Here is a 112,111-nt window from a genome sequence, read left to right as displayed (position 1 = left end):
CTATATCGGCGGCAACAAGGTGAGCGAGATGTCGCTAACGGTCTATGGGGACACCATTGGCGATGGCCAGCACATTTCGCTGGAAGCCTTGGGAGCAGTCGATTTCATCCGCTTCGATATTCAGCCCGATGTAGAGCCGACGGGCTTTCCGCAGCTCGCATTTGACAACTTCACCGTCCTGGTCTGACGACGGCAGAGAGAAGCGGCTGTCGAAGCCGCTTCTCTGCAGAACAAGTTGACGCTGCGGTCAAAGCTGCTAAAAAGCCGGCCTGTGAGTGAATGGGCAGCAAATCGGCAGAAACCACCGATGCACCAGAAATCCAGCAACGGAATTTCTTTGGGCTTCTCAATTACTTGGAAGAGTGTCCGAGTGGTTTAAGGAACCGGTCTTGAAAACCGGCGTGCGGGAAACCGTACCGTGGGTTCGAATCCCACCTCTTCCGCCAGTTTCCATTTTCATGTGCCAGCGTTCTGCCGCCCGAATAAGCGGTCTTTGGGGCGTGCCGTTAAGAGATCGAGTGCAGGCGGCGAGAGAAAACGGCGGCTCCGCCGTTTTCTGCAGCGATAATCCTCATGTCGAAAAGAAAGCCGCCGGACTTGCCGCAGCCTAGTCGCTTACGGCCGTTATTCCAGAACGACGACGGCTTCGACCTCGAAGAGCATCGGGTCTATTGCAAGTTTGGGAACCGGGACAAGGGTCTGCGCCGGCAGCGCCGCGCCGAAGGTTTCTTTGACGTTTCTGGTCAGTACTTCGAGCTTGGACATGTCGTGATCGACCACGAAAACAGTAAGCTTGGCGACCTGATCCGGCCTTGCGCCGAGCCCATCGAGAGCGGCGCGCAGATTTGCGTAGGCCTGCTTAACCTGGGCGGCGAAGTCCGGCGACAAGGCGCCGCTGCTGTCCTGGCCACCCTGTCCTGAAATAAAGGCCAACCTGGCGCCGCGCGGTGCGATCACCGCCATGCTGTAGCCGTTCGGCGTCGGGTCGTAGAGGTTTTTCGGATTGACGATGGTTGGCTTGAGGTCGCCTGCATTCGCCGTCGTCGCAGTGGAAATTCCCGTGGTCATGATGATCAGCCCTCCGATAAGCAGATTGATGGTGTGTGACATGATTTCTCTGGCCGTGCGGACTGCGAGCAACGTCGCCCGCGGTCTCCGGTTGAATTTTCGTTCGATCGTCGCATAGTTGACTCGTACAACGTACGATCAAATCGCATCGTACGTTGTACGAGTCAATCGGGCGGAGTCGACATTCGTAGCTTTGTCGGCTTAAAACGACCTTCAGATCATTTAGGAAGGACGCATGGCAGCCAAAGGCGGCGGCGCTCAGGGTAAACGGCCTCAACGGCAAGCTGGGTCGGTCCCGTCCATGCAGCAGGCGGGCAGTGAACCGGCGCTATCGATCGAACGGATCGTGGCGACCGCGGTCGAATTGCTGGATGCCGAAGGTGTCGACGGATTGAAGATGCGCCGCCTGGCCGATCGCCTCGGCGCGGGCGCGATGAGCCTCTACTGGCACGTCGACAACAAAGAGGAAGTCTTTGATCTGGCGCTCGACTCGGTGCTCGAATATCGCGGGCCGCCGCAAGGGATCGAGGCTGCCGACTGGCGTGGTGCAATCTTTCACATGCTGGAGGACTGGCGCGCCAGCATGCTCCGCTATCCCTGGTCGGCATCGCTGCTGCCGCGCCGGGCACTCGGCCCGAACATCCTCAATCGTCTGGAACTGCTGGGCAGGATTCTATCCGGAGCCGGCGTCGCAGAGGCAGATTTGAACGGCGCGATATGGTCGCTCTGGAACTATGTGATCGGCGCGACCATCACCCGGGCGAATTTCGACCTTTCCGACGACGACATGGCCGCCGCGCAGCAGCGCCTTGCTCATCTCAGCGAAAAATATCCGACGATCGAGCGTGCTCGTCTGCTGCTGGATAATGATTGGGACGGCGCTTTCAGGAAAGGTCTGGATTTCCTGCTTGACGGGCTCGTGCCAAGACAATGAACCGGGCTCGGCCTTCCAGTTGATCAGCACTCTTGGTCCGAAGCTTTGACCATGATCCAGGTTTGATTGAGATTGCCCAGGACCGGCGCCGGCCATGACTTCGCTTCGCCCGACTGCCCGATGAAATGATCGAGGACTGAAGGTGTGAGGAGCCCTCACGATAACAGCGAGTAGACCCAGACGCCGATAGAACCCCAGAAGATCACCGGCGTCAGTATCATTCCTACAACGATAAATTTCGTCACGGCTATAAAACTCCGCAATTCCGCCCCGCCGCGAGAACCTATTGCAGCAACCAAGCGTTTGGTATCGGCACGAAGTCCGGGTCTGATCGGACCTTGGTCTCAGTTTTGCAGAGGCGCCAATTAAGGCCGGCCAGAAGCGTGCATGGCCGACTCCTGGGCTTATGACGGCATCAGAGCTGCGAACGAAACGTTCAGCCGTGCGATAAGGCGCTCTTTTCGGGCGTGGAATTCGAGGATCGAATGCAGCCGGCGGGTGAAATCGGCGGTATGGCCGTTTTCGTCAGCGATCGTTTTCAGGTCGATGGGAAGGCTGGTTGCTTTGTCGTAGCCGGAAGCGTTGCGGCGTTCGATCTCGACCTCGACCTCGCGCCAGACATAATCGCCCCGCTCTATGATGGCGTTCAGCCGGGCGGATGTCGTCGGCTGCAGCCGCTTTTTCCCTTGGCGATACCCTGATCCACTGTTTCTTGCGGCGCCGTATCTTCGGCCTATATTCGTTGAGTATATCGGTTGTGTTTCGTGAATCCGGCGGGATAGAATAGCAAACCACGAGAGGTGAGCAGTGCGATGAAACTGGGCTGGCAGCCACGAAAATGGCTCGAGAAAAAGACCAAGCGAGGTGTCCGCAGCTATCCCATCGGTACGATCGCTTACTATGGTCCCGACAATCGCCGAGCCACGAAGGCGGCCGTCAGCATCATCCTGGCGCCGCATGCGGAGCCGGCCGACCTACGCCGATGGTTTGCTGAAACCGGTGATCTCAGGACGGACGAAACCATTGTCGCTGAGATCGTGGCATTCCTGCGCGAGAATGACGTGAAATCAGTGGCGGCGATGGATGGAATCATCGGCTGCCCTCACGAAGAGGGAATCGACTATCCGCTTGGTGAGGACTGCCCGGCTTGCTCATATTGGAAGGGGCGAAACCGCTGGAGCGGCAAGCTTGAAGCGAGTTGAGTTCCCGACGGCTTGTGCTAGCAAAATCCGTTCAGAGCACTGCAGGCTGCCGTGATCTGCCGCCCCTCGCAGCGGTTGACTATCCCCCGTCGCCATGATTTTGCGTCTCGCACTATCAAGCGAGGACATCATGGCCGACGACATCATCGTAAAGGACAGCAACGGAAGCCAGCTTCACGACGGCGATTCGGTGACGCTGATCAAAGACCTCAAGGTCAAGGGCACCTCGGAGACGCTGAAGCGTGGAACCCTGGTCAAGGGCATTCGCCTGACCGACAATCCCGGCGAGATCGAGTGCAACACCAAGCAGGTAAAAGGGCTCGTGCTCAGAACGGAATTTCTGAAGAAGGCATAGATTGCTCACCCCGGCGATCCCTGAGCATCCTTTACGGTACTTCCTCGGTAATCACCTCGAAGCGGGAAAGTGTGGCCGGGCCGAATGCCGTCGACATGGCGACGTCGGTCGCGTCGCGGCCGGTCGCCATCAATATTCTGCCGATGCGCGGGGTGTTGTGGCGGGGATCGACCGTATGCCAGTGGCCGCCGAGAAAGACCTCGAACCAGGCGCTGAAATCCATGGGATTGGGATCGGCTGGAACGCCGATATCGCCGAGATAACCCGTGCAATATCTGGCAGGAATATTCATGCATCGGCAAAGCGCCATGGCGAGATGCGCAAAGTCGCGGCAGACGCCGCTCTTGTCGGTGAAGCCGCCATGCGCGGTTCTGAGAACGTCGGCCTTCTGATAATCGAAGGTGATGTGATTGTGGACGAAATCGCTGATTGCCTGCACGCGCGCCCAGCCGAGCGGTGTCGACGAGAAGGTTTCCCAGGCGAAATCCGAAAGCCTGTCGATGTCGCAGTAACGGCTGCCGAGCAGGAAGACGAGTACCTCGTCCGGCAGGTCCTTGATCGCGTGCTGTACGGCCTCGGTCGGCACGGTATCGGGTTGCCCTGTATCGTAGATCTCGAACTCGGTCGAAATCGTCGTCAGCCCCGGCGGAGCGACGATCCGGCTGCAGGCGTTGCCGAAACTGTCGGTATATTCCCAGGCGTCGATCGGCCGATCGAATGTCAGGACCTGCTCGCTCAGAAGATCGGCGCGACGCGAGGGGTGAATGTTGAGGACCAGCAGCATCGGAGTCGGCTGGATGCATTCATAGCCCAGATCAAACCCGGCGCGTATCTTCATTGCGGTTTCCTCGTCCTCCCCCTGCATGGGTGGAGGTGAGTATGGAACGCCGATCGCGCTGCCCGGTTCCGCCGACCGCGGCTATCGTTCGGCGCCGATCCAGCATCGCCGGCTGGCAATCGACCGCTACCCCTCATTGATCCATGGCTGCTGCGTGGTCACGTTGACCTGCACCGTCATGCTGTCGAAATCCGACCCGTTTCCGTCATAGCTGCCGCTCAAAGGAACTGCCTGGCGCGGATCACGGGCAACGGCCACGCGAATGAGATCGCGGTTGCCGACGATGCCGTTGGTCGGATCGAATTCCGCCCAACCGGCCCCGGGAAGATAGACCTGGCACCAGGCATGCGTGGCGCCGCCGCCGAGCACCGTGGAGCCGTCCCGATCGGGAACGTAAACATAGCCGCTGACGAAACGCGCTGCCAGGCCGAGCGTGCGGGCAGCCTCCATCATCAGAAGCGCGAAATCCCGGCACGTGCCGGAGCGAAGATGCAAGGTCTCAAGCGGTGCCTGCGTCCCGTGTTCGTGGCGCCGCGCATAAACGAAGCTTTCCCGAATGGCATAACAGAGCGTCATCAGCAGGTGCCCGGTCTCGGTCGGGTGCCCCAGGCGCACAAACCGGCGCGCCCAGCGGCCGATCTCATCGCCCGGATCGGGATAATGGCGCTGCATCGCCGGCGCGAGATCGGCGATTTCGTCCTTGTCGTAGGAGAAGGGATAGGTGAGCGCCGCCTCGTCGATTCGAATATCCGGGGCGAGCTGGGGTGTGTGGTCGAGCGTGATCCAGGTTTCGAAGCGAAGCTCGGCCGACGGCCGCGAAAAATCGACGAGCGCCACGCAATTGCCGAAAACATCATGGATCCAGCGCACATGACTTTGCTCCGGGTAGGTCGTCAGCGACGCCTCGATCAGCCGCTGGTCGAAACTGTCGCGCGGCCGGAACATCAGGCGATGCTCGCCGAAATCGACCTCCCTGCGGTATCGATAGGCCGTGATATGGCGGACCGTAAAAATCGTCATGGCCCGCCACCGGGTGATCTATTCACCTTACTGCTCCCAAGATGGCGACTCCGTCTTCTCATGAAGCGCCCTTCCCGCTTCCCCGCATATCCCGATTTCTTGTCATATAAGCAGGTTTGAAAGATTGCTATTGTACTTTGACCGATCGACGGCAGAGCCGTCCAACCTAAGAGGATACCATGCATATCATCTGGGACGTTCTGACGCTTCTGCTGACCATCGGTTCGCTCTATGGCGGTCGCGAATATCGGATTATTCGCGCCCGCGCTCGCGCTCAGAATTGGGGCAACTTTTGAACCCCATCCTGGCGGTCGCGGCCGGAATCTGTCGGTCGCGGCTACGTCGAATGACGCAAGGCCATACGCTTAAGGAAATGCTGTATTAGTCGGGGCGGTTTCCATCCGTCCATTCTCTCTGTTATGCCAAGCCCGCCTCACCCCAGGCGGGCTTTTTTCATGCAAGCTTGGCCGCTCGGTGACGGCGCGCATTTCGCTGCTGCCCTTACTTCTTGGCACCGGCCGAAAGCACCCGATGCGTCGCGTTGTCCATTGCGTGGCTGGCCTCCTGTCCATCCTTCTTCAATCCGTACGCGGTATTGCCGCAGGCGGAAAGCGTGAGCAGGCAGAGGCAGGCAAAGGCGACAGCAGCTTTTGACATCGAGTTTTTCCTTGATAGAGGCGAACTCCCGGAAAAATGATGCAGTCGGCGCCAAAATCAATCCGCCGCATCAGGACATGAAAGCGGGCTCTAGCCGAAGAGTTTAAGCACCCGCGCCAAATCGGGGTACATTCTGGCGCCCATTCCACAATGGTCCAGCTTATGCCAGGTAAAAACTCCACGAAATGACGCATTGTTTGACATTGGCGAGAGCACCACCAGTAAGCGGTGTATATTACTTCGAATCATAATACATCTGTGGCATTTATAATTTTACTTAAATATCGCACTTAACTACTTATTAAAAATAATCTTGCGTCGACCGCACTTAGGCTTATTCTTTACTCAATAGGGGAGAGGAAAGAATGTTTAGCAATAGCCTGATCATGCCTTTCGGCTTCGCAATGCTTGCTGTAGCCGGCCTGCTGTTCCAGCTGATGGCCTACCTGCTGGAGACGCCGGTTACCCTGCTGCAGCCATAATCGACTAAGTTCCTCCAGGAGTGGAACTTTCTGCGGTTTCGTGCTTACTTGCGAGTCGGTTTACCAGGAGGGATTACCATGGAAGGCGTGGGTTGGATTGCAGCCATCATCATCGGCGGCATCGCCGGCTGGCTGGCGGAAAAAGTCATGAGCAGCAGCATGGGCGTGCTCATGAACATATTGCTTGGCATCGTCGGCGCGATCGTCGCCAACTGGATCCTCGGTCTTTTGCACATTCAACCGCTGGCCGGCTGGCTGGGTTACCTGATCACCGGCTTCGTCGGTGCCTGCCTTCTGATTTTCATCGGCCGCGCCATCCGCCGCTGACGGCCCGGATATAACTATTTAGACACGACTGGCCGGGCGCGCCTTGCGTCCGGCTTTTTCTGTTCCGAATTCCGTGTCAGCGGCGGCTCAGCAGGCCGAAAACATAGGCGATGCCCGCCGTCACCGCGAGCGCCATGATCGGTTCTTCGCGAACCTTGTCGCGCAGCCGTTCCGTCATCAGCGAAGCTTCGTCCGTAACCACCGACTTCGCGCCCTGTCCCAGCGACCGCACACTGTCCGTCAGTCTGGACAGATCTTCACGGAGTGCCGTGACCTGGGCCGACAGATCGTCTGCTGCGATATCCGCCTTGACGCGCGCAGCGGTGGATTCGGCGGAAGCGGTTTTCAAATCTGCCATGGTCTGCTCCTGTTTCATGGGATGCCGCTTCAACGAAATGGCGGCCCGAAAGGTTCCGCCGAAGCCGATCTTTTGTTTGCCGTCAACGCCTTGCGCCGCCACCGCCGCTCTGCGCAGCTTTTCGCGTGACAACCCTTCATTTCCTGTCGGGTTTGTTCTAAGGAACGTCGAATGTCTGCCCGCGCGCGGGTCAATGAATACTGCGAGGTTTGCGTTTCCATGTTCCATTTTCTGAGAAGAGCCGCTCAGACCTGGGTTGCCAAGCTGCTCCTGCTTCTCTTGGTCGCCTCCTTCGGCGTCTGGGGCGTATCGCGCGAGCTGATATCTGGCGGCAACAGCACCACGGTCGTGACCGTCGGCGATCAGCGTGTTGATGTGAACGAATTCCACCTCGCCTATCAGCGTCAGGTGGCAAGCCTCGGCCAGCAATTCGGCATGCGCCTCACGCCGGAACAGGCCCGCGCCTTCGGCGTCGAACAGCAGGTCCTCTCTCAGCTCATCGCGGGCGCTTCGCTCGACCAGCTCGCCGCAGACATGAATCTCGGCCTGTCCGAGGATCGCCTCGCCCAGTTGATCGGCGATGATCCGGCGTTCAAGGCCGTTAACGGCCAGTTCGACCGCGACCTGTTCGTCTCGCGCCTGCGCAATGCCAACATCCGCCAGGACGATTACATCCAGGAGCGCAGCAAGGTCGCCGTCCGCAGCCAGATCGTTGATGCGGTTTCCAACGGCTTCACCGCGCCGAAGACGCTGGTCGACGCCATGAAGCTTTATGGCGATGAAAGCCGCAGTGTCGATTACCTCTTGCTGACCAACGCCAATATCGAGCCGATCAAGGCGCCGACCGACGACGTCCTGGCCTCCTGGTTCGACGGGGTCAAGCAGCGTTACCGCGCGCCGGAATATCGCAAGATCGCCTATCTCAAGTTGCAGCCGGCCGATATTGCCGATGCCGCGACCGTCACCGACGACCAGGTCCGTGAGGCTTTTGATAAGGGCAAGGATAGCTACCGTACGCCCGAAAGCCGCACCATCGAGCAGCTGACCTTCACCAGCAAGGATCTTGCCGCCGCCGCCGAAACCGCGCTGAAGAGCGGCACCAGCTTCGATCAGCTGGTCTCCGACCAGGGCAAGACGGCAAGCGACGTGCTGCTCGGCGAATTCACCAAGGACAAGGTTCCCGATCAGGCCGTCGCCGATGCCGCCTTTGCGGTTGCCAAGGATGGTGGCACGACCCCGGTTGTCGACGGTTCCTTTGGTCCCGTCATCCTGCGCATCACCAACATCAAGGCGGAAACGGTGAAGAATTTCGACGAGGTGAAGGAGGATATCCGCAAGCAGCTGGCGCTTTCCAATGCCTCTCAGGAAGTGATCAACGTTCACGACCAGATCGAGGATCTGCGCGCCGGCGGCGCCACGCTTGAAGATATCGCCGGCCAGCTGAAGCTCAACGCCGTCACCATCGACGCCGTCGACGCGACCGGTGCCGACAAGGACGGCAAGGAGGTCAAGGATATCCCCGTCAAGCAGCAGCTGCTCGGCGAAGCGTTCAAGACCGAGGTCGGCGTCGATGCGCCGCCGCTTCCGATCGGCAATGACGGCTATGTCTGGTTCAATGTCCGCGAAATCACGCCGGACCGTGACCGCCCGATCGCCGAAGTGCGCGAGAAAGCCGTCGAGGACTGGACGGCGGAGCAGCAGAAGGCCGAACTCGCCAAAAAGGCCGACGAATTGAAGGCCCAGGCGCAAAAGGGCACCGCCCTTGCCGACATTGCGACGCCACTCGGCATCGCCGTCGAAAGCAAGAGCGGCATCACCCGCTCCACCGACGATCCGGTTCTGGGCCGCGCCGGCGTCAAGGCCGCCTTCTCCGGCCCTCTCGACACGGTGGCGAGCGCTGTCGGCGCCGATCCCTCGACCCAGATCCTGATGAAGGTCACCGAGGTCAACAGCCAGCCGACCGGCGACGTGCTGAACAACCGCGATGCCCAGCTCACCGCCCTGGCCAACGCCGCCGGCGATGATATCCTCGATCAGATGGTCAACCTGCTGCAGACGCAGTACGGCGCTGAGGTCAACCAGACGCTCGCCGAACAGACGGCGGCCCGCTAGAACAGGATGATTTTAGGCCGGGTCGGCTTAAAATCTGAATCCCGTTCCGAATTCAACAGTTAGAGCATGATGTCCGCCGAAGGTCGCTCACAGTTTTCGGCGTCATGCTCTGGGAGGTTTTATGTCCGATCTGAAACCGTTCCTGGCCAAGGCCGCAAGCCGCGAGCCGCTGACGCGTGACGAGGCGCGCGCCGCCTTCGACATCCTGATGTCGGGCCAAGCCACACCTTCGCAGATCGGCGGCTTCCTGATGGCGCTGCGCGTGCGCGGCGAAAGCGTCGACGAGATCGTCGGCGCCGTCACCACCATGCGGTCGAAAATGCTGACCGTCGAGGCGCCGGCCGATGCCATCGACATCGTCGGCACCGGCGGCGACGCCAGCGGCACCTACAATATTTCGACGCTGGCGGCGCTGATCGTTGCCGGCGCCGGTGTGCCGGTGGCAAAGCACGGCAACCGGGCGCTGAGTTCGAAATCCGGTGCGGCGGATAATCTGTCGGCCCTTGGCGTCAATATCGATGTCGGTCCCGAGATCATTTCCCGCTGCATTGCGGAGGCCAGTGTCGGCTTCATGTTCGCGCAGCTTCATCATGCCGCTATGCGCCATGTCGGCCCGTCCCGCGTCGAACTCGGCACCCGCACGATCTTCAACCTTCTGGGGCCGCTCTCCAATCCGGCCGGTGTGCGCCGCCAGCTGCTTGGTGTCTTTTCGCCGCAGTGGCTGGTGCCGCTGGCCGAAGTCATGCGCGACCTCGGATCCGAATGCGTCTGGGTGGTCCATGGCGACGGTCTCGACGAGATCACCACAACCGGCATCACCAAGGTTGCAGCCCTCGAAGACGGCAAGATCCGCACCTTCGAGCTGTCGCCGGCCGACTTCGGCGTCAGCCCCTGCGTGCTCGCCGATATCAAGGGCGGCGATGGTATCGCCAATGCTGCAGCACTTCGCGAGGTTCTTAGCGGCGCGAAAAATGCCTACCGCGATGTCTCGTTGGCCAATGCCGCCGCCTCGCTCGTCATCGCGGGCAAGGTCGAAACGATCCGCGACGGCATGATCCTTGCCGCGCATTCGCTCGATAGCGGCGCCACGGCGCTCGCTCTCGACAAACTCATCGCCGTTTCCAACGATATCGATTAGGATTGCCGGATGAGCGATATCCTGAAGAAGATCGAACTCTACAAGCGCGAGGAAATCGCTGCCGCCAAGGCGACGGTGTCGCTGGCTGACCTGAAGGCGATGCAGGCCGGGCAGTCGGCGCCGCGCGGTTTTTACCAGGCGCTTACGGCCAAGCGTGAGGCTGGCCATTTCGGCCTGATCGCCGAGATCAAGAAGGCAAGCCCGTCCAAGGGCCTCATCCGTCCGGATTTCGATCCGCCGGCGCTGGCAAAGGCCTACGAAGCCGGCGGCGCAGCCTGCCTTTCCGTGCTCACCGATACGCCGAGCTTTCAGGGTGCGCCGGAATTCCTGACGGCGGCACGGGCCGCCTGCGCCCTGCCCGCTTTGCGCAAGGACTTCATGTTCGAGACCTATCAGGTCCATGAGGCCCGCGCCTGGGGCGCCGATTGCATTCTGCTGATCATGGCGTCGCTGACCGATGACGAGGCGGAGCGTCTGCAGGACGAAGCTTTTTCGCTCGGGATGGATGTGCTGGTCGAGGTTCACGACGCGCCGGAAATGGAACGCGCACTGAAGCTCTCCTCGCCGCTTATCGGCATCAACAACCGCAACCTCAGGACTTTCGAAGTCAGCCTGACCGTCAGCGAGACGCTGGCCTCGATGGTTCCTGATGACCGGCTCCTCGTCGGCGAAAGCGGCATCTTCACCCACGCCGATTGCAAGCGCCTTCAGGCCGCGGGCATCAATACCTTCCTGGTCGGTGAAAGCCTGATGCGCAAGGACGACGTGACGGCCGCCACCCGCGCGTTGCTCGTCGGCGAAGCGGCAATCGCGGCCGAATGAGATGAGTGGCGGTAAGCCCGGCCTCACCCATATCGACGCGTCAGGTGAGGCGCATATGGTCGATGTTTCCGACAAGGCCGAGACGGCGCGCGTCGCCACCGCCGAAGGCCATGTGAAAATGGCGCCGGAAACGCTCGCGCTCATTCGCCAGGGCAATGCCAAGAAGGGCGATGTGATCGGCACGGCCCGGCTTGCCGGCATCATGGCCGCCAAACAGACCGCCAATCTGATCCCGCTCTGCCATCCTCTGATGCTGACGAAGGTCACCGTCGAGATCGCGGAAGATGCGGCCCTGCCCGGCCTCCGCGTCACGGCAACCGTCAAGCTGACCGGCAAGACCGGCGTTGAGATGGAGGCGCTGACCGCCGTCTCCGTCGCGTGTCTGACGATCTACGATATGGCTAAGGCCGCCGACAAGGCAATGGAGATCGGCGGCATTAGGCTGCTCGAAAAATCCGGCGGAAAATCCGGCGATTTCCGTCATCCGGAGGCGAGATGAACCTTCTCCCCGTCACCGAGGCGCAAAACCGCCTGCTCTATCGGGCAAAGCCGGTCGCAAAATCCGAAACGCTGCCGCTCGCCGAAGCAGAGGGCCGTGTCCTGGCCGTCGATCTGACGGCGGGCCTGACGCAGCCACCGTTCAATGCGTCGGCGATGGACGGCTATGCGCTGCGCCGTGACGACGCGCCGGAGCCGGGTGCTGTGCTGAAGGTCATCGGCACCTCGGCCGCCGGCCACGCCTTCGAGGGAACCGTCGGCCACGGCGAAGCCGTCCGCATCTTCACCGGCGCGCCGGTTCCGCAAGGCGCCGACAGCGTCCTGCTGCAGGAGGATGCGGAGAAGATCGAAGGCGGCATCCGAACCAATTTTCCCGTGCGGCAGGGACAGCATATCCGTCCCCGTGGCCAGGATTTTGTCGAAGGCGAAGCCGTGCTTTCTGCCGGAACGGTGATCGATTTCTCGCGGCTGACCGTCGCAGCCGGCATGAACCGGCCCGATGTCGAGGTGTTCCGGCGCCCGCTGATCGCCATCCTGGCGACCGGCGACGAATTGCTGCCGCCGGGAAGCACACCCGGCCCTTCGCAGATCATCGCGTCCAACACCTTCGGTATCGCAGCCCTTGCCCGCAAAGCCGGCGCCGATGTGCTCGACCTCGGCATCATCCCGGATGACAAGGCCAGGATCACCACTGCGATCGATATGGCGCGGGGAGCCAAGGTCGATGTCATCGTCACGCTCGGCGGCGCCTCGGTCGGCGATCACGATCTGGTGCAGCCGACGCTGATCGAGGCCGGCATGCAGCTGGATTTCTGGCGCATCGCCATGCGTCCCGGCAAGCCGCTGATGGTCGGCAGCTTCGGTGAGACGCATGTGCTCGGCCTGCCCGGCAATCCAGTCTCGAGCCTCGTCTGTTCGCTGCTCTTCCTGGAACCGCTGATCCGCAAGCTCGCCTCCCTGCCGCCGGCACGGCGCGAGGCGACGATGGATGCGGCCGTCCCGCTGCGCGCCAATGACCATCGGCAAGACTATATCAGGGCAAAACTGTCGAAGTCTGCCGCCGGCACTTGGCTCGCCGAACCCTTCGACAAGCAGGACTCGTCGATGATGAAAACCTTCGCTCGTTCGGACTGCCTTATCATCCGCCCACCGCATGCACCGGAATTGCCCGCCGGAGCACCCTGCCCGGTCATGCTGTTGCGGCCGGACCTTCTGGTATAGTTCAGACTTTCAGGTGTTTCAGGAAAGGGAAAAAACTCCAGCTTGCACCGCCCCGTCGCTGGATCCAGCCCCGAAATCCGAAACCGCATGCGTCGCGATTCGCTGAAGTACGCTCTGCGGCAGGTAGGCGCGATGGGGATCGCCGATCAAAACCTCGATGCCGGCGGCCCGGCAGCGCCGCAGGAAAGCCATCACTCGCACTGCAAGTGCGGGATCGTAGAACAGGTCGCCGACTAGGAGGAGATCAGTCTCCTCCGGCGGCGGTGCCTCTATGATATCGGTGGCGACGGCAACGATGTTCACGCTGTTGAGTGCAGCGTTAAGGCCGATTGCGGGAATGGCATTGGCATCGACATCGACCGCCGTCACGGCGGCAGCGCCGGCCTTCGCCGCCGCGATGGCGACGAGCCCGGAGCCGGCGCCGAGATCGAGCACGCGGCGGCCGATAACCTTTTCCGGCCGATCGAGCAGGTGGCGGGCAAGCACGGCGCCGCCAGCCCAGGGATAGGCCCAGTAAGGCGGCGGATCGGCTTCTCCACGGCCGGCAAGCCGCCAGAGCCCGCTTGCGGGTCCCGCCGTATGCAGCAGAATCTCGGGAATGGCCGGAACGGGTGAGATCGACAGATTGGCCTGGATGAAGGCGGCCGGATCGGGATGCGGCATGCCGGAGCTTTTCATCGTCATCCTCCCGATCCCATTTAGACACAAGCAGTAGAAAATTGTCGCCCTAGGAGATCGCCGCCTGCCCCTCATCCGGCTGCCGCCACCTTCTCCCCGCGAGCGGGGCGAAGGGACATGCCGCACCGGCTTTCCGTACCCTCGACGTTGCGTTTGGCACGTCCCCTCTCCCCGTTTTTACGGGGAGAGGGTTAGGGTGAGGGGCAGCTTCGCCACCCGGACAGCAGTCCTGCCCCATCATGAAATCCGATGTTTCAATAGACCTCATGCGGATGCGGCATGCCACCAAAGCCCGCGCCTGAACCGGCGAATGGCTTCCGGCGAAATCAGCCGGGCTTCTTCTTCGAAAACTTGCTCTTCGCCCCGGCGCCGCCCTTGCCCTCGTATTTCGGGCGTTCAGATTTGGCGCCTTCGAATTTCGGCTTGTCATATCTCGGCTTATCGCCTTTGGGGCCATCGAAGCCGGGCTTGCCTGGTTTCTTGCTCCAGGGCTTACTGTCCCGCTTCTCCCCGCCGGCATTCTCAGCCGCGGCATATCCGCCGCCCGGACCTTTGCCGAACTTATTCTTCGGCCGCTCGTCGCGGAAGCCCTCGCCCGGCCGTTCGTCACGCGACTTGCCGGCATAGGGCTTCGGTGCCGCCGCGCGGCTGAAATCCGGCGTGCCGGAAAGTCGGGTGACGCGGATGCCGCGTTCCAGGGTCTTGTTCGGCCCGAGCGCTTCCTGGAAACCGTCGGCGCTTGCCGTGGCAATCTCGACATAGGTTTCCTCGGGCTGCATCTTGATCGCGCCGATCTCGCGCTTCGTCACGTTGCCGTTGCGGCAGAGCATCGGGATCAGCCAGCGCGGCTCGGCATTCTGCTTGCGCCCGACCGAGACGGAGAACCACACGCTGGGACCGAAATCCTCGCGGGGTCCCTTCTGTGCCGGCGCGTATGGCTCGGCATTGTCGCGGCGCTTGCGGCTGCGCTCATCCTGCACGGTGACCTCGATCAGGTCCTCCGGCGCCGAATGATTGGTGCGGTAGAGACGCAGGAAGGCGGCGGCGAGCTTCTCGGCGCCGTGGCTGGAAAGCAGCTGCTGCACCAGCCCCTGTTCTTCCTCCTGCGGCGCTTCGTTGAAGATCGGATCGGCGAGCAGCCGTTCGTCGTCGCGCTCACTCACCTCTTCGGCCGACGGCGGCCGCGCCCAGGCGGCCGAAATGCCGGCATTCTCCAGCAGGCGCTCGGCTTTGCGCCTTGCATTCAGCGGCACGATCATGGCGCTGATGCCTTTGCGCCCGGCCCGGCCGGTGCGGCCGCTGCGGTGCAGCAGCGTTTCCGGATTGGTCGGCAGGTCGGCGTGGATAACCAGATCGAGGCCCGGCAGATCGATGCCGCGGGCGGCGACGTCGGTCGCGATGCAGACGCGGGCGCGGCCGTCGCGCATCGCCTGCAGCGCATGGCTGCGTTCGTTCTGCGTCAGCTCGCCGGAGAGTGCCACCACGGCGAAATTGCGGTTGTTGAAACGCGCTGTCAGATGGTTGACGGCAGCGCGCGTCGAACAGAAGACGATGGCATTCGTCGCCTCGTAATAACGCAGCACGTTGATGATCGCGTTCTCGCGGTCGCTCGGGGCCACCATCAGTGCCCGATATTCGATATCGACATGCTGCTTTTCCTCGGCCGCGGTGCTGATGCGCACAGCGTCGCGCTGGTAGCTCTTGGCAAGCTTGGCGATCGCCGCCGGCACGGTTGCCGAAAACATCAGCGTCCGGCGGTCGTCCGGCGCCGAGTCGAGAATGAATTCCAGATCTTCGCGGAAGCCGAGATCGAGCATCTCGTCGGCCTCGTCGAGCACGGCGGCCTTCAGCTCCGACATGTCGAGCGCATTGCGGCGGATATGATCGCAGAGCCGGCCCGGCGTGCCAACGACGATATGGGCGCCGCGTTCGAGCGCCCGGCGCTCGCTGCGGATGTCCATGCCGCCGACGCAGCTGGCGATCACCGCGCCGGTCATCTCATAGAGCCATTCGAGCTCGCGTTTCACCTGCAGGGCAAGTTCACGCGTCGGCGCGATGACGAGGGCGAGCGGCGCGCCGGCATTGCCGAAGCGTTCCCTGCCCTCGAGCAGCGTCGGCGCCAGCGCCAGCCCGAAGGCGACGGTCTTGCCGGAACCGGTCTGGGCGGAAACCAGAGCGTCGGATGCGGCAAGATCAGGATCGAGCATCAACTTCTGCACCGGGGTGAGTTCGGCGTAACCGCGCTTCTGCAACGCCTTGGCGATCGCCGGAACGACGCCGTTGAATTCTGTCATGAGTTCGATCTTTCGGAGCTGTCAGGCGCGAAATGCGCCATGGCCGGAGCCAGCCGGCGGGATATTTGCGCCGTTCCTAGCCGCTCCCGCAGCGATTGTCAAAGCGTGCGGCTGCGCCACAGCCAGGCGTCGATATGGCTTGCCCGGCCGCGCAGCTCCGTTTCCAGCGGACCATCCATCCGCCCGGCCCGCAGCAGCACGCTGTCGGGGCCTGCGGCACGGACGATTTCGGCGCTCAGCGCCAGCTCGACGCCGTTGCGGGCGGCGACCTCCATCAGCCGGGCGCCGACATTCACCGTGTCGCCCGCCGCCGTGATCTGCTGCCGGTCGCCGGTGCCTAGCCGCGAGGCGACGATCGGGCCGCAATGGGCGCCGACCTTGAAGCCGATCTTCTTCTCGGCAAAGCCCGCATGCGCGCCAAGCCAGGTCCGCGTACGCTCGCAGAGGCTGACCGCGCAGGCGACGGCGCGGGCGGCATCGTCATCGGCCGGCTCCGGCAGGCCGAACAGGATCATTGCCCCGTCGCCCATGAAGCTGGTGATGGCGCCGCCGTGAGAGCGGGCCTCCTCGTCGATGATTTCGAAGAAACCGCTGAGCACTTCGCTGACCTGGACCGGCCCGAGCGTTTCGCTGAGGCCCGTGAAGCCTGAGAGATCGATGAAGATGACGGCAGCGTTCTGACGCACCGGCGTGGCAAGGAAATTCGGATGGCGCGCCAGCCATTCGCCAAGGCCGGGAGCCTCGATACGCTGCAGCAGCGCGCTCTGCTCGGCGAAATGGCGGGCGCGGCCGCGGTCGAGCCAGAGTTCGGCCGCACCGAGCATCAACGCCGGCGGAAGCGCCGCGGCGATCGGCAGCGCCGCACTCAGCCAATAGCCATGGGCAAAGGCCGACAGATTGAGCATGGCCCAGACCACCAGCACCAGCACCATGATGAGATACCCCGCAGCACTCCGCCGCCAAGCCACCAGCGAAACGAGCAGGAGCGTCAGGCCGATGGCCATGCCGGCATCGATCAGCCTCATCCTGTGGTCGCGCACCATGCCGTCGCCGGTGACGAGATGGGTGATTGCCGTCGACATCACCTCGACGCCGGGCATGACGGGATCGAACGGCGTCGGGAAGACGTCGCCGCCGCCGGTGACCGTCGAACCGATGACGACAATACGGCCTGCCACCGTCGCCGCCGGCAGCTTGCCGTCAAGCGCATCGGCGGCGCTGAACGTGGCGATGCTGCCGCGTCCGCCATAGAAGGTCACCGGCAGGCGTTGACCGATATCCGTGGGAATACGCAGCGCTCCGAGCATGACGGCACCGCGCTCGATACTGGGATCGGCGCCCAGCGCGACGGAGGCGGCACGCAGCGGAAAAGCCGGATCCAGCCGGTCGGCGCTGCGCGAAATCAGCGGAATGAAACGCGGCGTGCCGGTCCGATCGGTTGCGACATTGACGATGCCGACGGCGGAGGCCTCGGCAAAGCGCGGGAGCGGCAGCAGAAGCTGGTTTGCCTCGGGTATGGCGGCCAACGGATCCTCGGGGGCATCGGTGACCCGCTGCCTGCTTTGCGCAAAGGTGGCCGCCCCCGCGATGACGGTTGGCCCCTGGCGCAAGGCGGCGGTCAGCGCCGCATCACCCTCCTCCGCCCCGGGATCGACCAGCAGAATGTCGAGCGCCAGGGCTTTCGGCTTACCCGCATTGATCGCGCCGACAAGACGGGCAAGCGTGGCCCGGTCGAGCGGATAGCCGTGGGCGGCGGCGGTGCGGTCATCGATCGCGACGATCGAGACGACGGGCGGCGGCTCTCTTGCCCCAACGACGAGGCTGCGGATATCAGCAAGCGTCGCCTCCATCCGGTCGAGAAGGCCGACCTCGCCGTTGAGATTGAGATAACCGAGCGCCGCGCCCCAGAGACCGGCGAACAGCAGCGCGATCACGGTCAGCAGACGATGGCTCATGATATTTACTGGCCGAGGCGGGCAAGAAGGGCAGCGACGCGTGCCGCAGGCCAGCGGCGCACGACAAGAGGTTCGGTTGAGCTGGACACATCGACGCCCTCGCCTGGCGACAGCACCACCGGCTCGCCGGCCGGCCGACGGACGGCAACGCTGCCGCTGACCACCAGCACCGAGGTCTTGCCGCCTGCGACGTCGACAGCCCACTGCGTGCCACGGACGGCAGCAATCGCCTGCGGCGTTACCACCTGGAAGCCACCTGTGTGCTGACTGCTGTCGACATCGACGAGAATGGCCTTGCGCCGTAGCGACGCCGAATCGGGACTGCCGTCACGGTTGCGGTCGGTGAGGCGGAAAGACGCCCCGGCTTCTGCCGTCACCTTGACGCCGCCGGGGCAGCTCAGCACCTGACGGGCGCCGGCGTCACGCGATATCGCGCAGCCCACAGACTGCGCTAAGGCCGCCTCATACGGAATGAGGCCGGCAGCCAGCGCGGCGACAAACAGGTTGCGAAGCGTCGTATGCATGGAAAGCCCCCGTGACCGGGCGGAGCAGCTTTTGCGAAAGCGCCCGCCAACCGTCTTCTTCCATATCGGGCATGATAGCCGAATTCCGATATTTCCCTAGGCGAAAAGTACACCGCTGAGACCGCCGGCGAATTCTCAGACACCGCTTCTCATCTGCGGCGCCGGCCCGGCATAACGCGCGCGCGGGCGGATCAACTCTCCGCTCTCGATCTGCTCCATCGCATGAGCGAGCCAGCCGGTGGAACGGGCAAGCGAAAAAATGATGATCGGCGCCTCTCGAGGCAGATCGAACGCGGCCGCCATGGCGGCAAGCGCGAAATCGACATTGACCTTCTCGCCGACCATCTCCTCGCCCCTTTCCCGAAGCTCGGTAAATTGCGGCGGCAGGGAAAAATGCGAAAGCAGCGCCAAAGCCCTGATATCGCCATCGGGATAGAGCGGATGGCCGAAGGCAGAAAGGTGATTGCCCTGGACAAGCGAGCGGCGGATCGCCTGCTCCGCGCCAAGCGCCGAAGATGACTGGATCAAGGCGTCGACGCCTTGCCAGGCAGCGCCGTGCAGCGGCCCCGTCAGTGTCGCCAGACCGGAGAGCACCGCAGCCGACAGTGCGGCACCCGCCGAGGCGGTGACCCGCGCCGCAAATGCCGACGCGTTGAGTTCGTGATCGGCAAGCAATACCAGGGCGCGGCGCAGGCAATCGGCGGCATCCGGCCGCTTCCAGCTCGCCGCCAGCCGCAGATGCAGCGGCTGGTCTGAGGGCCCCGGCGCCACCGCATCGGCGATGGTCGAGAGAACGCCGTGCGCCTCGCGCCGCAGGGCGGCTTGCGAACGGCCGAGCGATGGCAGATCCGCCATCACCCGCCCGGCCAGCGCCAGGAACGCAGCCTGAAGCGACGGCGGGCCATTTCCGGCTACCGTGCCCGAGAACAGCGTTTCCGTGCCGTTCCAGAGCAGTGCCGCCGTCTGCTCCAGCGTCGCTGCCTCGGCGAAATCGGCGGCATCCCGTCCGCGATAGAACAGCCGTCCTGGGATGATGGTGGAGATCGCCGAGGAGAGAACCGGGTCGCCCCAGCGGATCGTCTCGGCAGCAACCGTTTCGGCCTTGCGGCGGCCGGCATGGCGTTCGGCCAGTCGCTGCACGTCGGCAGCCTGGTAGAGGCTGCGGCGCGGGTCGGCGGGATCGGGCTTGGCGCGGATGCGCCCGCGGCTGACATTGGCGTAAAGCGTCTGCGGCTTGGTCTTCAGCGCCTGCAGCGCCTCCTCGGCGGTCAGCCACGGCATCGGAGCCTCATATTGATCAATTGCATCAAGATTGACGTCAATGAGACTAGGTCGGATCATCCTTATCGTAAAGGAGAAACAACATGAAAAATGGCTTGGAAGACGTCATTGCCGCCGAAACGCAGCTCTCGGATGTCGATGGCGAAGCGGGGCGGCTGATCATTCGCGGCGTTTCGCTGGATCATCTCGTCGCGGAGGGGACCTATGAGGGCGTTGCCGCCCTGTTGCTTGATGGCCTGATGGAGCGGAGCGTCGATGAAGTGGAATTGCGCAGCTGGCTGGCGAAAGCGCGAACGAAGACCTTCGTCCATGTCCAGGCCGCCGACGCTGCCCTGCTGGCACTGCCGCCGGTCGATGCGATGCGGGCACTGATCGCACGGCTGCCGGACGGAGAGGATTTCGACACCGCGCTCGGCCTTCTGGCAGCGCCTGCAGTCTTCCTGCCTGCATTGCTGCGGCTGCAGCGCGGCCAAAAGCCGATCGCGCCCGACGCCGCGCTGTCGCAGGCGGCCGATATCCTGCGCATGCTGACCGGAAAAATGCCGAGCAAGGAGCAGGTGGCGGCGCTCGATACATATCTCGTGACGATCTCAGACCACGGCCTCAACGCCTCGACCTTCGCATCGCGGGTCATCGCCTCGACCCAGGCCGGCCTCACCTCTTCGGTGCTGGCGGCGCTGAGCGCGCTGAAGGGGCCGCTGCATGGCGGCGCGCCCGGGCCTGTCCTCGACATGCTGGATGCAGTGAGAACGGCGGAGAATGCCTGCCGTTGGCTGGCCGAAGCGCTCGATCGCGGCGAAAGGCTGATGGGCTTCGGCCACCGCATCTACCGCGTGCGCGATCCACGCGCCGATGCGCTGAAAGGCGCGCTGAAGCCGCTGATCACGTCAGGACAGGTGGACAGCGCCCGCGGCGCGCTCGCCGAAGCCGTCGAGGCCGCCGCGTTGGCGATCTTGAAGGCGCGCAAGCCGGACCGGCCGCTCGACGTCAATGTCGAATTCTACACCGCCTTGCTGCTCGAAGCCCTCGGCTTCCCGCGGGAAGCCTTTACCGGCGTCTTTGCGATCGGTCGAACGGTTGGATGGCTGGCGCATGCCCGTGAACAGGCGCTCGACGGCCGGCTGATCCGCCCCCGTTCGGTCTATGTCGGACCGCTTCCGGCCGCAGCCTGACGCTTGGATTCGGCGGCGGGGCATGTCCTGGATCGGCCGCCGATCTCAACCACCGACGAAAGTGGCAAGTTTGCCGAGCGTCAAGCGGCAACCTTCTTCATTGTCTTCAAGCCGAATGCCGGCTGGAATGTTCTCGCAGACGATCGTCACGTCGGTGCCGCCGTCAGCAGGCGACAAGATCGTGCTGACGGTCATCTCGCCTGAAAATCCCTCGTCCTCGGAATCGAATACGGTCGCCCAGACGATCCGTTCGTCAGGCACAAGTCTGGCAAAACGGCCCTCGAATCTGTCGGTCTTGTCAGAGGTTTTTCCCGGCTGTGAGGCCTCGTCGTCGGGGTAGACGAGCGACATGCTGAAGGCACCGCCTTCCCGGCCTTCGAAGGCGTGGACAATGCCTATCATCGAACCGGGGGGAAGCCATGTAGCGACGGCTTCCGCATCGAGAAAGGCACTGTAGATGCGCTCGCGCGGCGCGGCGATGAAGCGTGAGACGGTCGTGCTGCGGGCTGCCATGCCGCCAACATAGCGCAAACATGGCCATTATCCAGATCGCGCGACGGCGGCGCGATCTGGTATGCGCATTCGTCAGACGAGGCGGCTCTGTTCCGTTGCCGCTTCGATGAAGCTGGCAAACAGCGGATGCGGGTCAAGCGGGCGGCTCTTCAGTTCTGGATGATACTGCACGCCGATGAACCAGGGGTGATCGGGATATTCGATCGTCTCCGGCAGAACGCCGTCCGGCGACATGCCGGAGAAGACGAGGCCGCAGCTCTCGAGCCGGTCCTTGTAGTCGACATTGACCTCATAGCGGTGGCGATGACGCTCGGAAATATCGGTCGAACCGTAGATTTCCGAGATTTTCGTGCCCTTCTTCAGCGCCGCCTTGTAGGCGCCGAGGCGCATCGTGCCGCCGAGATCGCCGGCCGCGGTGCGCTTCTGCAGTTCGTTGCCCTTGACCCATTCGGTCATCAGGCCGACCACCGGTTCCTTCGTCGGGCCGAATTCGGTCGACGAAGCGGCCTGTACGTCGGCGAGATTGCGCGCCGCCTCGATGACGGCCATCTGCATGCCGAAGCAGATGCCGAAATACGGCACCTTGCGCTCACGGGCAAAGCGGGCCGCATGGATCTTGCCTTCCGAACCACGTTCGCCGAAGCCGCCGGGCACCAGGATGCCATGCACCTTTTCCAGATAGGGTGCGGGATCTTCCTTCTCGAAGACCTCGGACTCGATCCATTCGAGCTTGACCTTGACGCGATTGGCGATGCCACCGTGGTGCAGCGCTTCGATCAGCGATTTATAGGCATCCTTGAGGCCGGTATATTTGCCGACGATTGCGATCGTCACTTCGCCTTCCGGCGTCCGGATGCGATTGCAGACCTCTTCCCACTGGTCAAGGCGCGGCTTCGGCGCCGGCTCGATGCCGAAGGCGGCAAGCACTTCGTCGTCGAGGCCTTCCTTGTGGTAGGCCATCGGCACGTCGTAGATATTGGCGACATCGAGCGCCTGGATGACGGCGGACGGGCGCACATTGCAGAACAGCGACAGCTTGCGGCGTTCGGCTTCCGGGATTTCGCGATCGGCGCGCACCAGCAGGATATCGGGATGAATACCGAGCGCCTGCAGTTCCTTCACCGAGTGCTGGGTCGGCTTGGTCTTCAGTTCGCCGGCCGCCGGAATATAGGGCATCAGCGTCAGATGGACGTAGACGGCGGTGCCGCGCGGCAGGTCGTTGCCGAGCTGGCGGATCGCCTCCATGAAGGGCATCGCCTCGATGTCGCCGACCGTGCCGCCGATCTCGCAGATGACGAAGTCGTAGTCCTTATTGCCCTCGGTGACGAAATCTTTGATCTCGTTGGTGACATGCGGGATGACCTGCACCGTCGCGCCGAGATAGTCGCCTCGCCGTTCCTTGTCGATGATGTTCTTGTAGATGCGGCCGGTGGTGATGTTGTCGGTCTTGGTTGCCGAACGCCCTGTGAAGCGCTCGTAGTGGCCGAGATCGAGATCGGTTTCCGCGCCGTCGTCGGTGACGAAGACCTCGCCGTGCTGGGTCGGGCTCATCGTGCCCGGATCCACGTTCAGATAGGGGTCGAGCTTGCGAAGCCGGACTCGATAACCACGAGCCTGCAGCAAGGCTCCGAGAGCCGCGGCCGCGATTCCTTTTCCGAGGGAGGAAACCACGCCGCCAGTGATGAATACGTATCGCGCCATGGGATTCACCGGATACCTTTTCAAAAACGATTCCACCAGCCCAAAAATTCTTTTCCAGAACTTTCGAAGCCTGACGCGGAATCTGAACAAAAGAAAACCGGCAGACCCGAGGGCCTGCCGGCGGTTTATGTCGAAAACCGGTTTACTGTCCCGTCGGGACGCCGGAGGGCTGAGCCGGCGCCGGCGCGGCCGGAGCTGCCGGCGTTGCCGGGGCAGTCGTTGCCGGAGCGGTTGCTGCCGGCGCATCCGTTGAAGGCGCGCTGGCCGCCGGGGCCTGGGCTGCCGGAGCCTGCGGAGCGGGTGCGGCGGCGCCGCTGCTCGGAACGCCGTTGCCGGCCGGCTGGTTGGCCGGCGCCTGTGCGCCGCCGAGCGAATCGAGAATGCCGTTGCCCTGGCCGCTCGTGGCCGGAATGCGGTCGAGAATATCGCCCGGACGGCCCTCGTAACGCGTCAGTATGCCGAGACCGAGCGACGTCAGGAAGAACAGCGTGGCAAGGATCGCGGTCGTGCGCGTCAGCGCATTGGCCGTGCCGCGGGCCGACATGAAGCCCGAACCGCCGCCGATGCCGAGGCCGCCGCCTTCCGAGCGCTGGATGAGCACGACGCCGACGAGGGCGAGCACGATCATGAGATGGATGACAATCAATACTGTCTGCATGGGTCCAGTCCTGCCCGCCGGAAGACGGACATAATTAGAAATTCTGGCGGCTCTTTACATGAGGCGTTCGTCTATTCCAAGCCCTTCGGCCGAGAATACGCCCCGGATTGAACGAATTAGCCCGGGAACAAACAACGCCTCAGGCGAGCAGCGCCTCGTAGGCCCGGTAGATGGCGAGGAAGTCGGCGGCTTTCAAGCTCGCCCCGCCGATCAGTGCGCCGTCGACATTGGCAATGCCCATCAGTTCGCCGGCATTGGCCGGCTTGACCGAGCCGCCATAGAGAAGGCGCATCTTGCGGCCCTGATCGCCGAAGCGAGCCGCCATTTCGGCGCGCATGAAGGCATGCGCCTTTTCCACGTCGCCCGATGTCGGCGTCACACCGGTACCGATCGCCCAGATCGGCTCATAGGCGATCACCGTATTTTCGGCGGTTGCGCCATCGGGAACGGAGGCCGAAAGCTGGCGCTTGATGATGTCGAGCGCCTGCCCGGCGCGGCGTTCGTCCGCCGTCTCGCCGATGCAGATGATCGCCGTCAGCCCTGCGGCGAAGGCGGCCTCCGCCTTGGCGCGCACCAGATGGTCCGTTTCAGCGTGGTCGGTACGGCGTTCGGAATGGCCGACGATCACATAGGTGCCGAAACTGTCGGCGATCATTTCTGCCGAGATGTCGCCGGTGTGCGCCCCGGACGCCTTCTGATGGCAGTCCTGCGCGCCGATCGAAAGCGGGCTGTCGGTGCAAAGCGCGGTCGCCACATAGAGCAGCGTCGCCGGCGGGCAGATCAGCGCCTCGACCTTATCGGCGAGCGGCGGGCGAACACCCTCGGCGATCGCCTTGATCTGATCCAGAGAGGCACGCGTGCCGTTCATTTTCCAATTTCCCGCCACGAGCGGGCGCACGTCAGGTGTCATGCCGGCCTTCCCTAAATCTGCTTATGCCTGCGGCCATATCAAAAGCTTGCGGCAAAGAAAAGCATCATGCCCTTGACGTAAGGGAAATCTCGGCGATCCCGGGCAAATTTTTGCCTAAAATCCTCCGCTACGCCGCAAGAATCCAGTTCAACACCCTCCGCCAATCGATCATCCGGATCGGCGTTCCGTGATTGCCCGTTTGAAACAGCGTGAAGCGCGCCGGATATTTTGCCTTGCGCAGTCTTTCGAACAACGCCTGCTGGTCGCTGGCGGCATAGACCGGATCGCGGCTGCCATGCGCGAACCAGAGCGGCAGTTTCGCCCGGTAGAAGGCGCTTCTGGTGAAATCGGGATCGGTAACCCCGCTCATCACAAGCATGCCCTTCAGCCGCTTGACGCTGCCCTCGTCGCGGGCGATCCCCCAGCAGACCTGGCTGCCCATCGAGGCGCAGGACAGGATGACCGGCCGGCCGGGCGATTGGGTGCTGGCATAGCGGATGAGGCCGGCGATGGCGGCAACGCCGTTGCTGTCGAAGCTCTTGACCGTCGGCGAATAGTAGACGCCGCCATTGCCGGCGGCGAGGTTCTTCAGCCGGTTGAAATTGCCGCCGAAGCTGTAGTCGTTGGCCCCGAGCCGGCGGTCGCCGTCGCGGCCGTGAATGAAGATCACCGTGAATGCGGCATTTTGCGCCGGTCCCACCCTGGTGACATCGAGCTTGATGCCGTCGAGCGAGAGCGTTTCGTCCGCTTGGGCCTTGCGGATGCCGAGCGCCACATATTTCTGCTGCACCCGCTTTTGCGGGATCTGGTCGCGGCCGTTGATATCGCGCATTTCGTCGTAGTCGATGACCTCGAAAGCACCGTCGTCGCCGGTCTGCAGGATGGTCTGCTTCGAGAACAGTTCGTCCTTGAAGGGCGCCAGCGCGCCGGCCGCTTGCGCCGGCCCGCCTGATGACAGCATGGCCGCAGACAGGAAAAAGGCCGCAATTACCGATATAACAGTGCAATCACTTGTGGACATTCGCATGCGGATGGTTTCCTGAAGCCTGCCGCCGCTTGCCATTCCGCGCCCGGCAACGCAAATCATGTGTCAACTCCGCCAAAATTGGCGGTGTCGCGTATAGAGGTGCTTTCTGGCAGAATCTGCCTGATTCGCAAACGTGACATGAAATGCGGTGATTTTGGGTCGGCGGCGGATGCAAGCCCAAGACAGGATGAAGATCTGAACGGCTCCATGGACGACAGCAACGACCTTTTTTCCGGACTGCCCCTTTCTGAAAAACGCGAGGAGGCACAGAAGCCCGTAGCGCCGGCCGAGCGGCCGGCAGCCGCAGCGCCCGTCGCCGCGACGCCGCCCGCCGCCTCCGCGCGCCCGGCGCCCGCCGGATCGAACTCGGACGAATACGGCGCCTCGTCGATCCGCGTCCTCGAAGGGCTCGAGCCGGTGCGTATGCGCCCGGGCATGTATATCGGCGGCACCGACGAAAAGGCGCTGCATCACCTCTTTGCCGAAGTCATCGACAATGCGATGGACGAGGCGGTCGCCGGACACGCCAATTTCATCGAAGTGCATCTCGATCTGCAGGGTTACCTCACCGTCACCGACAACGGCCGCGGCATCCCGGTCGAGAACCATCCGCAGGTTCCCGGCAAATCGACGCTCGAAGTCATCATGACCAAGCTGCATGCCGGCGGCAAATTCGACGGCAAGGCCTACGAGACATCGGGCGGTCTGCACGGCGTCGGCGTCTCGGTCGTCAACGCCCTGTCCGACTTCCTCGAGGTCGAGGTGGCGCGCAACCGCAAGCTCTACCGTCAGCGCTTCTCCCGCGGCCTGCCGCAGGGCGGGCTCGAGGAATTGGGCGACGTCCATAATCGCCGCGGCACCCGCGTGCGCTTCCATCCCGACGCCCAGATATTCGGCGATCATATGAAGTTCGACGCCGCCCGCGTCTTTCGCATGGCGCGCTCCAAGGCTTACCTCTTCGGTGGCGTCGAGATCCGCTGGAGCTGCGAGCCCGGCGTTCTGCCGGAAGGATCCGAGGTGCCTGATAAGGCCACCTTTCATTTCCCCGGCGGCCTCAAGGATTATCTCCAGGCGACGATGGGCAAGGAGTTCACCGTTACCCGCGAGATCTTCGCCGGCAAGACGGAGAAGGCCAGCGGCCACGGCTCGATGGAATGGGCGATCACTTGGTATGGTGGCGATCCGCAGGTGCATTCCTATTGCAACACCATCCCGACACCCGAGGGCGGCACGCACGAGGCGGGCCTGCGCATCGCGCTGACCAAGGGCCTGAAGGCCTATGCCGAGCTGACGCAGAACAAGCGGGCCGCACAGATCACCACCGACGACGTGATGATCTCGGCCGTCGGCATGCTGTCGGTCTTCATCCGCGAGCCGGAATTCGTCGGCCAGACCAAGGACAAGCTGGCGACCGTCGAGGCCCAGCGCATCGTCGAGAACGCGCTGCGCGACCCGTTCGATCACTATCTCGCCGACAATCCGAACGAGGCGGCCAAGCTGCTCGACTGGGTGATCGAGCGCGCCGAGGAGCGCCTACGCCGCCGCAAGGAAAAGGAAGTCAACCGCAAGACGGCGGTGCGTAAGCTGCGCCTGCCCGGCAAGCTCGCCGACTGCTCGCAGAATACCGCCGAGGGCGCCGAATTGTTCATCGTCGAGGGTGACTCGGCAGGCGGCTCGGCCAAGCAGGCGCGCAACCGCGCCAACCAGGCCATCCTGCCGCTGCGCGGCAAGATCCTCAACGTCGCCAGCGCCGGCCGCGAAAAACTCGGCGCAAACCAGCAGCTCGCCGATCTCATCCAGGCGCTCGGCTGCGGCACGCGTTCGAAGTATCGCCAGGAAGACCTGCGCTACGAGCGCATCATCGTCATGACCGATGCCGACGTCGATGGCGCCCACATCGCCTCGCTGCTCATCACCTTCTTCTATCAGGAGATGCCGGAGCTGGTGCGTGGCGGTCACCTCTTCCTTGCCGTGCCGCCGCTCTACAAGATCACGCAAGGGGCGAAATCCGCCTATGCCCGCGACGACAATCACCGCGCCGAGCTGATGCAGACGGAGTTCAAGGGCAAGGCCAAGGTCGAGATCAGCCGCTTCAAGGGTCTCGGCGAAATGATGCCTGCCCAGCTCAAGGAAACCACGATGGATCCGTCCAAGCGCACCCTGCTGAAGGTGCTGATCGACGAGGTGGATTTTGAGGGTACCCGCAGCGCCGTCGACGATCTCATGGGCACCAAGCCGGAAGCCCGCTTCCGTTTCATCCAGGAGCGTGCGGCCTTCGCCGAAAACCTCGACATTTGAGCAGGCCTGAGGCGCGCCGAACCTGCGACAAATACTCTCGGCGTGCCCTTATTTTAGCATTCGCGATTTCACGGAACTGACGAAGAACCGTAACAACTCCGTCAAACAACCGGCGCATGAAGCGGTCGTCGCGCCCTCCCCGGGGAGGAACGCCTGCCTCCGTTCGAAACTTTTCAACCCTTGCCGGATATTTTTCATGACCAAGCGTTTTCTCGCGACTGCCGCTTTCGTTCTCCTGTCCAGCACCGTGACTGTCCGCGCCACCGATATCGGCGCTACCTTCGAGACCGCCTGCCCGTTCGGCGATTGCGCCGCCGGCATCGCGCTCTCCTATCTCGGTGAATTCGTCATCCCGACCGGGCAGATGGAAAACGGCGTCGAATTCGGCGGCATTTCCGGCCTCGATTTTGATGCCGCCACCGGCCACTATATCGCCATCAGCGACGATCGCTCGGACAAGGCCCCGGCCCGCTTCTATGAACTCGACGTCGATGTCGACGCATCCGGCCTCAAGGGTGTTTCCGTCGTCAAGCACGTGACCCTGAAGGACAAGAACGGCGAGCCTTTCGCGGCAAAAACCGTCGATCCGGAATCGATCCGCCTCGGCAAGGACGGCATCTATTGGGGCAGCGAAGGCGACGCCAAGGTGCTGTTGCCGCCCTTCATCCGCGTCGCTGCGCCGGACGGTTCTTTCCTGCGCGAATTCAAGCTGCCGGAAGGCTTTGCACCGACCATCGACAGGTCGACCGGCATCCGCGACAATCTCGCCTTCGAGGATCTCGCCGTCGCACCCTCGGGCGACGTTTTCGTCGGCCTCGAAGCCGCCCTCTACCAGGACGGTCCGAAGCCGTCGCTGACGACGGGCAGCCTGTCGCGCATCATCCGTTACGACGGCGCATCCGGCGAGCCGAAGGCGCAATATGTCTACCCGGTATCGCCTATACCGCAGGCCGCCGCCAAGGCCGACGGCGGCAATGACAACGGCATGTCGGAAATGCTCGCGCTCGACGATCACCGCCTGCTCGCCGTCGAGCGAAGCTATGCCGAAGGGGTCGGCAACAACATCAAGATCATGATGATGGATCTCGCCGACGCGACCGACATATCGGCCATCTCCTCGCTCGCCAAGAACGACCAGCGCGTCGTCCCGGTTCGCAAGAGCCAGATCCTTGATCTCAGAGCAATCGGCCTTGTCCCCGACAATATCGAGGCGATGTCGTTCGGCAAGGCCAAGGATGGAAGCGACGTCCTCATTCTCGGCTCGGACAATAATTTCTCGGCCGCGCAGAAGACGCAGTTCTACGCCTTCAAGATTTTGCGTCGTCCGCAACAGTAAGACATCGGCTCTGATGGCTGAATAGCGACGCCTTGTATACGCTTTCACGGCGCGGACCTTGAAACCGCCGGGTTCATAGCCCATAACCAGAAGACAAGAACAAGAAGAGGCGCGCGTGGGTGTGTTTGACCGTCAGAGAAGCAATCATGAACCGCGATGGCTGGGCTCGTCGGCGCCGACACGCACGCCGCTGATACCCTCCATCTCAGCGGCGCGCTGGCTGCTGGTGCTGATCGTCGCCGCCGGCGTCTATTTCTTCTACGGCTTCCTTGTGCCGGTGCTGGCCGCCCTCGTCATCGGCTTCGCCAGCTGGCCGCTCTACCGCAAGCTTCTCGCCCGTGTCGGCGGCAATACGACGATCGCCGCGACCATCGCCATCATCATGATCGTCACCTTCCTGGTCATCCCGATCGGATTTGCGGTCACCTATACGACGGGCGAAGTGCGCACCTGGCTTGCCTGGGCAATCGACGCCAACCGGTCAGGGGCCGCGACCCCTGGCTGGATCGTCGCCTTGCCGTTTGCCGGCCCCTATCTCGACGACCTTTGGACAAAATACATCGGCAGCCCGGGCGCGCTCGGCGAGCTCATCCAGGCGGTCAGTGGCGCCCATATCGGCAATATCTACCGTGCCGTTCTTGCGGCCGGCGGTGGCGCCTTCCATCTTCTGCTGACGCTGCTCTTCATGCTGATCGCGCTGTTCTTCGTCTATCGCGACGGCGTCTCATTTTCCAAGCAGATCGACATGCTGGGCGAGCGCATCCTGCCGAACCGCTGGGAACGCATTTCCCGCGTCGTTCCGGCGACAATCAGTTCCACCGTCATGGGCATGACGCTGATTGCGATCGGCGAAGGCATCGTGCTCGGCCTTGCCTATTGGGTCGCCGGCGTGCCGTCGCCGGTGACGCTCGGCGTGCTGACGGGCGTGATGGCACTGATACCGGGCGGTGCGCCCCTCTCCTTCACGCTGGTCTCCATCTATCTCCTGGCGAGCGGCTCGCATGTCGCCGGCGTCGGTCTCTTCGTCTGGGGCACGGTCGAGCTCTTCATCGTCGACAAGACATTGCGGCCGAAGCTCGTCGGTGGTCCGATAAAGCTGCCCTTCCTGCCGACCTTCTTCGGCCTTGTCGGCGGCGTCAAGACGATGGGTTTCCTCGGCCTCTTCATCGGCCCGGTGCTGATGGCGCTCATCGTCGCCATCTGGCGCGAATGGATCCACGAGGCCCGCAACGCCGATACTAGCGAGAGCGGGCCGCAGTTCGTCATCGACGAACAGGCCCCGCCGTCCAAGCCGGTTCCCCGCGTCGCAGAAGGCTGAACCAGGCCTTTTGGCCCTATCCCAGCCGCTTTTCCATGAACAGGCTGAGCGGGTCCGGCAGATAGGCGCCGAAAGCCTCGATCTCCCTATATCCGTATTTGCGATAAAGAGCGATCGCCTCGGGCTGATAGATGCCGGTTTCGAGCCGGACCGCCATCAGCCGCTTTTCCCTTGCGACCGCCTCCAGCGCGTTCATCAGGCCGCTGGCGATCCTCAGTCCCCTCGCCTGCGGGTCGACGAACATGCGCTTGATCTCCGCCGTACCGTCGCCGGCCTCCACCAATGCGCAGCATCCGACGATTGCGCCATGGTTGCGCGCGACGAAGAAACTCACGGAAGGCTTTTCCAGGAGAGAAAGGTCCACCAGATGATTGCTCTCGGCCGGATAAAGCGACTGCGCATAGGCATCGGAAAGATCGAGAAGGCGGATGACGCCCTCCTGCCGCGGTGGCTCCTGGGCAATGGTGACGGACATGCTGGCTCCCGATGCGTGCGAGGCGCAATTTTTCGCGGAGATGACGAAGAGTTAATCCTCTTGCCTTCATTCGGTTGGAATTGCGCCGTCTAAGGCAATGTCAGGTTCAATAGCCAAGGAAGCAGAATATGCAAGCGGTGCTCATCGCGATGACGATTCTCGGTTGCGACGATTCCGTCAGCCAATGCAGCTATGTCGCGACAGTCGACAAGCGTTGGGAAACGGTTGCCGCCTGCGATGCCGAGGCCGAGCGCCGGCTGAAGTCCTATGCCAATGTCCACTATCCCTCGGTGATCGCGGTCTGCGAGGCGCCGAAAGCCGTCGCCGCCGCCGAGCCGCCGAAGCCGGCGCCCATACCGGCCCCCGTTCCTGCGCCCGAGCCTGTCGAAGAACCCGTGGGAAAACTCGCCAGCTTCGCTGAAAATATCGCCGGCCAGGTCCGCGCACATCTTCCCTCGGGCCGGGACGTCAAGGAGACGCTCTCCAAGCCCGTGCATTTCGTATCCGCCAGCTATTCCTGGGTGGCGACACGGATCGCCGATTAAAGCATGTCGCACAACGTTGTGCGCGGTTTTGCAGCAACGACATGTGTGAAAACAGAGAGCTAAAACGCAAGGAGCGAATCTGAAAGATCGCGATGCGCTTTAGGCCGCTGCAAGCGCCGCATAGACGCGGGCTGATTGCCGCTGTTCGGCGACGTGCAGTTTCTCCACCATGTCGAGCAGTTCGCCGACCGCACCATGGGCGCCGTCGTGATGGCGGAATTTTTCGAGAAGACGACCGCAGACAGTGCCGAGCACGCTGCCCGGCGCCTTGCGGGCCGCCTCGCGCCACAGAAGCGTCGCCTCCACGAAGATCACGCTGATATCCCTCGGCAGACCGGCGGATTCATAGAGCGCGCGCACCGCATGCATGCGTCCCGTCGCCAGGATCGCGCGCACGCGGCGCTCGCCGCAGCCTGTCAGATCGACGATCGCTCCGGCGAAGAAGTCCACCTTGCCGCAGCAGAGGGCGTGCATCAGGAAGGACGGCGTCAGGCGGCCGTTGAGGCGCAAATGTTCGACGAGGTCGGGTATCTCCCGCGGCGCGATATCGCCGGCGATCGATACGATTGCCGCTTCCGTCGCCTCGCGGCTGATCCGCTGCAGCCGCTGCAGCCCGATCGCCGCCTGAACAAGCGGCAGACCGACCAGCGCATTGCTGACATGCTGGGTGAGCAGCTGGCGGGCATCGGCCGGGAGATCGCTGCGTTCGAGAAGCAGATTGCGGATATCGCAGCAGTCGCCGAGCCGTTCGGCGATGCGCTTCAACGAAAGGCTGGAAATGACCGCGCCCTCGTTCTCGAGCAGGCAGAGCAGTTCCTCTTTATCGCCGACCTCCGCAAGGGCGGCCGAAACCGGCCGCGTCACACGCGCCCTCGCCGCGATCAGCATCCGGGTCGCGCCATTGCCGCGTGCGGCGAGATCGACGAGATCGGCATCGGTCAGAAGCGGTGAACAGGTGACGGCGTGGCAGGCGATCTCAGGCTGATCCGCGGCAAGCGAAAGGACCAGGCCGCGCGGCGCGTCGGGCGACCAGGCGACCGCCTCGGCAAGCGCAAGCCGCACGCGCGGCGACGGATCGTCGAGCAGAAAGGTCATTGCCATCTCGGCCGCCGCCCGCTCCTCCGCGCTCATCTGAGATTGCAGATAGGCTCGACCGAGTGCATTCGCGGCCCGGGCCCGATCGCCGGTCTTGGCCGTTTCGATCCAACGAAGGAAAGCTTCTACGATCACGCGACGCCCCAGCACTTGAACGCGATTCCCTCGCGTTCCTTTCATTGCTGCGACCGTAGCGGCAAAAGGTTTAAGATTCGTTCACCATATTTCTTAAGCCCTTGTATGCCTTTTTGTATGCCTTCGCGTCAGCCCGCGACCTGCGGCCGAAGCATCTCGAAGACATCGCTGCCCTCGCTGTAATCCATGTAGCCCATGCGGGCCACAGGCCGGGCAATCGACATGTCGAGGCGGCCGTCCCTGACAATCGCTTCGTCGATGCGGATGCCGATCACCTCGCCGAACACCATGACGTTTTCGGATGGCGTACCCGACAGCGTCTTCGGCTCGATGATCTCGGTCACCCTGCATTCGAGCACCGCGAAGGCCTCGCCGACATAGGGGGCATCGATGAGTTCGGCCTGCTTCGGCGTCAGCCCGGCGAAGCCGAATTCGCTCTCGCCGTAGGGCAGTGCGGCCGAGGAGAGGTTCATCTTTTCGGCGAGATCGCGGCTGACGAAATTGCAGGTAAAGACGCCGGTCTCCGCCGCGTTGCGCTGGCTGTGCTTGCGCCCGGCGGACGAAAACATCACCAGCTTCGGACGGTCGGCGACGGCGTTGAAGAAGGAATAGGGCGCGAGATTGATCGAGCCATCCCTGCCCTTGCTGCCGATCCAGCCGATCGGCCGCGGCGACACGATCGCCTTGAAGGGATCATGCGCCAGCCCATGGCGGTTGCTGTCGGTGGTGTAGAACATCAATCCTCTCCGCCGACCCAGGTGACGGTGTCGGCAAGCTCCGGCCGCGGCCGCTCGATTGCCGGAAATGTCGTCGAGCCGATATGGATGAAGCCGGCCACCTTTTCATCGGCTCCGACGCCGAGCAGCGGATAGGCGCGCTCGTCATAGGCGAACCACTCCGTCAGCCAGTTGGCAACGTAGCCATGGGCATTGGCTGACAGGAGGACGTTGAGGCAGAGTGCGCCGGCCGACATCAGCTGCTCCCATTCCGGGATCTTGATGTGCGGCCCCGCCTTGCTGACGACGGCCACAACCACGGGCGCGCGGGTGAAGCGGGTGCGCTCGACCTGGATCATCTCTTCGGAAAGATCGGGTTTCGTCTCGAGCGCCAGCTTCAGCAGCGCCTCTCCGAGGCCGACGCGTTCCTGTCCGCGATAGACGATGAAGCGCCAGGGCGCGATCTTGCCGTGATCGGGAACACGCGAGGCGAGACGCAGGATTTCCTCGATTTCGGCCTTCTCGGGGCCCGGCTCGCACATCTGGAAAGCGGGGATGGAGCGGCGCACGGCGAGATAGTCGATCAGCTTAATATCGGATTTCATGCGGGAGAAACTTTCATTTTTATGCTGCTGCAAAGGGTGGGTCTTGAATTTGCCATCGCGTTGGTCTTGAAGTGGCCTTTGCGATTTCAGAAGTCAATCGGTTCACGAAACAGATGTTTGGCATTTCGCCTTTTGCACGCCTCGGCATCGCCATCGCCCTGATGGTAGTGACGCCCCTCGGCGCCGGCGCGCAGGACGCTTTCAAGGACTTCAAGCAGATCGAATCGACGCCGAAGATGCCGAAGCTCAACGCTTTCATCGCGCCCGGCACCGCCCCCGAAGCCGCCAAGCTGCGCGACGTCGCGATGGAAGCCAAGCTGACGGCCGACGGCACGCCTGTCGAGGATGGTTTGTCCTGGTACGTCTTCAGCCCGATCGCCGGAACCGACGGTAAGCTGCCGCTGATCGCCAGCGCCAAGGGCGGACCCGCCGCCTTTCAGCTTGCTCCCGGCGACTATTTCGTCAACGTCTCCTTCGGCCGCGCCGGCGTTACCAAGAAGCTGACCGTGCCTGCCGACGGCGCGGTCGACAAGCAGGTAATGGTGCTCGATGCCGGCGGCATCCTGCTCAACGCCGTCTCCGGCACCGACTCCCGCATCCGTCCGGATCAGTTGAGTTTCTCGATCTATTCCTCGGAAGTCCGCGACGATGGCGAGCGCGGTCTCGTGGTGGCCGATGTCTCGCCGAACACTGTCGTGCGCCTCAATGCCGGCACCTATCACATCGTTTCCGAATATGGCAGCGTCAACGCCGTCATCCGCGCCGACATCCAGGTCGAAGCCGGTAAGCTCACCGAGGCGACGATCCAGCATCGCGCCGCACAGATCACCTTCAAGCTGGTCTCGGAAGCCGGGGGCGAAGCGATCGCCGATACGGCATGGTCGATCCTGACGGCAGCCGGCGACAGCGTCGGCGAAAGCGTCAGCGCCTTTCCGACCATGGTTCTCGCCGAAGGCGAATATTCTGCCGTCGCCCGCAACAAGGACAAGATCTACCAGCGCGATTTCAAAGTGGTCGCCGGCAGGAACACCGATGTCGAGGTACTGATGAAGGACCAGCAGCCGCAGCAGCCGGAGAGTGCGGCGCGCACCGTTCAGCAGGTGCCGGCCGGCACGCCGCCGCCACCGGGCGTCCAGCCGCCCCCCGAAACGCCTCTGCCCTCCTATGAACAGCTCGTGCCGCAAAGCGGCGACGGCGCCAGCCTGGATTGATTTTCCCGCGCACGCGCCTCGGACGGATGCAAAACTCACGCGGATCGGCCAGCGCTTTAAGCGCCGGTTTCCATCATTGCTGAAAGATACTTCGAAGAGCAGCCGGGTTCGGAATGCACCGCTTTTACTCGACAGCGCCGAGGTTCGGCGCTGTCGTATTCCGGCTGTTTTCAGGCCGCCTTGGCTTTTCTTGCTTCGGCCTTGCGGCGGATATCAGGCGGTGTCGCCTCGAGCGTCAGGCTCTCGACCGCAGCGTCGAGCCCCATCGAAACCTGGTCCTGGCTGCCGAGGCGGCGAATGTTGACCGTACGCTCCTCGGCTTCCTTCCTGCCGCAGACGATGATGACGGGAACCTTGGTGACCGAGTGCTCGCGGATCTTGTAGTTGATCTTCTCGTTGCGGAAGTCGGTCTCGACGTTGAGACCGGCCTCGCGCAACGCCTCGGCCACTTCGAGGCCGTAGGCATCGGCCTCCGAGGTGATCGTCGCGACGACCACCTGCAGCGGCGATACCCAGAGCGGCATGTGGCCGGCGAAGTTCTCGATCAGGATGCCAAGGAAGCGTTCCATCGAGCCGCAGATGGCACGGTGGATCATCACCGGCTGCGTCTTTTCGGAATTGCTGTCGATGTAGAAGGCGCCGAAGCGTTCCGGCAAGTTGAAGTCGACCTGCGTCGTGCCGCACTGCCATTCGCGGCCGATCGCATCCTTCAGCGTGTATTCGAACTTCGGACCGTAGAAGGCGCCCTCGCCCGGCAGGATACCGGTCTTGATGCGGCCATCGGACTGTGCCTCGATCGTCTTCAAGACGTCGGTCATCACGGCTTCGGCGCGATCCCAGAGCGCATTGGAACCGACGCGTTTCTCCGGCCGGGTGGAGAGCTTGACGACGATTTCCTTGAAGCCGAAATCTTCATAGACCGACAGGATCAGATCGTTGATCTTCAGGCATTCGGCCGCCATCTGCTCGTCGGTGCAGAAGATATGCGCGTCGTCCTGCGTAAAGCCGCGCACGCGCATCAGCCCGTGCAGCGCGCCCGACGGCTCGTAACGATGCACCAGACCGAATTCGGCAAGCCGGATCGGCAGCTCGCGATAGGACTTCAGGCCATGCTTGAAGATCTGCACATGGCCGGGGCAGTTCATCGGCTTCAGCGCAAAGACGCGGTTGTCGGCTTCCTTGTCTTGTGGGTGCGTCATCGCATGTGCCGATTTCACGGCGAACATGTTCTCCTGATACCAGCCCCAGTGACCCGAGGTTTCCCAGAGCGACGTGTCGAGCACCTGCGGCGCGTTGACCTCTTCATAATCGACGGCAAGCCGACGGCGCATATAGGCAACGAGCGTCTGGAAGATGCGCCAGCCCTTGCCATGCCAGAAGACGACACCGGGGCCTTCCTCCTGGAAGTGGAAGAGATCCATCTCGCGGCCGAGCTTACGATGGTCGCGCTTCTCGGCTTCGGCCAGCATATGCAGGTAGTTGTCGAGATCGGCCTGGTCAGCCCATGCCGTGCCGTAGATGCGCGACAGCATGGCGTTGTTGCTGTCGCCGCGCCAGTAGGCGCCGGCGACCTTCATCAGCTTGAAGGCGGTACCGACCTGACCGGTGGAGGCCATGTGCGGGCCGCGGCAAAGGTCGAACCAGTCCCCCTGATGATAGATCTTCAGATCCTGCCCTTCCGGGATCGCATCGACGAGCTCGACCTTGTACTGTTCGCCCTTGGCGGCAAAAACTTCCTTGGCCTTGTCGCGCGACCAGATCTGCTTGGTGAAGGGCGCGTTGCGGGCGATGATCTCCTTCATCTTCTTTTCGATCTTCGGCAGATCGTCGGGCGTAAACGGCTCGTTCTTGTCGAAGTCGTAATAGAAGCCGTTCTCGATCACAGGGCCGATCGTCACCTGGGTGCCGGGCCAGAGTTCCTGCACGGCTTCGGCCATCACGTGCGCGGCGTCATGGCGGATGAGTTCCAGCGCGCGCTGATCCTTGCGGGTGATGATTTCGATCTTGCCATCGGTGACGGCGTCGGAAAGGTCGCGCACGGCGCCGTCGATCGCAATGGCGACGGCGCTCTTGGCAAGCGACTTGGAAATGGATTCGGCGACATCCTTGCCAGTTGCGCCGGCCGGGAAGCTGCGCACGGAACCATCGGGAAATGTCAGGGAAATAGCTTGGGACATCGAAATTCTCCTTGTCCAGTCCCGCCAACGAATGCGGGTGGTTGAAACGAAGCGCCTCCGTCCTTTGGAGGCGCTGCCGCCTGATACCCAGATTTCCCTCGGGAGTAAAGAAGAAGACGGTCTACATGATCATCTGAGCGAGGCCGCAGACCGTGTTCCAGTTGCGCATCGTACCGATGCCTATCCGCTTGGTGGTCAGCGCCGAAAGCAGCTTGGACTGGCTCGGCTTGCCGGCGAAATCGATCCAGAGGTCGCCGCCGACGATGGCGATGCGCTGGCCTTCCGTCATCAGCGGCTTCAAAGCCTCGACCTTCTCAGGGTCGACCGGCAGACGCATCACCCGGACGATCACCTGGTCGCCGCTGCCGTCCCTGAACGGATTGGTACTGCAAAGCGCCATCCAGGTGCAGTCGCTGCGCACGATGATATCGACATGTTTGCCGAACTTCTCTTCGAAGCCCTCTTCCAGCGCGACCTCGAGTTCATGCGGCCGCATTTCGTCGGCTTCGAAAACGAGATTGCCGGTTGAAACCAAGGTCCGCGGTTCGCGATAACCCAGCTCTTTGGCAAGCGCGCGCAAATCTTCCATGATCACGCGGCGATCCGGCGTCAGGACGATGCTGTGCAGGAGAGCGATGAAGGTGCTCATGGCCGCCAGGACTCCTCAATTATCCCAGGTGAGAAACCACGGTCACCGAATGGTGACCACACCTCGCCCGTCGTCAATGCCGGAACTCCGCCACGCACGCGTATTCGCTTGATATCGTCATAGCACTCACCCTCTTTTGCGTCCGAGGGAGAGATACCGCCAGGGCGTCCACCAGTGGAAGCCGTCGCCGAGCGCTTCGGGCACCGGGTCGAGGCCGCTGGTGCCGCCCGGGCCGCAGCGGCTGACGCGAAACAGCGTCATCCAGCCGCCGGCCCACAATCCGTGCCGGGCGATCGACTCATAGCCATATTCGGAACAGGTCGGGATATGGCGGCAGGAATTGCCGACGAAGCCGGAAAGCGTCAACTGATAGAGGCGGATCAGCCCCATGCCGAGCAGGCGGTCGGGACTCTTGCGGAACGCGCCGGTATAATTGCGGGAATAACGCGCCGGCCTTCCGCGCGGCTGGCTCGATCCGGCCGCGCCGCCATCGTCCTCATCCTCAGCCTGCCGGACGCAGAACTCGCACATCTCGGTTACGCCTCGATCACTTCCGCCCGTTTCGCCTCGATCTGTCCGATCGCATCGACGACCGCGTCGAAGGTCAGCATCGTCGAGGCATGGCGGGCCTTATAGTCGCGCACGGGCAACAGATAGCGCATGTCCTCGAACCGTCCGGTGGGACCCACCCCGTCTGCCTTCAACATGGCAAGCATATCCTGACGGGCCTGCCGCAATTCACCCGATGTGGCGCCAACGACATGGCGGGCCATGATCGAGGACGATGCCTGGCCGAGTGCGCAGGCTTTCACGTCATGCGAAAAGGCAGTGACGACATCGCCGTCCATCTTCAGCCAGATCCGAACCTTCGAGCCGCAAAGCCTGGAGTGTGCCTGGGCGGTCGCATCGGCGTCCGCCAGCGTGCCGGTCAACGGAATATTGCCGGCGAATTCGAGGATTTTGCTGTTGTAGATGTCGTCCATGCTGGGTTTCCGCTCCAAAATCGCTGCGGATCGGCCTTAATGGCGCTGTTATTGTTATTGAAACAAAAAACACACCGTGTCATCTGAGGATACTTACATAAGGTGGCCGTCTTCCTATATGTATGTCGTTCGAAGGCCATGAAAATGCAATGGCCTCGTGTAAGTTTGATTGGGAAACCGTGCCGGACGGGCGTTGAATTTGCCCCGAAAGCCCCGGAGCCTGCCAAAGGTGCATGAATTCCCGCATGGGACTGACCAGTGGCAATTCCGACAGATGGGTTCGCGGTGCGGACCAGGAGACCATTGATCATGGACGCCATCGTAAAGAACTTTCCGCAGCCGAACCGCGACTCGGACCGCCCCTCCCAGCAGGAGGCGGAGGAAGCCGTGCGCGTTCTGCTGCGCTGGGCCGGTGACGATCCGACGCGCGAAGGCCTCATCGAGACACCCGCCCGTGTCGCCAAGGCCTATCGCGAGCTCTTCGCCGGTTATGACATGGCGGCCGAGGACGTGCTCGGCCGGACCTTCGAAGAGGTCGCAGGTTACGACGACATGGTCCTCGTCAAGGACATTCCCTTCTACTCGCATTGCGAACACCACATGGTGCCGATCATCGGCAAGGCCCATGTCGCCTATATGCCGGATGGACGCGTGCTCGGCCTGTCGAAAATTGCCCGTGTCGTCGAGATCTATGGCCGCCGCCTGCAGACGCAGGAAACGATGACGGCCCAGATTGCCCGCGCCATCGACGATACGCTGCAGCCGCGCGGTGTTGCAGTGATGATCGAGGCCGAACATATGTGCATGGCGATGCGCGGCGTTCAGAAGCAGGGTTCGACGACGTTGACGACCACGTTCACGGGAACGTTCAAGACGGAACCGGCCGATCAGGCCCGTTTCATGAGCATGGTGCGGAGCCGCTGATACCGGCTCCCGCAGGAGGGCCGCGATGAGTCACCTGATCTTCAATCAACCATCCGAGGACAAATCGGCGTTGGAAGACGCCGGCGATTTCACGCCGCGGTTCGACGATCGCGGCCTGATCACCGCGATCGTCACCGACGCCGGCGACGGCGAACTGCTGATGGTCGCGCATATGAACGCCCAGGCGCTGGCGCTGACCATCCAGACGGGAACGGCCCATTATTTCAGCCGCTCGCGCGGCAAGATCTGGAAGAAGGGCGAGACCTCGGGCAACCTTCAGACGGTCAAGGAAATTCGCACCGATTGCGATCAGGACGCCATCTGGCTGAAGGTCGAGGTCGCCGGCCATGACGCCACCTGTCACACCGGCCGCCGCTCCTGCTTCTATCGCACAGTCACGCTTCGGGACGGAAAACCAATGCTCGATATCGTTGACGACGAACGTCATTTCGATCCGCAGGACGTCTACGGAAAATAGGTCGAACTTCCCGCATTTGCCCCTTATTGTGCCAGAAACCGCTTCTATATACCATTTTTCAACTGAACGGGCACACTATGGGACATACGTGTTCTGCTGGGAGGGGAGAGCGCAATGCTGAACTGGAGTCTGCATCGTCAAAGCGCTGAAGGCGAAGATTCCGGTTCCAGCATGTCGACGATACTCGAGACAATCCCTTCCCCTGCGCCAGCCAAGAAAATCAAGATCGCGCTCGCGCTTGGCGGCGGCGCGGCCCGCGGCTGGGCCCATATCGGCGTATTGCGCGCCCTTGACGAAGCCGGGGTCGAAATCGGCATGATTGCCGGGACGTCGATCGGCGCCCTGGTCGGCGGCTGCTATCTTGCCGGCAAACTCGACGAACTCGAAACCTTCGCACGCTCGCTGACCATGCGCCGGATCGCAAGCCTGCTCGATCTGACCATCGGCGGCAGCGGCCTGTTCGGCGGCATGCGGCTGACCAAGCGCATGCAGGAGCATCTCGAAGGCCTGAATGTCGAGGATCTGGACCGGCCTTTCGTCGCGGTCGCCGCCGAGGTCAACACCGGCCATGAGGTCTGGATCGCCAACGGTTCGTTGATCACGGCGCTGCGCGCTTCCTATGCCCTGCCCGGCATCTTCGAGCCGGTGCGCAGCAATCACCGCACGCTGGTCGACGGCGCGCTGGTCAATCCCGTTCCCGTCTCCGTTTGCCGCGCCTATGAGCAGCCGCTGGTCGTCGCCGTCAATCTCAATTACGATCTCTATGGCCGCTCGGCCGTCGTCCGGCACAATGCCAGCCTCTCGCCGCAGGAAGTGCAGAAACAGGAAGAGGCGCCCTATGCCCGCCTCGGAATGACCGGCGTCATGGTGCAGGCCTTCAACATCATCCAGGACAGGATTGCCCGCGCCCGCCTTGCCGGCGATCCGCCCGACATTTCGCTGCAGCCGCGCCTCAGTTATATCGGTCTTTCAGAATTCCACCGGGCCGGCGAGGCGATCGAACGCGGCTACGAGGAAGCCAGAGCCAGGCTTCCCGAAATCAAGCGTATGCAGGAAGTCTACGCCACCACTCCGTGAGGCGTCGTCCCGCAACAGGCGGCTGGGGACGACGGCATCGTTTGGACAAATAGGCGAGCTCAGCCGGCAATATAGGCCTTGATATCCTCGGCCTCGCGCACGACTTCGGCAATCCGCGATTTCACCACGTCGCCGATCGAGATGATGCCGGCGAGCTTGCCGTTGCTTTCCACCGGGACGTGGCGGAAGCGGCGGCTGGTCATCAGTTCCATCAGTTCGTTGACGGTCGTCTCCTCATGGCAGCGATAGACCTTTGCTGTCATGACCTGGGCAAGCGGCTGGTCAAGACCCTCCTTGCCGTGCTTGGCAATCGCATGCACGAGATCGCGCTCGGTGAACATGCCCGAAATCCGATTGTCCATGCCGACGACGACGATGGCGCCGATCTTCTTCTTGCTGAGGATGACGGCTGCCTCGGCGACGGTCGTGTTCGACCCGGCGGTAACGACGTCCCTACCCTTCAGGTCGAGGATTGCTTTGACTGAACTGGTCATTCGAACCTCCTATGTCGAAACTGTAACGCTTGTCACAGCTATCCGCGGCGGTTTCTCCCCCCAATCGCGAATGGTTCGATGGTGCACTGCCCCGCTCAGGATTGCAACACATCCTTCTCCGCTTCGGCTGGTTCGATCGGCGGCTGCGGCGCCGCTCGGTCGAACAGCGAAAATAGAAAGAAGCCGAAGACGAAGCCGCCGATATGCGCGTCCCAGGCAATCTCCTGATCGCTGTCGCCGACGAGCGGGATGCCGACCGCGATCAGGGCGTTGCCGACCAGCCAGAGCAGCATGAAAAAGACGACGGTCCGGTTCTTCAGCGCCCCGACGATGGAAAGCCGGGCGTTGAGATGCGCCGCCAGCATCGGACGTCGCTCAGCGGGAAAGGCGAACCGGCAAGCGGCCCCCATCAACCCGGAAATGACGCCGGAAGCGCCGATCAGCAGCGACACGTCTCCCCAGTTGAGCACCGCGTGCAGGGCGGCGGAGGCGGCGGCGGAAAAGAGCCAGAAGAACACGAATCGCAGCGTCCCGATGCGGCGCACGACCGGGGCGCCGAAGGCCATCAGCCAGAAGGCATTGAAGACGATATGCTGAACGCTGCCGTGCAGCAGTGAATAGGTGACCGGCGTCCAGAACAGCTCCAGGCCCTGCTGCGACAGCGGAATCACATAGCGGGCGGGAACGAAGCCAAAGGTGAAGAGCAGCCAGCTGACAGCATCGTCGGACAGCACGAGCGCCTGCACCGCGTAGATGGCGACAAGTAGGCAAAGGCTGAAGAACAGCGCCGGCGGAAGGTTGAAGACCGGCTCGCGCGGAGGACGTGCCGGCGGGACCTCAAAAGGTTCGGGCGCCTTCTGCGGCTCGCCCGTCTGCTCATTCATCTGTGTTCGCCTCGTTGTGGCCCCAGCCATACAGGAGCGATGGCCAAAAAAAAAGCCGCCCGGAATGTCGGGCGGCGTACCGGGAACCCTGAGGAAAGATCTCGGCCCGGGCAGGTTGTGCAGAACTTCGAAAGTCGAAGTGATGACGCGACAGTGTCACGACAGGCGTCACGCCTCAACCGAAACCCTTTCTTAACCTTAATGGCCGGGATCTGGCATGAAATCCGCAAGGTAGAAGTTGTCCGGGCAATGAGTGCCCGAAAATGATCCGGAATGGGACAGGTTGGTGTGAAATGCGTGTGCAAACGACCATCGAAATTTTTGACTATTGGAACCGTATCCGCGGCGCTGCCGATGCGCCGCTGAAATCCCAGGTCGAACCGTCCGCCGTACCCCATCTACTGCAAAGCCTCTTTATTCTTGAGGGGCGCGAGGACGGAGACATCGTTTTCCGGCTCGCCGGCACCCGCATCTGCGACCTCTTTGGACGGGACCTGCGCGGCGAACGGTTCTCCTCGCTCTGGGCGCATGGCCAGCACGGGGATATCGAACGCACCGCGATCGGCGTCATGGACCACGCCATGCCGGCCCTGTTCAATGCCACCGGCTACAGCACCGTCGGCCACCAGGCCTCCTTCGAGATCATCATGATGCCGCTGCGCTCGTCGCACGCCGCTTGCGACCGGGTGCTCGGCGCGATCGCGCCGGTGGCGGCTGCAAGCTGGCTGGAGATCGTGCCGCTCGAATTGCTGGCGCTCGACCGCAGCCGTCTGCTGCCGGAAAAATTCAGCAAGGTCGCGCCGGCCGAACTGCGCCCGATCAACGAGAGCGTCGCGGGAAAAGGCATCGGCTTCGGCCAGGTCATGCGCCGCGTGGTGTCGCAGCTGCTCAGTGCCGAGGCGCGCTGAGCGTCTCGTTTCAGGACAGCGGCCATACTCGTTTTTGGCTATGTCGGCAGGGGCCGAGACAACCTTCTGTTAATGGATTGGCGGTAAGGATTGGTCTCTGCGATTTTCATGAAGAAGCCTTTTGATGCACTCGTTCCAGCCAGCTCAGACGCAACGACCTGCGCCGCGCCCTGAACAAGGCGTTTTCCAGCGCGTGCCGATCAATATGCAGGGCCGGCTGATGCTTGCAAATTACGAGGAGTTTGAATGCATGGTGATCGACATGTCGCCCGGCGACATGTACGTCACCTGCTCCGGCCGGCCGCGCGCCAACGAACGCGTCGTCGCCTATATCGACCATCTCGGGCGCGTCGAAGGTTATGTCCAGACGCTCGACGGCCGCGGCTTCACCATGTCGATCAATGCCACCGAGCGCAAACGTGAGAAGCTCGCCGCCCAACTCACCTGGCTTGCCAACAAGCACGAACTCGGCCTGCCGGAAGATCGCCGCCACGACCGTCTGACGCCGCGCGACGTCAAGACCGAACTGACGCTCGATGACGGCACACGCTATGCCTGCCGTATCATGGACCTTTCGCTCTCCGGCGCCGCCGTCGACGTCGAGATGCGTCCTTCCATCGGGACGGCCGTGCGTCTCGGCAATATGCGCGGCCGCGTCGTTCGCCATTTCGTCGAAGGTGTGGCGATCGAATTCCTGTCGATCCAGTCCCGCGAGACGCTGCGGGAATTCCTCTGACAATTGCTGGGAAGGCGCGCTGCCCTGTCGGGATTTCCGGGGCGGCCGAAATTCCCAAAAGACTTCCGCCGAAGCTGCTGCCAACGCCGGCGCGCACCTGCTCAGGTCGAGTGGAGAACGCCCGGATTTCACCGCAACGGATCTGCAAGCGGCAACAGATCTGGCTTTCGAAGGCAAGCCGAAATCCTGTCGCAAGTTGTTCCAACCATTAGATACGTACTCTTATGAGCGGAATAACCTGCGACACCGATCAGGCGGGAGCGGGCCTTCTCAACGGTGCCTTGCTGGAGGACGGCGTACTGAGGAATGCCGCACGGCTTGTCGGCATTCCAGGCATCCTGTTGCAGGGACGGTTCGACATCGAGGCACCGCTTGCACCGCCTGCGAACTGGCGCGCTGGCCAGAAAGTGAGCTCAGGATTCTCCCGCAGGCTCCCCCTTCGACCGCAAATCCCGACATGAGCGCCGCAATCGTCGCCGCCACCGACCATTTTCGCGATTTCCCTCAAAAATAATTTTTCCGTCTGAGCCGGTCGGCGCGGTATTTTCCCGGTGATCGGCGCGACGATACGCGCCATTCCGGCTCTTTTTGTCCGAAGACCGCGCGTCGCCGGTAAGGTCGCTTTCCGCAGAAGTTTACTCGGCTCAAGGAAAACCATTAATGGTCGGACCGCAGCACAGCCTTTTCTCGCGCGAAAGCCTTGCCACGTAAATTACAATTTTAACCGAATTCGAGACAAATGCGCCTCGAATTTTATGCGCATTCGACTTTGTTTTTAGCCAAGTTTTATCGGCATTTGATTCAACTAAGTCTTTAATTCTATTACGCAATTTTGCGCGAGATAAAAACGTCTGTGTCATTGTCGCCTCAACTTAGGGGAGACGGCAATGACGACTGCGAATATCCTGAAAGGCGGCTTTTTGGCCGGTGCGATCATGATGGCCATGGCGGGTTCGGGACAGGCAACCCCAGCAAGCATGGCACTGGCAGGCAATGCTAGCCCGCCGATCGGACACTATGAATTCTGCAAGGCCAATCCAACGGAATGCGCCTATGCCGGCGGCGACGCCGGACCGGCCATTCTCACCGAGGAGCGCTGGAAGGAAATTCTCAAGGTCAACTACACCGTCAATTCGTCGGTCCAGCCGGAAACGGATGAACAGATCTATGGCGTCGAAGAGCGCTGGGCCTATCCGACTAGCGTCGGTGACTGCGAGGACTATGTCCTGCTGAAGCGCAAGATGCTGATCGAGGACGGCTTTTCGCCATCCGACACGCTGATTACGGTCGTGCTGCAGCCGAACGGCGAAGGCCATGCGGTGCTGACGGTCCGTACCGACCACGGCGACTTCATTCTCGACAACATGCGCAACAAGGTGCTGCTGTGGTCGGACACTGAATACACCTATCTCAAGCGCCAATCCGCTAATGATCCGGGCCGCTGGTCGAAGCTTCAGGACGGCCGCGCCGTCGCGGTCGGTAGCGTCAAGTAAGCCAGGCCGCCGGCCAAGCCGGCACAGGTTTCGGCCCGGTCACGTCCCCGCATCCCGTCCCCGACCGGTGCCCAAGAGCCGTTCCCGCTGTCCCGGGAACGGCTCGCCTCATTTTAGGCAGAGGCGATGGCTTCCGGCCCCGAAATCTTAGCAAAGTATTAACCCTGCCGGTCCGATGATGCCGATCAGATTCATCATCGGCACCGGCGGCTCATGTTCTTCCTGCGGCGGACCGAAAGGCAACGAGCCGCCATGAGCCATACCGCGCAAAGCGCCCCCAATGAGCAGCCGCTGCTTTCCATGGGGTTTCTCCTCCGCACGACGGCGGTGATCGCCGTCCTGGCGGTCCTGACGGTCGCCATCAGCATCGGCGGCCGTTGGTTCGGCCGGCACATCTCCCTTGCCGGCAACACCGACAGCACAGCTGAAATCACGCTGACCATCGGCCGCGACACCGTGAAGCTTCCCGAAAATACCATCCGCTTTCCGAGCCAGCGGCATGACGGAGCAACCGAGCGCGTCGATCTCTACCTCGCCTGGCCTGATATGCGGGGTTACGGCAAGGACAACCATCTTCGATTCGACGACGTCGCCCAGTCCTCCGGGCTGATCTTCCTGCAGATCGCACAGAGCACCATGTCGCGCGATATGTCCGGCCGGCTGGAGCCGATCTATTCGCATCTGATCGAAGGCCCGGCCGAGCCTTTTCGCGACGGATTGACGCTCCACCGTCTCCGCGCCGACGCCGGTTATGGCGACGAAGTGCTGCTGACGGCACCCGTCGAGGGCGGACCGGACTATGTCGTGCGCTGCATATTGCCTTCAGCCCCGGGCAAGGCGGCAAGCGGAGATTGCCAGCGAGATATCAAGGTCGGCAAGGATCTCAGCGTCCTCTACCGCTTCTCCAGCAGCCATCTCGACGATTGGGGACATATTGATGCCGCGATCCGCACCTTTGTACAGGACCGTCTTATGAACCGTTCTGCGACAGGTCCCTAAAATGCTTCCGGACGGCGAGTGAAACGATTCATCATAAACGGATTGGTAACGCTGAATCGGTAATTTCAAAAGACGAGCTGTGCGGCGGGGGGTGTGCGGTTCCTGCCCAATATCTGAAATGCAAGCGAAGAGTGGAATAGTGTCAAGGTCAGTCTCCTCCGTATCATCATTCCGGTCCGGCAGCTTTTTCGCAAAGCTCCTGGCGATCCTTTCGGTGGCCTTCACGGTCGTCCTGGTCGATTCGATCAATGCCGAAGCGGAAGCGGCCAACTCGAAATATGCCGGCATCGTCGTCGATGCCAAGACCGGCAATGTCCTCTACAGCGAGAACGCCGATCGGCTGCAATATCCCGCTTCGCTGACCAAGATGATGACTCTCTATCTGGTCTTTGAAGCATTGGAGCAGGGTCGCATCCGCCTCGATACGCCGGTTCCCTTTTCTGCTCATGCTGCAGCCCAGGCGCCGACGAAGCTCGGCGTGCGCGCCGGCGGCACTATTACCGTCGAGCAGGGTATTCTCGGTCTCGTCACCCTGTCTGCCAATGATGCCTCAACTGCCCTTGGAGAAATGCTTGCCGGCAGCGAGGATCGCTTCGCCCAGCTGATGACTGCCAAGGCACACGCCCTCGGCATGACGCGCACCACTTATCGCAACGCCAACGGTCTGCCGAACACGGCGCAGATGACGACGGCGCGCGACCAGGCTCGCCTCGGTATCGCCCTGCGCCAGCATTTCCCGCAATATTACGGCTATTTCTCCACCCGCGCCTTCAAGTTCGGCAGCCGCACGATCCGCAGCCATAACCGCCTGGTCGGCTCGGTGCGCGGTGTCGACGGAATCAAAACCGGTTACACGCGGGCTGCCGGCTTCAATCTTGTGAGTTCTGTCCAAGTTGACGGCAAGTCGATCGTCAGCGTGGTGCTTGGCGGTACTTCCGGCGCGGCTCGCGACGCCCAGATGCGCAATCTGATCGCTACTTATCTGCCCAAGGCGTCGAGCCGCGGCGGAAACTCGGCGCTGGTGGCTCAAGCAGCCCCTGCCCCGGCGATTATCCAAACGCCCGCTCCGGTTCAGCCGCAGAAGGCCCGGCAGCAGCTTGCCCCGCAGCCGGTCGTTCAGCAGGTCGCCCAGCAGCAGGTCGCAAAGACGATCACCGCAGCGCAGCCGCCAATTTCCGCCGCTGCCGCCGACCTCGGCCTGCCGCGTAAGGGACCGCTGCCGGACGCCCGCTATCAGGTGGCCGAGACCGAGGTCGCCTATACCGAAACATCCGCGACGAAGTCCGACAACCCGTTGGTCGCCCAGGCCATGCCGGCACCGACCAAGGTCAAGACCACGAGCTTCAAGCAGCAGGCTCCGGCCACTGCACCTGCCGAACCCGCAGACGCCGCCGTCGATCACGTCACGACTGCTTCGACCAGCGCCGCCCCGGCAAGCGCCGCGCCTGCGGGCTGGGTCGTACAGGTCGGCGTCTCGCCGAGCCGGCAAATGGCCATGGACCTACTGGAGGGTGCCAAGAGCAAGGGCGGCAAGGCGTTGGCCTCGGCAAAACCCTTCGCCGTCGCCTACGGTACGGGCAATGACCAGGTCTACCGCGCCCGCTTCGGCGGCTTCGACGATCAGCGCGATGCGGTCAACGCCTGCAAGGCCTTGAAGAAGGCCGGCATCAAGTGCTGGGCGGCTGCACAATGAGATATTCGATGCTGCCTGCAACATGGCCGGCGGCATTGGTAACGGCCGGAATCGGTGTTTGCGTTTCCGGCCACCATTCTTGAACTCGATCAGTAGTGCGTACGGGGAAAACAATGGCGATCAATGAAAATGTTCCGGGAATGCCAGGCGACCGCCGCATCGGGGCCAAGGGGCGCTCAGCCCTGCATCCGCTGCACGAAGCGGCGCTGCGGCTCGCCGAGATGGGCCTGCAGCGGCCGAGAGCGAAATCTGCCAAGACCCGCGATCTCATCAACCTGCTGCTTTGCCACGGCGCTCGCGCCTGGCGCTATTCCCAGCCGGAAGCCCGGATCCATCTGCATGTGACCTCGCCCGACGGCAGCGCCCCGGTGCAACTGCGTCTGCGCTGAAATGCGGTCGCCCGCCCCCGGTGTTTCGGGCGGAAAGATTAGAGCAGGCCAAGCTCGGTAAGCTCGCGTCGAAGGTCGGCCGGCATTTCGGCGATGCCGGCGCCCAGGCTCGTCAGATCGACCGGCACGTCATCCTGAGTATAGTAGCGCCAGCCCTGGAACGGCCGCTTCGGCTGTACCGCGGTTTCGATGACTTCGGGACCGAGCATCAGGCGGCAGCGTGAGATCCCTTCGTCGTCGGTGAAGGTCTTTATGTCGAGCAGCCGCTGTCTCGCCTGCACCTGCCCCTTGATCACCCAGTAGAGCGAGCCGCCGTCAAGCAGCTCCTCCATGCGTTTGGGCACCATGCGGGTCGTATGAACGGAATGCGGCTCGAGCCCGGCGGCAATGGCGCGCAGCGAACGCTCCGCCACCCATTCGCGCAGATCGTCGATCGAGTCGGCGCCGACGCAGAGTTTGATGAGATGCAATGCCATGCCGCCGTTGAAATCCTTTTGGCGGCGAGCGTCAAGCGCCTACGGCATGCCGCACGAAACTGTGCAGCAGTTTTGCGCCTGCCTGAAATGTTTAAACCGTGCTAACGCGGTCGTAAACTCAGCATTCGACGACATTGACGGCGAGGCCGCCGGTCGAGGTTTCCTTATATTTCTCGCTCATGTCGTGGCCGGTCTGGCGCATCGTCTCGATGCAGGCGTCCAGCGGCACGAAGTGCTGGCCGTCGCCCTTGACGGCGAGCGATGCCGCCGTGACGGCCTTGACCGCCCCGAGCGCGTTGCGCTCGATGCAGGGAACCTGCACGAGGCCCGCAACCGGATCGCAGGTCATGCCGAGATGATGTTCGAGCGCGATCTCGGCGGCGTTCTCGATCTGCTCGGGCGTGCCGCCCATCACGGCCGCAAGGCCGGCAGCCGCCATCGCCGCGGCCGAGCCGACCTCGCCCTGACAACCGACCTCGGCGCCCGAGATCGAGGCGTTATGCTTGATGATGCCGCCGATGGCGGCAGCCGTCAGCAGATAATCGCGAATACCATTCTGGTCCCAGTCTTCATGGAAATGCTCGTAATAGCGGATCGTCGCCGGAATGACGCCGGCTGCCCCGTTGGTCGGTGCGGTGACGACGCGGCCGCCAGCCGCATTTTCCTCGTTGACGGCCATCGCATAGACGCTCAGCCAATCGTTGGCGAGCAGCGGATTGACGCGATTGCTGCGCCACTCCTCCTGCAGCTTGTCGTGGATCCTGCGGGCGCGGCGCTTGACGTTGAGGCCGCCCGGCATGACGCCCTCGACCTTAAGGCCGCGCTCGATGCAAGAGCGCATTGCCTCCCAGATTCTGTCGAGCCCCTGATCGAGCTCCTCTCGGCTGCGCTGGCTCTCCTCGTTCGCCCGCTTCATCTGTGCGATCGAAAGCCCCGAGCGCTCCGCCATTTCGAGCATCTGCTTCGCTGTGGAGAAGGGATAGGGCACGCGTGTGCCGCCGGCGGCGTTCTTCTTCGCCCGCATCTGTTCCAGCTCGGTGTCCGTGACGACGAAGCCGCCGCCGACCGAATAATAGATGCGTTTCAGGAGCAGCCGGCCATCCCTGTCAAAGGCTGAGAAAATCATGCCGTTGGCATGGCCGGGCAACGGCTGTTTCTTGTCGAAAACCAGGTCGGTTTTCGGCTGGAATTGGTAGGCGGGATGGCCCGCCGGCGTGATCCGGCCGGTGCGCTCCACCGTATCGATGATGCCGTCCATCTTGTCGGGGTCGACACTGTCTGGCGCCTCGCCCATCAGGCCGAGAATAACTGCCCTACCCGTTCCATGGCCGATACCGGTATGAGCAAGCGAGCCATGCAAGCTGACCTTGATCGCGGCGACCTGCGCACCCGACGACGGGCGCGGCCATTCGTCCGACAGGATCAGGTCGAGAAAGCGGTTGGCGGCCGACATCGGACCCATCGTGTGCGAACTCGACGGCCCGACACCGATCTTGAAGACATCGAATACCGAAAGAAACATGGATGCGCCTTCTGAACACGAGGATGCAAGCTTAAACGACGCCGGTTTCGGATCCACGCGGCGAACCGACATCGCATGGAACCGGTGCGACATTCAGCCAGCATACCAGAACGACACACACCAGACTCAGCCCAAGCAGCGATGCGGAGTTTGATCGCCGATCGTGACGGACAGTACACCCGGAGGAGCCCGAGCCGAGACAAAAACTCTTCTCACTGATTGAACAGCCATGCAAGATCATGGTGCTGGTCAGGCGACGTTTCTACCTCCAGATGCCCCATTCTCGGCGACAAGTGATGTCCGATGCCGCCAAACAGGCCGAACTCCTGTTCGCTTGCATCGCTCGACGCGTCAGTCCATCGAAGACCAATCCGACTGCACTTTGCCATTGTGCTCACCAAGCCTCGGCGATTTGTGATGCGAGGTCAGCGCCGTCCCCGAGAAGATGATCGGCGTCCGGATGCCAGGTATCCCTTCATTCTCCACCGCCATCTTCCGATGCGCGACCTGCGGATCCGCGAATACGTCTTCCACGGTATTGATCGGTCCGGCGGGAACGCCCACACGCGCAAGGTCGGCTAATAAATCGGTCCGTTTGAAAAGCACCGTCTGCGCTTCCATCACGGATGTCAGCTCCTCTCGATGACGCACTCTGTCCGCGTTCGTCTTGAAACGGACATCGGAGGCCACAGCGGACAGCCGGAGGATATCGCATATCCGCGTAAACTGAGCGTCATTGCCGCAGGCGATAATGATATTGCCATCAGATACCGGAAAAACTTGGTACGGGGCGATATTGGGATGCGCATTGCCAAGCCTCGTCGGCGCCTTTCCGGAGGCCAGGAAGTTCATCGCCTGGTTGGCCAGCACGCCTACGGCGCTGTCAAGGAGCGCCATATCTATGTGCTGCCCCTCGCCTGTGCTGTTTCGCAGCAACAGAGCGGCTTGGACCGCGATGACCGAATAGAGCCCCGTGAAGATGTCGGCAAACGCCACGCCGATTTTCTGCGGCTCCCGACCTGGTTCACCCGTCAAATCCATAATGCCGGCCATGCCCTGGACGATGAAGTCGTATCCTGCCCGCCCGGCATAGGGGCCGGTTTGGCCAAAGCCGGTAATCGAGCAGTAGATCAGCTTCGGATTGATCGCCTTCAGGCTCTCGTAATCAAGGCCGAACTTCTTCAGCCCGCCCACCTTGAAGTTCTCGATAACGACGTCCGCGTGGGCGATCAACGCGCGGACCCTTTCCACGTCTTCCGCCGAGTTGAAATCCGCCGTGATGCTGAGCTTTCCGCGATTGCAGCTATGGAAGTAGGCTGCAGCGACGTCATCGCCATCCTGAATGAAGGGAGGTCCCCAGCGGCGCGTATCGTCGCCCTCCGGGCTTTCCACCTTGATGACCGTCGCTCCCAGGTCGGCAAGGGTTTGTCCAGCCCACGGACCAGCCAGGATACGTGCCAACTCCACGACCCGCACGCCTTCAAGTGGAAACTGCATCGATAACTCCCTGATCTATTCCCAAGTTCGCTGATCGTCGTTTTGCTACATATTCGGATAGACCGGCCCCTCGCCGCCCTGCGGCGGCACCCAGTAGATGTTTTGGTTGGGGTCCTTGATGTCGCAGGTCTTGCAGTGCACGCAGTTCTGGGCGTTGATGACGAAGCTCTTGTCGCCATCCTTCTCCACCCATTCATAGACGCCGGCCGGACAGTAGCGGGTCGACGGGCCGGCATAGATGCCGAGCTCGGAGCTTTTCTGCAGGCCCATGTCCTTGACCTGCAGATGCACCGGCTGGTCTTCCTCGTGATTGGTGTTCGACAGGAACACCGAGGACAGACGGTCGAAGGTCAGGACGCCATCCGGTTTCGGATAGGCGATCGGCTTGTGCTGCGAGGCCGGCTCCAGCGAGGCCGCATCGGTCTTGCCGTGACCAAGCGTGCCGAAGAAGGAGAAGCCGAACAGCGTGTTGGTCCACATGTCGAGACCGCCGAGCGCCACGCCAAGCGCGGTGCCGAACTTCGACCATAGCGGCTTGACGTTGCGGACCCGCTTCAGATCGCGGCCGATGTCACCCTTGCGCCATTCATTCTCGATCTCGACGACCTCGTCATGGCTGCGGCCAGCTGCGATCGCCGCCGCCAGCTTCTCGGCCGCCAGTATGCCCGACAGCACCGCATTGTGGCTGCCCTTGATGCGCGGCACGTTGACCAGACCGGCCGAACAGCCGATCAGCGCCCCGCCGGGGAAGGTGAGCTTCGGCACCGACTGATAACCGCCCTCGGTGATGGCGCGCGCGCCATAGGAGAGCCGCTTGCCGCCCTCGAAGGTGCCGCGGATCGCCGGATGCGTCTTGAAGCGCTGGAACTCCTCGAACGGATAGAGATAGGGGTTCTTGTAGTTCAGGTGGACGACGAAGCCGACCGCCACCAGATTGTCCTCGAGGTGATAGAGGAACGAGCCGCCGCCGGTCTTCATGCCGAGCGGCCAGCCGAAGGAGTGCTGCACCAGCCCCTGTTTGTGGTTCTCCGGCCTGACCTGCCAGAGCTCCTTGATGCCGATGCCGAATTTCTGCGGCTCGCGATCCTTCTGCAGGTCGAACTTGGCGATCAGCTGCTTGGCGAGCGAACCGCGCACGCCCTCGCCGATCAGCGTATATTTGCCGCGCAATTCCATGCCGCGGGTATAGTTGGGGCCAGGCTCGCCGTTCTTCTCGATGCCCATGTCGCCGGTGGCAACGCCGATCACCGCGCCCTTGTCGTCATAGAGCACTTCGGTTGCGGCAAAACCCGGATAGATCTCGACGCCGAGCTCTTCCGCCTTGGTCGCCAGCCAGCGACAGACATTGCCGAGCGAGACGATGTAGTTGCCGTGATTGTTCATCAAGGGCGGCATCATGAAATTCGGCAGACGGATCGAGCCGGCCGGGCCGAGCAGCAGGAAATGGTCCGCGGTGACTTCGGTCTTGAAGGGATGATCGGCCTCATCGCGCCAGCCGGGCAGCAGCCGGTCGATGCCAATAGGATCGACGACGGCGCCGGAGAGAATATGGGCGCCGACTTCCGAGCCCTTCTCGAGCACCACGACCGAAAGTTCCGGATTGACCTGCTTCAGCCGGATCGCCGCGGAAAGACCGGCAGGACCCGCGCCGACGATCACGACGTCGAATTCCATGCTCTCGCGTTCGTCTGCGTATTCTTCCGTCATGATGGTTGCCTGCTAAATCTCGATGTTGGAAAGAATGGGATCAGCGAGTAGCTCGAGCCGGAACGTACCTGTAGTCGTAGAACCCGCGTTGTGCCTTGCGACCGAGCCAGCCCGCTTCCACATATTTGACCAGCAGCGGGCACGGCCGGTATTTGCTGTCAGCCAGTCCTTCATGAAGGACCTGCATGATGGAAAGGCATGTGTCCAGACCGATGAAATCGGCCAATTCGAGCGGCCCCATCGGATGATTGGCGCCAAGCTTCATGCCGGTGTCTATCGCCTCCACGTTTCCGACGCCCTCATAGAGCGTGTAGATCGCTTCGTTGATCATCGGGATGAGAACGCGGTTTACGATGAAAGCCGGAAAATCCTCGGAGACAGTGACGGTCTTGCCGATGGATTCGGCGAAAGCCTTGGCTGTGGCGAAGGTCTCTTGATCCGTTCCGATGCCGCGGACCAGCTCGACCAGCTTCATAACCGGTACGGGATTCATGAAGTGTATCCCTATAAAACGATTGGGTCTGTCGGTTGACGCGGCGAGCCGCGTGATGGAGAGCGACGATGTGTTCGTCGCCAGGATCGCGTCGGGCTTCAGAACGGTGCATACGTCCGCAAAAACCTTCCTCTTGATGTGTTCATTCTCGCTGACCGCTTCGACGACCAAATCGGCCTCCGCCAGGTTCGGGAGAGAGAACGCGCCCTTGATCCGGGAGATGGCCTGCTCAGCCGACTCGCCCGGCATTTTACCGGTTTCGACCTGACGTCCGAAATAACAGGCACTCGCTTCGAGGCTCGCGCGGATCCGATCTTTGTCGAGATCGTAAACCAAGGCCTCATACCCATGTTTCGCCACGACTTCCGCGATCCCGGTCCCCATCTGGCCGGCGCCAATGACGGCGACGGTCGAAATCTTATTCGCTATAGGCATGCTGCCTCTCGTTAATCCGGAGATGGAGGGTCGATCTGCGCCGAACAGATTGCGGTCGTCAGAAGAAAGCCTGGAGGCCCGTCTGGGCGCGTCCAAGGATCAGGGCATGGACGTCGTGGGTGCCCTCGTAGGTATTAACCGTCTCCAGGTTCTGCGCGTGGCGCATGACATGGTATTCGATCTGAATGCCGTTGCCGCCGTGCATATCCCGGGCGTGCCGCGCTATTTCAAGCGCCTTTCCGCAATTGTTGCGCTTGACGAGCGAGACCATTTCCGGGGCCATCTTGTGCTCATCCATCAGCCGGCCGACGCGAAGCGAGCCCTGCAGTCCAAGGGTGATCTCGGTCATCATATCGGCAAGCTTCTTTTGATAAAGCTGCATCCCTGCAAGCGGTTTGCCGAACTGCTTGCGGTCCAGACCGTATTGACGCGCACGGAACCAGCAGTCCTCGGCAGCTCCCATGACGCCCCAGGAGATGCCGTAACGGGCCCGGTTGAGGCAGCCGAACGGTCCCTTGAGACCGGAAACACCGGGCAGAATTGCATCCTCCGTGACTTCGACACCGTCCATCACGATTTCGCCCGTGATTGAGGCCCGCAGCGAAAGCTTGCCGCCGATCTTTGGAGCCGAAAGGCCCTTCATGCCCTTCTCGAGAACAAAACCGCGAATTTCGTTGTTGTGAGCCTCAGACTTTGCCCAGACGACGAAGACATCGGCAATCGGCGAGTTCGAGATCCACATCTTCGAGCCGCGCAATCGGTAGCCGCCCGTAATTTTCTCTGCACGGGTTTTCATGCCGCCGGGATCGGAGCCGGCGTCAGGCTCGGTCAGGCCGAAACAGCCGATCAGCTCACCCGAAACGAGGCCCGGCAGGTACTTCTTCTTCTGCTCGTCGGAGCCGTAGGCGAAGATCGGGTAAATGACCAACGAGGACTGCACGCTCATCATCGAGCGATATCCGGAGTCGATGCGCTCGACCTCGCGAGCGACCAGGCCATAAGCGACGTAGGAGGCGTTCGCGGCCCCGTACTCTTCCGGCAGCGTCACACCGAGGAGGCCGGTCTGCCCCATCAACCTGAACAATTCGGGGTCGGTCGCTTCTTCGAGATAGGCTTCCTGGACACGCGGCAGGAGTTCGGATTCTGCGAAAGCCGCCGCGGACTCGCGGATCATCCGTTCATCTTCGGTCAGCTGGTCGTCGAGCAGAAAGGGGTCATTCCAGGAAAAGGCCAAGGTCGTCATCCTCCCGTTGAGGTTTTTGGCAATTCGAATTTGATGGGATTAAAGCCGCTTTTGCGCGATTGACAAAGCGAGCTTTACTCATCGGCCTATGAGCTCTAGTAATAGCCAATGGCAAACCTCTCTCGAAGACTCCTTCCCTCGACCTCCGCTCTCGCAGCGTTCGATTCCGTCGCGCGGCTGAGCACCTTCTCTGCGGCGGCTGAGGAACTTTCCCTGACTCAGGGCGCCATCAGTCGGCAAATTGCCGGATTGGAAGAGCAACTGGGCGTTTTACTGTTCGAGCGCACAAGCCGCGGCGTCATTCTCACAGAGGCCGGCGCTGATTATGCACGGGCGATCGCCAACGCTCTGGCGGAAATCCGTTCCGCTTCGCTGCACGCCATGACCAAACAGCATAATGATCAACTCAATCTCGCCATCCTGCCAACATTCGGCACACGTTGGCTGATGCCACGCATTCCGCAGTTTGTCGCCAGACATCCCGAGATCACATTGAACTTCGCAACGCGCATAGGGATGTTCGATTTCGACCGCGACGACATCGACATGGCGATCCATATCGGCCAGCCTGATTGGCCGGGTGCGGAAAGCACCTTTCTCATGGAGGAGATGGTGGCACCGGTCGCGTCCCCGTCTTTTCTGAGTTCGCATCCCATAGCGAAGCCTGAAGATCTGCTTCGCCTTCCGTTGTTGCAGATGGCGTCCCGTCCGGGTGCGTGGAACCATTTTTTCGAGAGCCTCGAGGTCAACGGCACCCCATCGCAGGCCATGCGGTTCGAACAGTTCAGCAACGTAGCCCAAGCCTGCATTGCCGGACTGGGGCTCGCCTTGATGCCGCTTTTCCTCATCGACTCTGAGCTTGCGAATGGCCAGCTGGTCCAAGCCTTCCCGCATCAGGTCAAAAGCCCCAGTGCCTATTATGCGGTCGCGCCACTTAGCAGGAAGGACTTCCGTCCTGTCGTCGCGTTCCGCGCATGGCTTCTGGAAGAGGTCGAGCGCTACCAGGAAAGCGCGGCCGCTGATGCGCGAGCATGGTTGCGATAGTAGCCGCTCGCGCCCATTTGCGCCTCCGCTCATGATCGATTGCGAGCATCCTTGACTCTTCAGGGAATTCCTGCCACGTTATGCTAACGTTAGCATGAGGAGCGGACATTTGCATCTTCAGTTGAAGAAAGCAAGCATGCAGGGAAGACGCCTCACGGCCAGCAGGGCTTTGGTGAGGGACGTTCGCCTCCTCGGCCGCCTGTTATGCGAGGCTATAGAAGCAAGCGACGGCAAGGAGGCCCGCGAGATTGTGGAACAGGTCCGCACTCTCTCGATTGCCGGCCGCAGAAAGACCAGTCCGCGCCTGAACGAGAAGCTCGCCCCCTTCTGCGCAGACATGCCTCCCCGCACCCTCAAGCGCGTGATCCGCGCGTTCAGCCAGTTCTCGCAGCTCATGAACATTGCAGAAGACGCTCATCAGGCCAGGGTGCAGCGCTTCAGCATCGCCGATGGCGAACCCGCCATGCCGGGGACGATTGCCAGATCGCTGTCTGTTCTGGCCGCCGCCGGCGTAGAGGCGGAAGCTATTCGCAAGCTGCTCGTTGAAGCGGTCGTCTCGCCTGTTTTCACGGCGCATCCGACCGAGGTTCGGCGAAAGAGCGTGATCGACATCGAACAGCAGCTGGCACAATGCTTGAGCCGGCTCGAGCAGGCCGGCCTGACCGCGCAGGAGACCGATCGATATCAGGCAGATTTGGAAAGAGCGACGACGACGCTTTGGCAGACGAACAGCTTGCGAGGGCGGCGACTGGAGGTCGTGGATGAAATCCTCAATGGCCTGTCCTATTACGATAGCACCATTTTCCGGGTTATCCCGGAAGTTTATGAGGGTCTCGAAAATCAACTCCGAGGCTCGCCTTGGAGGTTTGCTCAAGACGCGCTGCCGCCATTCCTGCGCATGGGTTCCTGGATCGGCGGCGACCGGGATGGCAACCCTTTTGTCAACGGCGAGACCCTCAGGGAAGCGCTCCGGCTGCAGAGCGAGAGGGTTTTCTCCTTCTATCTCGGAGAACTGCACAGCCTTGGCGCCGAACTTTCTTTGGATGATCGGTATGTAAAAGTCTCGCAGAAACTCCAGCGGCTTGCGACCGACTCTCCCGATCGATCGGAGCAGCGCCGGCACGAGCCGTATCGCCTGGCGATCTCGGGCATGTATGCTCGCCTGGCGGCCACCGCACGGAAGTTCGGCAGTACGGAATTGGTTCGCGAGCCTGTGGCGGCCGCCCCCTGCTATCTGAGCCCTGCCGAATTCGCCGAAGACCTGGCAACGATCGGCAAATGCTTGATCGCCAATGGCGCAGGAAAGATCGCCGCTGGCAAATTGCGGAGCCTCCAACGCGCCGTCGACGTCTTCGGCTTTCACCTTGTGAGCCTCGATCTGAGACAGAATTCCGAGGTTCATCAGCGCGTCGTTCATGAGCTTTTCGAGAAGGTGCGGCCCGGCACAGGCTACGAGGCGCTCGCCGAAAGTGACAAGATCCACTTGCTGACGGAGGAGCTTCGGTCTTCCCAGCTGCTGGTGACATCGCTCAAGACCTATTCGGCCGAGACGATGTCGGAGCTTTCCGTGCTGCGTGAGGCTGCCGAAGCCCATAAGCGCTACGGCCGCGCCAGCATCCCCAATTACATCATCTCGAAGGCCGGAAGCCCTTCCGACCTTCTGGAGGTCATGGTGCTATTTCGGGAAGTCGGACTGTTCCGGCCCGATGAACCCGAAGCAGCCTCAGTCAACATCATACCGCTTTTCGAAACGATCTCCGACCTCCGCAGCTCGCATGACGTGATGCAGACGGTTTTGGCCATCGAAGCCTATCGGACATACCAGGGTGCACTCGGCGGCAAGCAGGAGATCATGCTCGGCTACTCCGACAGCAACAAGGATGGCGGATATCTGACGTCGGGATGGGAGCTGTACAAGGCGGAGATGGCCTTTATTCAGCTCTTCGACCGTGAAGGCATTCGCCTCAGCCTGTTTCACGGCCGCGGCGGTTCCGTGGGCCGCGGCGGCGGCCCAAGCTATGAGGCGATCACCGCCCTGCCCGCCGGCGCGGTTGCCGGATCGATTCGGCTGACGGAGCAAGGTGAAGTCATAGCGGCGAAATATTCCAATCCGGCACTCGGCCGCAGGAACCTGGAACTTCTTATCGCCGCGACTTTGGAAGCCTCCTTGCTGCCTTCCGACGCACAAGAACCGGATCCCGAATTTCTCCACGCCATGGAGGAGCTGTCCGGACTGGCTTTCGGCGCCTATCGCTGCCTGGTTTACGAGACCGAGGGATTTGAACACTTCTTCTGGGAAGCCACGATCATTGGCGAAATCGCAAAACTGAACATCGGCAGCCGTCCGGCCTCACGCAGCTCGTCACGTCGCATCGAAGATCTTCGGGCGATCCCCTGGGTGTTCGGCTGGTCGCAGAGCCGCATCATGTTGCCGGGCTGGTTTGGTTTTGGCTCGGCCGTCGAACAGTGGCTGACTGGACATCCCGACGGGCTGCCAACTCTGCAAAGAATGCATCGGGACTGGCCTTTCTTCCAGACGCTGATCGCCAACATGGAGATGGTGCTGGCAAAAACCAACATGGCGATCGCGGCGCGGTACGTGAACCTCACCCCTGACGCACCCGCGCATGAGAAGATCTTCGCACGCATAAAAGACGAATGGGAAGCGACAACCGCTGCCCTGCTCGGCATAACCGATCAGGCCTCGCTGCTGGAGAACAATCCGGCGCTGAAGCAGTCGATCCATCATCGCTTTCCATGCCTCGATCCGCTTAATCACATGCAGATCGACCTTCTTCGCCGCCACCGTGCCGGAGAACGAGATCAGGACACCGAAGAGGCGCTGCACCTGACAATCAACGGAATTGCCGCGGGGCTGCGAAACAGCGGGTAGCCAACCGCAATGCGGATGGCATTCGCTTTTTTCTTGACCTCGGCAAAACTGTTGCGCTAACGTTCGCACAAATTGGGAGGAAATCATGACACTGACCGTGCTGTTGACGGACTACGCCTGGCCGGATGACAAGGTGGAGCGGGAGGTGATCGAGCGGGCCGGGTTTACCCTCGTCAGCGGCCCCGCCGAGCCGTCGCCCCCTGCTGAGATCGACGCTTTGGCTGCAGAGCATCGTCCGGACGCTATCCTGACCTGCTGGGCTCAGGTCAGCGCGACGGCGATCGCCGCGTCGCCTAATCTCAAGATCGTCGCGCGCCTTGGAGTTGGCCTGGACAATATTGCAGTCGATGCAGCGACGGAGCGGGGGATCTGGGTCACGAACGTTCCCGACTATTGCGTTGCAGAAGTGTCCGACCACGCCGTCGGTTTCGCAATTGCCTGGGCGCGCGGCCTTGTCCACTTCGATCGTGAAGTTCGCGATGGGCGCTGGGACCCCGCCTCTGCAAATCTGCGCAGGCTTTCGGAACTGACCTGCGGCATCGTTGGCTTCGGCCGCATCGGCCGCGCGACGGCAGCAAAGATGCAGGCGCTGGGATGCCGCGTGTCGGCCCACGACCCCTATGCCTCGAATGCCCCCGCCGGCGTGGAACTTACCGACTTCGATACGCTGCTGGCCAGGAGCGATATCGTCATCGTCCATGCGCCGCTTTCGCCCGCGACCCGCCACCTGATCAACAAAGACGCTATCTTGAAGATGCGTCGTGGAAGCTTGCTGATCAACGTCAGCCGAGGCGGCGTCGTGGATACTGCCGCCGTGATCGAGGGCCTGGCGTCCGGCAGTCTGAGCGGTGTCGGCCTTGATGTGCTCGAGGATGAACCACGCGTGCCGGCGGAGCTGATCGCTCACCCCGGCGCGATGATCACGCCGCATGTCGCCTTCTCCTCGGATGCTTCGCTGATCGAACTGCGTCGCCGGGCCGCGGAGGAAGTCGTCAGGGTTCTTTCCGGAGAGATGCCCGAACAAGCCCGCAACAGCCCCCGCCGCTAACGCAGCAAGGACAATGGTTTTATGTCTGTAGCCGAGACGATGATTTTCGACGATTTCCTGCTGAAGAGCGGCCTGAAGAGCGCTTCCGAGGAGGCGGTCTACAAGCCCCTGACGGGTGGTGTTTCCTCAGATATCTACCGCGTGGAGCTCCCCGGCCGGCTCATCTGCGTGAAACGCGCACTGGCCAAGCTTAAAGTATCTGCCGATTGGCAGGCGCCGGTGTCGAGAAATGTATACGAATGGAACTGGATTTCCTTCGTGGCGGAGCATTTCCCTTCCGCCGTTCCAAAGCCTCTCGCGCACGACGAGTCGTGTGGTATCTTCGCAATGGAGTTTCTGCCGAGCGACGAGTACCCGCTCTGGAAGACCAGCCTGCTTCAAGGAAGCGTCGACCGAATGGCAGCAGAGGTCACAGGCCGGCGGATCGGGCAGATCCATTCCGTCAGCGCCCGCACATCGGGCTTATCGGACAAATTTGACTCTGGACCGAATTTCTATGCGCTCCGGCTTGAGCCCTACCTGGATGCGACTGCCGCCAAACATCCCTTCGTCAGCGATCGCCTCGCCGAGCTCGTTCAGCGCACGGCGGAAATAAAGCTGGCGCTCGTCCACGGCGACGTCAGCCCGAAGAACATCCTGCTGGGCAAGAATGGACCTGTGTTCCTGGATGCCGAATGCGCCTGGTTCGGTGATCCGGCTTTCGACCTGGCCTTCTGCCTGAACCATCTGTTGTTGAAGAAGATCGTTGCGGAAAAGGCGGCATCTGAGCTCGCATCGTCATTTGCGGCTTTGACCGCAGCCTACATGGATCAGGTCAATTGGGAGGATCGGGACGCTCTCGAGGCTCGGGCCGCAAGCCTGCTGCCCGCACTCTTCCTCGCCCGGATCGACGGCAAATCGCCCGTCGAATACATAACCGACGAATGCCAGCGCGAAGCTATCCGCAAAGCCGCCATTCCGTTGATCGCATCGCCTCCGCAAAAGCTTGCTGACGTGGCGCAGGCCTGGTTTTCTTAAGGAAGCCAGGCGCTTCCGGAGCGGATGCGCTTTCCACTTCGAATGAAAAGGAAAAAGCCACCGCGCTGTGTTCGCGATGGCCGACGAAGTCTTGCTCTGCTTCGGCTCAGAACCGGCCGACCCAGCCTTCGAACGCAACCAGGAAGCTCTCGATGAACTTCTGGGTTCCTTCGTTGAGGAATACGCCATGGTCGCCCACCAATTTGTCGGCCGTACTGAGGTAAACTTCAGGCTGGGGCATGGTCGGCACGTTGATGTTGGTTAGGATAACCCTGAGCTGGAGTGCTGCCGCAGCGCCGCCAATCAGGCCGGGAGAAGCCCCGGTCACCGCACCGGGCTTATGATCCCATACGCTTTTCCCGAACGGTCGAGAGCCGACTTCGATCGCATTCTTCAATGCCGCCGGTACGGATCTATTATATTCCGGCGTCACGAAGATTGCCCCGTCGCAAGCCTTGATGCGCTCGCGGAAGGATGTCCATTCCACCGGCGGCGTTTCGGTCTCGAGGTCCTGGTTATAGAGCGGAAGATCGCCAATCGGTACGATTTCCAGGTTCAGCCCGTCGGGCGCTACTTTCTGCATTGCACGGGCAAGCTTCAGGTTGATCGAAGCCTGACGAAGGCTTCCAACCAGGACCGCGATATCTTTCTTGGACATGTTCTCTCTTCTCGCGTGAGGCGGCGCCGGCCGCAACCGGCGCCGGTGATTGTTATTGATAGGCGGCAGGAACCGGAGGAATGACCACGTAGTTGCTGAAGCCGCCATCGCGTTCGCCGATGCCGGAGATGGCTTCGTTCACCCGCTCGAGCGGATAGATCTTGTGCTCGAGATAGGAGAGGTCGAGCGCGCCGGTGCGAACCATGTCGGCCATCTCCTGCCCCTGGGCAGCGCTGAACCAGTTGGAGCCGATCAGCTGAACCTGCTCGTCCATCAGCCACTTAACGTCGACCGGAACATCTTCCGCGACGCCGCCAACGACAACCACACGGCCGCCTCGACGAACGCCGCGCATGGAGTCGACCACGGTCGCAGCGGGAGCTCTCGCGCCCAGCGCACTGATGACGAAATCCACACCCTCGCCGCCGGTTTGGGCCTTCGCCCATTCTCCGGTCGAGCCTTCACCGAGCATGATCGTGTCGATGCGGTCGGGAGCGATGGCCTTTATGCGGTCCATCAGTTCCTTGTTCCTGCCGGTGCCCAGAATTTTGGAGAGGCCCATTGCAAGAGCGAGCTTGGTTGACGCGACGCCGAGCGTGCCGGTAATCCCGTCGATGAGGCAGACCTGGCCGGGACCGGCCTGCGCATTCTTCAGGGCGCCGTAGGATGTGCCGAGGTAGCCGAAGCGGCCGGCCTGTTCGAAGCTGAGATTATCCGGCAGGCATACGAGTGAATATTCCGGGGCGGTCATGTACTGGCTGAAGCCGCCGTACGGATAGAGATCGAAGATTCTTTGACCATCACGGCTGGTGCTGAAGTAGCCATTCAAGGTGTAGTAGCGGCATTGGCTGCGATTGCCCGACCGGCACGCCTTGCAGGAGCCACAGGATCTGAGGGGGCTGACATAGACACGATCGCCAATCTTGACATTGGTGACCGCCTCGCCGACTTCGGCGACGACCCCGGCTGGATCCAGGCCGAACACTGCCGGAAACTTCGGCAGCGGCTGGTGGGGAAACCAGGTCGGCCAGTTATTGATGACGTTGGCCATGTTGGGCACGATACCGCAAGCCCTGACCTGCACCAGAACGTCGTTGGGCCGGGGCGCGGGAATCGGAATCTCATCCAGCGACATCGGCTGATGCAGAGCATGCAGCCGAGCAGCGATCATAGTCTTAACCATTAACTCCTCCATAGGGACATCGGTCAGACCTTGGCTGACCGAATGCATTCTTGCAGTTTCAGGCGGGTGCGCGGCCGCGCGATGCGTATCCGTCACGGGACGAGGAACGCCTTGTCAGCCGGTCGGAAATCCGCGGGCCAGACCGTCACCCAATCCTTTCCTTGAACTTGCTTGAGCTTCGTCGATGGCTTCCCGGCATTGAACTTGCCGTCGAAAGTCCTTGGTCCGACGACCGTCTCGACGGTATTCGAGCGCAACCATGCAGCCATCGCGGCGTCGTCCAGCTTCCCTGCCCCTTCGGCTGCTGCCGCAAGAATTTGCCACGCAGCATATTCGACGGCGGCCTGATACTCGGTGCGCGGATAGGGGAAGCCTGCCGCCTTCGCTTTGTTGTCATAAGCGCTGACGAACTCCTGAGCGCCGTGATATTTGAGGAACGGCTCGTGCTCCTCGAACCAGGTAAGCGAGGTCAAGCCATTGGCTTTCGGGTGAGCTGCGGTCGGGCCGGGTGCCGGGAACAGGTAGAACTGGTTCCTTGGTTGGTAATCGATCCGGCTCATGGCATCGAGAAGCTGCACTGCCTCCATGCCGATCGCACCGGACCACAGCAGATCCGGATCAGCCGCTTTGATGCGGTTTGCGATTGCGCCGAAGTCCTTCGTGCCGAATTCGTATTCGAGGTCCAGCACGCTTTTGATGCCACGCTTGTCAGCGACCTGCTGACCGCCCTTGGCGATCGTCAGCGCGGACGGGAATTTGCTGGTGACGAAGGCGATCGTCTTGGGAGGGGTTGGCAGGCTGGCATAAGCATCAAGAACGACCTCGGTGTCGGTCAACTGCGGCTCGGCCCCGATCGGAAGAGAGGGGAACTGCAGCGGATAGGGTGCAAGGCTTGGGTCGCCAAGGCTGCTCTGAACAAGCATCTTCTTGAACCGAGCGGCAACGCCCATGGCTGCGATAATCGACGACGTGCCATAGGGGCCCATCAGGAGATCGACCTTATCGGCCGTCACCAGGCGTTCATAAAGCGTTCGCGCATTGGCGGGAAGCGATTGATCGTCGAGAAGGACGAACTCCACCCTTCGTCCGAGAATACCGCCTTTGGCGTTGATCTGCTCGACGAACACCTCGGCCGCGAGCTTATGGATCGCGCCGACGCCCGCAAGCGGACCGGTCAGCGGCAGCGTTCCGCCGACGCGGATCGGCCCCTCCTGGGCAAAAACTCTCGGCATCGAGCTGAAAGCCGCCGCGGCGGCTGCTGAGCCGAGAAATGCACGTCTGTTCATTTTAATGGAATTTGCACTCATCTCATCCTCCCATGTGCTTCCGGCATGTCTCGCGCTTGCAGCTGTCGCAGCGCGTCAGTCTCCTGCCTCAGGCGGCAGGTCAGCTCTTCGCGAGCCCTTCTGCGTAGCGCTCCAGCGTCATCGGGTTCGGCATTTTCTCGGGGTGCTCCAGCGGCACTCCCGTAAATTCGCTGGCCTCGAAGAACCACTTGGAGACGGCCGGCATCCCCCAATGCACGTTGGTGCTCAGGGATGCCGCGTCCCAACGAATGGGCTCCAACTCCGCATCTATCGTGGTGTAGTGATTGTTGAAGAATTCCACCCGGTGTCCATCGGGATCGCGCAGATAGACGAACAGAACTCCCGAAGGGCCGTGGCGGCCAGGCCCGCGCTCGACGCTGTCTCCATATCCGTAACGGCTGGCAAAGTCGCACACGGCGAAGATGTCGCTGATTTCGGGGACCGTATAGGCAAAATGGTGCAGTTGCGGGCCGATGCCGGGCACCAAGGCCAGGTCCAGGCAGACACCTTTGCGATACATGAAGTTCGCAATGAGAGTGTCGCCCGCCGCTATATATTCCGACGTGCGGAAGCCCAGTTCGCCGTAGAACGCGCTCAGCCCCAGTGGATCGGCAACCATGATCTGGCAATGGTCGAGGCCCTGGGCTCGAGCACCACGATGTTCATGCACGTCGAGAAATTTACGAGGATGGACGCTCATGCTGGAGCAAAGCTCGATGCGAGCGCCCGAGGGATCGCTGACAAGCAGCGTGCGGCCCTGGTTTCGAACCTCGACCCACTCCGCCGGAAGGCCCTTCTCCTCAAAGAAGATCTTGGCCTTGTCGAGATCTTCCTCCAGGAACACCCGGTACCCGATCCGCCTGCACGTCGGCTTGCCGCCGGCGGGTGTGAGCACGAGGCTGTGATGGCAGGCCTCGGACAGCCCGCGGAGGTAGGAGACACCGTCCGCGAATTCTGTTTCGACGAGGCCGCCGACATTGACATAGAAATCTCGGCTACACCCCACGTCATCGACTTCAAGCACGACGTGGCTGAAGCGCGTGATGTTGAAGGGAGGTTTCAAATTAACAGCCGGCAGCATGTCATCCTCGTCTATTTATTGCTAACGTTAGCATAAGAGGGCCGGTGGTTTTGTCAACGCCTGTTTTGTGCGAGACGCGCATTCGGCCCATCAAAAATTCTAACCTACGGCGGCGACCGCGGCCGGCCTTTCAGCCAAGTCTAGCGCCGACCAGCCAGCGAACGAAGCCTCTTTTCCAAGAGCCTCCTCGATCCGGAGAACCTCGTTCCACTTGGCCATGCGCTCGGAGCGGGAGAACGATCCGACCTTGAGCTGCTTGGCATCCCAGCCGACCGACAGATGGGCGATCGTCACATCTTCCGTCTCGCCGGATCGCGCCGAAACGATTGTCCGAAAACCTGCCCTTTTGGCGACGGAGAGCGCTTCGAACGTCTCTGTGATCGTGCCCGCCTGGTTCGGCTTGATCAGAACGGCATTGGCGCTTTTATCCCCGATCGCTTCCGTCACCCGCGCCGCGTTCGTCACGAAGAAGTCGTCGCCGATGATCTGGCATCGGGAGCCGTAGCGGGCGGTAAATTCCTTGAAGCCATCGGGATCATCCTCGGCGAGCGGATCCTCGATAGAGACGATCGGATATGCCTTCAACCAGCCGCCAAGCATGTCGATCATCTCGGCCGTGTCGAGCTGCCGATCTTCCAATGCCAGCGAATACTTGCCTTCGCGGCCGAATTCGGAAGCCGCGATATCGAGCGATATCGCGACCTCGCCGCCGGGTTTCAGACCGGCAGCCTCGATCGAACGCACCAAGGCATCGAGAGCCTCTTCATTGCTGGTGAAGGCAGGCCAGTAGCCTCCCTCGTCCGCCACGCCCTGGAGCTTGCCGGCACGCTTCATGATGTCGCCCGCCGCGCGGTAGACCTCGGCCGTCCACTCCAAAGCCTCCGAGAAAGTCGAGGCGGCAGGGCACATGATCATGAAATCCTGGACGTCTACCCGGCGCGCTGCATGCGCTCCGCCACCGAAAATCTGGATTTCCGGCAGCGGCATCGTAATTCCCCTGTCGGAGCCTGCGAGATACCGCCAGATCGGTTGGTCGGCCGCAGCCGCAGCGGCGTGAAGCAACGCCATCGACGTTGCTACCGACGAATTTCCACCTAGTCTGCTCCGGTTCGGTGTACCATCGAGTGTGATAATCGCGCGGTCTAGCTCGGCCTGATCCCTGGCATCCCGGCCAACCAGCAATTTGGCGATTTCCCCGTTGACGGCGGAGAGGGCCTTGTTGATGCCCAAGCCGGCAAGGGCGCTGCCGCCATCGCGTAGATCGAGAGCTTCGCCGGTTCCGGTCGATGCGCCAGCCGGGGCAATCGCCCTGCCCGTGGCACCGGAGGCCAGCTCGATTTCTACCTCAACGGTGGGCCTGCCACGGGAGTCCCAGACGCGACGGCCCTGCACTTTTCGAATTTCGGTGTTCATCATGTTCAACTGGTCCACAAAGTCAGGTTGAAATATTGGGTCATCGAGGCTCACAGGCCGTCATCGTTAATCCGTCGTATCGGGGGTCCGTGCGCCAACCAGCACCACGGCGATGGTTGCCGGTCTGTCGCTTTTGTTTCGCCAGGCGTGACGCGTTCCGTTCTGTACGAAGGTGTCGAATTGGCCCAGGCGAGTCTCATTGGCATCGTCGAGCTCCATCCAGATCTCGCCGTCGAGAACGATGCCGTAATCGACGGTCGGCGTTTGATGTTTGCCATCCGGCTCGAAACGTTCGGCCAAGCCTGGGCTGACCGCCAGGTTCTCCGCCACAGCCGCCGGTCCATCGAAATCCGGAGCCATAAAAACGGCATCCGGTGGGAACGTTAGCACTAAAAACCGCGTTTCGCCCGGCTCGGGTACGAAGCTCGTCACCAGCGGAGTTGGATCCGTTCCGTTGAATGGGACCGTCGTGGAAGCCGACGTCGACCAGACCATCCGCGACACCAGTCCGGGAACCGTCCTGAATATGTCGGTGCGCGGAACGGCGCCATCCTCGGCGAACCTGGCAACCCCCTGACTGCCGTGCTCCGTCACGACGCGCCTGATATGCACGGGAACTCTCCCGCTCGATTTTTCAGATACCAAGATAGGCCTCCCTGATGCTTGGATCATTGATGAGAACTTCGGGCGCTCCGGAGGCCGTCACGCGGCCTTGCTCGATGACGTAGGCCTGATGGGCAATTTCAAGCGCCTTGTTCACGTTCTGCTCGACGAGCAGCACGGCTACGCCTCGCTCATTGATCATCTGGATGATTTTGAACATTTCGCCGACGATCAAAGGCGACAGCCCGAGCGACGGCTCGTCCATGAGCAGCACGCGCGGCTTGGCCATCAGGCCGCGGCCGATCGCAACCATTTGCTGCTGCCCGCCCGACAAGGAACCCGCCAACGAATCCTGACGCTCTTCCAAGACAGGGAAAAGCTGAAACACCTCAGCGAGGGTAGCATCGCGCTCAGCACGAGCGAGCGAGCGGTATGCTCCGAGCGACAGATTGTCCAAGACCGTCATTGCCGTGAAAAGACGCCGCCCTTCCGGCACTACCGCTATGCCGTAATCGCACACCCGATGGCTGGGCACCTTGGAGACGTCCTTCCCCTCGATGACGATCTTTCCTTTGTGCGGACGAAGAATGCCGGCGATGGCATTTACCAGCGTGCTCTTCCCCGCCCCGTTCGGGCCGACGACCGAGACGATCTCGCCTGCTCTTACACCGATTGACAGATCCCACAGAGCGATCGCATCTCCGTAGCCGACCTCGATCTTATCGACCTCAAGCAGCATGACTGCCTCCCAGATATACGCTGACCACTGCCGGGTCTCTCATCGTTTCGCTTGGCTGCCCAAGCGCCAGAACTTTCCCCTGGTCCAGCACCGCGACACGGTCCGCCAGCGCGACAACCGCACGCATCAGGTGCTCAACGAAGATGATCGTCGTACCGCCAGCCCTGATCCGCTTGATCATTTCGACCGCATGGTCGACCTCGGCCGGATTCAAGCCGCAAAGCACCTCATCGAGCAGCAGCAGCCGCGGTTTTGCCGCCAGTGCTCTGGCGAATTCGACAAACTTGCGGTCATGCAGGTTCAATGCCTCCGGGAGCAAGTTGGCCTTGTCAGCCAGGCCGGTAAAGGCGAGAGCCTCCCTGGTGACTGCGTCGACCGCATCCAAGCCCATGCCATCTGCGCCGCCAAATCTAGCGCAGAGCCGAACGTTTTCGAGGACAGTCAGATTATCGAACAGGCGCGGGATCTGGTAGGTACGCGCCACCCCCTGCTGTGCGATCAGATGCGGTGATCGACCGGAGATCTCCTCGCCTTCCAGCGTGATCTTACCGGAGGTCATGGCGTAATGGCCGCTGATCATGTTGATCAGTGTGGACTTGCCGGAGCCATTCGGCCCGACCAGGGCGAGAATTTCCCCCCGCCGGACGTCCAGGGTCACGCCGGTCAAGGCACGGATGCCGCCAAAGGACTTGGTGACATCCTCGCATTTGAGAAGCACCGGACCGGAGCTTGCCGAGGCTGAGGGCGCGAACCGCGCAGCGGCCTGATCACTCGCCTCCTGTGCGCCAGCTCCGCTGCGCCTGTCGGCAAACCGGCGGATCAGGCTGGGAACAATGCCGGACGGCAGCACCAGTATGACAGTGATCAGCGCGAGAGCCACGCCCGCACGGCCGAATTCCGCATGAGCGCCGCTGACGATGGCGCTTTGCAGCACGGTGATGATGACCGCGCCGATGGCAGGTCCCGCCCAATGGCGCGCACCGCCGAGAATGCTCATGAGCACGACATAGAGAGGAACGGTCACCGCGAACGTCTCGCCAACCGTGACGTAGCCCACATATACCGCGTGTATTGCACCCATTGCGCCTGCAAGCGCCGACGAGATCGCAAACGACATCAGCTTGTAGCGGAACGTCGGAACGCCTTTCACCTCTGCGACGTCTTCATCGTCGTGGATTGCAAGCAAGCCCTGGCCGAACTTGCTGTGAAAGATGAAATAGGACGACGCCAGCGCAGCAAGAGCCGCGATAAGCCCGAAGATATAGAGCGAGCCAGACGCCGTCGCGCCGATCATTGGGATTTCGATTCCCGAGAGGAATACGCCCGTGCCCGAATCCAGCGCGGTGTTCGACACAATGGCCGCAATGACGAAGGTTACCGACAGCGTCAGCAGCGCGAAGAACTCGCCGCGCAGAGCTCCCGAGCGAAAGACCACCAAGCCAATCAGGACAGCGACCGCGGCCGCAAGCAGTGCCGCGGCAGGTATCGTCGCCACGAAGGGCCATGACAACTGCGTCGTCAGCGTCGCCGTCGTGTAGACCCCGATGCCGAAAAACGCGGCGTGACCAAAACTCCAGTAGCCGGTGTAACCGCTGAGGATGCCCCAGCTCGTAGCCAGCACGACCCAAAAGAAGATGATGTACAGGTAGGAAAGGTAGTAATCCGCCATTCCCAGGTAAGGCAGCGAGGCCAGGACCGCGACGGCGGGTGCTGTGATTAGGAGCTTTTTCATGGTCAAATCACCGGTTTGCGCAGGAGGATGACGATGAGCACGCTGAATGCCACGAGCGGCGCCCAAGCGGGGTTCACGACGGACATGGTCAGGCTCTCGGCCACGCCAATCAGCATTCCGGCACCCAATGCGCCGATGGGGCTGCCCAATCCTCCAATGATGGCGACGGCGAACACAACCCCGATCCAGGCCTCGATTTGAGATGGAGCCAAAGTTCCGATCAGGGCGATGAAGACACCCGCGATACCTGCCGTCGCTGAGCAGAGGCCGGCCAGGATGTACGACACGCGGGTGGAATTGATTCCGAAAGCCGATGCTACGGGGGCGTCATGGGCAGCGGCACGCAGTGCCTTGCCGAGCATGGTCTTGTTCAATGCGTACCAAGCCGCTCCGGCAAGCACGCCGGCGCAGGCAAAGGCGGAAAGATCCAATACGGGCACGAAGATCGGGCCGAGCCGGATGGTGGTCTGCGCATAGGGCGTTTCGTAGCGAAGGAAATCGGCCGACCAGACCCATTGGATCAGCGACTCGATCAGGATCGTGACGCCGAACGTGACCAGGAGAGAAGCGAATTCCTTCACCTTGAAACGCACGAACACGCTGTGCAGCGCAACGCCAAGCGCGAAGAACAGCGGAGCGATCAGAAGGGCGCTTAAATATGCCGGGACACCATAGACCGTGCCGAGCTGGTAGGTCAGGTAGGCGCCAAGGAACGCAAGCGCGAAGTGGCTGAGGTTCACAAGTTTCAACAGCCCCCAGCTCAGGCTGAGCCCCATTGCCAGCAGGCCATAAATCCCGCCCAGCAAAATGCCACCAACAGCCGACTGCAAGAAGAGAGCAAGGGTCATCAGCATCCACGTCCTTCTGTGGACACGATGATCATCTCCAAGATTGCCAGAACATCCATCCGTTATGCCTCCTCCTGCGCTAACGTTTGCACAACATTGGTCTCATAGGGCGGCGGCCATGTCAATGACATTCACGAGGTAAAATTCCTCAATGCGCGTCGCCCGAGATGCGGCAATACCGAGAGATAATTCCAAAAGGTGAAATCAACCCCATGAGATCGCTAGCTATTACGACGGGGACCCAGTCAGTGCACCGAAGATCCGTGAACGAACATCAGAGCATCTTGATTCGCCGGAGTTGTTCTGCGATTTCGGCGTTTGACAACCGCCGCGCCAATGCTATCGTTGGCGAAAGTGATCATTCGGGCTAAGCACAATGGTAACAATCAAAGATATCGCCGCCAGACTTCAGGTTTCACCCTCAACGGTGGGTCGCGCCCTCGCCGACGATCGACGCATAAGCGCCGAGATGAAGCGAAAGGTGAACGAGGCCGCAGCTCAAGCCGGTTACGTTGCCAATCGTGCTGCACGAATGATGCGCGGGGTTCAAAGCAACCTCGTTGGCCTGATCGTGCCGGATATCCGCAACAGCTTTTATTCGACCATCGCCCATGCTCTGTCGAGATGCCTTCTTTCGGCGAATTATCAGCTGACTTTGTGTGAAACCGATGACGACAGAATGCACGAGCTTCGTCATATCAGGGAACTCACCAGCGTCAACGTCGCCGGGATCATTCTGGTCCCAAGCGCCAAACCTCATCCCGATTCTGCGCGAATCCTGAAGATGACACCTCACATCCAATTGCTGCGCAAGGCGCCGTTGCTCGGCGACCAATGGTTTGGGATCGATGACAGAAGGGCGCTTTACGAGAGTACGGAACATATCATCAATGAAGGTCACAGACGGATCGCTTATATCGGCGGCACGGAAGAGCTGCCCACCGGCGCGGCTCGCGTGCAGGGTTTCCGTGACGCGGTCAAAAACTCCGGCGAGAAGATTGTCGTTCATGAGGAACTAGGCGCTCCCTCCTCGCCCGAATTCGGCCGCGAGGCCGTACGCCGCCTCCTCTCCCGCAAGGATCGACCGACGGCGCTGGTGATCGGTGCGGTACAAAACACCTCCGGAGTCATTGATGAAATCCAGGACCAAGCTTTGAGCGTCCCGGGAGACATTTCCGTCATCGGGTTCGGCGATGAACTTGGATATCGGTGGTGGGGCCCCGGACTTACGACAGTTCAGTTACCGGTTTCGGAATTGGCAACCGCCTGCGGGCTGTGGTTCCTCCATCACCTTCAGAACAAGGGGGACCTTAGCAAGCCTTATAGCTTCATCTCGCCGCCACAATTGATCATTCGCGGCAGCACGGGCGCTCCATAAACGCCGGCAGGCCAATGGATATCCAGCGGTAGGCTGCTGAATCGGGGAGAGGCGCCCGTCCCGCGACGCGCACCTCTCTTTATTGGCCGTGATTCACCCCATCCCGAGCGCGACGCTGAAAGCCCTGGATTTAGATGAGCCGCTGCCAAGACTATGCGGCATGACGAAGCGAACGCAGCTCCCGCGCTGCCAGCTTGCTCATCGGTATCCCTCTTCAAGATCAATTTTCAACGCGCCCATCAGACGAACACCGGAATTGTACCAGGCAACATTGATCGCGAGTTCGACAAGTTGCTTCTCCGACAGGAACTTCGCGACTCCACCCCAGACTTCATCCGACACATCGACGTTCAGCGTCGAGTCCTTGGCAAAGGCCATCACAGCCTTCTCCTGCTCATTGAAAAGGTCCGAGGTCTCGAAATCCGGAATGGCATGAAACTGCTCCTCCGTAAGGCCCGCCTTGAGGCCATGGGAATGATGATGCTTCACCTCGTACTCCGAGTTTGTGCAATAGCCGACCGTAAGGATCGCCATCTCACGCAGCTTCGGGCTGAGGTCGGCAGCCCGCACAGCGTTCGCGTAGGTCAGGAAATCGTTAAGGACTGCGGGAGCATTGGCGAGCGCGAGGAAGATATTTCCGGTCGGAACCTTCCTCTCCTTCAGCAAGCGCTCATTCAGCGCGGGTTGCGTCTCAGCCAATTCGGTATTTGAGACGTATCGGACTCGTGCCATTCCACCACCTCAGATTTTTTCGCAAATCGCCTGCCTAAGACCATTCGATCGGCCAGAATTTGCTAACGTTAGCATTACTTGTGTTAGAGAACCTGAGTCAATCAGATTTTCTGGCTGCAACGAAATTCCTTTGCAGGATCTCTCGCGCTCCGCTTAATGCCGCGCAGGAACCACGTGATTTTTCAACACGCCGATACCGGGAATCTCCACCTCGAGATCGTCGCCGGGAACGATCGGTCCAACGCCGGCCGGCGTGCCGGTCATGATCACGTCGCCGGGGAGCAGCGTCATGAAGCGGCTCAAGTAAGCAACGATGTCAGCAACCGGGTAGACGAGGTCTCGCGTATTCCCCGACTGTCTGACTGTGCCGTTCTGACGAAGGATGACGTCAAGGTTGGTCGGATCGATATCCGTAATGATGGCCGGACCGATCGGGGCAAAAGTGTCGTAGCCCTTGCCCGCCAACAGGCAGCCGAACTTGCTTTCCTGCCGCTGGATGATGCGGTCGCTGATATCATTGCCGCATGTGTAGCCGAGCACGTGCTGCAAGGCGTTTTCTGGGCTGATGTGGCGCCCTCCTTTGCCCACGATAGCGACCAGTTCAGCCTCGTAATGGACGATTTCGCCATCACTCGGATATTCAATGGCATCTCCGTTGCCGCACGCGGCCGTGCTTGGCTTCATGAACAACACAGGAAGCGTCGGTTGCTCTTTTCCCGTCTCGTCGGTGTGCTGCCGGTAATTATACGCGACCCCGAATATCCGCGGCCGCTCGATCGGGCACAGCAGATGGACGCTCGAAAGGTCATCCGCCTGCCCCGTTCGTTCGATCGACTGGAAGGGATCACCAGCGAGCCGTTCGATCACGCCTTCGCTTTCGACCCCATAGTGAATTCCATCGCCGGACCGGTAACGCACAATCTTCATTCTGGTCTCCATTTTTGCTAACGTTAGCGCAGACGCGATGTCTCGTCAACGCACTTCGTGCCCGGCGGTTGGGGATTGGAATTGGATCCTAGAATGCTGCAAAACAATCGGCATCGGTGCCGTCTTGCTACGAATTTCGCGCCGATAGGATGCGCGAACGGCGCTCAGCATTTTGGCTGTGCGCATCGAAACCGGTTTTCGCCTTTGGTGCTTAAACCAGCCAGCTCGCCTTACCAGTCATTGCAGCATCTCGATGCATATGTAAGGTGGCCGCACTTCATGCGGAGACTGAATCACCGATGACGACGGCGGACTACATTGCTCTGGCCTTCTTTGCCTGTGTCTGGATGGGCTATTCCTGGCTGCTGAAGGGCCGCACATTTTTCGGCCGCACCAGTCTGACGCATGCGATGACCGAACGGCGCCGCGAGTGGATCTACAATTCGCTGCGCCGCGACCTGAAGATGATCGACACGCAGATCATGGCCGGACTGCAGAACGGCACGGCCTTCTTCGCCTCGACCTCGATCTTCGCGATCGGCAGCTGCTTCGCGCTGCTGGGCGCCACCGAGAAGGTCGACGCCGTCTTTGCCGACCTGCCCTTCGTCTTCCATGGCGGTCATGCCGTCTTCGAGATGAAGGTCGGCGGACTGGCAGCGCTTTTCGGTTATGCCTTTTTCAAGTTCGGCTGGTCCTATCGGCTGTTCAACTACTGCACCATTCTCTTCGGCTCCATCCCGATGCTGCGCGATGCCGAGAGCGACGTCATCGCCGCCGAGCGGGCCGCCGAACGCGTCATCCGCATGAACGTCATTGCCGGCAGCAATTTCAACGAGGGCCTGAGGGCGATCTTCCTGTCGATCGGCTATCTCGGCTGGTTCATCAACCCTTATGTCTTCATGCTGACGACGGCGATCGTCATCTTCGTGCTGGCGCGCCGGCAATTCTTCTCTGAGGCGCGGCTGGCGATCATGGATGCCGGCCCGCCGTCCAATCTTCACCTTTCTCCTGTTCGCCGCGACATGCCGTCGAGCAGTGGAAGTGATTTGTCCGAGGGACTTTGATGACAATGCCGGCAATGCAGGCCGATGCGACTGCGAGACCCCCGCGCATCGGTCTATTGGATACGGCGCGCGGCGTCGCGCTGATCGCTATGGCAAGCTACCATTTCACCTGGGACATGGAGTTCATGGGCTATCTTGCGCCGGGCACGGCCGAGACCGGCTGGCTGAAGATCTATGCCCGGGCGATCGCCACGACCTTTCTCTTCATCGTCGGCGTCAGCCTGGTGCTTTCGAGCACGCCCGCGGTTCGCTGGCCATCTTTCTGGAAGCGTTTCGGCATGATTGCCGCGGCCGCCGCGGTCATCTCGATCGCGACGCGGATCGCGATGCCGGACGGGTGGATCTATTTTGGCATCCTGCATTGCATCGCGGTGCTCACGCTCATCGGCATTGTTTTCATCCGGCTGCCGCTCGCCGTCACGCTCGTTGTCACGCTGGCGCTCCTGGCCGCCTGGATCATCGATAATTTCGGCACACCGGGCCTGCTGCGCTCGTCCTTTTTCGATCCGCGATATCTCGCCTGGATCGGCCTTGCCGCCATGCCGGAACGGTCGAACGACTACGTGCCGCTGTTTCCCTGGGCAATGCCGTTCTTTGCCGGACTGAGCTTCGCCTCGATCGCCATCAGAACCAGGCTGCCGCACCGGCTTGCCACCCTCGGCACCGGCTCCTGGTGGCCGGCGCGACTTGGCCGCCACAGCCTTGCCTTCTACCTCATCCACCAGCCGGTGCTGATCGCCATCGCCTATGGGCTTTCCCTTCTCGTCCCGCCGCCGACGCCGGATCCGGCGGAAACTTACCTAAGGCAATGCAACTCCACTTGCGTGATGCAGCAAGGCGAAGCGCTGTGCCGCAGCTTCTGCCAGTGTACGCTCGGAAAATTGCAGGCCCAAAGCCTGTTGATCCCACTGCAGGCAAACGAGATCGACGTCCAGAAGGATGACCGGGTCCAGACACTCGTCGCCGAATGCAGCGCCGAGGCGGAATAAAGACGGGCGAGGCTCTGCCCGTTGTCAGGTAGTGACGCCGATTTCGGCGAGGCGGCCGAGGCAGGCCTCTTCGATATTGTCGAGTTCCGTCAGCGTGTCGTCTATATCCTTGCGCTTCTGGCGCAGGTCCTCACGCTTCTCGTCGACGCGCTTCATCAGAAGCTTCAGCTGGCCGAGTTCGCCCGGCGGCTCCTTGTAGACCTGGATGATCTCGCGAATTTCCGCGATGGTGAAACCGATCCGCCGCCCGCGCAGGATTTCGCCGATCAGCCGTCGGTCCGCCGGCCGAAACAGACGCGTGCGCCCTCGCCGCTCCGGATGGATCAGACCCTCGTCTTCGTAGAATCGGAGCGTGCGCGTCGAGACACCGAATTCGCGCGTGAGCTCCGTTATGCTGTAATATTTGTTCACCGGCATGTGTTCCCCGTCGTCGAACCGGCAATAATATTGACTTTTACGTAATAGTCAATTTCGGCGGCCATTCAGATGCCGAACCACCAGGTCGCGATGCCGAGAAAGGCGAAAAAGCCGGTACAGTCGGTCACCGTCGTGACGAAGACCGAGGAGGCGATGGCTGGGTCGGCCCCCATCTTGTCGAGCAGCAGCGGCAACAGGATGCCGGCAAGCGCTGCCGCCATCAGATTGATGACCATCGCCGCCGCAATCACCCCGCCGAGCTGATAGTCTTGGAACCACGTGCCGGCGATCAAGCCCATGATCGTCGCGAAGACGGCGCCGTTGAGGATGCCGACGCCCGCCTCTCTGCGGATGATGCGGCCGGCATTGTAGATATCGAGATCGCGGGTGGCGAGCGCGCGCACCGTCACCGTCATCGTCTGCGTGCCGGCATTGCCGCCCATCGAGGCGACGATCGGCATCAGCACCGCAAGCGCGATCATCTTCTCGATCGAAGCGTCGAACAGGCCGATGACGCTCGCCGACAGCATCGCCGTGCCGAGATTGATGAGCAGCCAGAGGAAACGCGAGCGCGCCGTCGACAGCACATTATCCGACAGTTCTTCGTCGCCGACGCCGCCGAGGCGCTTGATATCCTCGTCCGCCTCTTCGTGGATGACGTCGACGACGTCGTCGATGGTCAGCACGCCGACCAGCCGGCCGTTTTCGTCGACGACGGCAGCCGAGAGAAGGTCGTATTGTTCGAAGAGCTGGGCCGCCTCCTCCTGGTCCATCTCGGCCGGAACCGGATGATTGGTTTCGCGCATGATCTGCTCGATCTTCGTCTGCCGCTTGGTGCGCAGGATCTGATCGAGGTCGACGGCGCCGAGCAGCTTGAAGGTCGGATCGATGACGAAGATCTGTGAGAAGGAATAGGGCAGATCCTCCTCGTCGCGCATGTAGTCGATCGTCTGTCCCACAGTCCAGAACGGCGGCACGGCGACGAATTCCGTCTGCATGCGGCGCCCGGCCGAGCTTTCCGGATAGTCGAGCGCCCGGCGCAACCGCACCCGTTCGGTAAACGGCAGTTGCGCAAGGATCTCCTCCCGGTCTTCCTTGTCGAGATCTTCGAGAATGTAGACAGCATCGTCCGAATCGAGCTCGCCGATCGCAGCGGCGATCTGCTCGTTCGGCATCTGGTCGACGATCTCGCGGCGGATCGCCTCGTCGACCTCGGTCAGCGCCGTCATGTCGAAATCTTCGCCGAGCAGGCGCACCAGCGCCAGCCGCTGATCTGGCTGGATCGCTTCCAGCAGGTCGCCTATTTCGGATTCATGCAGGCGGGCGACATTCTGGCGCAGGAACAGCGTATCGCGATCGGCGATCGCGGCGCCGACGAGGGCAAGGAAATCGCCACGGACATTGCCGTCCTCGTCGTAAATATCCGCTTCCTCGTCATCGCGCCGGCGAATGCGGTCTTCCGTATCGGTCGTCGTCATCTGCCGCCCTCGCACCTGGTTCCAATTTCAACGGCTACCGCGCCGCATTCGCAAATGTCGGCCGAAAACACATTGTCAACAAGCGGATAGTAAATTCCGCGCGAAGCTCCCGCAGTCGGAATTCTGCTCCTGCTAGCTCAAAGCAACCCTGCCGTAAAGCGTCAAACCGCGCTTCTTGATGACAATGCCTGCGGCCAACGATAGTTTTCCCGTCGTTCAAACAGAGGAAGCCCGCTTCATGCCCGTCCGTCCGATCCTGCGTTATCCGCATCAGGGCCTGAAGACTGTCTGCGCCCCGGTGACGGCCTTCGATGACTCGCTCGCCGCGCTGGCCGACGACCTGCTGGCGACGATACGCGCGGCCCCCGGTGTCGGCATCACCGCCGCCCATATCGGCGTCTTCCTTCGTGTGACGGTGCTCGAGCTGGACAGGGCCGACGGGGTGCGCCTCTATGTCAATCCTGAGATCACCTGGCAGTCGCAGGAGACGATGATCCATACCGAGGGCAGTGTCTCCATGCCCGGCGCGACCGATGAAGTCACTCGTCCGCGGGCAATCCGCTTCCGCTATCAGGATGCCGACGGCAAGATGCACGACGAGGCCGCCGAAGATTTTCTCGCCATTTGCATCCAGCACGAGGTCGACCAGCTCGACGGCATCTTCTGGCTGCAGCGGCTTTCGCGGGTGAAGCGCGACCGCCTCGTCAAGAAATGGGAGAAGACGCAGGGCTGACAAATCGCCCGGCACACCGAACCATTCGCCCCTGTCGGCGTTTTCCCGCAGAGAAACAAGGAGCGACCATAATGGCAAGGATCGGTGACAAGACCCCGATTTCACGCGAGTCCCCGGAGCTTTCCCGCGAAGAGGATTATCGCGACCTCGAAGAACGCAATCTCGACGACGGCTGGCCCTATGCCGACGGCACCGCTGGCAGCGACCCGGCCAACCGCCCCTATGGCGAGACAAAAGCGAATTTCGACCGCGATCCCAACCAAGGCTTTCGCATCGACGGCACGGATAAGGACGGCAACGAGAACCGCCTGAAGGATACGCTGCGCCCCGGCACGATCGATCGTGACGACAGCGACGAGCTCGAAGCGCGGGTAAACGACATTCTCGAAAACATTCCCGAAGTGGATATCAACAGCATTGAGGTCCACGCCGACGGCCACGTCATCACCCTGGACGGCTCGGTGGAGACGATCGGCATCGCCCGCAAGGTCGAGCTCGGCGCGCTGTCTGTCGACGGCGTCCATCATGTCCGCAACAGGCTGCAGCTGACCGGCGTCGACGCCCACATCCCCAACGAAGACTGAACCTCACTTGACGATCATGACGGGAGGCCGCCGCCGCCTCCCCTTAGGTTCTGTTCAACATTACCAAAAGTTAACAATCTTCGATTGTAGCGATCACGGATGATCAGATTGGCTATTTTGTTAGGCGGCTGCCGTAACGGCAACGTCAAGTTCATTGACAAGACCGTGATTTCATTTGAACAAAAGGTTGCGGGCCAGCCGTAATCCGTTCACAATTTCGCCAGAATTGGAGCGCGAACTCCTATCCGCCGGGGATGGTTTATGTTGTTGAATTCAACAACAGATTGAGGAGAAGAAACCATGCGCATCAAATTTGCCCTCGCCGCATCTCTGTTCGCCGTCAGCCTCGCAGGCGCTGCCTTCGCCCAGCCGACATATTCCGACGACTATACCAATGACAGTGACGGCTTTGCGCCGAGCCCGATGGCCAAGCCCGCTCCGGTTCACTACAGCAACCGCAAGGCCCCGGCCTATTCCAGCGATTACACCAATGACAGTGACGGCTTTGCCCCGTCCGCCATGGCCACCCCAGTCGTCGACAAGACGGCAACCGCGAGCATCAAGCCCCTGCCGCCGTGCCACAGCATGGTCGGTCCGAGCGGCTCCCATACCAAGGGTGCCGACAGCGGCGCCTCGCGCACCGAAGCCTGCCGCGCAACGCATTGATCCAATAGAAGGGGCCGAAAAATCGGCCCCTTCCTTTTAATCCGGTTCTGTCGCCTCAGAACGAACGGAACGAGCCGGTAACGGGTCGTGGTCATGAAGGCGTTTACGGGGATCTCGCAGAGCGTCTCAAAATCAGATCGCGATCTTTCGAGAATCACTTTTCGCTTGAGTCGCGGTTCAGATCAGCGCGACGTGTTTCACCGTCGTCGATGCTTATGTCCGACGCGGCGGCAATCACGGCCAACTGGCCGTGTCACACATATAAAAGGTGATCAAGCTATACCGAAATCATCGCCCGGCGAGCGTTCCCTGAAGGGGATGGTGCGGTCGAGAAGACTCGAACTTCCACGGGTTGCCCCACAGCGACCTCAACGCTGCGCGTCTACCAATTCCGCCACGACCGCATCGTGGTAGGTGCCGATTTGCGTCGGCGGGGCAGCATGTAGCAAAAGCATTTGGGGTGCACAAGGGCGATATGACAGTTTTTTTGAAAACCTTTCACAGCATTTGAATTGGCTGGAAAACGGGTCCATATAGGTTGCCTGCCGCCCCTATTTATCAGGCATTTCGGGGCAAGCGGCAAGGAATGGCCATGCTTCGCACCGATCTCGAATTCTCCATGCTCCCCAAACTCGATACCCGCCCGGTGCGCTGGCGCATCGCCGACGGGCTCGTCGCCTATGAGGAAGCGGTGGAAGCGATGGAGCGCGAGGTCGCGGCGATCGCAGAGGGCGGCGACGAGCTTGTCTGGCTCGTCGAGCATCCGCCGCTCTATACCGCCGGCACCAGCGCCAATGCCGGCGACCTCGTCCAGCCGGATCGCTTCCCGGTCTTTGCGACGGGACGCGGCGGCGAATATACCTATCATGGACCCGGTCAGCGCGTCGCCTACGTCATGCTCGACCTGAAGCGCCGCCGCCAGGACGTGCGCGCCTTCGTCGCCGCCCTCGAGGAGGTCGTCATCCGCACCCTCGACATGATGAACGTGCGCGGCGAGCGGCGCGAGGATCGCGTCGGCGTCTGGGTGCGCCGCCCGGAAAAACCGCTGCTGGCCGACGGAACCATGGCTGAAGACAAGATCGCCGCCCTCGGCATCCGCTTGCGCAAATGGGTGACCTTCCACGGCCTGTCGCTGAACGTCGATCCGGACCTCGATCATTTCAGCGGCATCGTGCCCTGCGGGATATCGGCCTATGGCGTGACCAGCCTCGTCGACCTCGGCCTGCCTGTCATGATGGCGGAGGTCGACATCAGCCTGCGCGCCGCTTTCGAGACGGTTTTTGGCGAGACGGTGAACGCGCCCTGACCGCTTGCGAGGTTTGACGGCTTGATTTGCCCGGCTTTCCCGTGATGATGGGCGCCGTCCCCGAAAGAATCGGCCGCCAATGTCAGAGCCCCATCAAAACTCCCTGCAGGGCATGGCCATCATGTCCGGCGCCATGTTCATCCTGCCGACCATGGACGCCATCGCCAAATACATGGCCACCTTCGAGGCGATGTCGCCGGGCCAGGTGACATTCTACCGATTCTTTTTTCAAATCGCCTGCACCCTGCCGATCCTCGTCGCTCTTTTCGGGTTGAGGGCGTTTTCGGCCAAACGACCATGGATGAATATTCTGCGCGGCGTGCTGCATGGGGCTGCAAGCCTGCTATTCTTCGTCGCCGTCAAATACATGCCGCTTGCCGACGTCTTCGCCATCTATTTCGTCGAGCCCTTCATGCTGACCGCCATGTCGGCCGTGTTCCTTGGAGAGAAGGTCGGCTGGCGGCGCTGGATGGCGATCGCGGTCGGTTTCGGCGGCGCGATGATCGTCATTCAGCCCAGTTACGAGATTTTCGGCCTCAAGGCGCTGCTGCCGGTCGCCTGCGCCTTTCTGTTTTCGCTCTATCTTTTCCTCAATCGCGCAATCGGCGAGGCCGATTCGCCGCTCACCATGCAGACGATGGCGGGCATTGGCGGGACGGTCTTCATGGCCGCCGCCCTTCTCGCCGGCAGCGGCGCCGGCAGCGAGGATTTCGCCATCTCCCTGCCCGCCTCCGGTCTCGGTCTCGCGCTGCTTCTCGCCCTTGGCTCGATCTCCGGATATGCGCATATGCTGGTGGTCCGGGCTTTCCGGCTTGCGCCGCTATCGCTGCTTGCGCCGTTCCAATATTTCGAGATCATCTCGGCCACGGTGCTCGGCTATGCGTTGTTCAACGATTTCCCGAGTTTTTCCAAGTGGATCGGCATCTTCATCATCGTTGCATCGGGCCTTTTCATCATCTGGCGCGAGCGGCAGCAGCACAATCGCTAAAGTCCTAATGATTTCGGGAATGTCAGGTTAACGCCTCTTCTTGAGGGATCGTCAATTCGCAGGCGATAAAACTGTCTCCGGCTTCATGATGAAGCCTGGAGTTAAAACATGAGCGAATTCCGTCTCGCTTTTCCGGCCTGTGTCGTGGCCGGCAAGCATCGGCTGACGGCCGAAGATATCGTATTGTTGCGCAAACATGCCTTTCCCGAGGGAATCCGGACATCCCAGGATGTCGGGGCGATGTTGGCGCTCAACAATTCCTGTCCTGAAAAATGTGCCGAGTGGAACGCTTTTTTCGTGGAGCAGCTCGCCGGTTTCATCGTCAACCACACCCATCCGCAGGGCTCGTTGGATGACATCAACGTTGTCTGGATCATGCGCATGTTCACGACCGATGGCGTCGTCAACTCGGCGCTGGAGCTCGAGCTCATTCTCCACATCATGGAGATTTCGGCCGATGTCCCGGCTGAACTGCGAGCGCTTGCCCTCGACCAGCTTCGCCTGGCGATTACCGACGGCATCGGCGGCTACAAGCAGTCACGCGCCGTCGACCGAAGGAGCATCACCCGCCAGGACGTCGATTTTACGATGCGCATCTTCAGAAGCATTGCCGCAGGCGGCGTCATCGCCGTGACTCCGGCCGAATATGGCGTCTTCCAGCAGATCGAGCAGGCAACCCTGCGGGCCGCCAACCATCCGAACTGGGCCGGCATCATGGCTGCCGTCGAACTGCGCGATCGTTTCGAGCCGCGCCGCAGCCGCTGGCTTCGCATCGTCGACGAAGAACCGGTAGCCCAAGCCGCCGTCGCCTGAGCTTTCTCAAGCCCGATTGTGCGTTCCGGTGTTTTATGCGTAAAACTCCGGAACGCATTTCTGGGTGGAGTCTCGATGTTCAAGAAAATCCTGATCGCGAATCGCGGCGAGATTGCCTGCCGCGTGATCAAGACCGCGCGCCGCATGGGCATTTCGACCGTCGCGGTCTATTCGGATGCGGATCGGGATGCGCTGCATGTCGAGATGGCCGACGAGGCCGTGCATATCGGCCCCGCTGCGGCCTCGGAAAGTTATCTGGTCGCCGAAAAGATCATCGCCGCCTGCAAGGCGACCGGCGCCGAGGCGGTTCATCCCGGTTACGGCTTTCTTTCCGAGCGCGCCTCCTTCTGTGCCGAATTGGAAAAGCAGGGCATCGTCTTCATTGGCCCGAAGCCGAAGGCGATCATGGCGATGGGCGACAAGATCGAATCGAAGAAATTCGCCAATGCCGCCGGCGTCTCCACCGTGCCCGGCCATCTCGGCGTCATCGAGGATGCCGCCCATGCGGAAACGATCGCCGGCGGCATTGGCTATCCCGTCATGATCAAGGCATCGGCCGGCGGTGGCGGCAAGGGCATGCGCATCGCCTGGAACAAGGCCGAAGTCCGCGACGGCTTCGAGCGCGCCCGCTCGGAGGCGAAAAGCTCCTTCGGGGACGACCGCGTCTTCATCGAGAAGTACGTCGTCGAGCCGCGCCATATCGAGATCCAGGTGCTGGCCGACGCCCATGGCAATGTCGTCTACCTTGGCGAGCGCGAATGCTCGATCCAACGGCGCAACCAGAAGGTGGCCGAAGAGGCGCCCTCGCCTTTCCTCGACGAAAACACCCGCAAGGCCATGGGCGAACAGTCGGTTGCGCTGGCCAAGGCCGTCGAATACCAGAGCGCCGGCACCGTCGAATTCATCGTCGACCGCGACCGCAACTTCTACTTCCTCGAAATGAACACCCGCCTGCAGGTCGAGCACCCCGTCACCGAGCTCGTCACCGGCATCGACCTCGTCGAACAAATGATTCGCGTCGCGGCCGGGGAGCCGCTCAGCTTCGGCCAGGAGGATGTCAGCCTCGATGGCTGGGCGATCGAAAGCCGGCTCTATGCCGAAGATCCCTACCGCAACTTCCTGCCTTCGATCGGCCGGCTGACGCGTTACCGCCCGCCGGCGGAAGGCCGAAGCGGCAACGTCGCCATCCGCAACGATACCGGCGTCTTCGAGGGTGCGGAGATCTCGATGTATTACGACCCGATGATCGCCAAGCTCTGCACCTGGGCGCCGACGCGCGGCGAGGCGATCGACGCCATGGGCCGGGCGCTCGACGGTTTCGTCGTCGACGGCATCGAACACAATGTCCCCTTTCTGTCGGCGCTGATGAAACATCCGCGCTGGCGCGAGGGTCGGCTTTCCACCGGTTTCATCGCCGAGGAATATCCTGACGGCTTCGCGCCGACGAAGCCGGACAGGCACGAGGAGACCACGCTTGCCGCGATCGCGCTGTCGGCTTCGCTCATCGAAACGAACCGCCGCGAAGGTTTTGCCGATCGCCTGCGCGCCGCATCCGGCCCGCTGCGTGAGCATTGGGTGGTTAAAACAGGCGAAGACTACGTCGATGTCAGATTGCTCGACGGCCTCGTCACCATCCCCTTCGATATGGACATGGCGATAGAGGGCGAAAACCGGAGCGTTGTCACCGATTGGAGACCGGGTGATCCGGTCTGGAGCGGCAAGGTCGGCGGCCGGGATATTACTGCCCAGATCCGTCCCGTTCTCAACGGCCTGCGCATCGACTGGCAGGGACTGTCGGTCACCGCCAAGGTCTTTTCGCCGCGCCACGCCGAACTCGACAGGCTGATGCCGGTAAAGCTGCCGCCCGATACGTCCAAGCTTCTGCTCTGCCCGATGCCCGGCCTCGTCGTGTCCATTGCGGTCGCCGAGGGCCAGGAGGTCAAGGCCGGTGAGACGCTTGCGATCGTCGAGGCGATGAAGATGGAGAACGTCTTGCGCGCAGAGCGCGATCTCGTCGTTTCGAAGATCAATGCCGCGGCCGGCGAAAGCCTGGCCGTCGATGCCGTGATCATGGAATTCGTCTGAGAGAAAGCCCCGCGGCCGGCCGTTTTCGCTTGAGCGCGGCGCGCCGGCCATGCCAAGCTCCGCCCCAATAACATTGTCAGGGAGATATCAAATGGACGTTCGCGCCGCCGTAGCCGTTCAGGCCGGAAAACCGCTGGAAGTGATGACCGTGCAGCTCGGCGGCCCGAAGGCCGGCGAGGTGCTGGTCGAGGTCAAGGCGACCGGCATCTGCCACACCGACGATTTCACCCTGTCCGGCGCCGATCCGGAAGGCCTGTTCCCGGCGATCCTCGGCCATGAGGGTGCCGGCATCGTCGTCGATGTCGGCCCCGGTGTCACCTCGGTCAAGAAGGGCGACCATGTCATTCCGCTCTACACGCCGGAATGCCGCGAGTGCTATTCCTGCCTTTCCCGCAAGACCAATCTCTGCACCGCCATCCGCTCGACCCAGGGCCAGGGTGTGATGCCTGACGGTACTTCGCGCTTCTCGATCGGCAAGGACAAGATCCATCATTATATGGGCTGCTCGACCTTCGCCAATTACACCGTGCTGCCGGAGATCGCCCTTGCCAAGGTCAATCCCGACGCCCCCTTCGACAAGATCTGCTACATCGGCTGCGGTGTGACGACAGGCATCGGCGCGGTGATCAACACCGCCAAGGTCGAGATCGGCTCGACGGCCATTGTCTTCGGCCTCGGCGGCATCGGCCTCAACGTCCTGCAGGGGCTGCGCCTGGCCGGCGCCGACATGATCATCGGCGTCGACATCAACCCTGACCGCAAGGAATGGGGCGAGAAGTTCGGCATGACGCATTTCGTCAATCCGAAGGAGGTCGGCGACGACATCGTGCCCTATCTCGTCAACATGACCAAGCGCAATGGCGACCTGATCGGCGGCGCCGACTACACCTTCGACTGCACCGGCAACACCAAGGTGATGCGCCAGGCGCTGGAAGCATCCCACCGCGGCTGGGGCAAGTCGATCATCATCGGCGTTGCCGGCGCCGGCCAGGAGATCTCCACCCGGCCGTTCCAGCTGGTCACCGGCCGCAACTGGATGGGCACCGCCTTCGGCGGCGCGCGCGGCCGCACCGATGTTCCCAAAATCGTCGACTGGTACATGCAGGGCAAGATCCAGATCGACCCGATGATCACCCACACCATGCCGCTCGAGGACATCAACAAGGGCTTCGAGATGATGCACAAGGGTGAAAGCATCCGCGGCGTGGTTGTTTATTGATGGCTGCGACGACCTACACCGCCGTCCTCAAGAACGTCGATGAGCTCCTCGCGCGGGAGCTCTACGAACTCTTGAAAATGCGCGTTGATGTCTTCGTCGTCGAGCAGAATTGCCCCTATCAGGAACTCGACGGCAAGGACATCGACGCCCTGCACCTAAGGCTGCTGGAGAGCGGCGAACTCCTGGCTTCGGCGCGGATCCTGAAACCGCATGAGCCGCATGATCCGTCAAAGATCGGTCGCGTCGTCGTCTCGCCGGCCCATCGCGGAAAGCGGCTGGGCGATGCATTGATGAGCGAAGCGATCTCTGCTTGCGTACGGCTTTTTCCGGCAAACCCCATCGCCTTGTCGGCGCAGGCTCACCTGCGCCGATTCTACGAAGGCTTCGGTTTCGTCGTGGCGTCGGAGGAATATCTGGAAGACGGCATTCCCCATATCGATATGGTCCGCCAGCCAGCCATCCAGCCGGCAAGGATATTGTCATGATCTATGTCGACGCCGATGCCTGCCCGGTGAAGCCGGAGATCATGAAGGTCGCCGAACGTCTCGGCCTCGAAGTCACCTTCGTCGCCAATTCCGGCCTGCGCCCATCGCGCGATCCGATGATCCACAACGTCATCGTTTCCAGCGCATTCGATGCCGCCGACAACTGGATCGCCGAGCGCGCCGGAGCGGGCGATGTCGTCGTCACCGCCGACGTGCCGCTCGCCGTGCGCTGCGTCGCCACAGGCGCCTTCGTCAGCGGCCCGACCGGCCGTGTCTTCGACGAGACCAATATTGGCATGGCGAGCGCCATGCGCGATCTCGGCGCGCATTTGCGCGAAACCGGCGAGAGCAAGGGCTATAACGCCGCCTTCAGTCCGAAAGATCGCTCACGTTTCCTCGAAACCTTCGACCGCCTCTGCCGCCGCGCCAAGAGCCTTTCCGCCGAGGCTGGCGGGAAGCCCTGATCACACCCGCATGAAACGGGTGGCATGGCTGCCATGCGGATTCCCACCTTGAACGCATCCGTCCCCTCACGCATATAGACGCTATCGCAGACGACTGCGGCATCCTGACGGATGCAACGTCGCGGGGACGGCCTCGCTCTTGACAAGGAGAGTCGCATGGCCTGGTTTCTGCTTTTTCTTGCCGGTCTTTTCGAATGTGGTTGGGCGATCGGCCTTAAATATACCGATGGCTTCACGCGGCCGTTGCCGACAGCGTTGACGGTCATATCCATGGTCGTCAGCGTGGTGCTGCTCGGCCTGGCGGTGAAGCATCTGCCGATCGGCACTGCCTATGCGGTCTGGACCGGCATCGGCACGGTCGGCACCGTGCTGCTTGGCATCTGGCTGCTTGGCGATGAGGCAAGTGTCTCCCGTCTTGCCTGTATCACGCTGATCGTCGGCGGCATCGCCGGTCTCAAGCTCACTGCCTAAATAAACAAAACGCTGCGGGGCACCGCAATGCCCCGCAGCCTATCATCAGGCTAGCTTGCGGTTATCGACAGCAAAAGCGCCGGGACCGGAGAAGAACAGGTAGAGGAAGACGAAGCAGAACAGGATGGCAGCGTCGCCCTGGTTGACGGCCGGGAAGAAGCTGTTCGGGGCATGCGCCATGAAATAGGCGACGGCCATTTGGCCGGCCAGCAGGAAGGCGACGGGACGGGTCAGCAGGCCGACGAGAATGAGGATGCCACCGACGAGCTCGAGAAGAGCCGCGAAGAGCATCAGCGGCGGAAGCGGGCCAGACATCTGCGAAGCTGGAAAGCCGAAAAGCTTCATCGTGCCGTGTTCGATGAACAGCAGCGCGGTGATGATTCTGAGAGCGGCCAGCCCATAGGGGCGATAGGCGGAAAGACGCTCGAAAGTTGACATAAAACCTCTCCATTTAAAACAATGCAGCCGAGCGTTAGCTTGTCCCCCGCAAGGATTGAACACACGGATCGCTGACGGCCGTTCACTTTTTCGACAGCGGGTAAACACCCGGCCGTGCGCCTTTATTCGGTGAAAAATCTCAGAGCGGAATGTTGTCGTGTTTCTTCCAGGGATTGGCGAGATCCTTGTTGCGCAGCATCTTCAGCCCGCGCGCCAGCCGCCGCCGGGTCGAATGCGGCATGATCACCTCATCGACATAACCGCGTTCGGCGGCGACGAAGGGGGACAGGAACCGGTCCTCGTACATTTTCGTATGGGCGGCGATCTTTTCCGGATCGGCGATATCCTTGCGGAAGATGATCTCGACCGCGCCCTTGGCGCCCATCACGGCGATCTGCGCCGTCGGCCAGGCATAGTTCAAGTCGCCACGCAGATGCTTCGACGCCATCACATCATAAGCGCCGCCGAAAGCCTTGCGGGTGATGACGGTGAGCTTCGGCACCGTCGCCTCGGCATAGGCAAAGAGCAGCTTGGCGCCATGCTTGATGAGCCCGCCATATTCCTGTGCGGTGCCCGGCAGGAAGCCCGGCACGTCGACGAAGGTGACGATCGGAATGTTGAAACAGTCGCAGAAGCGCACGAAGCGGGCGGCCTTACGCGAGGCGTCGCTGTCGAGCACGCCGGCCAACACCATCGGCTGGTTGGCGACGAAACCGACGGTGGAACCTTCGATGCGGCCGAAGCCGCAGACGATGTTGCCGGCAAAGCTCGCCTGGATCTCGAAGAAATCCCCCTCGTCCGCCACCTTCCGGATCAGCTCCTTGATGTCATAAGGCCTGTTGGCGCTCGCCGGCACCAGCGTGTCGAGCGAGACGTCGGTCTCCGTCACCGACTGGTAACATTCGATCTCGGGCAGCGGCGCGGTGTTCGAAAGCGGCAGGAAATCGATCAACCGGCGCACCTGTAAGAGCGTTTCGACATCATTGTCATAGGCGCCGTCGGCAATCGAAGAGCGCGTGGTATGCACCACGGCGCCACCGAGTTCCTCAGCGGTTACCGTCTCGTTGGTGACGGTTTTCACCACATCGGGGCCGGTGACGAACATGTAGGAGGTATCGCGCACCATGAAAATGAAATCGGTCATGGCCGGCGAATAGACGTCGCCGCCGGCGCAGGGGCCCATGATCACCGAGATCTGCGGGATGACGCCCGAGGCGAGCACATTGCGCTGGAAGACTTCGGCATAACCGCCGAGCGCGGCGACACCTTCCTGAATGCGGGCGCCGCCCGCGTCATAGATGCCGACGATCGGCGCGCGGTTCTTCAGCGCCATGTCCTGCACCTTCATGATCTTCTCGGCATGCGCTTCCGAAAGCGAGCCGCCGAAGACGGTGAAGTCTTTTGCGAAGACGAAGACCGTGCGGCCATTGACCGTGCCCCAGCCGGTCACGACGCCGTCGCCGGCAATACGGCTCTTGTCCATACCGAAATCGGTGGAGCGATGTTCGACGAACATGTCGAACTCCTCGAAGGAGCCTTCGTCGAGGAAAAGGTCGATACGCTCGCGCGCCGTCAGCTTGCCGCGCTTATGCTGAGCCTCGATACGTGTCTTGCCGCCGCCAAGGCGAGCGATGCCGCGGCGGCGTTCCAGTTCTTCGAGAATTTCCTTCATGCGATTTCCCTCACCGCCTGCGTGTTCGATATGCCCTAAAGCATGATGCCGAAAAGTGTGAGCGGTTTCCGGAGGACACCATGCTCTAACTCACTAATCTAGAACAGGATTCAGATTTACGTCCGACCGGGCCTAAAATCATCCTGTTCTAGCACTACGACCGCTGAGCGAGTAAACCGAGCGTATCCTGGCTGCCACATCCTCGGCGATGATTTCGTCGGCAAGCTTGGGATCGGCGGCCATGCTGGTCACGTCAAAGGCGCTGACAGCGATCACCGACCCATCCTCCACCGAAGCCGCGTCGACGCTGATCTTGGCGACGTTGCGGTCCTTCTGGAAACCGAGGCCTTTCTGGATTGATATCACGCGAATCGTCAGTACAACCCGCGGCAGCGCGGTATCACGCACGGTGGCGTTGATCGCGGCATTGACGCGGTCGTTGATGCCGGAGAGCAGCTCGGCCGGCATGTTCGGCCCGGAGAGAACGACAGCGCTGCGCACATCGTAGAGCGGCGCCGCAGGCTTCGGACCCAAAAGGCTGGCGCAGTTCGTGAGCGCAATACAGACGAGTACGGCCCGGCAAAAACACGACCTCAGCCAATTCATCACAAAATCCCGCACCGCCCCGTTGGAGTCGCAGATTTCGTCATAATGTCCGGGAAGGCAATATGTTTCAGGCGCTTAGGGCGAAAAAAACATCCGCGGCCGCCTTGAACTCGACAAAGCGCTTGGCGCGGCGCTCCTCGGCTTCCTCGTCACGCCCCCAATGCTCGATCGTCCAGTCCTCGTCGAGATGGGCAAGCGACCACACCTCTTCCACCGTCACCCGACCCTCGGCAAAGGCGAGTGCCAGGATCGCCGAACCGGTCAGCGTCGTGATGGTGTGGAGAGCGGCGAGCGCCATCGGGCTCTGATGCCGCGCCAGCGTGACGGCAAAGGCTGCGGTCGCCTCGCGCGGCTGCTCGTGGTGCATCACCCCCTCAATGAGGATGAAGCGGGCGCCCAGATCATTTGCCGCCCAGTCGATAACCTGATCCCAGCGCTCCCTCTGGCGCTCGACCAGCAGTTCGGGGCGGTCCGCGCGGTAGCAGAGGAGATCGCTCGAGGAAAAGCGCAGGATGTCTTCGAAGATCGCCTGCGCATTGGTGGCCACGCCGTCGAGCGCGGTGTTGACGAGCCGCGTCACCGGCATGGTCACGGGATCGATCTCCTGGCCTTGGGCTTGCCATTCGGCGGCGACAAGCTGCGCGAGCGCTTCGGTCGGCACGGCGAGAACTTGCCGCGCCGGCGTGCGCACCATCTTGCCGTCGAGCGTGATCGCAAAACCACCCTCATGTTGGGCAACGGCGACCTCGGCATAGAAGCGCTTCGGCAGCGGTTTCTTCATCTGAATTTGCGCCCGGCGGATGGGATCGGGATGGCTCAGGCCTTCGGAAAGATCGTTCAGCAGATCACGCATGGGCTCACCTCAGGAAAAATGGCGCAATATCTCGTTTGGATGATAGGCGATCGCATCGGCGCCATTGGCGATCAGCTCATCCACGCTGGCATAGCCCCAGGCAACGCCGATCGCCTTGGCGCCGGCAGCCTTTGCCATCTGCATATCGTAAACCGCGTCGCCAATGACAATGGCGTCACGCGGATTCATGCCGGTTTCGTCGCAGCACTCCGTCACCATGGCCGGATGCGGCTTTGACGGGCAATCGTCGGCGGTGCGGGCAACGACAAAATGCTGATCGAAACCGTGCGTCTCCATCACGAGGTTGAGCCCACGCCGGGATTTGCCGGTCACCGCCCCGATCAGCAGGTTCTCGCGGCCGCTGATCGCGTCGATCATCTCGCGAATGCCGGCAAACAGCGGCTCCCTGTAGTCGAGATCCTGGCGCACGACGGTAAACAGCGATTTATAATGCGCCGTCATGTCGATATCTTGCTGCTCGACATGCGGCCTGCCCTGCATGCGGGCAATCGCGATATCGAGCGACAGGCCGATAATGGCCTTGGTGTCCTCAAACCGCGGTTCCGGCTTGCCGAATTTATCGAAAGTCCGGCGCATGGTTTCGTGGATCAGCCCGGCACTGTCAACCAACGTGCCGTCGCAATCGAAAAGCGCAAGTTTCATTCGCTGTCCCTTTCGGCGCCGGCAAGGTCGAGACCGAGCAGGTTCCAGGTCTGCACCATATGCGGCGGCAGCGGCGCGCTGACGCGCAGGCGGCCACCGGATGGGTGCGGGATGTCGATGTGACGCGCGTGCAGATGCAACTTCTTCTGGATGCCGCCTGGAAAGTCCCAATTCGGATCGTCGTCGAAATATTTGGGATCGCCGATGATCGGATGGCCGATATGCAGGGCATGGACGCGCAGCTGGTGGGTACGGCCGGTATAAGGCTCCATTTCCAGCCACGCGAGGTTCTGCGCCGCCGTCTCCAGCACGCGGTAGAAGGAAATCGCATGATCGGCGCCGTCTTCGCCGTGTTTTGCGATGCGCATGCGGTCGCCATCGGCTGTCGGTTCCTTGACGAGCCAGGTCGAGATCTTGTCCTCGTGTTTGCGCGGCACGCCCTTGACCAGCGCCCAATAGGTCTTCTTGGTGTCGCGCTCGCGGAAGGCGGCCGTCAGTTTCTGGGCGGCGCCGCGGGTGCGGGCGATGACAAGAACACCTGACGTGTCGCGGTCGAGGCGGTGAACGAGCCGCGGCTTTTCGCCCTTGGGGCTGGTCCAGGCTTCGAGCATCTGGTCGATATGCCGGGCCACACCGGAGCCGCCTTGCACCGCAATACCGGGCGGCTTGTTGAGCACGATCACCTTTTCGTCCTCATGCAGCACCATCCGCGACAGGAGTTCGAAATCGCTGGAATGCTTGAGATCCTTGCCGGCGATCGGACCCGATTTCAGCTTCTCATCGACATCCAGCGGCGGCACGCGCACCGTCTGGCCGGGCTGCACGCGCGCATCCGATTTGACACGGCCGCCGTCGACGCGCACCTGGCCGGAGCGCAGCAGTTTCTGCAGCGGACCGAAGCCGAGCCCGGGAAAATGCACCTTGAACCAGCGATCGAGGCGCATGCCGGCTTCGTCGGGTTCAACCTTGATATGTTCTATACCAGCCATAAAAAATCTTTCGGAAATAACTGCACGGGCCGAGCCGGCGTTCTTGCCGCAGCCTTTAGAGCATTTTCATGCAAAACGGAAACCGGAATCAGACCAAAGCGCGCATGATGGCGAGCCCGGCGATGACCGCCGCCATCGAAAGGCCGACGCTAGCTACGATATAGATGCCGCCGGCGACGGCCTCGCCGCCCTCGAACAGCGAGATGGCGTCTAGCGAAAAAGCCGAAAAAGTGGTGAAGCCGCCGAGGAAGCCGGTGATGAGCAGCAGACGCAGTTCGGTTGAGGCGTTGAATTTTCGGGCGATCAGTTCCGCGAAGACACCGATGACGAAGCAGCCGACAACATTGACGGCGAGCGTGCCCCAGGGAAAGGCCGGCCCCATGAGCTTCAGCGCCCATCGGCCGGCATAATATCTAAGCACGGAACCGATGGCGCCGCCGACGGCGACGAGGAGAGCCTGGATCATGGGCGGAACATCCTGACTAGAACGCTTTCAATCGTGACGGAATAAATTCTTATAATTCAGTAAAATGCCAGAGGTTTTCTTAATGCTGGCGCCAACATCCTGCCGATACTGTGCCGGCATGACCCAGCTCCTTTCCATTTCGGCAAACACCGCTGCCATTGCCGCTGAAACGCTGAGAATACCGCAGCGTGTTGCGAACAGCACCGCCGCGCGTGAGTCGCGCCGTCTCGCGGACCGGCAATCGAAAGCCGAGAGCACCGAAGGGGTGGACGATCCATCCAGCATCATTCAATCAACCGAAGTGGCGCTCGACCTGATGACGAAGGGCAACCGCCAGCCGCAGGCCGGCCTGAAGCAGGCGCTGCAATCCTACGAAGATTTCTGAGGCTCCCGCCTTTCCAACGAAAAGCCCGCGTCGCGGGCTCTTCTATTTTGATCGGCTTTAACTCACTTGCCCTGGGCCGACAACACCTGCAGCACCAGGTCGACCTTGCCGGCCTTCTCGAAGGTCAACGTCACCGGCACGGTATCGCCCTGCTTGAACGGCGTTTTCACCTTCTGGAACATCAGATGCAGGTTACCGGGCTCAAGCTTGACGGTTTCACCCGCAGCGATGGCGATGCCATCCTTCAGCTGCCGCATCCGCATGACATTGTCTTTCGTTTCCATCGCATGGATCTGAACCTCGCCTGATATCGGCGAGGTTACCGACACCAGGCGATCGTTCGTCTGGCCGCTATTCTTCACCGTAAAGAAGCCGCCGCCGACCGGCTGGCCGGGCAGCATCGCTTTGGCGAAGCCGCCGGAGATTTCGAGGTCGCCGGCCTTGACTGTTTCGCCGGCCGGCACCGCGGCCGCCATACCCGACATGTCCATGCCGGCCATGTCGTGGTCGTGACCATGGCTGTCCCCCGCGACGATCTTCAAGAGCGGCGCCGGATTTTTCATCCCATGCGGGTCGCTGCCGTCCTTTGCCACCTGATCCCAGGCGGCCACCGCGTCGCCGCACATCTGGATTACCGGAAAGGCCAGCGACGTACCAGCCTCAACGCCCGATACCTTCCCCTGGATGACAAAGGTGTCGTAGAAATCGTCGGAGAGGTTACCGTTCTTCCAGCGGATCTCGACCGCGCCCGTCTTCACCTTGTCGCCGTGGTTGTCGTAGGTCTTCTGGTAGTCGCCTTTGATCACCTCGAGCTCCCAGCCGGCTTTCGGCTGCGGCTTGGCGAAGACGAAGCCTTCCGGGAGTTTGACCCGCACTTCAGTGGTCGCCTTGCCGTCGCAACCATGCGGCAGCTGCAGCGTGGCGAGAATGGTGGTTTCCTGTGTCGCCTCCTTGTTAAGGAAGGTCATATGGGCCTCGGCGCCGGCAAAGGCAGTTGCGGAAAGAAGCGCCGCAAGCGCGAAAGTCTTGGCAAATGTTTTGATGGTCTTCATCGGATATCTCCTCGCCGGCCGCGGACGCTGTTGGGCGGATCGGCATGCTTCATCATCGGTTGCAAAGGCAGGTCAGATGAGAACCGGTGGAGCGCGGGAATTCGCCCGACTGACGGCGCTGGCGCCGGCAACGGCTGATGTTTCGATCGGGGCATTGATGAGCGAGGCGAGCTTGCGCTCGAGCCAGGAACCTGCATCCGGCGTCGGCAGGATCACCGAGGCTGATAGCCGGCAGGCCTCGCAATTCGGCTTGAAGGCAACGGTCTTGCCGCCGGTGTCTTTCACCGTGACGCAGAGCGAGGCAAAGCTGCCGTCGGGCAGCATATAGGCGGCAGCGTCATAACCGTCGGAAGCGACAGCCTGCGGCGCCTGGTGGGCAAATCCGAGCAAAAGCAAGCTCAAGGCGCAAAGCATGCGCAGAAAGAGTGTTGCTTTCGGTTCGTTCTGCCGCATGAGATCCCCTTCAACAGCATGTCGCGATAGCCGGTTTCCCCTTGAATTGCAAAAGCAGATTTGCCGCAGTTCAGGGTCGGACCTGACTATCGCGACAAAAATTTGTTCGGCGACGACATTTGCCGCTTGCCAAGTACCGCAGCCGCCGGATAATTGCGCCAACCTTGTTGGGAGAATCCGGTGCTTTCGCCACCGGTGCCGAAGGAGCAACCGCCCCGGAAACTCTCAGGCCAAAGGACCAGCAAGGGGCAGACGGAACTCTGGAGAGAAGCGTTCTCGAAACGCTCGCCGAAGGGATAACAATCTCAGGCGTCAAGGACAGAGGGGGCTCAGGAGAGAAGTGCGCAGCCGCGCCTTCAGATTTGAGCCCGCGCCTTCGTGAGAAAGCGCAAACCCCGGAGGCGTCGTTTGGACGATACTGCTGCCCTGAAGAAAACCCCGCTGCATGCCCTGCATCTCCAGCTCGGCGCCCGGATGGTGCCGTTCGCGGGTTACGACATGCCGGTGCAATATCCCGCCGGCGTGATGAAGGAACATCTTCATACCCGTACTGAGGCCGGCCTCTTCGACGTCTCCCATATGGGTCAGGTAATCGTGAAGGCGAAGTCGGGCAGTTATGAAGATGCGGCGCTGGCGCTCGAAAGCCTGGTGCCGGTCGACATCCTCGGCCTTGCCGAGGGTCGCCAGCGCTACGGCTTCTTCACCGACGACACCGGCGGCATTCTCGACGATCTGATGATCACCCATGTCGACGACCACCTCTTCGTCGTCGTCAACGCTTCTTGCAAGGAGGCCGACCTCGCCCATCTGCAGGCCCATATCGGCGACCACTGCGACATCACGCTTCTGAACCGCGCTTTGATCGCGCTGCAGGGGCCGCGCGCCGTCGAGGTTCTCGCCGAACTCTGGGCCGATGTCGCGGCGATGAAGTTCATGGATGTGCGCCATTGCCGCCTGCACGACGTTTCCTGTCTCGTCTCGCGCTCGGGCTATAGCGGCGAGGACGGCTTCGAGATCTCCATCCCTACGGACAAGGCCGAGGATGTCACCATGCGGTTGCTCGAACATCCCGATGTTCAGGCGATCGGCCTCGGCGCCCGTGATTCGCTGCGCCTGGAAGCCGGTCTCTGCCTCTATGGCAACGATATCGACACCACCACCTCGCCGGTCGAGGCCGCTCTGGAATGGGCGATGCAGAAGGCCAGGCGAGGCAATGGCGCACGCGCCGGCGGGTTCCCGGGCTCCGGCCGCATCCTTTCCGAGCTCGAAAACGGCGCCGCCCGCCGCCGTGTCGGCCTGAAACCGGAAGGCAAGGCGCCGGTGCGCGGCCACGCTAAACTCTTCGCCGATGCCGAGGGCAAAGTCGAAATCGGTGAAGTCACTTCGGGCGGCTTCGGCCCCAGCGTCGAAGGCCCCGTCGCCATGGGTTACGTGCCGGTCTCCCATGCTGCGGCCGGCACGCTCGTCTACGCCGAGGTGCGCGGCAAATATCTGCCGATCACCGTCAGCGCCCTGCCCTTCGTCACACCGACCTACAAACGATAAACCCATTCCAGAGAGGACGAACAATGCTGAAATTTACCGAAGAACACGAATGGCTGAAGATCGAAGGCGGTGTTGCGACCGTCGGCATCACCAATTATGCCGTCGATCAGCTCGGCGACCTGGTTTTTGTCGAACTGCCGGAAGTCGGCGCGACCTTCTCCAAGAACGGTAATGCCGCGACCGTTGAATCGGTCAAGGCCGCTTCCGACGTCTATTGTCCGCTTGACGGCGAGATCACCGAGGTCAATCCGGCCATCGTTGCCGATCCGTCGCTGGTCAATTCCGATCCTCAGGGTGCCGGTTGGTTCTTCAAGCTGAAGCTTGCCAATGCCGCGGATGCCGACGGCCTGCTCGACGAGGCCGCCTATAAGGAGCTCACCGCGTAATGACGACGCCGACCGAATTCCAGTTCACCGATTATCAGCCCTACGATTTCGCCAATCGCCGCCATATCGGCCCCTCGCCGGCCGAGATGACCGACATGCTGAAGGTGATCGGTTATAACAGCCTCGACGGACTGATCGACGCGACGCTGCCGCCCTCGATCCGCCAGAAGGCGCCGCTCGTCTGGGGCGCGCCGATGACCGAGCGCGAGGCGCTCGACAAGCTGCGCGAGACCGCCAACAAGAACAAGGTGCTGGTCTCGCTGATCGGCCAGGGCTACTACGGCACGATCACGCCGCCGGTCATCCAGCGCAACATCCTGGAGAATCCCGCCTGGTACACGGCTTACACGCCCTATCAGCCTGAGATCAGCCAGGGCCGGTTGGAAGCCCTCTTAAATTACCAGACGATGATCTCAGACTTGACCGGCCTCGATGTCGCCAACGCCTCGCTGCTCGATGAGGCGACTGCCGCTGCCGAAGGCATGGCGATGGCCGAGCGCGTCTCCAAGTCGAAGGCCAAGGCTTTCTTCGTTGATGCCGACTGCCACCCGCAGACAATCGCCTTGATCCGCACCCGCGCCGAACCGCTCGGCTGGAGCGTCATCGTCGGCAATCCCTTCACTGATCTCGATCCCGTGGAGGTCTTCGGAGCGATCTTCCAGTATCCCGGCACGCACGGTCACGTGCATGACTTCACCGGCCTGATCGCACGCCTGCATCAGGCGGGCGGCATCGCCGTCGTCGCGGCCGATATCCTGGCGCTGACGCTGTTGAAATCGCCCGGCGAAATGGGCGCCGACATCGCGGTCGGATCCTCGCAGCGCTTCGGCGTCCCGGTCGGCTATGGCGGCCCGCATGCAGCCTTTATGGCGGTCAAGGACGCGATCAAGCGCTCCATGCCTGGCCGCCTCGTCGGCGTTTCGGTTGATGCCCGCGGCAATCGCGCCTACCGCCTGTCGCTGCAGACCCGCGAGCAGCATATCCGCCGCGAGAAGGCAACCTCGAACATCTGCACTGCCCAGGTGCTGCTCGCCGTCATGGCCTCGATGTATGCGGTCTTTCATGGGCCTGATGGCATCAAGGCGATCGCCCAGCAGGTGCACCAGAAGGCCGTGCTGATGGCCAAGGGCGTGGAAAAGCTCGGCTATAAGGTTGACCCCGAAAACTTCTTCGACACGATCACCGTCGATGTCGGCCATATGCAGGGCCTCATCCTGCGCGCCGCCGTCGCCGAAGGCGTCAATTTGCGCAAAGTCGGCGAAACCCAGATCGGCATGAGCCTCGACGAGCGCACCCGGCCGGCGACCCTCGAAGCCGTCTGGCGCGCCTTCGGCGGCAATTTCACCATTGCCGATTTCGAGCCCTCCTACCGCCTGCCGAAGGGCCTGCTTCGGACCAGTGACTACCTCACCCATCCGATCTTCCACATGAACCGGGCCGAAAGCGAGATGACGCGTTACATCCGCCGGCTCTCCGACCGGGATCTCGCCCTCGACCGCTCGATGATCCCGCTCGGCTCCTGCACGATGAAGCTCAATGCGACGGCGGAAATGCTGCCGATCACCTGGCCGGAATTTTCCGACATCCATCCCTTCGTGCCATCAGTCCAGGCGCTCGGCTACCGCGAGATGATCGACGACCTCACGGAAAAGCTCTGCGCCGTCACCGGCTACGACGCCTTCTCGATGCAGCCGAATTCCGGTGCGCAAGGCGAATATGCCGGCCTGCTGACGATCCGCAACTTTCATATCGCCAATGGCGAGGGCCATCGCGACGTCTGCCTGATCCCGACCTCGGCGCATGGCACCAACCCCGCCTCGGCCCAGATGGTCGGCATGAAGGTTGTCGTCGTCAAGGTGCGCGAGAACGGCGACATCGATCTCGACGATTTCCGCGCCAAGGCTGAGGAGCATGCGGCAAACCTTTCCTGCTGCATGATCACCTATCCCTCGACCCACGGCGTTTTCGAAGAAACGGTCAAGGAAATCTGCGAACTGGTGCACCAGCACGGTGGCCAGGTCTATCTCGACGGTGCCAACATGAACGCCATGGTCGGCTTGTCCCGTCCCGGTGACATCGGCTCCGACGTGTCCCATCTCAACCTGCACAAGACCTTCTGCATCCCGCATGGCGGCGGCGGCCCCGGCATGGGCCCGATCGGCGTCAAGGCGCATCTGGCGCCGCACCTGCCCGGCCATCCCGAGACCGACGGCCGTCCGGGCGCGGTGTCGGCCGCCGCCTTCGGCTCGGCTTCGATCCTGCCGATCTCCTGGAGCTACTGCCTGATGATGGGTGGCGAAGGCCTGACGCAGGCGACCAAGGTGGCGATCCTCAACGCCAACTACATCGCCGCCCGGTTGAAGGGCGCCTATGACGTGCTCTACAAGTCGAAGACCGGCCGCGTCGCGCATGAATGCATCATCGACACCCGGCCGCTGGTCGACAGTTCAGGCGTCACCGTCGACGACGTCGCCAAGCGCCTGATCGACTGCGGCTTCCATGCGCCGACCATGAGCTGGCCGGTCGCCGGCACACTGATGATCGAACCGACTGAAAGCGAGACCAAGGCCGAACTCGACCGTTTCTGCGAGGCAATGCTGGCGATCCGCGAGGAAGCCCGCGCCATCGAAGAAGGCCGCATGGACAAGGCCAACAACCCGCTGAAGAACGCGCCGCACACGGTGGAAGACCTCGTCGGCGAATGGGATCGGCCCTATAGCCGGGAACAGGCCTGCTTCCCGCCAGGCGCCTTCCGCGTCGACAAATACTGGTCTCCGGTCAACCGTGTGGACAACGTCTACGGCGACCGCAACCTCATCTGCACCTGCCCGCCGGTCGAAAGTTATGCCGAGGCGGCGGAGTAACGGCGGCGCCCGCTGTCCGGTGCGCACCTAGTATCTCCCCTCACCCTAACCCTCTCCCCGTTTTACGGGGAGAGGGGACGTGCCCTGCGTAAGGTAGATGGGGACGGAGAGGCCGCGGCACATCCCCTTCGCCCCGCGCGCGGGGGTCCGAAGGACGGGTCGAGCCCAGTGGCTCGACGCCGGCGGTGCCGGCAGACGGATGAGGGGCCGATCTCGCCGATTGGAAGGGTTGCCATCCCAGAACAGTGGGTTCAAATTTAACCTTTCTTAGCAAGTCTCTGTTAGCAATTCAAAATGGGCGGTTTCCACTCATCATGGATGTTGCCGCTGATCTCTGTTTTGCGTGCGGGTTCTTATGCGTCCATCGGCTGTGCCAGCAATTCTCCTCGCCACCCTGATCCTCTCGGGATGCGCCGCCAGTTCCGGCGCCGAAGATGTGCTCACCCCAGTGGCTTCGACGGAAACCACCAATGCGATCACGAAGCCGAGCGGCCCGATCCCGGCTGCTGCTGTGGGTGATGCTGCCCCGCAGACAAGCCCGCAGCAGCAGCCGCTGAGCTGGACAGGCCCGGTTGCGCAGCCGCAAGCGCTGCTACCCGCGGAAAGGCCGGTTGGCATGCCGATGCCGACGGAAAGACCCGTCGCGATGCTCATGCCCGACAATCCGGCAATCGATCCCGGTATCGGCACGAAATCGCCGTCGCGCGGGCGGATCTACGGCCACCGCTTCCGCGACGCCAAGCCGATCAATTTCGGCAGAACCTCGCCGAGAAATCTGGCCGTGCACGGCGTCGACGTATCGCGCTGGCAGGGCGAGATCGACTGGGAGACGCTGCGAAAGCAAGGCGCGAACTTCGTCTACATCAAGGCGACGGACGGTGGCGATCACCTCGACCCAATGTTCAAGAAGAACTGGCGACGCGCCAAGGAAGCCGGCCTGAAACACGGCGCCTATCACTTCTTCTACTGGTGCCGGACAGCCGGCGAACAGGCCGACTGGTTCATCCGCAATGTGCCGAAGGAAGCAAACGCGCTTCCGCCCGTCATCGACGTCGAATGGAATGGCGAATCGAGCTGCAAGCGGCGCATTTCGCCCGCCCGCGTCCGGGAAAAGATGCAGGTCTTCATGGACAAGCTGGAGCGTCATTACGGCCAGCGCCCGATCATCTACACGGCGCCGGATTTCTACCGCGACAATCTGAAGGGCCAGATGCTCGACTATCCCTTCTGGCTGCGCTCGGTCGCGGCCCACCCGTCCAAGGTCTATCCGGGCCGCAAGTGGGTCTTCTGGCAATATTCCGGCTCTGGCCTCTCCGACGGCGTCGACGGCAAGATCGACCTCAACGTCTTCAACGGCAACGAAAGCGATTGGCACGACTGGGTGGCATCGCGATAGCGAAGCTGATTCCTGTGCCAATCCGGAACATACGGACGCACATCCTGTAGGCCTTTGCTAACGCAACGCCTTCAGCCTTCTCTAAATCCTTGCGGGTAAAAGACGATCATCCAGTTCTGGGGAAACGGCTGATGAGCATATCGGGCATTACGAACACTGCTCTTTCGGGAATGCGGGCGCAGACGACGCGGATCGGCGCGATCGCCAACAACATCGCAAATAGCAGCACACCTGACTACGCCAGGCTGAACACCAGCCTCACTGCCGTTACATCAGGTGGTGTCAAAGCCGTCGTCAGCCCGACGGCGTCGGACGTCGATCCCGCCACCGAACTGACCGACCTGCTCGAAGCCGAACTGGCCTACAAGGCGAACGCCGTGGTCTTCGAGACCGGCGCGGATCTGTGGGAAATGCTAATGAGCATTACGCGCGATTGAGCGCTCCGTCCTAAGATAGGTCGCGCCATTCTACGCCGTCGCGATTCTTCAGGAATGCGCTGGCTCGCTCTGGCGCTGTGCGGCAAGGGCCGCTAAATCGGCGGGTTTCAGCTCGACGGATTCGCCGCATCCGCAGGCCGATGTCTGGTTCGGGTTGGTGAAGGTGAAGCCGGAGCGCAGCGTCGTCTGCTCGAAACCCATCTCTGTACCGAGCAGATAGAGCACGGCCGATGGTTCGACCCAGACCCTGGCGCCGTCGCGCTCGATCAGGTCGTCCTTGGCGTTGGGTTCGGTGACCAGATCGATGGTATATTCCATCCCGGCGCAGCCGCCCTTCTTGATGCCGACGCGAACGCCCTTGGCCTCCGGGCCGGATTTTTCCACGATCGCCTTGACGCGGGCCGCAGCCCCGTCCGTCATGCTCATCACTGCAAAGCCCATCGGCTTCATCTCCTTCCACAACCGGGGTCAAGATCCGGTGCTTCGTGATTCAAATGTAGTCGTCCGAGGTAAACGGATCAATACCGCGGGATGTCAGTACCAGCCGACGGCGACCTGCGCCTCTTCCGACATGCGGTCCGGCGTCCACGGCGGATCGAAGGTCATTTCGACCTCGACGCCGGACACGCCTTCAACGGCACCGACGGCGTTTTCCACCCAGCCCGGCATCTCGCCGGCCACCGGGCAGCCCGGGGCGGTCAGCGTCATCATGATCTTCACCATCCTGTCGTCCTCGATGTCGATCTTGTAGATCAGACCGAGTTCGAAGATGTCGGCGGGAATTTCCGGATCATAGACGGTCTTCAGCGCGCCGATGACGTCGTCGCTCAGCCGTGCCAGTTCATCGGCCGGGATGCTGGAATGCACGATGCCTTCGCGCACGTCGATCTTCTGTTCGCTTTCGTCCAGGCTCATCACGGACACTCCTCAAGCAAAGAACTTGCGCGCATATTCAAGCGCATCGGCCAGGGCATCGACCTCGGCGCGGGTATTGTACATGCCGAAGGATGCACGGCATGTGGAGGTGACGCCGAAGCGTTTCAAGAGCGGCATGGCGCAATGCGTGCCGGCGCGCACCGCAATGCCCTGTCGGTCGATCACCATCGAGACGTCGTGGGCGTGGATGCCGGCAAGCTCGAAGGAAAAGATACTGCCCTTGTCGGGCGCCGTTCCGAACATGCGCAGTGAATTGACCGATTTCAGCCGTTCCACAGCATAAGAGGCAAGATCGGCCTCATGCCGGGCAATCGCCTCGCGGCCGACCTTCTCCATATAGTCGAGCGCATAACCGAGCCCGATCGCCTGGACGATCGGCGGCGTGCCGGCCTCGAAGCGATGCGGCGGATCGTTGTAGGTGACCGCATCCTCGGCGACCTCGAAGATCATCTCGCCGCCGCCCTGGAAAGGACGCATCTGGGCAAGCCGTTCCTTCTTGCCGTAGAGAACGCCGATGCCCGACGGGCCGTAGAGCTTGTGGCCGGTCATGACGTACCAGTCGCAATCGATATCCTGAACGTCAACGGGCAGGTGCACGGCGCCCTGGCTGCCGTCGATCAAGACCGGAATGCCGCGTTCATGGGCGATGCGGCAGACTTCCTTGACGGGGACGATCGTGCCGAGCGCATTCGACATATGGGTGATGGCGACGAGCTTGGTGCGCTCCGTCAGGCTCTTTTCGAAATCCTCGATATGGAAGGCGCCCTCGTCGTCCACCGGCACCCAGACCAGTTTGGCGCCCTGCCGCTCGCGAATGAAATGCCAGGGCACGATGTTGGAGTGGTGCTCCATGATCGTCAGGACGATCTCGTCACCTTCGCCGAGCTTGGGCATGCCCCAGCCATAGGCGACGGTGTTGATCGCTTCCGTCGAATTCTTGGTGAAGACGATGTCGTTGACCGACGGGGCGTTGAGGAAACGGCGGACCTTTTCGCGCGCCGCCTCATAGGCATCGGTCGCGGCATTGGAGAGATAGTGAAGACCGCGATGCACGTTGGCGTATTCATGGGCGTAGGCATGCGAGATCGCGTCGATCACCGACTGCGGCTTCTGGGCCGAGGCGCCATTGTCGAGATAGACCAGCGGCTTGCCGTGCACCTTCTCCGCCAGGATCGGAAAATCCCGGCGGATGGCTTCGACGTCGTATTGCGTGGCCGGCACGATCTTGTCCATTGTTATATCCGATCAGGCGTGCTTTTCGAGCCAGGCCGAAATCACGCCTTCCAGCACCTCGACCAGGGCTTCGTCTTCCAATTCCTCGACGATCTCGGCGACGAAGGCGTTGACGAGCATTGCCCGCGCCTTCTTCTCCGGAATGCCGCGCGCCATCATGTAATAGAGATGATTGGCGTCGATATCGGTCACCGTCGCGCCGTGGCCGCATTGGACGTCGTCGGCGAAGATCTCGAGCTCGGGCTTGACCGAGAATTCGGCATCGTCGGACATCAGCAGCGTGTTGCAGGCCATTTTGGCGTCGGTCTTCTGTGCATCGGGCGCCACCCGGATCATGCCCTGGAAGACGCCCTTAGCGCGGTCGAAGACGACATTGCGGATCACCTCGGTCGAGCCGGTATGCGGCACGTCGTGACCGAGCACCATCGTCACGTCGGTATGGCTGTCGGCTCCAAGCAGGTTGATGCCGCGCAGGGTGAGGTCGGCGCCCTCGCCCGTCACCTTGATGTGCAATTCCTGACGCACCAATTTGCCACCGGCATTGATGACGAACAGGCGAAGCTTGGCGTCAGCGCCGAGATCGACGCGGATCTGGCCGAGATGCGTATCGTCGGCGCCCTGCTGCTGCAGGATGATCCAAGTCAGCTCACTGCCTTTGCCGATGGTGATGTCACTGATATGGGACACTAAGGCAGCATCGCCCGTCACCGCGCGGTGACGCTCGATAACGGTTGCCTTGACGTTGGCGCCGAAGGAAACGGGAAGGCGCGTATGCGTCTGCCCGCCGGCATGGATGAACTGGATCTCGAGCGGATTTTCAAGCTCGGTATCATCAGGCACGTCGACCACATAGCCGTCGCGCACGAGACTGCCATTGATGCGGCCGACCGCATCGTCGCTGCCGAGCGCATCGAGCCCGACTGCGGCCGAGCCGTCGCGCAGACTTTCGCTATAGGCGGACACGCCAAGAGCCTCTGCGGCCGCCTTCTGATTGGCATGGCCCTGGATCACCGCCAGCACCCTGGAACCCGCGACGAGTGGCTCGAGCGGGTCGGAGCCGGCATCGCCCGTCTGCGGTGGCAAGGCGCGCAGCAGGCTTTTGAAATCAGTGTAATGCCAGGCTTCGATGCGGCGCGTCGGCAGACCGGCCTTCTTCAGGTCATCGAGAAGCCGGTCGCGCAGCGCCGTCACCGCGCCGTTGCCCGGGAGGTCGCCGATCTGCTGATTGAAGGCCTCGATCAGCGCCGTTTCGGCCGCAGTCAGGCGGCTCGTCGTCTGCATGTTCATGGAGGTTGTCCTTTCCACCCGAACTCAGGCCGCCGTGCCGATGATATCGGCGTAGCCGTTGGCTTCGAGCTCATGCGCCAGCGTCTTGTCGCCCGACTTGATCACCTGGCCCTTGTAGAGCACGTGGACGGTATCCGGAACGATATAGTCGAGCAGGCGCTGATAGTGAGTGATGACAACGACGGCGCGATCGGGCGAACGCAACGCGTTGACACCGTCGGCGACGATCTTCAGCGCATCGATGTCGAGGCCGGAATCGGTTTCGTCGAGCACGCAGAGCTTCGGCTCCAGCAGCGCCATCTGCAGGATCTCGGCGCGCTTCTTCTCGCCGCCGGAGAAACCGACATTGAGCGGACGCTTCAGCATCTCGGTGTTGATGTGCAGCTTGGCCGCGGCATCCTTGACGCGGCGCATGAAGTCCGGCGTCGTCAGCTCGGCCTCGCCGCGTGCTTTGCGCTGCTCGTTCATGGCGACCTTGAGGAATTGCATGGTGGCGACACCCGGGATTTCGACCGGATACTGGAAGGCGAGGAAAATGCCCTTGGCGGCGCGCTCGGCAGGATCGAGCTCGAGGATGCTCTCGCCATTATAGAGGATGTCGCCTTCGGTCACTTCATAATCTTCGCGGCCGGACAGCACATAGGAGAGCGTCGACTTGCCGGAGCCGTTCGGCCCCATGATAGCGGCCACTTCCCCGGCCTTCACCGTCAGATTCAGACCACGGATAATCTCGGTGCCGTCTTCGGCGATGCGGGCATGAAGGTTTCTGATTTCAAGCATCTTTGTCTTTCCTGTTATCCGGCGGATTTCAAGGATCCGCCCAATTGACCGCTCGCGCTGGTCTCGATCCGTCATCCTCGGGCTTGTCCCGAGGATCTAAGCCCTCAATTGTAATCGCTCTACTCCCGCGTATTCGGATGCGGTCGATAGACATTCTCAATTTCATCAATCCGCTCATAAAGGTCTATCCAGGTCGGATTGAGCTCCTCTATGAGCTTGATTTTCCACTCGCGCATATAGCGCTTCAGAGATTTCTCTCGCTGGATCGCCAACACGATGTTCGGATGGTTCTCGAACCAAACGAGATTCTTTGCTCTGTATTTCTGCGTGAAACCCTTATGGATTTCGTTGCGGTGTTCCCATATGCGACCGTGCAGATCACTCGTAACGCCGGTGTAGATCACGCCCCGCGGTTTGTCGGACATCATATAGACAAAACCAGTCATCCCTGTCCTTGACCGCAGCAGATCCTCGGGACAAGCCCGAGGATGACGGAGGCTGTGTTTTAGCCGACACTCCCCTCAAGCGAAATGCTGATCAGCTTCTGCGCCTCGACGGCAAATTCCATCGGCAGTTCCTGCAGAACTTCCTTGACGAAGCCGTTGACGATCAGGGCGATCGCCGCCTCGGTCGGGATACCGCGCTGCAGGCAGTAGAACAGCTGGTCCTCGGAGATCTTCGAGGTCGTCGCTTCATGCTCGAACTGCGCCGTCGAGTTCTTCGCCTCGATGTAGGGCACGGTATGGGCGCCGCACTTGTCGCCGATCAGCAGCGAATCGCATTGCGTGAAGTTGCGTGCGTTCGACGCCTTGCGATGAGCCGAGACCTGGCCGCGGTAGGTGTTGTTGGAAACGCCAGCGGCAATACCCTTGGAGACGATGCGGCTCGACGTGTTCTTGCCGAGATGGATCATCTTGGTGCCGCTGTCGATCTGCTGATGGCCATTGGACACGGCAATCGAATAGAACTCGCCGCGGCTGTCGTCGCCCCGCAGGATGCAGGACGGGTACTTCCAGGTGATCGCCGAGCCGGTTTCGACCTGCGTCCAGGAGATCTTCGAGCGGTCGCCGCGGCAATCGCCACGCTTGGTGACGAAATTGTAGATGCCGCCCTTGCCTTCGTTATCGCCAGGATACCAGTTCTGGACGGTGGAATATTTGATCTCGGCATCGTCGAGAGCCACGAGTTCGACCACGGCGGCATGCAGCTGGTTTTCATCGCGCTGCGGGGCCGTGCAGCCTTCAAGGTAGGAGACGTAGGCGCCTTCCTCGGCGATGATCAGCGTGCGCTCGAACTGGCCGGTACCCTTCTCGTTGATGCGGAAATAGGTGGAGAGCTCCATCGGGCAGCGAACGCCCTTCGGCACGAAGACGAAGGAACCGTCGGTAAACACCGCCGAATTCAGCGTCGCGTAATAATTGTCCGAGGTCGGCACGACCGAGCCGAGATATTTGCGGACGAGATCGGGATGTTCGCGGATCGCTTCCGAAATCGACATGAAGATCACGCCGGCCTTCTTCAGCTCCGCTTTGAAGGTGGTGACGACCGAGACGCTGTCGAAAACCGCATCGACGGCAATCTTCGGCTTTTCGACCCCGGCCAGGATCTCCTGCTCACGCAGCGGGATGCCGAGCTTCTCATAGACCTTCAACAGTTCCGGATCTACCTCGTCAAGCGACTTCGGACCCGGTGCGCTCTTCGGCGCGGCGTAATAATGGATGTCGTTGAAATCGATCTTCGGATAATTGACGCGCGCCCAGGTCGGCTCTTCCAGCGTCAGCCAGCGCCGATAGGCCTCCAGACGCCATTCCAGCATCCATTCCGGCTCCTGCTTCTTGGCCGAAATGAAGCGGATGATATCCTCGGACAGGCCCTTGGGCGCCTTATCCATCTCGATGACAGTCTCGAAACCGTATTTGTACTGGTCCACATCGATCAGGCGCACCTGGTCGATCGTTTCCTGCACGGCAGCCATTTCGTTCTCCAATCTCGCCGGATACAAGGTTCGGCAGCTTGTAGCGTATATGGGCAATTTCCTTGCCCTGATGGTCGGGCAAATCCTTGCCCTGTTAGTCGGGCAAATCCTTGCCCTGATGTAAGAGGCCAAAAGGGACTTTTCAGCCCGGTTGGCAAGCGGAAATTTGCATTTCCGCAAGTTTATGATGCGGTCAGGCCGCCTCCCCCGCCGGTCTGCGCCGGCAGGCGATCTTGGCAAAAGCGGCAATAGCCCTGTCGATGTCCTCTTCCGTCGTCGAGAAGCCAAGCGAAATCCGCAGCGCACCGAGCTTGGCGTCGCGTCCCATCGCCGTCAGCACGTGGCTTTCGCCGAGCCGGCCGGACGAGCAGGCCGAGCCCGCCGAAAGCGCCACGCCCTCGAGATCGAAGGCGATCTGCCCGGTCTCGGCCTTCAATCCCGGCAGGGTGAAGAAGATCGTATTGGCGACTCGCTCGCCGCCCTCGCCGTGGATGATCACGTCGGCCGCCTCCTGGCGCATACCGGCTTCCAGCCGCTGGCGCAGTGCGCCGATGGCGACGTTGCGCGTCTCCCGCTCATTCGCTGCCACCTCGGCCGCCGCACCGAAACCGATCAGCGCCAGCGAATTCTGCGTCCCCGACCGGTGACCTCGCTCCTGTCCGCCGCCCTGGATCAGTGGCCGCGGCATCAGCGCCTCGCCGCGCGCGATCAGCGCACCGGCGCCCTTCGGCCCGCCGATCTTGTGTGAGGAGACGATGATGAAATCGGCGCCGAGCCTGTCGATATCGAGCGCGATGCGGCCGGCCGCTTGCACGGCATCGACCACAAAGAGCCCGCCATGGGAGTGAACGATCTTTGCCGCCGCCTCGACCGGCTGGACGATACCGGTCTCGTTGTTGACAAGCATGATGGCGACCATCGGCAGGCCAGCGGCCTTGTCATGGGCATCGAGCAGGCTAGCGAGCGCGTCGAGATCGACGGTCCCGGCCTCCGTCACCGGGATCTCCGTCATCTTTTCCTTGGCGAAACGTCCGCCTTCGCGCACGGCCGGATGCTCGACCGCCGAAAAGTAAAGGTGGCCGAGCCGAAGCGGCGTCCGGCCCATGCGAAAATCCGGCGTCAGCACCAGATTGGCGGCTTCCGTCGCGCCGCTAGTGAAAACCACATTGCCGGCATCGGTGCCGGCCAGTGCCGCCACCTTGCGTCGTGCGCCTTCGATGGCGGCGCGCGCGGCGCGGCCCTCTCCATGCACGCTGTTCGGATTACCAAACAGGTCGATGGCGCGCATGATCGCCTCGCGCGCTGCCGGATGCAGCGGCGCTGTGGCATTCCAATCGAGATAAAGGCGTGGCGGCGCCATGTCTTCAGTCCTGCGCTTGACGAGCTTGCTTCAGCACCCGCGGCTCATTTTTCTTGAAATTTCCGCCGGGCTTGCCTTATGACACGTTCCACGAAGCCGTGGATCGCCATGCAAGTTTCGAATTGTTCTAAACTGCGTTTTAGAAAAGCTGACAACGTTAGTCAAGTCATGTTGTCGTCCAACGCAGCGCGAACGCGAAATAAAACCCGGAGTACCAATGCCCGAAGTAATTTTCAACGGCCCAGCCGGCCGTCTTGAAGGCCGCTACCAGCCCTCCAAGGAAAAGAGCGCGCCCATCGCCCTGATCCTGCATCCGCATCCGCAGTTCGGCGGCACGATGAACAATCAGATCGTCTACCAGCTCTTCTACATGTTCCAGAAGCGCGGGTTCACGACGTTGCGCTTCAATTTCCGGGGCATCGGCCGCAGCCAGGGCGAATTCGACCACGGCGCCGGCGAACTGTCGGATGCCGCCTCGGCGCTCGACTGGGTGCAGAGCCTGCATCCCGATTCGAAGACCTGTTGGGTCGCCGGTTATTCCTTCGGTTCCTGGATCGGCATGCAGCTCCTGATGCGCCGGCCGGAGATCGAAGGCTTCATGTCAATCGCCCCGCAGCCCAATACCTACGACTTCTCGTTCCTGGCGCCCTGCCCCTCCTCCGGCCTGATCATCAACGGCGAGGCCGACAAGGTGGCGCCGGAAAAGGACGTCAACGGCCTCGTGGAGAAGCTGAAGACCCAGAAGGGCATTCTCATCACCCATCGCACCGTCCCCAACGCCAACCACTTCTTCAATGGTCAGGTCGAGACGCTGATGAGCGAATGTGAGGACTATCTTGACCGCCGCCTCAACGGCGAACTGGTGCCGGAGCCGGCCGCAAAGCGGATCCGCTGACCTCATAGAGCCGGCGTCCGCTCGATGCGGCACGTCCGGCCGCACCGGCTCCCTTGTGCCTGAACAGATCACTTACCCTGTCCATCATCACGAGGCGCTGGGCCTTCCCGGCCGCATATCGGCGGTCATCTCGAAAGCGGCATCGAGGCCTCCATCGATCAGGATCGGCGTACGTTCGCGCATGCCGATCTTCCTGAGAACGCGCTGCGAGGCGATATTTTCGGGATGGGTGAAGGCGATGAAGCCAAGCGCAAATCTCCTATCGAAAAACCAGTCGGCCAGCGCGCTTGCCGCTTCCGTTGCCAGGCCCTTGCCCCACACTTCCTCGCTCAGGGAATA

Annotated in this window: 113 protein-coding genes, 2 tRNA genes, 1 pseudogene and 2 riboswitches (2 of these 118 cut by a window edge); of the genes and pseudogenes, 53 read left to right on the top strand and 63 right to left on the bottom strand. The window is 61.6% G+C overall.

Going from position 1 to position 112,111, the window contains the following annotated elements; genetic code table 11:
- Both C4N04_RS13590 and C4N04_RS13585 read left to right on the top strand, forming a co-directional pair.
- On the top strand, positions 1-187 hold the 3' end of the coding sequence (locus C4N04_RS13590; RefSeq protein ID WP_038688989.1) for an Ig-like domain-containing protein. 635 nt of this gene lie to the left of the window's left edge; only the last 187 of its 822 coding nucleotides appear in the window; its start codon lies off the left edge, out of view; its stop codon occupies positions 185-187.
- 169 nt (positions 188-356) lie between these two features.
- Positions 357-446 (top strand) — tRNA-Ser (locus tag C4N04_RS13585).
- Between the two features lie 178 nt (positions 447-624).
- Here C4N04_RS13585 and C4N04_RS13580 read toward each other — a convergent pair.
- Positions 625-1,110 (bottom strand): RidA family protein, encoded by a 486-nt coding sequence (locus C4N04_RS13580; RefSeq protein WP_009987341.1) that lies wholly within the window; start codon positions 1,108-1,110, stop codon positions 625-627.
- Positions 1,111-1,303: 193 nt separating this feature from the next.
- Between C4N04_RS13580 and C4N04_RS13575 the strand changes: the two genes are divergently transcribed.
- From C4N04_RS13575 to C4N04_RS13560, 4 genes are all read left to right on the top strand, one after another.
- A complete protein-coding gene (locus C4N04_RS13575; protein ID WP_106796221.1) occupies positions 1,304-2,002 on the top strand; it encodes a TetR/AcrR family transcriptional regulator C-terminal domain-containing protein in 699 nt (232 codons plus the stop codon).
- Between the two features lie 467 nt (positions 2,003-2,469).
- Positions 2,470-2,703: a hypothetical protein gene (locus C4N04_RS31575; protein ID WP_158775553.1), complete on the top strand. Its 234-nt coding sequence runs from the start codon at positions 2,470-2,472 to the stop codon at positions 2,701-2,703.
- 111 nt (positions 2,704-2,814) lie between these two features.
- The gene (locus C4N04_RS13565) at positions 2,815-3,204 is read left to right on the top strand and encodes a hypothetical protein (protein ID WP_009993553.1); all 390 of its coding nucleotides are present in this window, start codon (positions 2,815-2,817) and stop codon (positions 3,202-3,204) included.
- A 130-nt stretch (positions 3,205-3,334) separates the two neighbouring features.
- Entirely contained in the window at positions 3,335-3,559 is a 225-nt protein-coding gene (locus C4N04_RS13560) for an alkylphosphonate utilization protein (RefSeq protein WP_039619788.1), read from the top strand.
- 31 nt (positions 3,560-3,590) lie between these two features.
- Here C4N04_RS13560 and C4N04_RS13555 read toward each other — a convergent pair whose 3' ends face one another.
- From C4N04_RS13555 to C4N04_RS13545, 3 genes are all read right to left on the bottom strand, one after another.
- Entirely contained in the window at positions 3,591-4,397 is an 807-nt protein-coding gene (locus C4N04_RS13555) for a transglutaminase family protein (RefSeq protein ID WP_106796220.1), read from the bottom strand.
- 126 nt (positions 4,398-4,523) lie between these two features.
- Positions 4,524-5,417 (bottom strand): transglutaminase family protein, encoded by an 894-nt coding sequence (locus tag C4N04_RS13550; RefSeq protein WP_096764611.1) that lies wholly within the window; start codon positions 5,415-5,417, stop codon positions 4,524-4,526.
- Positions 5,418-5,918: 501 nt separating this feature from the next.
- A complete protein-coding gene (locus C4N04_RS13545; RefSeq protein ID WP_009995299.1) occupies positions 5,919-6,074 on the bottom strand; it encodes a hypothetical protein in 156 nt (51 codons plus the stop codon).
- Positions 6,075-6,634: 560 nt separating this feature from the next.
- On the opposite strand from C4N04_RS13545, the gene C4N04_RS13540 reads away from it, so the two are divergent.
- Positions 6,635-6,883 carry a GlsB/YeaQ/YmgE family stress response membrane protein gene (locus C4N04_RS13540; RefSeq protein WP_038689007.1) on the top strand — a complete coding sequence of 83 codons (249 nt, stop codon included), beginning with the start codon at positions 6,635-6,637 and terminating at the stop codon, positions 6,881-6,883.
- Between the two features lie 76 nt (positions 6,884-6,959).
- On the opposite strand, the gene C4N04_RS13535 is transcribed toward C4N04_RS13540, so the two are convergent.
- The gene (locus C4N04_RS13535; RefSeq protein WP_038692554.1) at positions 6,960-7,241 is read right to left on the bottom strand and encodes a hypothetical protein; all 282 of its coding nucleotides are present in this window, start codon (positions 7,239-7,241) and stop codon (positions 6,960-6,962) included.
- 219 nt (positions 7,242-7,460) lie between these two features.
- Here C4N04_RS13535 and C4N04_RS13530 point away from each other — a divergent pair, with 219 nt between their 5' ends.
- The 5 genes from C4N04_RS13530 (at position 7,461) to glp (ending at position 13,032) form a co-directional block, all read left to right on the top strand.
- Positions 7,461-9,353, top strand: a complete 1,893-nt coding sequence (locus tag C4N04_RS13530; RefSeq protein ID WP_039623255.1) for a peptidylprolyl isomerase — start codon at positions 7,461-7,463, stop codon at positions 9,351-9,353.
- A gap of 121 nt (positions 9,354-9,474) precedes the next feature.
- Positions 9,475-10,491, top strand: a complete 1,017-nt coding sequence (gene trpD, locus C4N04_RS13525; RefSeq protein ID WP_106796219.1) for an anthranilate phosphoribosyltransferase — start codon at positions 9,475-9,477, stop codon at positions 10,489-10,491.
- 9 nt (positions 10,492-10,500) lie between these two features.
- A complete protein-coding gene (trpC, locus tag C4N04_RS13520) occupies positions 10,501-11,313 on the top strand; it encodes an indole-3-glycerol phosphate synthase TrpC (RefSeq protein WP_106796218.1) in 813 nt (270 codons plus the stop codon).
- A gap of 1 nt (position 11,314) precedes the next feature.
- Positions 11,315-11,812 carry a cyclic pyranopterin monophosphate synthase MoaC gene (gene moaC, locus C4N04_RS13515; RefSeq protein ID WP_106796217.1) on the top strand — a complete coding sequence of 166 codons (498 nt, stop codon included), beginning with the start codon at positions 11,315-11,317 and terminating at the stop codon, positions 11,810-11,812.
- A complete protein-coding gene (gene glp, locus C4N04_RS13510; protein WP_106796216.1) occupies positions 11,809-13,032 on the top strand; it encodes a gephyrin-like molybdotransferase Glp in 1,224 nt (407 codons plus the stop codon). The genes moaC and glp overlap by 4 nt, the downstream gene beginning before the upstream one ends.
- Before the next feature lie 18 nt (positions 13,033-13,050).
- On the opposite strand, the gene C4N04_RS13505 is transcribed toward glp, so the two are convergent.
- The 5 genes from C4N04_RS13505 to C4N04_RS13485 form a co-directional block, all read right to left on the bottom strand.
- Positions 13,051-13,710, bottom strand: a complete 660-nt coding sequence (locus tag C4N04_RS13505; protein ID WP_106796215.1) for a 50S ribosomal protein L11 methyltransferase — start codon at positions 13,708-13,710, stop codon at positions 13,051-13,053.
- A gap of 326 nt (positions 13,711-14,036) precedes the next feature.
- Entirely contained in the window at positions 14,037-16,004 is a 1,968-nt protein-coding gene (locus C4N04_RS13500) for a DEAD/DEAH box helicase (RefSeq protein WP_106796214.1), read from the bottom strand.
- Between the two features lie 98 nt (positions 16,005-16,102).
- On the bottom strand, positions 16,103-17,959 hold the full coding sequence (locus tag C4N04_RS13495) for an adenylate/guanylate cyclase domain-containing protein (protein ID WP_106796213.1): 1,857 nt from the start codon (positions 17,957-17,959) through the stop codon (positions 16,103-16,105).
- Positions 17,960-17,964: 5 nt separating this feature from the next.
- Entirely contained in the window at positions 17,965-18,483 is a 519-nt protein-coding gene (locus tag C4N04_RS13490) for a FecR domain-containing protein (protein ID WP_106796212.1), read from the bottom strand.
- Between the two features lie 135 nt (positions 18,484-18,618).
- On the bottom strand, positions 18,619-19,764 hold the full coding sequence (locus tag C4N04_RS13485) for a citrate synthase (RefSeq protein ID WP_199852462.1): 1,146 nt from the start codon (positions 19,762-19,764) through the stop codon (positions 18,619-18,621).
- Between the two features lie 83 nt (positions 19,765-19,847).
- On the opposite strand from C4N04_RS13485, the gene C4N04_RS13480 reads away from it, so the two are divergent.
- On the top strand, positions 19,848-20,936 hold the full coding sequence (locus tag C4N04_RS13480; protein ID WP_106796210.1) for a citrate synthase/methylcitrate synthase: 1,089 nt from the start codon (positions 19,848-19,850) through the stop codon (positions 20,934-20,936).
- 45 nt (positions 20,937-20,981) lie between these two features.
- On the opposite strand, the gene C4N04_RS13475 is transcribed toward C4N04_RS13480, so the two are convergent.
- From C4N04_RS13475 to C4N04_RS13450, 5 genes are all read right to left on the bottom strand, one after another.
- Positions 20,982-21,449 carry an SRPBCC family protein gene (locus C4N04_RS13475; protein ID WP_106796234.1) on the bottom strand — a complete coding sequence of 156 codons (468 nt, stop codon included), beginning with the start codon at positions 21,447-21,449 and terminating at the stop codon, positions 20,982-20,984.
- Between the two features lie 72 nt (positions 21,450-21,521).
- Positions 21,522-23,150, bottom strand: coding sequence for a CTP synthase (locus C4N04_RS13470; protein ID WP_038689027.1), 1,629 nt, complete (start codon positions 23,148-23,150; stop codon positions 21,522-21,524).
- 142 nt (positions 23,151-23,292) lie between these two features.
- Positions 23,293-23,808: a preprotein translocase subunit SecG gene (gene secG / locus C4N04_RS13460; RefSeq protein ID WP_106796208.1), complete on the bottom strand. Its 516-nt coding sequence runs from the start codon at positions 23,806-23,808 to the stop codon at positions 23,293-23,295.
- Positions 23,809-23,947: 139 nt separating this feature from the next.
- Positions 23,948-24,718, bottom strand: coding sequence for a triose-phosphate isomerase (tpiA, locus tag C4N04_RS13455; RefSeq protein WP_038689029.1), 771 nt, complete (start codon positions 24,716-24,718; stop codon positions 23,948-23,950).
- A gap of 127 nt (positions 24,719-24,845) precedes the next feature.
- Positions 24,846-25,745, bottom strand: coding sequence for a phospholipase (locus tag C4N04_RS13450; protein ID WP_106796233.1), 900 nt, complete (start codon positions 25,743-25,745; stop codon positions 24,846-24,848).
- 207 nt (positions 25,746-25,952) lie between these two features.
- Between C4N04_RS13450 and parE the strand changes: the two genes are divergently transcribed.
- From parE to C4N04_RS13435, 3 genes are all read left to right on the top strand, one after another.
- Positions 25,953-28,043: a DNA topoisomerase IV subunit B gene (gene parE / locus C4N04_RS13445; protein WP_077994067.1), complete on the top strand. Its 2,091-nt coding sequence runs from the start codon at positions 25,953-25,955 to the stop codon at positions 28,041-28,043.
- Positions 28,044-28,239: 196 nt separating this feature from the next.
- Positions 28,240-29,379: an esterase-like activity of phytase family protein gene (locus C4N04_RS13440; RefSeq protein ID WP_077993596.1), complete on the top strand. Its 1,140-nt coding sequence runs from the start codon at positions 28,240-28,242 to the stop codon at positions 29,377-29,379.
- Positions 29,380-29,494: 115 nt separating this feature from the next.
- Positions 29,495-30,697 carry an AI-2E family transporter gene (locus tag C4N04_RS13435; protein WP_106796207.1) on the top strand — a complete coding sequence of 401 codons (1,203 nt, stop codon included), beginning with the start codon at positions 29,495-29,497 and terminating at the stop codon, positions 30,695-30,697.
- A gap of 16 nt (positions 30,698-30,713) precedes the next feature.
- Here the strand turns inward: C4N04_RS13435 and C4N04_RS13430 are convergent, their stop codons facing one another.
- Positions 30,714-31,172, bottom strand: a complete 459-nt coding sequence (locus tag C4N04_RS13430) for a GNAT family N-acetyltransferase (RefSeq protein WP_106796206.1) — start codon at positions 31,170-31,172, stop codon at positions 30,714-30,716.
- 128 nt (positions 31,173-31,300) lie between these two features.
- Here C4N04_RS13430 and C4N04_RS13425 point away from each other — a divergent pair, with 128 nt between their 5' ends.
- Positions 31,301-31,717, top strand: coding sequence for a hypothetical protein (locus tag C4N04_RS13425; protein WP_106796205.1), 417 nt, complete (start codon positions 31,301-31,303; stop codon positions 31,715-31,717).
- A gap of 99 nt (positions 31,718-31,816) precedes the next feature.
- Here the strand turns inward: C4N04_RS13425 and C4N04_RS13420 are convergent, their stop codons facing one another.
- The 3 genes from C4N04_RS13420 to C4N04_RS13410 form a co-directional block, all read right to left on the bottom strand.
- Positions 31,817-32,962 carry a DUF2336 domain-containing protein gene (locus C4N04_RS13420; protein ID WP_106796204.1) on the bottom strand — a complete coding sequence of 382 codons (1,146 nt, stop codon included), beginning with the start codon at positions 32,960-32,962 and terminating at the stop codon, positions 31,817-31,819.
- A gap of 113 nt (positions 32,963-33,075) precedes the next feature.
- Positions 33,076-33,684, bottom strand: a complete 609-nt coding sequence (locus C4N04_RS13415) for a flavin reductase family protein (RefSeq protein WP_010057745.1) — start codon at positions 33,682-33,684, stop codon at positions 33,076-33,078.
- Complete coding sequence (locus C4N04_RS13410; RefSeq protein ID WP_106796203.1) at positions 33,684-34,268, bottom strand: nitroreductase; 585 nt, start codon at positions 34,266-34,268, stop codon at positions 33,684-33,686. Before C4N04_RS13410 ends, C4N04_RS13415 begins: the two co-directional genes overlap by 1 nt.
- A gap of 113 nt (positions 34,269-34,381) precedes the next feature.
- On the opposite strand from C4N04_RS13410, the gene C4N04_RS13405 reads away from it, so the two are divergent.
- Positions 34,382-35,479: a hypothetical protein gene (locus C4N04_RS13405; protein ID WP_106796202.1), complete on the top strand. Its 1,098-nt coding sequence runs from the start codon at positions 34,382-34,384 to the stop codon at positions 35,477-35,479.
- A gap of 170 nt (positions 35,480-35,649) precedes the next feature.
- Here C4N04_RS13405 and thrS read toward each other — a convergent pair whose 3' ends face one another.
- From thrS to C4N04_RS13385, 4 genes are all read right to left on the bottom strand, one after another.
- Positions 35,650-37,656: a threonine--tRNA ligase gene (gene thrS, locus C4N04_RS13400; RefSeq protein ID WP_106796201.1), complete on the bottom strand. Its 2,007-nt coding sequence runs from the start codon at positions 37,654-37,656 to the stop codon at positions 35,650-35,652.
- A gap of 121 nt (positions 37,657-37,777) precedes the next feature.
- Positions 37,778-38,305 (bottom strand): DUF1697 domain-containing protein, encoded by a 528-nt coding sequence (locus C4N04_RS13395; protein ID WP_010020106.1) that lies wholly within the window; start codon positions 38,303-38,305, stop codon positions 37,778-37,780.
- Positions 38,306-38,431: 126 nt separating this feature from the next.
- A complete protein-coding gene (gene yidD / locus C4N04_RS13390) occupies positions 38,432-38,836 on the bottom strand; it encodes a membrane protein insertion efficiency factor YidD (RefSeq protein WP_086156228.1) in 405 nt (134 codons plus the stop codon).
- Between the two features lie 5 nt (positions 38,837-38,841).
- A complete protein-coding gene (locus tag C4N04_RS13385; RefSeq protein WP_096764595.1) occupies positions 38,842-39,288 on the bottom strand; it encodes an iron-sulfur cluster assembly scaffold protein in 447 nt (148 codons plus the stop codon).
- 309 nt (positions 39,289-39,597) lie between these two features.
- Between C4N04_RS13385 and folE the strand changes: the two genes are divergently transcribed.
- From folE to C4N04_RS13370, 3 genes are all read left to right on the top strand, one after another.
- The gene (gene folE, locus C4N04_RS13380) at positions 39,598-40,212 is read left to right on the top strand and encodes a GTP cyclohydrolase I FolE (RefSeq protein WP_009986788.1); all 615 of its coding nucleotides are present in this window, start codon (positions 39,598-39,600) and stop codon (positions 40,210-40,212) included.
- Positions 40,213-40,237: 25 nt separating this feature from the next.
- A complete protein-coding gene (hisI, locus tag C4N04_RS13375; RefSeq protein ID WP_077993581.1) occupies positions 40,238-40,690 on the top strand; it encodes a phosphoribosyl-AMP cyclohydrolase in 453 nt (150 codons plus the stop codon).
- Positions 40,691-40,804: 114 nt separating this feature from the next.
- The gene (locus C4N04_RS13370; RefSeq protein WP_010059921.1) at positions 40,805-41,767 is read left to right on the top strand and encodes a patatin-like phospholipase family protein; all 963 of its coding nucleotides are present in this window, start codon (positions 40,805-40,807) and stop codon (positions 41,765-41,767) included.
- A 59-nt stretch (positions 41,768-41,826) separates the two neighbouring features.
- On the opposite strand, the gene C4N04_RS13365 is transcribed toward C4N04_RS13370, so the two are convergent.
- Entirely contained in the window at positions 41,827-42,261 is a 435-nt protein-coding gene (locus C4N04_RS13365; RefSeq protein WP_009983498.1) for a CBS domain-containing protein, read from the bottom strand.
- A 95-nt stretch (positions 42,262-42,356) separates the two neighbouring features.
- Positions 42,357-43,145: a rhomboid family intramembrane serine protease gene (locus C4N04_RS13360; RefSeq protein WP_039619832.1), complete on the bottom strand. Its 789-nt coding sequence runs from the start codon at positions 43,143-43,145 to the stop codon at positions 42,357-42,359.
- A gap of 263 nt (positions 43,146-43,408) precedes the next feature.
- Between C4N04_RS13360 and C4N04_RS13355 the strand changes: the two genes are divergently transcribed.
- The 7 genes and pseudogenes from C4N04_RS13355 (at position 43,409) to C4N04_RS13325 (ending at position 49,363) form a co-directional block, all read left to right on the top strand.
- Complete coding sequence (locus tag C4N04_RS13355) at positions 43,409-44,053, top strand: PAS domain-containing protein (protein ID WP_179363915.1); 645 nt, start codon at positions 43,409-43,411, stop codon at positions 44,051-44,053.
- A gap of 124 nt (positions 44,054-44,177) precedes the next feature.
- A complete protein-coding gene (locus C4N04_RS13350; RefSeq protein ID WP_038689051.1) occupies positions 44,178-44,789 on the top strand; it encodes a PilZ domain-containing protein in 612 nt (203 codons plus the stop codon).
- A gap of 272 nt (positions 44,790-45,061) precedes the next feature.
- Positions 45,062-45,303: pseudogene (locus C4N04_RS32125) on the top strand (prolyl aminopeptidase); the annotation flags it as partial.
- A 373-nt stretch (positions 45,304-45,676) separates the two neighbouring features.
- Positions 45,677-46,282 (top strand): transglutaminase-like cysteine peptidase, encoded by a 606-nt coding sequence (locus C4N04_RS13340; protein ID WP_096764593.1) that lies wholly within the window; start codon positions 45,677-45,679, stop codon positions 46,280-46,282.
- Positions 46,283-46,495: 213 nt separating this feature from the next.
- The gene (locus C4N04_RS13335) at positions 46,496-47,281 is read left to right on the top strand and encodes a hypothetical protein (protein WP_096764592.1); all 786 of its coding nucleotides are present in this window, start codon (positions 46,496-46,498) and stop codon (positions 47,279-47,281) included.
- 118 nt (positions 47,282-47,399) lie between these two features.
- Positions 47,400-48,974 carry a D-alanyl-D-alanine carboxypeptidase gene (locus C4N04_RS13330; RefSeq protein WP_106796200.1) on the top strand — a complete coding sequence of 525 codons (1,575 nt, stop codon included), beginning with the start codon at positions 47,400-47,402 and terminating at the stop codon, positions 48,972-48,974.
- A 113-nt stretch (positions 48,975-49,087) separates the two neighbouring features.
- Positions 49,088-49,363 (top strand): hypothetical protein, encoded by a 276-nt coding sequence (locus C4N04_RS13325; protein WP_009994808.1) that lies wholly within the window; start codon positions 49,088-49,090, stop codon positions 49,361-49,363.
- 38 nt (positions 49,364-49,401) lie between these two features.
- Here the strand turns inward: C4N04_RS13325 and C4N04_RS13320 are convergent, their stop codons facing one another.
- From C4N04_RS13320 to C4N04_RS13295, 6 genes are all read right to left on the bottom strand, one after another.
- Entirely contained in the window at positions 49,402-49,839 is a 438-nt protein-coding gene (locus C4N04_RS13320) for a DUF1489 family protein (RefSeq protein ID WP_077993561.1), read from the bottom strand.
- A gap of 118 nt (positions 49,840-49,957) precedes the next feature.
- Complete coding sequence (locus C4N04_RS13315) at positions 49,958-51,361, bottom strand: L-serine ammonia-lyase (protein ID WP_077993559.1); 1,404 nt, start codon at positions 51,359-51,361, stop codon at positions 49,958-49,960.
- Between the two features lie 351 nt (positions 51,362-51,712).
- Positions 51,713-52,858 carry a CaiB/BaiF CoA-transferase family protein gene (locus tag C4N04_RS13310; protein WP_106796199.1) on the bottom strand — a complete coding sequence of 382 codons (1,146 nt, stop codon included), beginning with the start codon at positions 52,856-52,858 and terminating at the stop codon, positions 51,713-51,715.
- A gap of 45 nt (positions 52,859-52,903) precedes the next feature.
- The gene (locus C4N04_RS13305) at positions 52,904-54,565 is read right to left on the bottom strand and encodes an electron transfer flavoprotein-ubiquinone oxidoreductase (RefSeq protein ID WP_106796198.1); all 1,662 of its coding nucleotides are present in this window, start codon (positions 54,563-54,565) and stop codon (positions 52,904-52,906) included.
- A gap of 40 nt (positions 54,566-54,605) precedes the next feature.
- Entirely contained in the window at positions 54,606-55,493 is an 888-nt protein-coding gene (locus C4N04_RS13300; RefSeq protein ID WP_096764955.1) for a 3-hydroxybutyryl-CoA dehydrogenase, read from the bottom strand.
- A gap of 58 nt (positions 55,494-55,551) precedes the next feature.
- Positions 55,552-56,736, bottom strand: a complete 1,185-nt coding sequence (locus tag C4N04_RS13295; protein ID WP_077989173.1) for an acyl-CoA dehydrogenase — start codon at positions 56,734-56,736, stop codon at positions 55,552-55,554.
- Positions 56,737-56,844: 108 nt separating this feature from the next.
- Between C4N04_RS13295 and C4N04_RS13290 the strand changes: the two genes are divergently transcribed.
- From C4N04_RS13290 to C4N04_RS13275, 4 genes are all read left to right on the top strand, one after another.
- Complete coding sequence (locus C4N04_RS13290) at positions 56,845-57,780, top strand: LysR family transcriptional regulator (protein ID WP_096771989.1); 936 nt, start codon at positions 56,845-56,847, stop codon at positions 57,778-57,780.
- A gap of 136 nt (positions 57,781-57,916) precedes the next feature.
- On the top strand, positions 57,917-60,673 hold the full coding sequence (gene ppc / locus C4N04_RS13285) for a phosphoenolpyruvate carboxylase (RefSeq protein WP_106796197.1): 2,757 nt from the start codon (positions 57,917-57,919) through the stop codon (positions 60,671-60,673).
- Positions 60,674-60,758: 85 nt separating this feature from the next.
- Positions 60,759-61,721: a C-terminal binding protein gene (locus C4N04_RS13280; protein WP_106796196.1), complete on the top strand. Its 963-nt coding sequence runs from the start codon at positions 60,759-60,761 to the stop codon at positions 61,719-61,721.
- Between the two features lie 21 nt (positions 61,722-61,742).
- Positions 61,743-62,738 carry an aminoglycoside phosphotransferase family protein gene (locus C4N04_RS13275; protein ID WP_106796195.1) on the top strand — a complete coding sequence of 332 codons (996 nt, stop codon included), beginning with the start codon at positions 61,743-61,745 and terminating at the stop codon, positions 62,736-62,738.
- Between the two features lie 106 nt (positions 62,739-62,844).
- On the opposite strand, the gene C4N04_RS13270 is transcribed toward C4N04_RS13275, so the two are convergent.
- The 9 genes from C4N04_RS13270 to C4N04_RS13230 form a co-directional block, all read right to left on the bottom strand.
- Complete coding sequence (locus tag C4N04_RS13270; protein ID WP_009989216.1) at positions 62,845-63,396, bottom strand: NAD(P)H-dependent oxidoreductase; 552 nt, start codon at positions 63,394-63,396, stop codon at positions 62,845-62,847.
- Positions 63,397-63,448: 52 nt separating this feature from the next.
- The gene (locus tag C4N04_RS13265; protein ID WP_199852465.1) at positions 63,449-64,567 is read right to left on the bottom strand and encodes an alcohol dehydrogenase catalytic domain-containing protein; all 1,119 of its coding nucleotides are present in this window, start codon (positions 64,565-64,567) and stop codon (positions 63,449-63,451) included.
- A gap of 104 nt (positions 64,568-64,671) precedes the next feature.
- A complete protein-coding gene (locus C4N04_RS13260) occupies positions 64,672-65,886 on the bottom strand; it encodes an amino acid ABC transporter substrate-binding protein (RefSeq protein WP_183597716.1) in 1,215 nt (404 codons plus the stop codon).
- A 79-nt stretch (positions 65,887-65,965) separates the two neighbouring features.
- Positions 65,966-66,967 carry a VOC family protein gene (locus C4N04_RS13255; protein ID WP_096771994.1) on the bottom strand — a complete coding sequence of 334 codons (1,002 nt, stop codon included), beginning with the start codon at positions 66,965-66,967 and terminating at the stop codon, positions 65,966-65,968.
- Between the two features lie 99 nt (positions 66,968-67,066).
- Entirely contained in the window at positions 67,067-68,383 is a 1,317-nt protein-coding gene (gene eno, locus C4N04_RS13250; protein WP_106796231.1) for a phosphopyruvate hydratase, read from the bottom strand.
- 63 nt (positions 68,384-68,446) lie between these two features.
- Positions 68,447-68,992, bottom strand: a complete 546-nt coding sequence (locus tag C4N04_RS13245; protein WP_245424646.1) for a cupin domain-containing protein — start codon at positions 68,990-68,992, stop codon at positions 68,447-68,449.
- A gap of 22 nt (positions 68,993-69,014) precedes the next feature.
- The gene (locus C4N04_RS13240; protein ID WP_106796193.1) at positions 69,015-69,722 is read right to left on the bottom strand and encodes an ABC transporter ATP-binding protein; all 708 of its coding nucleotides are present in this window, start codon (positions 69,720-69,722) and stop codon (positions 69,015-69,017) included.
- A complete protein-coding gene (locus tag C4N04_RS13235) occupies positions 69,712-71,454 on the bottom strand; it encodes a branched-chain amino acid ABC transporter ATP-binding protein/permease (protein WP_106796192.1) in 1,743 nt (580 codons plus the stop codon). The genes C4N04_RS13240 and C4N04_RS13235 overlap by 11 nt, the downstream gene beginning before the upstream one ends.
- A gap of 2 nt (positions 71,455-71,456) precedes the next feature.
- A complete protein-coding gene (locus C4N04_RS13230) occupies positions 71,457-72,308 on the bottom strand; it encodes a branched-chain amino acid ABC transporter permease (protein WP_077989183.1) in 852 nt (283 codons plus the stop codon).
- A 370-nt stretch (positions 72,309-72,678) separates the two neighbouring features.
- Between C4N04_RS13230 and C4N04_RS13225 the strand changes: the two genes are divergently transcribed.
- Positions 72,679-73,680, top strand: coding sequence for a LacI family DNA-binding transcriptional regulator (locus C4N04_RS13225; protein WP_106796191.1), 1,002 nt, complete (start codon positions 72,679-72,681; stop codon positions 73,678-73,680).
- Between the two features lie 198 nt (positions 73,681-73,878).
- Here the strand turns inward: C4N04_RS13225 and C4N04_RS13220 are convergent, their stop codons facing one another.
- Positions 73,879-74,412, bottom strand: coding sequence for a carboxymuconolactone decarboxylase family protein (locus C4N04_RS13220; protein ID WP_038689115.1), 534 nt, complete (start codon positions 74,410-74,412; stop codon positions 73,879-73,881).
- A gap of 153 nt (positions 74,413-74,565) precedes the next feature.
- The gene (locus C4N04_RS13215) at positions 74,566-75,339 is read right to left on the bottom strand and encodes a fumarylacetoacetate hydrolase family protein (protein WP_077989186.1); all 774 of its coding nucleotides are present in this window, start codon (positions 75,337-75,339) and stop codon (positions 74,566-74,568) included.
- A 299-nt stretch (positions 75,340-75,638) separates the two neighbouring features.
- On the opposite strand from C4N04_RS13215, the gene C4N04_RS13210 reads away from it, so the two are divergent.
- Both C4N04_RS13210 and C4N04_RS13205 read left to right on the top strand, forming a co-directional pair.
- Entirely contained in the window at positions 75,639-76,403 is a 765-nt protein-coding gene (locus C4N04_RS13210; RefSeq protein ID WP_038689118.1) for a DUF599 domain-containing protein, read from the top strand.
- On the top strand, positions 76,403-77,392 hold the full coding sequence (locus C4N04_RS13205; RefSeq protein WP_106796190.1) for a DUF1624 domain-containing protein: 990 nt from the start codon (positions 76,403-76,405) through the stop codon (positions 77,390-77,392). Before C4N04_RS13210 ends, C4N04_RS13205 begins: the two co-directional genes overlap by 1 nt.
- Before the next feature lie 24 nt (positions 77,393-77,416).
- On the opposite strand, the gene C4N04_RS13200 is transcribed toward C4N04_RS13205, so the two are convergent.
- Both C4N04_RS13200 and mgtE read right to left on the bottom strand, forming a co-directional pair.
- Positions 77,417-77,809, bottom strand: coding sequence for a MerR family DNA-binding transcriptional regulator (locus tag C4N04_RS13200; protein WP_011425479.1), 393 nt, complete (start codon positions 77,807-77,809; stop codon positions 77,417-77,419).
- A gap of 65 nt (positions 77,810-77,874) precedes the next feature.
- The gene (gene mgtE, locus C4N04_RS13195; protein ID WP_038689121.1) at positions 77,875-79,287 is read right to left on the bottom strand and encodes a magnesium transporter; all 1,413 of its coding nucleotides are present in this window, start codon (positions 79,285-79,287) and stop codon (positions 77,875-77,877) included.
- Positions 79,288-79,525: 238 nt separating this feature from the next.
- Here mgtE and C4N04_RS13190 point away from each other — a divergent pair, with 238 nt between their 5' ends.
- The 3 genes from C4N04_RS13190 to C4N04_RS13180 all read left to right on the top strand — a co-directional run bounded on the left by C4N04_RS13190 (position 79,526) and on the right by C4N04_RS13180 (position 81,270).
- Positions 79,526-80,020, top strand: coding sequence for a peptide deformylase (locus C4N04_RS13190; protein WP_106796189.1), 495 nt, complete (start codon positions 79,526-79,528; stop codon positions 80,018-80,020).
- 71 nt (positions 80,021-80,091) lie between these two features.
- Positions 80,092-80,604 (top strand): BON domain-containing protein, encoded by a 513-nt coding sequence (locus tag C4N04_RS13185; protein ID WP_038689125.1) that lies wholly within the window; start codon positions 80,092-80,094, stop codon positions 80,602-80,604.
- Between the two features lie 300 nt (positions 80,605-80,904).
- The gene (locus C4N04_RS13180) at positions 80,905-81,270 is read left to right on the top strand and encodes a hypothetical protein (RefSeq protein ID WP_106796188.1); all 366 of its coding nucleotides are present in this window, start codon (positions 80,905-80,907) and stop codon (positions 81,268-81,270) included.
- A gap of 319 nt (positions 81,271-81,589) precedes the next feature.
- Here C4N04_RS13180 and C4N04_RS13175 read toward each other — a convergent pair.
- Positions 81,590-81,674, bottom strand: a tRNA-Leu gene (locus tag C4N04_RS13175).
- A gap of 182 nt (positions 81,675-81,856) precedes the next feature.
- Here C4N04_RS13175 and lipB point away from each other — a divergent pair.
- From lipB to sugE, 8 genes are all read left to right on the top strand, one after another.
- Positions 81,857-82,576, top strand: a complete 720-nt coding sequence (lipB, locus tag C4N04_RS13170) for a lipoyl(octanoyl) transferase LipB (protein WP_009996403.1) — start codon at positions 81,857-81,859, stop codon at positions 82,574-82,576.
- Between the two features lie 79 nt (positions 82,577-82,655).
- A complete protein-coding gene (locus tag C4N04_RS13165; RefSeq protein ID WP_096764973.1) occupies positions 82,656-83,564 on the top strand; it encodes a DMT family transporter in 909 nt (302 codons plus the stop codon).
- A gap of 108 nt (positions 83,565-83,672) precedes the next feature.
- Positions 83,673-84,377, top strand: a complete 705-nt coding sequence (locus tag C4N04_RS13160; protein ID WP_106796187.1) for a hypothetical protein — start codon at positions 83,673-83,675, stop codon at positions 84,375-84,377.
- 75 nt (positions 84,378-84,452) lie between these two features.
- On the top strand, positions 84,453-86,462 hold the full coding sequence (locus C4N04_RS13155; protein ID WP_106796186.1) for an acetyl/propionyl/methylcrotonyl-CoA carboxylase subunit alpha: 2,010 nt from the start codon (positions 84,453-84,455) through the stop codon (positions 86,460-86,462).
- Between the two features lie 91 nt (positions 86,463-86,553).
- Positions 86,554-87,681: an S-(hydroxymethyl)glutathione dehydrogenase/class III alcohol dehydrogenase gene (locus C4N04_RS13150; RefSeq protein WP_106796185.1), complete on the top strand. Its 1,128-nt coding sequence runs from the start codon at positions 86,554-86,556 to the stop codon at positions 87,679-87,681.
- A complete protein-coding gene (locus C4N04_RS13145; RefSeq protein WP_106796184.1) occupies positions 87,681-88,166 on the top strand; it encodes a GNAT family N-acetyltransferase in 486 nt (161 codons plus the stop codon). Before C4N04_RS13150 ends, C4N04_RS13145 begins: the two co-directional genes overlap by 1 nt.
- Positions 88,163-88,630 carry a YaiI/YqxD family protein gene (locus tag C4N04_RS13140; protein ID WP_010060621.1) on the top strand — a complete coding sequence of 156 codons (468 nt, stop codon included), beginning with the start codon at positions 88,163-88,165 and terminating at the stop codon, positions 88,628-88,630. Before C4N04_RS13145 ends, C4N04_RS13140 begins: the two co-directional genes overlap by 4 nt.
- A gap of 156 nt (positions 88,631-88,786) precedes the next feature.
- Positions 88,787-89,101, top strand: a complete 315-nt coding sequence (gene sugE / locus C4N04_RS13135) for a quaternary ammonium compound efflux SMR transporter SugE (protein ID WP_009991822.1) — start codon at positions 88,787-88,789, stop codon at positions 89,099-89,101.
- 45 nt (positions 89,102-89,146) lie between these two features.
- Here the strand turns inward: sugE and C4N04_RS13130 are convergent, their stop codons facing one another.
- The 7 genes from C4N04_RS13130 to crcB form a co-directional block, all read right to left on the bottom strand.
- Positions 89,147-89,539, bottom strand: a complete 393-nt coding sequence (locus C4N04_RS13130) for a DoxX family protein (RefSeq protein WP_010060625.1) — start codon at positions 89,537-89,539, stop codon at positions 89,147-89,149.
- A gap of 139 nt (positions 89,540-89,678) precedes the next feature.
- A complete protein-coding gene (locus C4N04_RS13125; RefSeq protein ID WP_106796183.1) occupies positions 89,679-91,211 on the bottom strand; it encodes an acyl-CoA carboxylase subunit beta in 1,533 nt (510 codons plus the stop codon).
- A gap of 138 nt (positions 91,212-91,349) precedes the next feature.
- Positions 91,350-91,817: a hypothetical protein gene (locus C4N04_RS13120; RefSeq protein ID WP_077989193.1), complete on the bottom strand. Its 468-nt coding sequence runs from the start codon at positions 91,815-91,817 to the stop codon at positions 91,350-91,352.
- A 67-nt stretch (positions 91,818-91,884) separates the two neighbouring features.
- Positions 91,885-92,670 carry an ATP12 family chaperone protein gene (locus C4N04_RS13115; protein WP_106796182.1) on the bottom strand — a complete coding sequence of 262 codons (786 nt, stop codon included), beginning with the start codon at positions 92,668-92,670 and terminating at the stop codon, positions 91,885-91,887.
- Positions 92,671-92,679: 9 nt separating this feature from the next.
- Positions 92,680-93,333, bottom strand: a complete 654-nt coding sequence (locus C4N04_RS13110; RefSeq protein ID WP_039619912.1) for an HAD-IA family hydrolase — start codon at positions 93,331-93,333, stop codon at positions 92,680-92,682.
- Positions 93,330-94,322: an RluA family pseudouridine synthase gene (locus tag C4N04_RS13105; RefSeq protein ID WP_106796181.1), complete on the bottom strand. Its 993-nt coding sequence runs from the start codon at positions 94,320-94,322 to the stop codon at positions 93,330-93,332. The genes C4N04_RS13110 and C4N04_RS13105 overlap by 4 nt, the downstream gene beginning before the upstream one ends.
- 88 nt (positions 94,323-94,410) lie before the next feature.
- Positions 94,411-94,788, bottom strand: a complete 378-nt coding sequence (gene crcB, locus C4N04_RS13100; protein WP_077989196.1) for a fluoride efflux transporter CrcB — start codon at positions 94,786-94,788, stop codon at positions 94,411-94,413.
- A gap of 118 nt (positions 94,789-94,906) precedes the next feature.
- On the opposite strand from crcB, the gene C4N04_RS13095 reads away from it, so the two are divergent.
- A complete protein-coding gene (locus C4N04_RS13095) occupies positions 94,907-95,173 on the top strand; it encodes a hypothetical protein (RefSeq protein WP_077989197.1) in 267 nt (88 codons plus the stop codon).
- 62 nt (positions 95,174-95,235) lie between these two features.
- On the opposite strand, the gene C4N04_RS13090 is transcribed toward C4N04_RS13095, so the two are convergent.
- Both C4N04_RS13090 and C4N04_RS13085 read right to left on the bottom strand, forming a co-directional pair.
- Entirely contained in the window at positions 95,236-96,225 is a 990-nt protein-coding gene (locus C4N04_RS13090) for a DUF1775 domain-containing protein (RefSeq protein ID WP_077989199.1), read from the bottom strand.
- 72 nt (positions 96,226-96,297) lie between these two features.
- On the bottom strand, positions 96,298-96,678 hold the full coding sequence (locus C4N04_RS13085; protein ID WP_106796180.1) for a hypothetical protein: 381 nt from the start codon (positions 96,676-96,678) through the stop codon (positions 96,298-96,300).
- Positions 96,679-96,836: 158 nt separating this feature from the next.
- Positions 96,837-96,925: riboswitch (glycine riboswitch) on the top strand.
- Between the two features lie 3 nt (positions 96,926-96,928).
- A riboswitch (glycine riboswitch) is annotated at positions 96,929-97,010 on the top strand.
- Positions 97,011-97,086: 76 nt separating this feature from the next.
- On the opposite strand from C4N04_RS13085, the gene gcvT reads away from it, so the two are divergent.
- The 5 genes from gcvT (at position 97,087) to C4N04_RS13060 (ending at position 103,306) form a co-directional block, all read left to right on the top strand.
- Positions 97,087-98,223: a glycine cleavage system aminomethyltransferase GcvT gene (gcvT, locus tag C4N04_RS13080; protein ID WP_106796179.1), complete on the top strand. Its 1,137-nt coding sequence runs from the start codon at positions 97,087-97,089 to the stop codon at positions 98,221-98,223.
- Between the two features lie 23 nt (positions 98,224-98,246).
- Positions 98,247-98,609 carry a glycine cleavage system protein GcvH gene (gene gcvH / locus C4N04_RS13075; RefSeq protein WP_017964444.1) on the top strand — a complete coding sequence of 121 codons (363 nt, stop codon included), beginning with the start codon at positions 98,247-98,249 and terminating at the stop codon, positions 98,607-98,609.
- Positions 98,609-101,473 (top strand): aminomethyl-transferring glycine dehydrogenase, encoded by a 2,865-nt coding sequence (gcvP, locus tag C4N04_RS13070; protein WP_106796178.1) that lies wholly within the window; start codon positions 98,609-98,611, stop codon positions 101,471-101,473. The genes gcvH and gcvP overlap by 1 nt, the downstream gene beginning before the upstream one ends.
- Before the next feature lie 355 nt (positions 101,474-101,828).
- The gene (locus C4N04_RS13065; RefSeq protein WP_106796177.1) at positions 101,829-102,869 is read left to right on the top strand and encodes a GH25 family lysozyme; all 1,041 of its coding nucleotides are present in this window, start codon (positions 101,829-101,831) and stop codon (positions 102,867-102,869) included.
- Between the two features lie 131 nt (positions 102,870-103,000).
- Positions 103,001-103,306: a flagellar basal body protein gene (locus tag C4N04_RS13060; RefSeq protein WP_038689161.1), complete on the top strand. Its 306-nt coding sequence runs from the start codon at positions 103,001-103,003 to the stop codon at positions 103,304-103,306.
- A gap of 48 nt (positions 103,307-103,354) precedes the next feature.
- Here C4N04_RS13060 and sufA read toward each other — a convergent pair whose 3' ends face one another.
- The 8 genes from sufA to C4N04_RS13020 all read right to left on the bottom strand — a co-directional run bounded on the left by sufA (position 103,355) and on the right by C4N04_RS13020 (position 110,877).
- Entirely contained in the window at positions 103,355-103,747 is a 393-nt protein-coding gene (gene sufA, locus C4N04_RS13055) for a Fe-S cluster assembly scaffold SufA (RefSeq protein ID WP_106796176.1), read from the bottom strand.
- Between the two features lie 93 nt (positions 103,748-103,840).
- Positions 103,841-104,221 (bottom strand): SUF system Fe-S cluster assembly protein, encoded by a 381-nt coding sequence (locus C4N04_RS13050; protein ID WP_004675587.1) that lies wholly within the window; start codon positions 104,219-104,221, stop codon positions 103,841-103,843.
- Positions 104,222-104,233: 12 nt separating this feature from the next.
- Positions 104,234-105,475 (bottom strand): cysteine desulfurase, encoded by a 1,242-nt coding sequence (locus C4N04_RS13045; RefSeq protein ID WP_009996892.1) that lies wholly within the window; start codon positions 105,473-105,475, stop codon positions 104,234-104,236.
- 12 nt (positions 105,476-105,487) lie between these two features.
- Positions 105,488-106,762: a Fe-S cluster assembly protein SufD gene (sufD, locus tag C4N04_RS13040; protein ID WP_106796175.1), complete on the bottom strand. Its 1,275-nt coding sequence runs from the start codon at positions 106,760-106,762 to the stop codon at positions 105,488-105,490.
- Positions 106,763-106,786: 24 nt separating this feature from the next.
- Positions 106,787-107,542 (bottom strand): Fe-S cluster assembly ATPase SufC, encoded by a 756-nt coding sequence (gene sufC / locus C4N04_RS13035; RefSeq protein ID WP_096761773.1) that lies wholly within the window; start codon positions 107,540-107,542, stop codon positions 106,787-106,789.
- A gap of 119 nt (positions 107,543-107,661) precedes the next feature.
- Positions 107,662-107,988 (bottom strand): GIY-YIG nuclease family protein, encoded by a 327-nt coding sequence (locus C4N04_RS13030; RefSeq protein ID WP_106796174.1) that lies wholly within the window; start codon positions 107,986-107,988, stop codon positions 107,662-107,664.
- 59 nt (positions 107,989-108,047) lie between these two features.
- On the bottom strand, positions 108,048-109,517 hold the full coding sequence (sufB, locus tag C4N04_RS13025) for a Fe-S cluster assembly protein SufB (protein WP_106796173.1): 1,470 nt from the start codon (positions 109,515-109,517) through the stop codon (positions 108,048-108,050).
- Positions 109,518-109,710: 193 nt separating this feature from the next.
- A complete protein-coding gene (locus C4N04_RS13020) occupies positions 109,711-110,877 on the bottom strand; it encodes a cysteine desulfurase family protein (RefSeq protein ID WP_096761775.1) in 1,167 nt (388 codons plus the stop codon).
- A gap of 217 nt (positions 110,878-111,094) precedes the next feature.
- On the opposite strand from C4N04_RS13020, the gene C4N04_RS13015 reads away from it, so the two are divergent.
- A complete protein-coding gene (locus tag C4N04_RS13015) occupies positions 111,095-111,772 on the top strand; it encodes an alpha/beta fold hydrolase (RefSeq protein ID WP_009996479.1) in 678 nt (225 codons plus the stop codon).
- Between the two features lie 87 nt (positions 111,773-111,859).
- Here C4N04_RS13015 and C4N04_RS13010 read toward each other — a convergent pair whose 3' ends face one another.
- On the bottom strand, positions 111,860-112,111 hold the end of the coding sequence (locus C4N04_RS13010) for a GNAT family N-acetyltransferase (RefSeq protein ID WP_106796172.1). 285 nt of this gene lie beyond the right edge of the window; only the last 252 of its 537 coding nucleotides appear in the window; the start codon falls outside the window, past its right edge — the gene reads right to left on this strand; its stop codon occupies positions 111,860-111,862.

It is taken from the genome of Rhizobium sp. H4 (assembly GCF_003013335.1).
Lineage (GTDB): Bacteria > Pseudomonadota > Alphaproteobacteria > Rhizobiales > Rhizobiaceae > Rhizobium > Rhizobium sophoriradicis.
The sequence above is the reverse complement of the archived record's forward strand: the minus strand, read 5'-3'. Positions and strand labels throughout refer to the sequence as shown.

Bases quoted from the DNA above. Each gene is read 5' to 3' on its own strand.
- C4N04_RS13580 (WP_009987341.1), bottom strand. From the start codon at position 1,110: ATGTCACACACCATCAATCTGCTTATCGGAGGGCTGATCATCATGACC.
- C4N04_RS13575 (WP_106796221.1), top strand. From the start codon at position 1,304: ATGGCAGCCAAAGGCGGCGGCGCTCAGGGTAAACGGCCTCAACGGCAA.
- C4N04_RS13565 (WP_009993553.1), top strand. From the start codon at position 2,815: ATGAAACTGGGCTGGCAGCCACGAAAATGGCTCGAGAAAAAGACCAAG.
- C4N04_RS13560 (WP_039619788.1), top strand. From the start codon at position 3,335: ATGGCCGACGACATCATCGTAAAGGACAGCAACGGAAGCCAGCTTCAC.
- C4N04_RS13555 (WP_106796220.1), bottom strand. From the start codon at position 4,397: ATGAAGATACGCGCCGGGTTTGATCTGGGCTATGAATGCATCCAGCCG.
- C4N04_RS13550 (WP_096764611.1), bottom strand. From the start codon at position 5,417: ATGACGATTTTTACGGTCCGCCATATCACGGCCTATCGATACCGCAGG.
- C4N04_RS13545 (WP_009995299.1), bottom strand. From the start codon at position 6,074: ATGTCAAAAGCTGCTGTCGCCTTTGCCTGCCTCTGCCTGCTCACGCTT.
- C4N04_RS13540 (WP_038689007.1), top strand. From the start codon at position 6,635: ATGGAAGGCGTGGGTTGGATTGCAGCCATCATCATCGGCGGCATCGCC.
- C4N04_RS13535 (WP_038692554.1), bottom strand. From the start codon at position 7,241: ATGGCAGATTTGAAAACCGCTTCCGCCGAATCCACCGCTGCGCGCGTC.
- C4N04_RS13530 (WP_039623255.1), top strand. From the start codon at position 7,461: ATGTTCCATTTTCTGAGAAGAGCCGCTCAGACCTGGGTTGCCAAGCTG.
- trpD (WP_106796219.1), top strand. From the start codon at position 9,475: ATGTCCGATCTGAAACCGTTCCTGGCCAAGGCCGCAAGCCGCGAGCCG.
- trpC (WP_106796218.1), top strand. From the start codon at position 10,501: ATGAGCGATATCCTGAAGAAGATCGAACTCTACAAGCGCGAGGAAATC.
- moaC (WP_106796217.1), top strand. From the start codon at position 11,315: ATGAGTGGCGGTAAGCCCGGCCTCACCCATATCGACGCGTCAGGTGAG.
- glp (WP_106796216.1), top strand. From the start codon at position 11,809: ATGAACCTTCTCCCCGTCACCGAGGCGCAAAACCGCCTGCTCTATCGG.
- C4N04_RS13505 (WP_106796215.1), bottom strand. From the start codon at position 13,710: ATGAAAAGCTCCGGCATGCCGCATCCCGATCCGGCCGCCTTCATCCAG.
- C4N04_RS13500 (WP_106796214.1), bottom strand. From the start codon at position 16,004: ATGACAGAATTCAACGGCGTCGTTCCGGCGATCGCCAAGGCGTTGCAG.
- C4N04_RS13495 (WP_106796213.1), bottom strand. From the start codon at position 17,959: ATGAGCCATCGTCTGCTGACCGTGATCGCGCTGCTGTTCGCCGGTCTC.
- C4N04_RS13490 (WP_106796212.1), bottom strand. From the start codon at position 18,483: ATGCATACGACGCTTCGCAACCTGTTTGTCGCCGCGCTGGCTGCCGGC.
- C4N04_RS13485 (WP_199852462.1), bottom strand. From the start codon at position 19,764: ATGCCGTGGCTGACCGCCGAGGAGGCGCTGCAGGCGCTGAAGACCAAG.
- C4N04_RS13480 (WP_106796210.1), top strand. From the start codon at position 19,848: ATGAAAAATGGCTTGGAAGACGTCATTGCCGCCGAAACGCAGCTCTCG.
- C4N04_RS13475 (WP_106796234.1), bottom strand. From the start codon at position 21,449: ATGGCAGCCCGCAGCACGACCGTCTCACGCTTCATCGCCGCGCCGCGC.
- C4N04_RS13470 (WP_038689027.1), bottom strand. From the start codon at position 23,150: ATGGCGCGATACGTATTCATCACTGGCGGCGTGGTTTCCTCCCTCGGA.
- secG (WP_106796208.1), bottom strand. From the start codon at position 23,808: ATGCAGACAGTATTGATTGTCATCCATCTCATGATCGTGCTCGCCCTC.
- tpiA (WP_038689029.1), bottom strand. From the start codon at position 24,718: ATGACACCTGACGTGCGCCCGCTCGTGGCGGGAAATTGGAAAATGAAC.
- C4N04_RS13450 (WP_106796233.1), bottom strand. From the start codon at position 25,745: ATGCGAATGTCCACAAGTGATTGCACTGTTATATCGGTAATTGCGGCC.
- parE (WP_077994067.1), top strand. From the start codon at position 25,953: ATGGACGACAGCAACGACCTTTTTTCCGGACTGCCCCTTTCTGAAAAA.
- C4N04_RS13440 (WP_077993596.1), top strand. From the start codon at position 28,240: ATGACCAAGCGTTTTCTCGCGACTGCCGCTTTCGTTCTCCTGTCCAGC.
- C4N04_RS13430 (WP_106796206.1), bottom strand. From the start codon at position 31,172: ATGTCCGTCACCATTGCCCAGGAGCCACCGCGGCAGGAGGGCGTCATC.
- C4N04_RS13425 (WP_106796205.1), top strand. From the start codon at position 31,301: ATGCAAGCGGTGCTCATCGCGATGACGATTCTCGGTTGCGACGATTCC.
- C4N04_RS13415 (WP_010057745.1), bottom strand. From the start codon at position 33,684: ATGTTCTACACCACCGACAGCAACCGCCATGGGCTGGCGCATGATCCC.
- C4N04_RS13410 (WP_106796203.1), bottom strand. From the start codon at position 34,268: ATGAAATCCGATATTAAGCTGATCGACTATCTCGCCGTGCGCCGCTCC.
- C4N04_RS13405 (WP_106796202.1), top strand. From the start codon at position 34,382: ATGTTTGGCATTTCGCCTTTTGCACGCCTCGGCATCGCCATCGCCCTG.
- thrS (WP_106796201.1), bottom strand. From the start codon at position 37,656: ATGTCCCAAGCTATTTCCCTGACATTTCCCGATGGTTCCGTGCGCAGC.
- C4N04_RS13395 (WP_010020106.1), bottom strand. From the start codon at position 38,305: ATGAGCACCTTCATCGCTCTCCTGCACAGCATCGTCCTGACGCCGGAT.
- yidD (WP_086156228.1), bottom strand. From the start codon at position 38,836: ATGTGCGAGTTCTGCGTCCGGCAGGCTGAGGATGAGGACGATGGCGGC.
- C4N04_RS13385 (WP_096764595.1), bottom strand. From the start codon at position 39,288: ATGGACGACATCTACAACAGCAAAATCCTCGAATTCGCCGGCAATATT.
- folE (WP_009986788.1), top strand. From the start codon at position 39,598: ATGGACGCCATCGTAAAGAACTTTCCGCAGCCGAACCGCGACTCGGAC.
- hisI (WP_077993581.1), top strand. From the start codon at position 40,238: ATGAGTCACCTGATCTTCAATCAACCATCCGAGGACAAATCGGCGTTG.
- C4N04_RS13370 (WP_010059921.1), top strand. From the start codon at position 40,805: ATGCTGAACTGGAGTCTGCATCGTCAAAGCGCTGAAGGCGAAGATTCC.
- C4N04_RS13365 (WP_009983498.1), bottom strand. From the start codon at position 42,261: ATGACCAGTTCAGTCAAAGCAATCCTCGACCTGAAGGGTAGGGACGTC.
- C4N04_RS13360 (WP_039619832.1), bottom strand. From the start codon at position 43,145: ATGAATGAGCAGACGGGCGAGCCGCAGAAGGCGCCCGAACCTTTTGAG.
- C4N04_RS13355 (WP_179363915.1), top strand. From the start codon at position 43,409: ATGATCCGGAATGGGACAGGTTGGTGTGAAATGCGTGTGCAAACGACC.
- C4N04_RS13350 (WP_038689051.1), top strand. From the start codon at position 44,178: ATGCACTCGTTCCAGCCAGCTCAGACGCAACGACCTGCGCCGCGCCCT.
- C4N04_RS13340 (WP_096764593.1), top strand. From the start codon at position 45,677: ATGACGACTGCGAATATCCTGAAAGGCGGCTTTTTGGCCGGTGCGATC.
- C4N04_RS13335 (WP_096764592.1), top strand. From the start codon at position 46,496: ATGTTCTTCCTGCGGCGGACCGAAAGGCAACGAGCCGCCATGAGCCAT.
- C4N04_RS13330 (WP_106796200.1), top strand. From the start codon at position 47,400: ATGCAAGCGAAGAGTGGAATAGTGTCAAGGTCAGTCTCCTCCGTATCA.
- C4N04_RS13325 (WP_009994808.1), top strand. From the start codon at position 49,088: ATGGCGATCAATGAAAATGTTCCGGGAATGCCAGGCGACCGCCGCATC.
- C4N04_RS13320 (WP_077993561.1), bottom strand. From the start codon at position 49,839: ATGGCATTGCATCTCATCAAACTCTGCGTCGGCGCCGACTCGATCGAC.
- C4N04_RS13315 (WP_077993559.1), bottom strand. From the start codon at position 51,361: ATGTTTCTTTCGGTATTCGATGTCTTCAAGATCGGTGTCGGGCCGTCG.
- C4N04_RS13310 (WP_106796199.1), bottom strand. From the start codon at position 52,858: ATGCAGTTTCCACTTGAAGGCGTGCGGGTCGTGGAGTTGGCACGTATC.
- C4N04_RS13305 (WP_106796198.1), bottom strand. From the start codon at position 54,565: ATGACGGAAGAATACGCAGACGAACGCGAGAGCATGGAATTCGACGTC.
- C4N04_RS13300 (WP_096764955.1), bottom strand. From the start codon at position 55,493: ATGCCTATAGCGAATAAGATTTCGACCGTCGCCGTCATTGGCGCCGGC.
- C4N04_RS13295 (WP_077989173.1), bottom strand. From the start codon at position 56,736: ATGACGACCTTGGCCTTTTCCTGGAATGACCCCTTTCTGCTCGACGAC.
- C4N04_RS13290 (WP_096771989.1), top strand. From the start codon at position 56,845: ATGGCAAACCTCTCTCGAAGACTCCTTCCCTCGACCTCCGCTCTCGCA.
- ppc (WP_106796197.1), top strand. From the start codon at position 57,917: ATGCAGGGAAGACGCCTCACGGCCAGCAGGGCTTTGGTGAGGGACGTT.
- C4N04_RS13280 (WP_106796196.1), top strand. From the start codon at position 60,759: ATGACACTGACCGTGCTGTTGACGGACTACGCCTGGCCGGATGACAAG.
- C4N04_RS13275 (WP_106796195.1), top strand. From the start codon at position 61,743: ATGTCTGTAGCCGAGACGATGATTTTCGACGATTTCCTGCTGAAGAGC.
- C4N04_RS13270 (WP_009989216.1), bottom strand. From the start codon at position 63,396: ATGTCCAAGAAAGATATCGCGGTCCTGGTTGGAAGCCTTCGTCAGGCT.
- C4N04_RS13265 (WP_199852465.1), bottom strand. From the start codon at position 64,567: ATGATCGCTGCTCGGCTGCATGCTCTGCATCAGCCGATGTCGCTGGAT.
- C4N04_RS13260 (WP_183597716.1), bottom strand. From the start codon at position 65,886: ATGAGTGCAAATTCCATTAAAATGAACAGACGTGCATTTCTCGGCTCA.
- C4N04_RS13255 (WP_096771994.1), bottom strand. From the start codon at position 66,967: ATGCTGCCGGCTGTTAATTTGAAACCTCCCTTCAACATCACGCGCTTC.
- eno (WP_106796231.1), bottom strand. From the start codon at position 68,383: ATGATGAACACCGAAATTCGAAAAGTGCAGGGCCGTCGCGTCTGGGAC.
- C4N04_RS13240 (WP_106796193.1), bottom strand. From the start codon at position 69,722: ATGCTGCTTGAGGTCGATAAGATCGAGGTCGGCTACGGAGATGCGATC.
- C4N04_RS13235 (WP_106796192.1), bottom strand. From the start codon at position 71,454: ATGAAAAAGCTCCTAATCACAGCACCCGCCGTCGCGGTCCTGGCCTCG.
- C4N04_RS13230 (WP_077989183.1), bottom strand. From the start codon at position 72,308: ATGCTGATGACCCTTGCTCTCTTCTTGCAGTCGGCTGTTGGTGGCATT.
- C4N04_RS13225 (WP_106796191.1), top strand. From the start codon at position 72,679: ATGGTAACAATCAAAGATATCGCCGCCAGACTTCAGGTTTCACCCTCA.
- C4N04_RS13220 (WP_038689115.1), bottom strand. From the start codon at position 74,412: ATGGCACGAGTCCGATACGTCTCAAATACCGAATTGGCTGAGACGCAA.
- C4N04_RS13215 (WP_077989186.1), bottom strand. From the start codon at position 75,339: ATGAAGATTGTGCGTTACCGGTCCGGCGATGGAATTCACTATGGGGTC.
- C4N04_RS13210 (WP_038689118.1), top strand. From the start codon at position 75,639: ATGACGACGGCGGACTACATTGCTCTGGCCTTCTTTGCCTGTGTCTGG.
- C4N04_RS13205 (WP_106796190.1), top strand. From the start codon at position 76,403: ATGACAATGCCGGCAATGCAGGCCGATGCGACTGCGAGACCCCCGCGC.
- C4N04_RS13200 (WP_011425479.1), bottom strand. From the start codon at position 77,809: ATGCCGGTGAACAAATATTACAGCATAACGGAGCTCACGCGCGAATTC.
- mgtE (WP_038689121.1), bottom strand. From the start codon at position 79,287: ATGACGACGACCGATACGGAAGACCGCATTCGCCGGCGCGATGACGAG.
- C4N04_RS13190 (WP_106796189.1), top strand. From the start codon at position 79,526: ATGCCCGTCCGTCCGATCCTGCGTTATCCGCATCAGGGCCTGAAGACT.
- C4N04_RS13185 (WP_038689125.1), top strand. From the start codon at position 80,092: ATGGCAAGGATCGGTGACAAGACCCCGATTTCACGCGAGTCCCCGGAG.
- C4N04_RS13180 (WP_106796188.1), top strand. From the start codon at position 80,905: ATGCGCATCAAATTTGCCCTCGCCGCATCTCTGTTCGCCGTCAGCCTC.
- lipB (WP_009996403.1), top strand. From the start codon at position 81,857: ATGGCCATGCTTCGCACCGATCTCGAATTCTCCATGCTCCCCAAACTC.
- C4N04_RS13165 (WP_096764973.1), top strand. From the start codon at position 82,656: ATGTCAGAGCCCCATCAAAACTCCCTGCAGGGCATGGCCATCATGTCC.
- C4N04_RS13160 (WP_106796187.1), top strand. From the start codon at position 83,673: ATGAGCGAATTCCGTCTCGCTTTTCCGGCCTGTGTCGTGGCCGGCAAG.
- C4N04_RS13155 (WP_106796186.1), top strand. From the start codon at position 84,453: ATGTTCAAGAAAATCCTGATCGCGAATCGCGGCGAGATTGCCTGCCGC.
- C4N04_RS13150 (WP_106796185.1), top strand. From the start codon at position 86,554: ATGGACGTTCGCGCCGCCGTAGCCGTTCAGGCCGGAAAACCGCTGGAA.
- C4N04_RS13145 (WP_106796184.1), top strand. From the start codon at position 87,681: ATGGCTGCGACGACCTACACCGCCGTCCTCAAGAACGTCGATGAGCTC.
- C4N04_RS13140 (WP_010060621.1), top strand. From the start codon at position 88,163: ATGATCTATGTCGACGCCGATGCCTGCCCGGTGAAGCCGGAGATCATG.
- sugE (WP_009991822.1), top strand. From the start codon at position 88,787: ATGGCCTGGTTTCTGCTTTTTCTTGCCGGTCTTTTCGAATGTGGTTGG.
- C4N04_RS13130 (WP_010060625.1), bottom strand. From the start codon at position 89,539: ATGTCAACTTTCGAGCGTCTTTCCGCCTATCGCCCCTATGGGCTGGCC.
- C4N04_RS13125 (WP_106796183.1), bottom strand. From the start codon at position 91,211: ATGAAGGAAATTCTCGAAGAACTGGAACGCCGCCGCGGCATCGCTCGC.
- C4N04_RS13120 (WP_077989193.1), bottom strand. From the start codon at position 91,817: ATGAATTGGCTGAGGTCGTGTTTTTGCCGGGCCGTACTCGTCTGTATT.
- C4N04_RS13115 (WP_106796182.1), bottom strand. From the start codon at position 92,670: ATGCGTGATCTGCTGAACGATCTTTCCGAAGGCCTGAGCCATCCCGAT.
- C4N04_RS13110 (WP_039619912.1), bottom strand. From the start codon at position 93,333: ATGAAACTTGCGCTTTTCGATTGCGACGGCACGTTGGTTGACAGTGCC.
- C4N04_RS13105 (WP_106796181.1), bottom strand. From the start codon at position 94,322: ATGGCTGGTATAGAACATATCAAGGTTGAACCCGACGAAGCCGGCATG.
- crcB (WP_077989196.1), bottom strand. From the start codon at position 94,788: ATGATCCAGGCTCTCCTCGTCGCCGTCGGCGGCGCCATCGGTTCCGTG.
- C4N04_RS13095 (WP_077989197.1), top strand. From the start codon at position 94,907: ATGACCCAGCTCCTTTCCATTTCGGCAAACACCGCTGCCATTGCCGCT.
- C4N04_RS13090 (WP_077989199.1), bottom strand. From the start codon at position 96,225: ATGAAGACCATCAAAACATTTGCCAAGACTTTCGCGCTTGCGGCGCTT.
- C4N04_RS13085 (WP_106796180.1), bottom strand. From the start codon at position 96,678: ATGCGGCAGAACGAACCGAAAGCAACACTCTTTCTGCGCATGCTTTGC.
- gcvH (WP_017964444.1), top strand. From the start codon at position 98,247: ATGCTGAAATTTACCGAAGAACACGAATGGCTGAAGATCGAAGGCGGT.
- gcvP (WP_106796178.1), top strand. From the start codon at position 98,609: ATGACGACGCCGACCGAATTCCAGTTCACCGATTATCAGCCCTACGAT.
- C4N04_RS13065 (WP_106796177.1), top strand. From the start codon at position 101,829: ATGCGTCCATCGGCTGTGCCAGCAATTCTCCTCGCCACCCTGATCCTC.
- C4N04_RS13060 (WP_038689161.1), top strand. From the start codon at position 103,001: ATGAGCATATCGGGCATTACGAACACTGCTCTTTCGGGAATGCGGGCG.
- sufA (WP_106796176.1), bottom strand. From the start codon at position 103,747: ATGGGCTTTGCAGTGATGAGCATGACGGACGGGGCTGCGGCCCGCGTC.
- C4N04_RS13050 (WP_004675587.1), bottom strand. From the start codon at position 104,221: ATGAGCCTGGACGAAAGCGAACAGAAGATCGACGTGCGCGAAGGCATC.
- C4N04_RS13045 (WP_009996892.1), bottom strand. From the start codon at position 105,475: ATGGACAAGATCGTGCCGGCCACGCAATACGACGTCGAAGCCATCCGC.
- sufD (WP_106796175.1), bottom strand. From the start codon at position 106,762: ATGAACATGCAGACGACGAGCCGCCTGACTGCGGCCGAAACGGCGCTG.
- sufC (WP_096761773.1), bottom strand. From the start codon at position 107,542: ATGCTTGAAATCAGAAACCTTCATGCCCGCATCGCCGAAGACGGCACC.
- C4N04_RS13030 (WP_106796174.1), bottom strand. From the start codon at position 107,988: ATGACTGGTTTTGTCTATATGATGTCCGACAAACCGCGGGGCGTGATC.
- sufB (WP_106796173.1), bottom strand. From the start codon at position 109,517: ATGGCTGCCGTGCAGGAAACGATCGACCAGGTGCGCCTGATCGATGTG.
- C4N04_RS13020 (WP_096761775.1), bottom strand. From the start codon at position 110,877: ATGGCGCCGCCACGCCTTTATCTCGATTGGAATGCCACAGCGCCGCTG.
- C4N04_RS13015 (WP_009996479.1), top strand. From the start codon at position 111,095: ATGCCCGAAGTAATTTTCAACGGCCCAGCCGGCCGTCTTGAAGGCCGC.